Annotated in this window: 86 protein-coding genes and 6 tRNA genes (2 of these 92 running past the window's edge); 42 read left to right on the top strand and 50 right to left on the bottom strand. The window is 42.9% G+C overall.

Features of this window, described 5'->3' with window-relative positions; genetic code table 11:
- From V6M43_RS02485 to V6M43_RS02470, 4 genes are all read right to left on the bottom strand, one after another.
- Positions 1-17 carry the 5' end (the start) of a vanadium-dependent haloperoxidase gene (locus V6M43_RS02485; RefSeq protein WP_332732452.1) on the bottom strand. 1,318 nt of this gene lie to the left of the window's left edge, so 17 of the gene's 1,335 nt are visible here — the first part of the coding sequence; the start codon lies at positions 15-17; its stop codon lies off the left edge, out of view.
- A 12-nt stretch (positions 18-29) separates the two neighbouring features.
- Positions 30-3,599, bottom strand: coding sequence for a VCBS repeat-containing protein (locus V6M43_RS02480; protein WP_332732451.1), 3,570 nt, complete (start codon positions 3,597-3,599; stop codon positions 30-32).
- Positions 3,600-3,720: 121 nt separating this feature from the next.
- On the bottom strand, positions 3,721-5,466 hold the full coding sequence (locus V6M43_RS02475; RefSeq protein ID WP_332732450.1) for a RagB/SusD family nutrient uptake outer membrane protein: 1,746 nt from the start codon (positions 5,464-5,466) through the stop codon (positions 3,721-3,723).
- Between the two features lie 32 nt (positions 5,467-5,498).
- Complete coding sequence (locus V6M43_RS02470) at positions 5,499-8,693, bottom strand: SusC/RagA family TonB-linked outer membrane protein (protein WP_332732449.1); 3,195 nt, start codon at positions 8,691-8,693, stop codon at positions 5,499-5,501.
- 224 nt (positions 8,694-8,917) lie between these two features.
- Between V6M43_RS02470 and V6M43_RS02465 the strand changes: the two genes are divergently transcribed.
- Genes V6M43_RS02465 through V6M43_RS02450 form a run of 4 tightly spaced genes read left to right on the top strand, consistent with a single transcriptional unit; the run spans position 8,918 to position 15,000 of the window.
- Positions 8,918-9,892, top strand: a complete 975-nt coding sequence (locus tag V6M43_RS02465) for a Gfo/Idh/MocA family protein (protein ID WP_332732448.1) — start codon at positions 8,918-8,920, stop codon at positions 9,890-9,892.
- A 5-nt stretch (positions 9,893-9,897) separates the two neighbouring features.
- The gene (locus V6M43_RS02460) at positions 9,898-11,307 is read left to right on the top strand and encodes a sugar transferase (RefSeq protein ID WP_332732447.1); all 1,410 of its coding nucleotides are present in this window, start codon (positions 9,898-9,900) and stop codon (positions 11,305-11,307) included.
- A gap of 26 nt (positions 11,308-11,333) precedes the next feature.
- Positions 11,334-14,060, top strand: coding sequence for a M1 family metallopeptidase (locus V6M43_RS02455; RefSeq protein WP_332732446.1), 2,727 nt, complete (start codon positions 11,334-11,336; stop codon positions 14,058-14,060).
- A 1-nt stretch (position 14,061) separates the two neighbouring features.
- Positions 14,062-15,000: a GNAT family N-acetyltransferase gene (locus tag V6M43_RS02450; protein WP_332732445.1), complete on the top strand. Its 939-nt coding sequence runs from the start codon at positions 14,062-14,064 to the stop codon at positions 14,998-15,000.
- Here V6M43_RS02450 and V6M43_RS02445 read toward each other — a convergent pair.
- A complete protein-coding gene (locus V6M43_RS02445; protein WP_332732444.1) occupies positions 14,995-15,675 on the bottom strand; it encodes a 2-C-methyl-D-erythritol 4-phosphate cytidylyltransferase in 681 nt (226 codons plus the stop codon). The genes V6M43_RS02450 and V6M43_RS02445 overlap by 6 nt on opposite strands.
- Positions 15,676-15,708: 33 nt before the next feature.
- Here V6M43_RS02445 and V6M43_RS02440 point away from each other — a divergent pair, with 33 nt between their 5' ends.
- Together V6M43_RS02440 and V6M43_RS02435 are read left to right on the top strand one after the other, a co-directional pair.
- Complete coding sequence (locus V6M43_RS02440) at positions 15,709-16,281, top strand: DUF4230 domain-containing protein (protein WP_332732443.1); 573 nt, start codon at positions 15,709-15,711, stop codon at positions 16,279-16,281.
- Complete coding sequence (locus V6M43_RS02435; protein WP_332732442.1) at positions 16,278-16,907, top strand: DUF4230 domain-containing protein; 630 nt, start codon at positions 16,278-16,280, stop codon at positions 16,905-16,907. The genes V6M43_RS02440 and V6M43_RS02435 overlap by 4 nt, the downstream gene beginning before the upstream one ends.
- A 4-nt stretch (positions 16,908-16,911) precedes the next feature.
- On the opposite strand, the gene V6M43_RS02430 is transcribed toward V6M43_RS02435, so the two are convergent.
- The 5 genes from V6M43_RS02430 to V6M43_RS02410 form a co-directional block, all read right to left on the bottom strand.
- Complete coding sequence (locus V6M43_RS02430; protein ID WP_332732441.1) at positions 16,912-17,901, bottom strand: bifunctional heptose 7-phosphate kinase/heptose 1-phosphate adenyltransferase; 990 nt, start codon at positions 17,899-17,901, stop codon at positions 16,912-16,914.
- Entirely contained in the window at positions 17,901-19,364 is a 1,464-nt protein-coding gene (locus V6M43_RS02425) for an APC family permease (protein ID WP_332732440.1), read from the bottom strand. Before V6M43_RS02425 ends, V6M43_RS02430 begins: the two co-directional genes overlap by 1 nt.
- Positions 19,365-19,452: 88 nt before the next feature.
- On the bottom strand, positions 19,453-20,043 hold the full coding sequence (locus V6M43_RS02420; protein WP_332732439.1) for an OmpH family outer membrane protein: 591 nt from the start codon (positions 20,041-20,043) through the stop codon (positions 19,453-19,455).
- 156 nt (positions 20,044-20,199) lie between these two features.
- Positions 20,200-24,489 carry a DNA-directed RNA polymerase subunit beta' gene (gene rpoC, locus V6M43_RS02415; RefSeq protein ID WP_332732438.1) on the bottom strand — a complete coding sequence of 1,430 codons (4,290 nt, stop codon included), beginning with the start codon at positions 24,487-24,489 and terminating at the stop codon, positions 20,200-20,202.
- 199 nt (positions 24,490-24,688) lie between these two features.
- A complete protein-coding gene (locus V6M43_RS02410) occupies positions 24,689-26,245 on the bottom strand; it encodes a hypothetical protein (RefSeq protein ID WP_332732437.1) in 1,557 nt (518 codons plus the stop codon).
- Between the two features lie 205 nt (positions 26,246-26,450).
- Here V6M43_RS02410 and V6M43_RS02405 point away from each other — a divergent pair, with 205 nt between their 5' ends.
- The 12 genes from V6M43_RS02405 (at position 26,451) to V6M43_RS02350 (ending at position 45,446) form a co-directional block, all read left to right on the top strand.
- A complete protein-coding gene (locus V6M43_RS02405; RefSeq protein ID WP_332732436.1) occupies positions 26,451-27,611 on the top strand; it encodes a 2-isopropylmalate synthase in 1,161 nt (386 codons plus the stop codon).
- Position 27,612: 1 nt separating this feature from the next.
- Complete coding sequence (gene leuB, locus V6M43_RS02400; RefSeq protein ID WP_332732435.1) at positions 27,613-28,728, top strand: 3-isopropylmalate dehydrogenase; 1,116 nt, start codon at positions 27,613-27,615, stop codon at positions 28,726-28,728.
- A 256-nt stretch (positions 28,729-28,984) separates the two neighbouring features.
- Positions 28,985-29,881, top strand: coding sequence for a branched-chain amino acid transaminase (locus V6M43_RS02395; protein ID WP_332732434.1), 897 nt, complete (start codon positions 28,985-28,987; stop codon positions 29,879-29,881).
- Positions 29,882-29,907: 26 nt separating this feature from the next.
- Positions 29,908-31,587: a dihydroxy-acid dehydratase gene (gene ilvD, locus V6M43_RS02390; RefSeq protein ID WP_332732433.1), complete on the top strand. Its 1,680-nt coding sequence runs from the start codon at positions 29,908-29,910 to the stop codon at positions 31,585-31,587.
- Positions 31,535-33,274: a biosynthetic-type acetolactate synthase large subunit gene (gene ilvB, locus V6M43_RS02385; RefSeq protein WP_332732528.1), complete on the top strand. Its 1,740-nt coding sequence runs from the start codon at positions 31,535-31,537 to the stop codon at positions 33,272-33,274. Before ilvD ends, ilvB begins: the two co-directional genes overlap by 53 nt.
- Before the next feature lie 42 nt (positions 33,275-33,316).
- Positions 33,317-33,907, top strand: a complete 591-nt coding sequence (gene ilvN / locus V6M43_RS02380; RefSeq protein WP_332732432.1) for an acetolactate synthase small subunit — start codon at positions 33,317-33,319, stop codon at positions 33,905-33,907.
- A 92-nt stretch (positions 33,908-33,999) separates the two neighbouring features.
- Positions 34,000-35,091, top strand: coding sequence for a ketol-acid reductoisomerase (gene ilvC, locus V6M43_RS02375; protein ID WP_332732431.1), 1,092 nt, complete (start codon positions 34,000-34,002; stop codon positions 35,089-35,091).
- 93 nt (positions 35,092-35,184) lie between these two features.
- Positions 35,185-36,435 (top strand): threonine ammonia-lyase, encoded by a 1,251-nt coding sequence (gene ilvA, locus V6M43_RS02370; protein WP_332732430.1) that lies wholly within the window; start codon positions 35,185-35,187, stop codon positions 36,433-36,435.
- A 106-nt stretch (positions 36,436-36,541) separates the two neighbouring features.
- Positions 36,542-41,059, top strand: a complete 4,518-nt coding sequence (gene gltB, locus V6M43_RS02365) for a glutamate synthase large subunit (RefSeq protein WP_332732429.1) — start codon at positions 36,542-36,544, stop codon at positions 41,057-41,059.
- Positions 41,060-41,122: 63 nt separating this feature from the next.
- A complete protein-coding gene (locus tag V6M43_RS02360; protein WP_332732428.1) occupies positions 41,123-42,625 on the top strand; it encodes a glutamate synthase subunit beta in 1,503 nt (500 codons plus the stop codon).
- A 194-nt stretch (positions 42,626-42,819) separates the two neighbouring features.
- Entirely contained in the window at positions 42,820-44,211 is a 1,392-nt protein-coding gene (locus V6M43_RS02355; protein WP_039131320.1) for an ammonium transporter, read from the top strand.
- Positions 44,212-44,324: 113 nt separating this feature from the next.
- On the top strand, positions 44,325-45,446 hold the full coding sequence (locus tag V6M43_RS02350; protein WP_332732427.1) for an outer membrane beta-barrel protein: 1,122 nt from the start codon (positions 44,325-44,327) through the stop codon (positions 45,444-45,446).
- Positions 45,447-45,517: 71 nt separating this feature from the next.
- Here the strand turns inward: V6M43_RS02350 and V6M43_RS02345 are convergent, their stop codons facing one another.
- Entirely contained in the window at positions 45,518-48,103 is a 2,586-nt protein-coding gene (locus V6M43_RS02345) for a phosphoenolpyruvate carboxylase (protein ID WP_332732426.1), read from the bottom strand.
- A 307-nt stretch (positions 48,104-48,410) separates the two neighbouring features.
- Between V6M43_RS02345 and thrA the strand changes: the two genes are divergently transcribed.
- Genes thrA through thrC form a run of 3 tightly spaced genes read left to right on the top strand, consistent with a single transcriptional unit; the run spans position 48,411 to position 53,141 of the window.
- A complete protein-coding gene (gene thrA, locus V6M43_RS02340) occupies positions 48,411-50,855 on the top strand; it encodes a bifunctional aspartate kinase/homoserine dehydrogenase I (protein ID WP_332732425.1) in 2,445 nt (814 codons plus the stop codon).
- A gap of 6 nt (positions 50,856-50,861) precedes the next feature.
- Positions 50,862-51,812, top strand: a complete 951-nt coding sequence (locus tag V6M43_RS02335; RefSeq protein WP_332732424.1) for a homoserine kinase — start codon at positions 50,862-50,864, stop codon at positions 51,810-51,812.
- Positions 51,813-51,845: 33 nt separating this feature from the next.
- Positions 51,846-53,141 carry a threonine synthase gene (gene thrC, locus V6M43_RS02330; RefSeq protein ID WP_332732423.1) on the top strand — a complete coding sequence of 432 codons (1,296 nt, stop codon included), beginning with the start codon at positions 51,846-51,848 and terminating at the stop codon, positions 53,139-53,141.
- On the opposite strand, the gene V6M43_RS02325 is transcribed toward thrC, so the two are convergent.
- From V6M43_RS02325 to rpsU, 18 genes are all read right to left on the bottom strand, one after another.
- Positions 53,142-55,151, bottom strand: a complete 2,010-nt coding sequence (locus V6M43_RS02325) for a S9 family peptidase (protein WP_332732422.1) — start codon at positions 55,149-55,151, stop codon at positions 53,142-53,144.
- 85 nt (positions 55,152-55,236) lie between these two features.
- On the bottom strand, positions 55,237-56,319 hold the full coding sequence (locus V6M43_RS02320; protein ID WP_332732421.1) for a calcium:proton antiporter: 1,083 nt from the start codon (positions 56,317-56,319) through the stop codon (positions 55,237-55,239).
- Positions 56,320-56,409: 90 nt separating this feature from the next.
- Complete coding sequence (gene rpoB, locus V6M43_RS02315) at positions 56,410-60,213, bottom strand: DNA-directed RNA polymerase subunit beta (RefSeq protein ID WP_332732420.1); 3,804 nt, start codon at positions 60,211-60,213, stop codon at positions 56,410-56,412.
- A 285-nt stretch (positions 60,214-60,498) separates the two neighbouring features.
- A complete protein-coding gene (gene rplL, locus V6M43_RS02310; RefSeq protein WP_039131338.1) occupies positions 60,499-60,873 on the bottom strand; it encodes a 50S ribosomal protein L7/L12 in 375 nt (124 codons plus the stop codon).
- Positions 60,874-60,975: 102 nt separating this feature from the next.
- Positions 60,976-61,590 carry a 50S ribosomal protein L10 gene (rplJ, locus tag V6M43_RS02305; protein WP_332732419.1) on the bottom strand — a complete coding sequence of 205 codons (615 nt, stop codon included), beginning with the start codon at positions 61,588-61,590 and terminating at the stop codon, positions 60,976-60,978.
- A 47-nt stretch (positions 61,591-61,637) separates the two neighbouring features.
- Complete coding sequence (gene rplA / locus V6M43_RS02300) at positions 61,638-62,330, bottom strand: 50S ribosomal protein L1 (RefSeq protein WP_039131341.1); 693 nt, start codon at positions 62,328-62,330, stop codon at positions 61,638-61,640.
- A 27-nt stretch (positions 62,331-62,357) separates the two neighbouring features.
- Complete coding sequence (rplK, locus tag V6M43_RS02295) at positions 62,358-62,801, bottom strand: 50S ribosomal protein L11 (RefSeq protein ID WP_039131343.1); 444 nt, start codon at positions 62,799-62,801, stop codon at positions 62,358-62,360.
- A 233-nt stretch (positions 62,802-63,034) separates the two neighbouring features.
- Positions 63,035-63,601, bottom strand: a complete 567-nt coding sequence (gene nusG, locus V6M43_RS02290) for a transcription termination/antitermination protein NusG (protein ID WP_039131345.1) — start codon at positions 63,599-63,601, stop codon at positions 63,035-63,037.
- Complete coding sequence (secE, locus tag V6M43_RS02285) at positions 63,601-63,795, bottom strand: preprotein translocase subunit SecE (protein WP_039131348.1); 195 nt, start codon at positions 63,793-63,795, stop codon at positions 63,601-63,603. The genes nusG and secE overlap by 1 nt, the downstream gene beginning before the upstream one ends.
- 100 nt (positions 63,796-63,895) lie before the next feature.
- Positions 63,896-63,969: transfer RNA gene (locus V6M43_RS02280), tRNA-Trp, on the bottom strand.
- 93 nt (positions 63,970-64,062) lie between these two features.
- The gene (tuf, locus tag V6M43_RS02275) at positions 64,063-65,250 is read right to left on the bottom strand and encodes an elongation factor Tu (protein ID WP_332732418.1); all 1,188 of its coding nucleotides are present in this window, start codon (positions 65,248-65,250) and stop codon (positions 64,063-64,065) included.
- A 183-nt stretch (positions 65,251-65,433) separates the two neighbouring features.
- A tRNA-Thr gene (locus tag V6M43_RS02270) sits at positions 65,434-65,505 on the bottom strand.
- Between the two features lie 48 nt (positions 65,506-65,553).
- Positions 65,554-65,629: transfer RNA gene (locus V6M43_RS02265), tRNA-Gly, on the bottom strand.
- Positions 65,630-65,716: 87 nt separating this feature from the next.
- Positions 65,717-65,799 (bottom strand) — tRNA-Tyr (locus V6M43_RS02260).
- Between the two features lie 12 nt (positions 65,800-65,811).
- Positions 65,812-65,884 (bottom strand) — tRNA-Thr (locus V6M43_RS02255).
- Between the two features lie 173 nt (positions 65,885-66,057).
- The gene (hpf, locus tag V6M43_RS02250) at positions 66,058-66,357 is read right to left on the bottom strand and encodes a ribosome hibernation-promoting factor, HPF/YfiA family (protein WP_039131351.1); all 300 of its coding nucleotides are present in this window, start codon (positions 66,355-66,357) and stop codon (positions 66,058-66,060) included.
- Positions 66,358-66,532: 175 nt separating this feature from the next.
- The gene (locus V6M43_RS02245) at positions 66,533-67,441 is read right to left on the bottom strand and encodes a tyrosine-type recombinase/integrase (RefSeq protein ID WP_332732417.1); all 909 of its coding nucleotides are present in this window, start codon (positions 67,439-67,441) and stop codon (positions 66,533-66,535) included.
- A 64-nt stretch (positions 67,442-67,505) separates the two neighbouring features.
- Positions 67,506-67,703 carry a 30S ribosomal protein S21 gene (rpsU, locus tag V6M43_RS02240; protein WP_039131356.1) on the bottom strand — a complete coding sequence of 66 codons (198 nt, stop codon included), beginning with the start codon at positions 67,701-67,703 and terminating at the stop codon, positions 67,506-67,508.
- A 151-nt stretch (positions 67,704-67,854) separates the two neighbouring features.
- Here rpsU and V6M43_RS02235 point away from each other — a divergent pair, with 151 nt between their 5' ends.
- The 4 genes from V6M43_RS02235 to V6M43_RS02220 are packed head-to-tail and all read left to right on the top strand — an operon-like array spanning position 67,855 to position 72,642.
- Positions 67,855-68,454 (top strand): riboflavin synthase, encoded by a 600-nt coding sequence (locus V6M43_RS02235; protein WP_332732416.1) that lies wholly within the window; start codon positions 67,855-67,857, stop codon positions 68,452-68,454.
- A 13-nt stretch (positions 68,455-68,467) separates the two neighbouring features.
- Entirely contained in the window at positions 68,468-70,174 is a 1,707-nt protein-coding gene (locus V6M43_RS02230) for an LIC_10190 family membrane protein (RefSeq protein WP_332732415.1), read from the top strand.
- Between the two features lie 41 nt (positions 70,175-70,215).
- Positions 70,216-70,953 (top strand): class I SAM-dependent methyltransferase, encoded by a 738-nt coding sequence (locus tag V6M43_RS02225; RefSeq protein WP_332732414.1) that lies wholly within the window; start codon positions 70,216-70,218, stop codon positions 70,951-70,953.
- Entirely contained in the window at positions 70,954-72,642 is a 1,689-nt protein-coding gene (locus V6M43_RS02220) for an LIC_10190 family membrane protein (protein ID WP_442902311.1), read from the top strand. It abuts the gene before it with no gap.
- On the opposite strand, the gene hscA is transcribed toward V6M43_RS02220, so the two are convergent.
- From hscA to V6M43_RS02205, 3 genes are read right to left on the bottom strand one after another with little or no spacing between them, the layout of a single operon-like run.
- Positions 72,643-74,511, bottom strand: a complete 1,869-nt coding sequence (hscA, locus tag V6M43_RS02215; protein ID WP_332732412.1) for a Fe-S protein assembly chaperone HscA — start codon at positions 74,509-74,511, stop codon at positions 72,643-72,645.
- Positions 74,512-74,545: 34 nt separating this feature from the next.
- The gene (locus V6M43_RS02210) at positions 74,546-79,630 is read right to left on the bottom strand and encodes a C25 family cysteine peptidase (RefSeq protein WP_332732411.1); all 5,085 of its coding nucleotides are present in this window, start codon (positions 79,628-79,630) and stop codon (positions 74,546-74,548) included.
- Positions 79,631-79,689: 59 nt separating this feature from the next.
- Positions 79,690-80,802 carry a PorV/PorQ family protein gene (locus tag V6M43_RS02205; protein ID WP_332732410.1) on the bottom strand — a complete coding sequence of 371 codons (1,113 nt, stop codon included), beginning with the start codon at positions 80,800-80,802 and terminating at the stop codon, positions 79,690-79,692.
- Between the two features lie 122 nt (positions 80,803-80,924).
- On the opposite strand from V6M43_RS02205, the gene tyrS reads away from it, so the two are divergent.
- Complete coding sequence (gene tyrS, locus V6M43_RS02200) at positions 80,925-82,208, top strand: tyrosine--tRNA ligase (protein ID WP_332732409.1); 1,284 nt, start codon at positions 80,925-80,927, stop codon at positions 82,206-82,208.
- Positions 82,209-82,211: 3 nt separating this feature from the next.
- Here the strand turns inward: tyrS and V6M43_RS02195 are convergent, their stop codons facing one another.
- The gene (locus V6M43_RS02195; protein ID WP_332732408.1) at positions 82,212-83,513 is read right to left on the bottom strand and encodes an aminotransferase class V-fold PLP-dependent enzyme; all 1,302 of its coding nucleotides are present in this window, start codon (positions 83,511-83,513) and stop codon (positions 82,212-82,214) included.
- A gap of 153 nt (positions 83,514-83,666) precedes the next feature.
- Between V6M43_RS02195 and V6M43_RS02190 the strand changes: the two genes are divergently transcribed.
- Positions 83,667-83,737 (top strand) — tRNA-Gln (locus V6M43_RS02190).
- A 42-nt stretch (positions 83,738-83,779) separates the two neighbouring features.
- Here V6M43_RS02190 and V6M43_RS02185 read toward each other — a convergent pair.
- The 8 genes from V6M43_RS02185 to V6M43_RS02150 are packed head-to-tail and all read right to left on the bottom strand — an operon-like array spanning position 83,780 to position 91,686.
- Positions 83,780-84,406, bottom strand: coding sequence for a hypothetical protein (locus V6M43_RS02185; RefSeq protein ID WP_332732407.1), 627 nt, complete (start codon positions 84,404-84,406; stop codon positions 83,780-83,782).
- 23 nt (positions 84,407-84,429) lie between these two features.
- Positions 84,430-85,314 carry a dTDP-4-dehydrorhamnose reductase gene (gene rfbD, locus V6M43_RS02180; protein WP_332732406.1) on the bottom strand — a complete coding sequence of 295 codons (885 nt, stop codon included), beginning with the start codon at positions 85,312-85,314 and terminating at the stop codon, positions 84,430-84,432.
- On the bottom strand, positions 85,311-85,871 hold the full coding sequence (gene rfbC / locus V6M43_RS02175) for a dTDP-4-dehydrorhamnose 3,5-epimerase (protein WP_332732405.1): 561 nt from the start codon (positions 85,869-85,871) through the stop codon (positions 85,311-85,313). Before rfbC ends, rfbD begins: the two co-directional genes overlap by 4 nt.
- Positions 85,872-85,873: 2 nt before the next feature.
- A complete protein-coding gene (rfbB, locus tag V6M43_RS02170; protein ID WP_332732404.1) occupies positions 85,874-86,938 on the bottom strand; it encodes a dTDP-glucose 4,6-dehydratase in 1,065 nt (354 codons plus the stop codon).
- On the bottom strand, positions 86,938-88,224 hold the full coding sequence (locus tag V6M43_RS02165; RefSeq protein WP_332732403.1) for a nucleotide sugar dehydrogenase: 1,287 nt from the start codon (positions 88,222-88,224) through the stop codon (positions 86,938-86,940). Before V6M43_RS02165 ends, rfbB begins: the two co-directional genes overlap by 1 nt.
- A complete protein-coding gene (locus tag V6M43_RS02160; protein ID WP_332732402.1) occupies positions 88,221-89,207 on the bottom strand; it encodes a UDP-glucuronic acid decarboxylase family protein in 987 nt (328 codons plus the stop codon). The genes V6M43_RS02165 and V6M43_RS02160 overlap by 4 nt, the downstream gene beginning before the upstream one ends.
- Before the next feature lie 7 nt (positions 89,208-89,214).
- Entirely contained in the window at positions 89,215-90,534 is a 1,320-nt protein-coding gene (locus tag V6M43_RS02155; protein ID WP_332732401.1) for a UDP-glucose dehydrogenase family protein, read from the bottom strand.
- Between the two features lie 21 nt (positions 90,535-90,555).
- Positions 90,556-91,686, bottom strand: a complete 1,131-nt coding sequence (locus V6M43_RS02150; protein ID WP_332732400.1) for a DegT/DnrJ/EryC1/StrS family aminotransferase — start codon at positions 91,684-91,686, stop codon at positions 90,556-90,558.
- Between the two features lie 97 nt (positions 91,687-91,783).
- Here V6M43_RS02150 and V6M43_RS02145 point away from each other — a divergent pair, with 97 nt between their 5' ends.
- Positions 91,784-93,052, top strand: a complete 1,269-nt coding sequence (locus tag V6M43_RS02145) for a 3-deoxy-D-manno-octulosonic acid transferase (RefSeq protein ID WP_332732399.1) — start codon at positions 91,784-91,786, stop codon at positions 93,050-93,052.
- On the opposite strand, the gene V6M43_RS02140 is transcribed toward V6M43_RS02145, so the two are convergent.
- On the bottom strand, positions 93,019-93,741 hold the full coding sequence (locus V6M43_RS02140; RefSeq protein WP_332732398.1) for a hypothetical protein: 723 nt from the start codon (positions 93,739-93,741) through the stop codon (positions 93,019-93,021). The two genes, V6M43_RS02145 and V6M43_RS02140, sit on opposite strands and share 34 nt — an antisense overlap.
- Before the next feature lie 74 nt (positions 93,742-93,815).
- Here V6M43_RS02140 and V6M43_RS02135 point away from each other — a divergent pair, with 74 nt between their 5' ends.
- The 5 genes from V6M43_RS02135 to V6M43_RS02115 all read left to right on the top strand — a co-directional run bounded on the left by V6M43_RS02135 (position 93,816) and on the right by V6M43_RS02115 (position 97,481).
- Entirely contained in the window at positions 93,816-94,385 is a 570-nt protein-coding gene (locus tag V6M43_RS02135; RefSeq protein WP_332732397.1) for a thymidine kinase, read from the top strand.
- Between the two features lie 13 nt (positions 94,386-94,398).
- The gene (locus V6M43_RS02130; protein WP_332732396.1) at positions 94,399-95,049 is read left to right on the top strand and encodes a heme exporter protein CcmB; all 651 of its coding nucleotides are present in this window, start codon (positions 94,399-94,401) and stop codon (positions 95,047-95,049) included.
- Positions 95,050-95,071: 22 nt separating this feature from the next.
- Positions 95,072-95,761 carry a cytochrome c biogenesis protein CcsA gene (gene ccsA, locus V6M43_RS02125; protein WP_332732395.1) on the top strand — a complete coding sequence of 230 codons (690 nt, stop codon included), beginning with the start codon at positions 95,072-95,074 and terminating at the stop codon, positions 95,759-95,761.
- Complete coding sequence (locus V6M43_RS02120) at positions 95,754-95,987, top strand: CcmD family protein (protein ID WP_072037610.1); 234 nt, start codon at positions 95,754-95,756, stop codon at positions 95,985-95,987. Before ccsA ends, V6M43_RS02120 begins: the two co-directional genes overlap by 8 nt.
- Positions 95,988-96,062: 75 nt before the next feature.
- Positions 96,063-97,481 (top strand): Glu/Leu/Phe/Val family dehydrogenase, encoded by a 1,419-nt coding sequence (locus V6M43_RS02115; RefSeq protein WP_332732394.1) that lies wholly within the window; start codon positions 96,063-96,065, stop codon positions 97,479-97,481.
- A gap of 75 nt (positions 97,482-97,556) precedes the next feature.
- Here V6M43_RS02115 and V6M43_RS02110 read toward each other — a convergent pair whose 3' ends face one another.
- The gene (locus V6M43_RS02110) at positions 97,557-97,994 is read right to left on the bottom strand and encodes a type I restriction enzyme HsdR N-terminal domain-containing protein (RefSeq protein WP_332732393.1); all 438 of its coding nucleotides are present in this window, start codon (positions 97,992-97,994) and stop codon (positions 97,557-97,559) included.
- A 59-nt stretch (positions 97,995-98,053) separates the two neighbouring features.
- Between V6M43_RS02110 and V6M43_RS02105 the strand changes: the two genes are divergently transcribed.
- From V6M43_RS02105 to V6M43_RS02080, 6 genes are all read left to right on the top strand, one after another.
- Complete coding sequence (locus tag V6M43_RS02105) at positions 98,054-98,824, top strand: AMP nucleosidase (RefSeq protein ID WP_332732392.1); 771 nt, start codon at positions 98,054-98,056, stop codon at positions 98,822-98,824.
- A 35-nt stretch (positions 98,825-98,859) separates the two neighbouring features.
- Positions 98,860-99,270: a hypothetical protein gene (locus V6M43_RS02100; RefSeq protein WP_332732391.1), complete on the top strand. Its 411-nt coding sequence runs from the start codon at positions 98,860-98,862 to the stop codon at positions 99,268-99,270.
- Between the two features lie 9 nt (positions 99,271-99,279).
- Positions 99,280-101,016, top strand: coding sequence for an ABC transporter ATP-binding protein (locus V6M43_RS02095; RefSeq protein WP_332732390.1), 1,737 nt, complete (start codon positions 99,280-99,282; stop codon positions 101,014-101,016).
- A 198-nt stretch (positions 101,017-101,214) separates the two neighbouring features.
- Positions 101,215-102,264, top strand: a complete 1,050-nt coding sequence (gene queA / locus V6M43_RS02090) for a tRNA preQ1(34) S-adenosylmethionine ribosyltransferase-isomerase QueA (protein ID WP_039131403.1) — start codon at positions 101,215-101,217, stop codon at positions 102,262-102,264.
- Positions 102,265-102,413: 149 nt separating this feature from the next.
- A complete protein-coding gene (locus V6M43_RS02085; RefSeq protein WP_332732389.1) occupies positions 102,414-103,340 on the top strand; it encodes an alpha/beta hydrolase in 927 nt (308 codons plus the stop codon).
- Positions 103,341-103,365: 25 nt separating this feature from the next.
- On the top strand, positions 103,366-103,857 hold the full coding sequence (locus V6M43_RS02080; protein WP_332732388.1) for a nuclear transport factor 2 family protein: 492 nt from the start codon (positions 103,366-103,368) through the stop codon (positions 103,855-103,857).
- Positions 103,858-103,911: 54 nt separating this feature from the next.
- On the opposite strand, the gene V6M43_RS02075 is transcribed toward V6M43_RS02080, so the two are convergent.
- The 4 genes from V6M43_RS02075 to V6M43_RS02060 form a co-directional block, all read right to left on the bottom strand.
- Complete coding sequence (locus V6M43_RS02075; protein ID WP_332732387.1) at positions 103,912-105,240, bottom strand: aspartate kinase; 1,329 nt, start codon at positions 105,238-105,240, stop codon at positions 103,912-103,914.
- Between the two features lie 97 nt (positions 105,241-105,337).
- On the bottom strand, positions 105,338-106,417 hold the full coding sequence (locus V6M43_RS02070; RefSeq protein WP_332732386.1) for an Ldh family oxidoreductase: 1,080 nt from the start codon (positions 106,415-106,417) through the stop codon (positions 105,338-105,340).
- A 65-nt stretch (positions 106,418-106,482) separates the two neighbouring features.
- On the bottom strand, positions 106,483-106,941 hold the full coding sequence (locus V6M43_RS02065; protein WP_332732385.1) for a single-stranded DNA-binding protein: 459 nt from the start codon (positions 106,939-106,941) through the stop codon (positions 106,483-106,485).
- A gap of 132 nt (positions 106,942-107,073) precedes the next feature.
- Positions 107,074-109,641, bottom strand: a complete 2,568-nt coding sequence (locus V6M43_RS02060; protein WP_332732384.1) for a M14 metallopeptidase family protein — start codon at positions 109,639-109,641, stop codon at positions 107,074-107,076.
- Positions 109,642-109,707: 66 nt separating this feature from the next.
- Between V6M43_RS02060 and V6M43_RS02055 the strand changes: the two genes are divergently transcribed.
- From V6M43_RS02055 to V6M43_RS02045, 3 genes are all read left to right on the top strand, one after another.
- The gene (locus tag V6M43_RS02055) at positions 109,708-110,196 is read left to right on the top strand and encodes a hypothetical protein (RefSeq protein WP_332732383.1); all 489 of its coding nucleotides are present in this window, start codon (positions 109,708-109,710) and stop codon (positions 110,194-110,196) included.
- A 68-nt stretch (positions 110,197-110,264) separates the two neighbouring features.
- The gene (gene mnmA / locus V6M43_RS02050; RefSeq protein ID WP_332732382.1) at positions 110,265-111,374 is read left to right on the top strand and encodes a tRNA 2-thiouridine(34) synthase MnmA; all 1,110 of its coding nucleotides are present in this window, start codon (positions 110,265-110,267) and stop codon (positions 111,372-111,374) included.
- A 36-nt stretch (positions 111,375-111,410) separates the two neighbouring features.
- Complete coding sequence (locus tag V6M43_RS02045) at positions 111,411-112,184, top strand: hypothetical protein (protein ID WP_332732381.1); 774 nt, start codon at positions 111,411-111,413, stop codon at positions 112,182-112,184.
- Between the two features lie 200 nt (positions 112,185-112,384).
- Here V6M43_RS02045 and V6M43_RS02040 read toward each other — a convergent pair whose 3' ends face one another.
- The 3 genes from V6M43_RS02040 to V6M43_RS02030 all read right to left on the bottom strand — a co-directional run.
- Positions 112,385-113,161 carry a hypothetical protein gene (locus V6M43_RS02040; protein WP_332732380.1) on the bottom strand — a complete coding sequence of 259 codons (777 nt, stop codon included), beginning with the start codon at positions 113,159-113,161 and terminating at the stop codon, positions 112,385-112,387.
- 109 nt (positions 113,162-113,270) lie between these two features.
- Positions 113,271-114,545, bottom strand: coding sequence for an alkaline phosphatase family protein (locus tag V6M43_RS02035; RefSeq protein WP_332732379.1), 1,275 nt, complete (start codon positions 114,543-114,545; stop codon positions 113,271-113,273).
- A 26-nt stretch (positions 114,546-114,571) separates the two neighbouring features.
- Positions 114,572-115,343, bottom strand: partial view of a SusD/RagB family nutrient-binding outer membrane lipoprotein gene (locus V6M43_RS02030; RefSeq protein ID WP_332732378.1) — the 3' portion only. Its footprint extends 683 nt past the window's final position; the window shows 772 of its 1,455 coding nt (coding positions 684-1,455); its start codon lies beyond the right edge, outside the window; it ends in the stop codon at positions 114,572-114,574.

The following is a 115,343-nucleotide window of genomic DNA, read 5'->3' as shown; positions in this document are numbered from 1 at the left end:
CTCAACAAATATTTCATTAGCTCTGATTATTAAAAAGATACTATCCTGTTATTTCCTTTTGCATTCACCATTTTGATCTCCTTCAGATTCTTACCTGCATTGATGAACCTCCCCGATTGGGAGAGGAATGATGATCCATAATGTAATTCCATTTTCTGTTTCCTGCCGTTCTGGTAAGTGAGTTCAGCATAGTTGTCACCGGGTTCCACTGGTATCCACTTAGGTGCATTCTTCCATTCAAAAATCTTTACGGGTCCCCTGTTCTGCGCTGCGGCCAATAGCGTGGCTCCTCCCTGCTTCCTGAGCTTCACGAGGCTCTTACCATTTCCGGGAATATAAAATCCTGATTGATTGATCTGCATGGGTGAAAATCCGCCTTTTCCATCTCCTTTCATGTAAAGGCCATTGAAGGCATCATATCTTCCCACCGAAACTTCCGTTCCATAATCATTTCCATTCATTACTATGTCGAGGGCACCATCACCATCAAAGTCTTCCGCAACCATGCCTTTGATGGGTGCTACCTGTGCCGCCGTGGGAAGTGCAACTATTTCAAATACTCCCTTGCCGTTGTTGCGGATAAAAGCTGACTCAAGGTAGTTGGCATTAAGAACTAATGCCGTCTTCAGATCTTCCGGTGTAAATAATTTATCGATGGTTGCATCAGCAAAGAGATTATAGTTCTGGAATTTTCCTCTGAGGCTTATGATCTGTTTGATAAGATCATCCCTGGTTTGGGCAGGGTATTCTTTTAATTTTCCGTCTTTACCGGGAAGGTATACAGTGGGGATGGCATCAAAACTTTCATTATTGTCAAAATCTTTTGCATAGATGCGCACGGGGTGTTTCTCGTTTGCACGGTAGAAAGAATTCAATCCCATGTTTCCCGCTATATAATCGATATCACCATCACCATCAAAATCGCCGCCAGTAATACTGTTCCAGAATCCTGTTTTATCATTGATGCCTGATTTTGAGGAAACATCATTGAATTTCCCCTGCTCATTTCTGAAAAATTTCAGCGGCATCCATTCGCCTGCAAGAATGAGGTCGGTCCAACCATCATTATCAAAATCAGTAAAGAGTGCATCGCATACAAGACCAACATCTTTTAACCCTGCAGCGATCTGAGCGGTCACATCAGTAAAGGAAGCTTTACCATTCTTGGTATCGTTGCGCCATATAAAACTTGATACGGGTTTTGGATAATTCCATGGTGCTACTCTACCTGCCACGAAAAGGTCGAGGTCGCCATCCTTATCATAATCAATAGCCCGCACGCATGACTTGCTGGTAAAGTTTTGGGGGATAGCCGTTGAATCTATAGTGAATCCTCCCGTACCATCATTCAGATAAAACTTATCCTGGTAAAATCTGGAATTGGGTTCATTCTCATAGCTGCCGCTGGTGGTGTAGAGATCAGGGTCGCCATCGCCATCTGCATCAAAAAGAAGAAGTCCCATATCTTCCCAGGCTTTTGTGGTACCATCGGCGCCGGGTAACAAGGGTGATGATACAAATTTACCATCAATGCCCTGCACTAATTTCATAGCGCTGTAGGAATAAGATCCGCCGGCGATTATATCATCCGTTCCATTACCATCTATATCGCCAACAGCCAATGCTGGTCCATATTCCGAGAGTTTATGTGGCAATAGTTTCTGGATATTGAAATCAGTGAAGTCGTGTTCCTGGTGTATATAAGAGAGGCCGGTTTCAGCAGTAATATCTTTAAACAGTGATTGCGCTATTGGTTGCTCTATGGGAAACGATGATTGCTTTGCATCGGATTGTTTCAGTTTGAGTAAGTGTTTGGTTGCCACGTTCTGCAATAATTGCGAGCTGCCGTCCCACCACTTCACCCGCAAAGAATCAATCTGAGAAAATTCTCCCAACCCAAAATGGGCTATGTTTTGCATACTGGAAAGATAGCCCCGGTAAGGTGTATGTTCGTACACCTGCATTTTCCCTTTGCCGTAATAGAGTTCCACCCATGCACCAATGCCGTCACGGTTCTGTGCAGATCCTTCAAATTTTAGCTGGAGATAGTTATTGGATTTTTCATTGTCATGATCCGTTCTGTTTTCATAGACCATGGAAACCTGGTTGGTATTATTGATCACAAGGTCCATATCACCGTCATTATCGAGGTCACCATAGGCAGCTCCACTGGAGAAGGTTGGATCACCTAATCCCCATTCTTCGCTAACTTCTGAAAAGGTACTGTTACCATTATTGCGGAAAGCATAGTTATGCAGTTTCACTTCCGGTATCTGTTCCAGTAACATATTTTTTGGGGCGATCTTACTGGCTGATACACGGTAGGTCATAAAATCGCGGTCGGTAATATCTTTCGGGTAACCATTGGTGATGATCATATCCCTGAAACCATCATTATCGAAATCCGTTACAAGAGGTGCCCAGCTCCAATCTGTTTCAGCTACTCCGGCCATGAAAGCGATATCGCTGAATACAGGGTGAGTCAATTTATTATTGCTGTCAATGGCCATACCCTGGTTAAGTTGCAGGGTATTCCTGACATATTGATATTGGTAATTGAATTCTTCGTTATTAATATTACTCTGGTAGTTATTTGCGGCCATCATCATTTTCTTGCGATAGTTGGATGCGGGTAGCATATCTACTGCAATCACATCAACAAGACCGTCATTATTGATGTCTACCACATCATTACCCATGGCCGAATAGGAAGTGTGTTTGAAATATTCAGCGGCCAGGTTGGTAAAAGTTCCATTCTGGTTATTGATCCACAGGATATCATTTGAAAGGAAATCATTGGTTACATAGATATCTTTCCATCCGTCTTTATTTATGTCGGTGATATTGAGTCCGAGTCCATAACCTTCAATAAGAATTCCTGCTTCGCGGGAAACATTGGTGAACACGGGATGACCTTTAAGGGAATCCCAATCGTTGCGGTAGAGCCTGTCGGTATTTTCAGCCGAACCATCTATTCTTTTCTTTTTATACTGGTTAGGATATCTGTCCTCCCCTACTTTATTGGTAAGAATATAAAGGTCAAGATCACCATCATTATCGTAGTCAAAGAAGGCCGCGTTGGTTGTATGCCCTGTATCAGCTACATTATAAGCAACTGCCTCATCAGCAAAAACAGGCTTACCCTCAGCATCGGCTCCTTTATTGATGAAGAGCATATTAGCCCTGAGGGAGGCATCATTTTTAATGGATGCTCCAACATAGAGATCCATCAATCCGTCATTGTTGATATCAACAGCAGCCACGCCTGTTGACCATCTTCCCGCGGCCTGCAGTTTTGCCGATTCCGTAACATCTGTAAAGTGCATCTTACCATCATTTAGGTAGAGCTTATTGCCGGTCATGTTTCCGGTAAAAAAGATATCCTGTAAACCATCGTTGTTATAATCTGCAATGGCCACGCCGCCCCCATTATAAACATATTCGAGGTCGAGGATATTGATCGAATCAGATTCTGTTATGGTATTAGTGAAGCTGATGCCTGAGTCTTCGGGATCAAGTAAATGAAAGACCTGGTCTTTCCGGTTATTGCAGGATGCAAGGATCAGGATAGGGAGGAATAAAGAGATATAAAACTTCATTTTGTGGCAAGTTTTCGCATCGAATTTAACCATTAATAGCATGCCGCTCTAATAGAAAAGGGCAGATGCTATCTGCCCTTTTCTTTGTCAATAAAGAACACGGATCATATGATCTGTTCTATTAATTATATCCAGGATTCTGCTCCAGGGTGGATGTGCCACCTGAAGTATGCAGATCTATCTGTGCTTGTGGTATTGGGAAATACTCGTTTTTTCCGGCAACAAAGGTTGCAGAACCATAACCGGCACTAAGCTTAGGCTTCTCATAGTTCAGGAATGCATTGAGTGTTTCTGCTGCAACACCCCAGCGTACCAGGTCAAAGAAACGATGGCCTTCCATGCCGAGTTCAAGCTTGCGCTCGAAACGAACAGCAGTGCGGGCAACAGCTTGATCAGTCCATGGTGTGGGATAAGTTGAGATAACATATTTAGCAGCAGTTGTTGGAACAAATGTTGCTGGCTTAGCTGCTCTCGCACGAACCAGGTTCACATATTCACGGGCTTTTTCCAAAGAACCACCACCATCAATTTCAGCTTCAGCGGCCATCAGGAGTACATCAGCAAAACGAATGATCTTGTAGTTAATGGCAGTAAGACCACTAGCCCAGTTGGTACCATCTGTAAGTTTACCGGCCTGGTCTCTATAGTATGCATTCTTCTTTGGTGCATAAGGTCCGCCATTACCCTGGTCACGGATCCAGATCTTACCGGGATGCGGACCCCAGTCGAGATATGGAATACCCCTGCGACCAACGGTCCAGTCGAGTCTTGGATCTAGGTTTCCGGCATCGGTAGTGAAAGGATCATCTGATTCAATACCCTGGTCATTTACTACCTGGTTGGCACCAGTGTTATAAGAACCGTCAAGCAGAGGAAGACCCGTTGCATTGGTACGGAATGAATTCACGAATTCAAATGAAGGCTGGAAGAAGCCGCAGCAACCGCCGGGACCGCCATTATAAGGGAAGTTCAATACCTGGTCGTAGTTGGCATTGATACCACCAGAACCATCATTGATAGATGCCTCATAAGCAAAAACAGTCTCAGCTCTTACAGCAGGGTCGTTTTCCCTGTCGGCATTGAAAAGATCATGGAAAGCCGGTGCCAGTGCATAAGCAGTTCCTGCAGAGTTCTTTCCATTGGTAATAACATCTGTGAGGATCGGACGGGCAGCGGTATAATCACCCTGGAACAACAAGGCTTTTGCATACATAACGTGTGCAGCCCAATTGTTCACCCTTCCAATTGCATTAGGTTTCTCCATCAGATTCTGACGAGCATAATCAAGATCTTCCATAATGCGTGGCCATGCATCTTCTGCATTTGAAACCCTGGCATTTGCTACTGTTATAGTTTCATCAACATAAGGAATTTTGTTCCACATTTTCTTTGCCTCAAAGTGATAATATCCACGAAGGAATCTCGCCTCAGCTGTTAACTGTGTTTTTTCAGCTGGCTGGATATCCGCATCGGTAAGGTTATTCAGGATCCTGATAGTAGCGTTGGCCCTGGATATTCCTTCATATAAGGCACCCCATTTTATACCAAAATAGTTATTGGTAGGGAGAGCTGCATACTGCTGGATAGGCACGATATTGGCCTGATCACCGGCATCAGATCCTTTGTTGGCTTCACCACCAACAATGCTGCCATATACCCAGTTGGATCCGCCGCCTTCCCATCCACTTCCCTTCAGGGCAGCATAAGTTCCGATCAGGAATTGCTGCGCACCTTTATAGCTTTGTGCTTCCTGCTCGGTGAGCAGTCCCGTGGTAGATTGGTTGAGGAAATCCTTATTACAGCCTACCAGGCTGAGGACGGATGCCAGTGAAAAAATTGATATGTATTTGATTCGCTTATTGAACATTGTAGTATTTTTTTGAGGTTAACTGTATTCTTTTATAATCCAACACTTAAGCCGAATACAACCTGCTTGTTTACCGGGTAGTTACCAATATCCACTCCGAAGTTGGTATCAACACCACTTACTGCGGGGTCAGTACCTGTATATTTCGTAATAGTGAAAAGGTTAGTACCCTGAAGGAAGAAACGCAGTTTATCCAATCCTATCCTGTTCAGCATGGTTTTAGGCAAAGTGTATCCTACTTTGACACTCCTCATCCTGAAATAGCTGCCGTCCTCTACATAATAAGAATTCAATATACCATTTGTACTAAAGTTTGATACGTTTTCAAACCTTGGTACACTTGTATTCCTGTTATCAGGCGTCCAGGCATCAAGTACACGTGTAGATTTAGCGATACCGGCAAATGATGGATAGAAATCAGTGAACCATTTAGTAAAGTTCAATACCTCACCACCAGATACACCATAGAACAATGCTTCGAAATCAAAATTGCCATACATGAGGCGGGCATTGAAACCATAAGTGAAATCGGGGTTAGGGTTTCCGATATAAGTTCTGTCAAGGTCATTGATCCTGCCATCAGCATTGATATCTTCATAAATGAAGCGGCCGGGTGCAGCACCATCCTGGTCAGGTAATTTATCTACTTCAGCCTGGTCAGCAAACAGTCCGATAACATTATAACCAAAGAAGGCTGAAACCGGTTGTCCTACTGCGTTACGGATATCACCACCACCAATACGGTTGGTGAAGTTCACAGAGAAGAAATCAGTTCCTTCAGAAACCTTGGTGATCTCATTCTTATACTTGGTGATAATGGCATCCATTTCATAACGGAATTTGCTGGCGCGTCCCTTATAGGTCAGCATCAGGTCAACTCCGCTGTTTTCCATGGAGGCGATGTTAACGAAAGGACGTGTTGCCTGTCCAACTGTTGCTGGAAGGTTATCACGATAAAGCAGATCCTTTGTTTTACGCTTGTACCAGTCGAATATGATATCAAGTTTGTTCTCAAACAGGGTACCATCAAATCCGATGTTGATCGTTGTATTCTCTTCCCATTTTGCATTCGGGTTACCGATTCCAGAAAGAGCAAGACCAGACAATGTGCTGGAATTGGCGCCACTGATATCATAACCAACTGTTGGACTGGAAGAGGCAGTATTGAAGAGGTTGTTAGGGCTGATACGGGAGTTACCCATTTTACCCCATCCACCACGGATCTTCAATTCATTAAGCCAGTCTGTACCATCCATAAATGCTTCTTCAGTAATTCTCCAACCAGCTGAAACGGCCGGGAAAATACCATAACGATTGTCTTCGCCAAATACAGAAGCACCATCACGTCTTAAGGTACCACTGAAAAGATAGCGGTCATCATAACTATAATCTACTTTACCAAACTGGCTGAATAGTTTAGTGAGTGGGTTACCACCACTTCCTACGAAACGGCCGCTTGCATCAGTATTAGTAATTGTGAGATAAGTTGGGTTGATAGTGAATGGGTTCAGACCACTACCATTGAGACCACGGAAATAACCATCAGCAATGGCTTCGATACCGCCGATGAAGTTAATGTTGTGCTTTCCTATCTCCTGACCATAACGGATGGTGTTGGTCCAGGTCCAGCCACCGCCGTTACCTGCTCCTTCACCAAAAGTATAGCTACCAACATTTTCAGAATTCTCATAGGTCCTGTAGTTCAGGAACCTGTTCTGGAAATTGAAGAATGCTCCACCGAAACTGGACCTGGCGGTGAAATGCTCGAGGAAATCCACTTCTGCATAGAGGTTACCAAAGGCAGCAGAGCTATAACCCTTGTTATCTCTTGAGCGGATACGACGTGCAACCGGGTTAGTGGAGTTATTGAAACCTGGAGCTGTTGTTCCTGCAAAACCACCAGCTTCATCATAAAGAGGAATAAGCGGGTTGATGGTTAGGGCGAACATGATATCATTTTCACCGGCCGGACCACCAATATTGGGGTTTTCGCGGAAGGTGAACTGGAAGTTCTCCCCGAAACGAATGTTTGGCTTCACTTTAAATTCTGAGTTAAGGCGGAGAGAATACCTTTTCACATAGGTGTTCAATACCGTTCCTTTCTCATCATAGTAAGAGATACCAGCATAATACTTTGCATTTTCATTACCGCCCTGGAAGCCGAGGGTATGGTTCTGAAGACGTGCTGTTTCAGTTAATGCATCATACCAGTCAGTTCCTGCTTTATTAGCTCGGATGGCCTGGTAAACCGGTCCCTTGTCAAAATCCGTATTGAATCTGGATGGGTCAAGACGGGGATCATTAGCTGACAATCCGGAAAGACCGAATTCACTACCAACTTTCAGCCAGTCGGGAAGTACGGGTGTAGCGCCCGAACCATACTGTGGGTGGGTAAGAGGCTGGCCTGCCGCAGCAAGTGCTGCCCAGGTAAGATCAGCCTGCTGCTGTGGATTAAGGAGATCAATTCCGTTCCCGGGAATTGAATATCCATAGCTGAGGTCATACGTTACTCTCAGGCCCTGGTTGGCCTTTCCTTTTTTAGTAGTAACAAGGATAACCCCTGCAGATGCACGTGCACCATAAATAGATGCGGAAGCCGCATCTTTCAATACGGTTGTGGACTCAATATCATTTCCGTTCAGGAAATCGATATTGGTTGTAGGGATACCATCCACTACATAGAGAGGGTCGTTACCGGTGAATGATCCGAATCCACGGATCCTCACCTGGCTCACCGTTCCAGGCTGGCCAGAAGTGATAACAGTCAATCCGGGTACCCTACCCTGGAACTGCTGCTCCACGTTACCGGTCTGCACGGCCGCGAGTTGCTCTCCCTTCACTGTGGAAACCGCTCCCACAATGTTTTTTCTTTGCTGGCTACTATAACCTGTAACAACCACTTCACTTAATCCTGATATATCCTGGTCAAGTGAAATAGATAGAGAGGTCTGGTCACCAACAGTAATTTCCTTGGATGCATAACCGATGTTTGAAACCACCAGTACATTGCTTCCTGCAGGCAGCGTAAGCGAAAAATTTCCCTGCTCATCAGTCACAACAGCCTGCCTTGTGCCCTTAACCATAACGGTGGCACCTACGATAGGCTGGTTCAAACTGTTAAGTAATTTTCCGGTGATTTGCTTTTGGGCGCTTGCATCAAATGCAAGGAAAAGTAACATAAACGCGAGTAGTCTAGCCATTAATGGCATAGTGATTCTCTTTGGCATTGGCAATCAGTTGTTGGTTTGTAAAAATGCTTCTTGTTAAAAATGACAGACCCAATTTAACAATAATTTTTAATAACAATTTCTTTTTAATAAAAATTCCACCAAAATGTAAAGAATTGTGTATTAACACAATAACGAATGTTAGTTTGCATTAATGAGGCAATTAACGCTTTATAATGATGCTATAGCGCGCTTGTTTATCTTTGAAGGAATAATAATGCAGTATGCTTAAAATCGGAGTATTTGGGGTTGGTCACCTGGGGAAATTTCACCTGAACAACTGGCAGGAGATCAAGGATGTGGCCCTGGTAGGTTTTTATGACCCCAATAATGAGAATGCCGAGGCGGTAATTGAAAAATACAAGCTCAGGCGTTTCACCGACCCCGTAGAGCTGCTTCAGCATTGCGATGCCGCAGATATTGTTGCCCCCACCAACTATCATTTTGAAATGTGCCAGCTGGCCATCAGGAATGGGAAGCATGTTTTTGTGGAAAAGCCCCTTGCCGATACCATGGAAGAGGCGCGGGAGCTGGTAAAGCTGGTCAAGGAATCTAATGTAAAGATGCAGGTGGGGCATGTTGAGCGATTCAATCCCGCCTACCTCGCCACTAAAAATCTCAGGCTCGACCCTATGTTTATAGAGGTTCACCGGCTTGCCCAGTTCAATCCCCGCGGCACGGAAGTAAGCGTGATACTTGACCTGATGATACATGATATCGATATCATACTGAATATGGTGAAGAGTGAAGTGAAACATATCTCGGCCAGCGGAGTTGCGGTTATGACGGATACGCCGGATATTGCCAATGTGCGCATAGAATTCAATAATGGATGCGTGGCTAACCTTACCAGCAGCAGGATCTCCATGAAGAAAATGCGTAAAATGCGGGTATTCCAGAAGGATGCTTATGTTGGAATAGATTTCCTGAATAAGAAGACGGAGGTCATACGATTGAAATCAGACGCTGATGAAAATGTGTTTGAATTTGATATTGATACACCAAAAGGAAAGAAGACCATCGCCGTCGCCAATCCGCAGATACCGGAGGTAAATGCCATTAAACTTGAACTGGAACATTTCAGGGATGCCATCCTGAATAATACACCCACCATTGTTTCTGAAGTAGATGGTTTCAGGGCAATGGAAGTGGCGCACCAGATCATTCATAAGATCAGGCATAATACCATTAACACCTGATCAATATGAATAGATCCAAACCCATTTCTCCGGCAGCGTACGCTATAAGCGACTACCTGGCTGCCGCAGTGGTTTGGTTTGTATTCTTCCTGATACGAAATAACCTGCTGGGCTTTCCGACCTTTAACAATGGCATGCCCCAATTCAATTCGGGTTTTCTTTTAGGATGGGCAATTCTTCCTGTGTGCTGGGTCATCTTTTATTTTCTTATCGGAAGTTATCGTTCGCTTTACAAGAAATCAAGACTGGGTGAATTCACCCTAACGCTGATCGCCAGCCTCATTGGATGTACTGTAATATTCTTTGCCATCCTGCTCAATGATGATGATAAATCTCTCTCCTATTATTATACAGTATTCTTTTCTTTCGTGGCCTTACAAACCATGGCAACTTTTGGTGGGAGGTGGATCCTGCTGCAGAAAGCTAAGAATCAGTTGCTGCGTGGTGATATCCGTTTCAATTCAATATTGGTGGGAGATAACCAGACCGCAGGTAATATTTATAAAGCAACCGGCAAGCAACTTCAGAATGCAGGCTATTATTATTCCGGTTACCTCGCTGAACAGCCAAATGGATTAAGCAAAAAACTAACCTGGTTTGGGACACCCGACCAGATGGAAAAAATTATTGACGAGCAAAGAATTGACCTGGTAGTGCTGGCATTAGAAAGCAATAAACAGGCTGAGACGGAGCAGTTTCTCCGGCGTTTAAGTGAAAAGGATGTTGAGATAAAATTAATACCGAGTACCATCAGTATCCTTTCAGGTTCAATAAGAACAGATGATGTATTCAGTCCGCTGTTAACGGACATCCATAATGGATTGATGCCCGCCTGGCAGCAGAATATTAAAAGACTGCTTGATATTATTGTAGCAGTAATTGGCGGAATAATTTTATTGCCATTATTATTATATGTAGCAATCAGGGTGCGGCTCTCCTCTCCTGGCCCGGTGATATACAGCCAGGAAAGGATAGGATTCAAGGGTAAACCATTTCATATTCTTAAGTTCAGGTCGATGGTGCAGGATGCTGAAAAAAATGGTCCGGCACTTTCCTCTGATACCGATATACGAATTACGCCCTGGGGTAAAACAATGCGGAAATGGAGGCTTGATGAATTACCACAGCTCATCAATATTCTCAAAGGAGAAATGAGTCTTGTTGGCCCAAGGCCGGAGCGGAAATTTTATATTGACCAGATAGTTGAACTCGATCCTTATTTTCGTTATCTCCTGAAAGTGAAACCGGGACTAACCTCATGGGGCATGGTGCAGTTTGGTTATGCAGGCAACCTCGAAGAAATGTTGCAGCGCATGAAGTATGATCTTGTTTATATTGAGAACATATCACTGGCACTTGATTTCAAGATCATGTTCCATACTATACGAATAATATTCTCCGGTAAGGGAAAATAAAAGACCATTATTAACTGGATTTAATCATGATGGAAAAAACCTTCTGCTGTATTCTACTAACTATTTTATTTCATACACCGCTCCTGTCTCAAACAGATCAATGGCAGCAAAGGGTTGATCAGAAAATAAAGGTTACGCTTAATGATAAAGATCACTCATTGGATGGGTTCCAGGAGATGAATTACCAGAATAACAGTCCCGATACCATTCACTTTATCTGGATGCATCTCTGGCCCAATGCTTACAAAAATGACCGCACAGCATTCAGTGAGCAATTGCTCATCAATAACCGGACTGATTTTTATTTTAGTGATGAAGCAGCCAAGGGTTATATAAACAGGCTTCAATTTAAAGTTGATGGGATAACTGCGGCTATGGAAGATCATCCGCAACACCAGGATATCGCTAAAATAATACTTCCCTTTCCGCTGGCGCCAGGACATCGTGTTCTTATCACAACACCTTTTCATGTAAAGCTTCCACGCATTTTTTCGAGGAGCGGAAGGAAGAAAGGTTTCTATGCAATCACGCAGTGGTATCCTAAACCGGCAGTGTATGATGCATCGGGCTGGCATCCTATGCCCTATCTGGACCAGGGTGAATTTTACAGTGAATTCGGCCATCACGACATCACCATTACAACTCCTGAAGGATATATCATTGCAGCAACCGGAAATGCAGAACCATCAGAGCAAAAGAATGAACAAAGATTTCAGCAGGACAATATCCATGATTTCGCATGGTTCGCTTCACGTGATTTTAAGATACTTGAAGACACCATGGTTACCGGTAGCGGCAAAGAAATAAAATTGTGGAGCTACTATTTACCCGGGCAGGAAAAGCAATGGAAAAACAGCATCTCCTATATGAAAGATGCTATCCGGACAAGGTCAGAATGGATCGGTGATTACCCTTACGATGTAGTAAAAGTTGTTGGTGGATACCAGGGAGAAGGCAGCGGTGGAATGGAGTATCCCACCATCACGGTTATTAATGAAAGCGATGACAGTATGATGCTTGATATGGTCATCGCCCATGAGATCGGACATAACTGGTTCTATGGAGCCATAGCCAATAATGAGAGAACAGCGCCATGGCTTGATGAAGGATTGAATACCTATTACGATTACCGTTACAGGAAAATAAAATATGGTAAATCATTAAGGCAGGGAAAAGATATGGCGGATCGCTTCGGGGAATTGCCGGAACGCTCATTGATCAGGGCAGTTGAAAGCATTAAGAGAAGCCAGCCGATACAAACCAGCTCCGATAGTTTCAATAGTGCCAATTATGGATTGATGGCTTATTATAAAGCAGCCTGGTGGTTTGAGGAACTGGAAAAGAAAACTGGTACTCCCCTTTTTGACAGTATTTTCCGGACATGGTATCAGAAATATAAATTCAGGCATGCCGGCCCTGCGGAATTTCAACAGCATATCATGAATATGGCGGGCAATAGCAGTAAACATTTGTCGGCACTCAGCAGCAATGAAACTTTAGAAGAAAGCAGCAAAAAGACTACCAGGCTGGCATTGATCTTCAATAATAAAGACACGGATAAGTTCAGGTATATAAATTTTGGCCCTCTTGCCGGTTACAATCATTATGATGGAATAATGCCTGGCATTACCATTCATAATTATCAATTCCCATTACCACGATTGAGATTTCTGGCAGCCCCAATGTATGGCACAGGTAGTAAAACCATAACGGGATTAGCACATCTCTCCTACAACTGGTATCCTTCAGGCTCTTTGCATTCCATAAGTGTTGGATTGAATGCAGCAAGGTTCACGGCAAATAGTTATGAGGGGGAAGGTGAAAAAATAAATCTCCATTATAACAAGTTGTCACCCTTTGTTAAACTGACCCTTAAAGAAAGATCAGCATTATCAAAGAAAGAAACCTGGATACGAATGCGATCTTTTTTCTTCAGAGAAGATGGTCTTAGTTTCAATACCATAATTGACGGAGCAGATACAACTTATACAACCGGTAAATTATCTGCAGGAAGAAGTCTGCAGCAACTAACACTCTATACTGCCGATCACCGGGCATTGTATCCATATGAAATGGATCTGAATATTGATGTAAACAACCAGTTCACCCGCATCGCATTTACCGGCCAATATTTCTTCAATTACGGTACTAAAAAGAAAGGCTTAAGTACAAGATTCTTTGCTGGAAAATTTATTTACCATGGTGCGGCTACCACAGCCAAACAACTGGAGACAGAGAGATATCATCTTAATTTAACAGGGGCGAATGGATACGAGGATTATACTTATTCCAATTATTTTGTGGGTCGAAATGAATACAGTGGGTGGAAAAGCCAGCAGATAATGATGCGTGATGGTGGATTTAAAGCGCGCACCGATTTATTAAGCAGTAAGATCGGAAAAACGGATGACTGGCTTGCTGCCATTAATCTGAATGCGGATATTCCTGACAGTTATAATCCCCTGTCGCTCCTGCCAGTGAAGATACCATTGAAATTATTTGCTGATATAGGCAGTTATGCGGAAGCCTGGGATGAAGAGAATGAATATGGGAGGATATTATTTGATGCAGGATTACAGGTGAGCCTGTTTTCCGACATAGTAAATATCTATTTACCTTTTATCATGAGTAAACCATTCCGGAATTATAACCAATCGATACTGGGGGATAAGAAGTTCGGCAAATCAATATCATTCAGTATTGATATCCAGAAGGTCAGTAGTAGAAAAATGCTTGCAAAACTGGGATTATAATATGGCTGAAGCCGGGAAAATAAAACTTGTTAAGCGAAACCAGCTGGATACAGTTAAATGGGAGCGATGCATATCGCTTGCACCGAATGGACTTCTCTATGCAGAACATTATTACCTGGATATGGTGTGTGACCGATGGGATGCTTTGGTGATGGGCGATTATGAAGCCGTAATGCCCTTGCCCTGGAAATCAAAGATGGGGATACGATATCTTTATCAACCACCCTTCGTTCAGCAGGGCGGTGTGTTTTATGTGGCAGCGGATAATAATCTCGTGAATGCATTTTTACTCAAGGCCAGGCAACTTTTTCCGTTTGGTGAGATCAACCTGAATTTTCAGAACAATATTAAAAATGCAAGTGCGCGAAACAATTTCATTATCCATCTACACCAATCGTATGAGGATATACGGGTACGTTATAAAAATGATCTTTTAAGAAACCTGAACCGCCCGGATATTAAAGATTTGAAGTACTCAGTTACTAATGATCACCGGGCTATCGCAAAACTGTACCAACAGTTATATGCGGGTAGAATGTCTTATGGAAAGCAGGCCTTTGATGATCTGATAAGATTGTGTGAGCGGCTATCAGAAAGCGGACAATTGATTGCGAGGGTTGCCAGATCGGAGGGCAAACTGGCGGCGGGTTGCATTTGTTTCCGGGATGAAAAACGCATTTATCTTATAGCATCGGCAACTCCGGAAGAAGGCAGAAAAATGTCGGCCAACCATTTCCTGCTTGACGCGATAATAAGGGAATTTTCAGGTACTGATCTTATACTTGATTTTGAAGGTTCGGATCTGCCGGGAGTAGCGCATTTCTACCAGAATTTCGGGGCAGTGAATCAACCCTATTATTTCACCGGATGGAACCGGCTTTCCTGGCCATTGAGGATGCTCAAACCATCTTATGAGCAATTTGCGCTTACTTATCTATAACCCCATCTCCCTTTCTTCCAGTACTTTTTCAGCGATCAGCAGATCGAGGGGCCGGGTGATCTTTATATTTGAACTTTCGCCTTCAATGAGGTTTATTTTCACGCCCAACCGCTCTACCACGCTAGCTTCGTCGGTAAAGGATTCATGAAAATCCTGCTCAAAAGCATTGATGATAATGTCTGAGAAGAAAGTTTGCGGGGTCTGAATGATCCTCACTTTATTCCGGTCGATCTGTTCGTTACCGTTAACGGTTTCAATCCTGATAGTATCAACTGCGGTTGTTGCCGGTATTGCATTGCCCTTATCAACTGCCGCATCGTAACAGCGTCTTATCAATTGGGGGGTGAGTAAACATCTGACACCATCGTGAACAAAAACGATGGAATGTTTCTTGATATGCTGAAGACCGTTTCGCACAGAATGAAAGCGTGTTTCTCCTCCTACTGTCATCCATATCCTGTCAGGATCATATGTTGATCTTAATATATCCTGCCCTGTTTGAATGTGCTGTTCGGGCAATACCAATATGATCTGCATATCCGGAAACGAATCCAGGAAAGCATTGAGGGTATACCAGAGAAGAGGTTTATCCCGAACAAGGAGGAATTGTTTGGGTATTGTTGTACCCATGCGCAATCCAGATCCACCAGCAACAACAACTGCATATTTTTCCATACACTCAAAATACGAAATCCGTAATTTGCAAATATGGGTAAAATTAGGCACTATGTGCTTCCCGTTTTCCTTTTGCTGATGCTTGCATGTTCTCCGAAACAGGACCCGCTTGAAAAAGTTTTATCGATCAGGGAAATGGGGGAACTTGCCACCACAGAATATACTGTTACACGTATTGTTAAAGCCAGTGATGATAAAACCTGGTATAAGATCGGCGAAAGAAAAATACTCATGAGTGTTGAAGCCACTGTAAAAGCGGGTATTGATCTCCGGTCTGTTGATGCTGATAATATCACCATCAGTGGAAAATCCATTCGTATATTATTGCCACCACCAAAGCTGATATCATTAAAACTGCCACCGGAAAAAATTAAGGTGGAATACCAGGAAGTAGGTGTGCTGCGACAGGATTTCACCAATGCGGAACGCGATGCATTACTGGCCCAGGCTGAAGCGCAGATAAACCGCGATATTGAGGCAACAGGAATTTTCCAGACAACGGAGAAGAATACCCGTTTTGTGCTTACCAGGTTTTTGCAGCAATTGGGTTATGAAAATATTGATATCAGTTTCAATCACTCCTTCTTAAATCAGGAAAACCGATGAACAGGCTGCTCTTTAAAATAATTATCTACGCAGCTATTCTCACCGGTGTGTATTTTATTGCTGTTAGGGCGCAATGGATCCCTTCCATAAAAGAGCTTTTCCGGCCTTCCCCTATTCTTATTGATGAATCACCCCTGCTATTAAAAGAAATCAAACAGATCAATGAACTGGTAAGCATAACCGCTTTAGATGAAGTTGTTGTAAGTACTGTGAAACCGGCGCCATTAGGAAGTTTGAGGCAATTAATCCGTATCAGTTCGCCCCTGGGAGGATTGTCTATGCAAAGAATAGTATTGATCGTAAAGGGGAAAATTATTGCGGGAACTGATCTGTCTAAATTAAATGAGGGCAAGATGTTTATACAGGAAGATTCTGTGTCCATTACCTTACCAAAATCCATTTACCTTGATATAATTGTAAATCCATCAACCACTGAAACTTTCCTTGAAGAGGGTGAATGGACGCAAGCAGAAGTAAACGCCCTGAAACAAAAAGCGATTGATAAATTAAGGGAACGTGCCAACCAGCAGGGATTATTACAAAAGGCCGATGCGCAATCGCTAAGGGTGATGCATGATTTTCTTTGGGCGCTCGGATATCGCCGCATCAGGGTGGTAACAGAATGAGGGTTTATTTATTAATAAGAAGTTTACATTCAGCCAGGAGCTTTTCCTTGTTTATGGCGGCGGTTCCTACTTCTTCACAAACAAGTCCGCCTGCAATATTGGCCATTTCTGAGAACAGTCCGATATCTCCGGTAAGCGCATAAACAAGGGATGCAACAGCAATAACGGTATCACCTGCACCAGACACATCCGCGATATTCCTGCGGTGTGAAGGTATGATGGCCGCATTGCCGTTATTCTGGTAGAAAACACCTTCTTCAGACAGGGTGATAAAGGATATCCTATGTTCAAGCACTTCCTGCAATCTTGTATGTACCTGTTTCATGGACTCCAGACTGAGTTTCTCGAGCGAAAGGTTCAATCCCTCTTTTACTTCTTTGAGGTTAGGCTTGAAAATATCCACTCCCTTGTAAGCGAAGAAATTCTTTTTCTTGGGGTCAACCGTTGTTATAACGCCATGTTGACGGCATAAATGAATGATCCTGGTAATAAGGCCCTCCGTTAAAACACCTTTGTTATAATCTTCAAAGATCATCACGGCAGGTTTTTCACTGGTGATGTAATCGCTAACGCGGTCATATATCGCGGATTCAACTTCGAGGTCAATGTCGGCGATGGTCTCACTATCGAGCCGCATCATTTGCTGGTTTCGGCTAATGATCCGGATCTTATTGGTTGTTTTGCGGGCATGGCTGAAAATAATATAGGAGGTATCAATGCCCTGGTCGGTAAGAAGTTTATCAAGCACCTGGCCATCTTCATCTTCACCCAAAACGGAGAAGATATTCACTTTAGCGCCCAGTGATACAAGGTTCAATGCTACGTTGCCTGCACCGCCAATTCTTAGTTCGCGCTCATCAAGGGCAACTATCGGAACCGGGGCTTCCGGGGAGATGCGTTCCACCTTTCCCCACCAGTAGGTATCGAGCATCACATCTCCAATGACACCTACCTTTATATCTGAAAAACTCTCAAATAATTTATTGAAATCCATTAAATCGATTTGTCAATATGTTTTTTTCCCGCCACTGCCATATAATAAACTGGTATTCCTACCAGGACAATCACCAGTCCAAAAGAGGCAAATTTAGGCTTAAAGAATAATAATGCGATACACATGGCGGTTGCCAGAAATATATAGATCGCTGGCAGTACCGGGTAACCGAATGCTTTATAAGGACGGGGGATTTCTGGTCTCATTTTTCGAAGTCGAAAAATGCCTGCTATGGTGAGGATATAAAATATCAAAACAACAAATACAACATAATCAAGCAGGTCGCCATATTTACCACTGAGGCAGAGAATACAGGCCCACAAACATTGAATCCAGAGTCCACGCTCGGGAACACCATTTCTATTGAGGTTTGCAGCCTTACGGAAGAACAGACCATCTTTGGCCATTGTGTAATAAACTCTTGCACCTGAAAGAATGAGTCCGTTATTACATCCAAAAGTTGATACCATGATCATGATGGCGATCACGATGGTGCCGGCTTCACCAAATATATTCTGCGAAGCAGCTACTGCCACCCGATCGTTCTCTGCAAATGCTATCTCATTCAAAGGCAATACGGCAGTGTACATGAGATTAGCGCTCACATAAATAATGGTTACTATCAAAGTACCCAGGAATAAGCTTAAGCCAATATTTCTTTCAGGTCTTTTGATTTCACCCGCAATGAAGGTCACATTGTTCCATGCATCGCTGCTGAATATAGAACCAACCATTGCGGCTGCCAGGGCACCTATTATGGCAAATAAAGTGGGGTATGATGTTTTTTGAATGGTCTCCCCTACAAACACGAGATCATCACCACCCTGGGTTCTTTCAAGTTTACCAAAGCTCCATGCGTCAGCCCAATTCGCATCCCAAATACCTGCCTTTGCCCCCAGGAGAAAACCAAAAACGATTAGTCCGAAGAGCGCCAGTAATTTGGCCAATGTAAAAGTTGTCTGAATCAGTTTCCCTTCCTTGACTCCACGGGTATTGATATAGGTTAGTAACACAACCAGGATGATGGAGACCAGCTGGGCCGCCGATATCTGGATATAATTCAGGTCGAGTACAATATTCTTTTCACTTAAGCTGGGAAATATATAGGCAGCAAATTTCGAAAAAGCCACTCCTACTGCAGCAATTGTACCGGTTTGAATAACGGCAAAAAAACTCCAGCCATAAAGAAATCCGATGAGGGGATTATATGCTTCTTTGAGATACACGTACTGGCCTCCAGCCTTGGGGTACATGGCGCTTAGTTCGCCATAGCTGAGGGCCGCAGTGAGGGTCATAAATCCCGTGAGTAACCATACAAAGATCAGCCAACCTGCGCTGCCTACATTGCGGGTAATATCGGAGGCAACAATGAAGATTCCGGACCCGATCATGGAACCAGCCACCACCATGGTGGCATCCAATAATCCCAATGTCGGTTTAAAATTAGAAGCCGATTGACTCATATACAGCGGTTAGGGCCGGAAGATAGTTAAAAGAGGGGAAAATGGGAAGATGGTGCTCTCCATCTCTCCATCCCTCCATCTCTCCAAATCATTTCTTCTTATACGCTTCATTCAGCCCCTGGATAAGCTGGTCGGTAATATTGTAAATAGTATCCTTGTAGAACATGAGTTCCGGCTCATAAGAGATGATATAAGAATATCCCTTCGTTTTATTGAACTCTCTCAGGTAATCCTCGATCTTATTTTTGATGTTCTTTTTATAGTCCATCTTCAACGTTTCCAGTTGTTGCTCAAGCGTAAGGCGACGTTGCTGGTAGTTCTGCTGCATCTGCGCATACTCCCGTTGAACGGCATCTGCTTCTGACTGGCTCATGCTGGAACCTTTCTGCTGCCATTCACTGATTTTTTTCTGGTAGCTGCGTTCAAGTGAAGCAAGTTCCTTATTCATAGATTCTTCTTTCACCTTTAACTGGGCAAGGGCATCTTTGAAGAATTCATATTTTCCTTGTAAAGAATCAATATCGAAATAGGCAATACTAAACTCCGGTTTTTCTTCAGGCTTTACGCCTTCCTTACCTGTAACCACAGCGGGTTTACTGTTTCCGGAGAAATGTTTAACAAGAAGAAATCCACTAATCAGGGTCGCGATCACACTCAGAACTAAAGAAAGTTGCTTCATGAAATTTAGTTTGATAGGGGCAAATTAAGTGGTTTAATCAGAATGAAGTAAAAGCCATCTTAATTCTTGAGAAATTTAACTAAAAGAAAGGTGTCTGACACTTGCCAGACACCTGAAAATATTGGTGCCTGGCATTTGCCAGGCACCTGTTAAAAATTATTCTTCCTCGTCGAAATTCATGGCTTCGCGGGTAGTTTGCAACAGCTCATATTCTTCCTTGCTACCAACGATCATGTTTTCAAAATCACGCAGACCAGTACCTGCCGGAATCTGGTGACCAGTGATCACGTTCTCCTTCAATCCCATCATATCATCGGTCTTACCGTTGATAGCCGCGGTACTAAGCACCTTGGTTGTTTCCTGGAATGAGGCGGCAGATATCCAGCTTTGTACACCCAGTGATGCCTTGGTGATACCAAGCAACAGCGGATGAGAAGTAGCTGATTGTGCATCGCGGTACTCTACGAGTTTCTTATCGGCCCTGCGGAGGATAGAATTCTCTTCACGCAGATCACGAAGGTTCACGATCTGCCCTGCGCGCATCCTGCTGCTATCGCCGGGTTCTGTAACAACTTTCTTGTCATAGATCCAGTCGTTCTCTTCAATGAAATCAAATTTATCAACGGTATCATCTTCCAGGAATTTGGTATCTCCCGGATCAACGATAGAAACCTTCTTCATCATCTGGCGTACAATAACCTCGATGTGTTTATCATTGATACGCACACCCTGCAAACGGTATACTTCCTGGATCTCATTCACTACGTACTCCTGTACAGCAAACGGACCTTTGATATTAAGGATATCACTTGGGGCGATCTGGCCATCAGATAATGCAACACCAGCTTTTACGAAGTCACCATCCTGGGCGAGGATCTGGCGTGTTAGTGGAACAAGGTATTTCTTGGTAACGCCATCACGTGCTTCCACAATGATTTCGCGGTTACCACGCTTAATTGCTCCAAATGCAACAACACCGTCAATTTCAGAAACAATGGCAGGGTTACCCGGGTTACGGGCTTCAAAGAGTTCTGTTACCCTTGGAAGACCACCGGTGATATCACGGAGCTTTCCGAGTACACGTGGGATCTTCACAACAACCTGTCCGGCCTTCACCATTTCACCTTCTTCCATGATCACATGTGATCCAACCGGGAGGTTATATTGTTTTACCTCTTTTCCTTCAACAAGGATAGAAGGGATTTTGGTTTTGTCTTTTGATTCAATTACCACTTTCTCGCGGTGACCTGTTTGCTCATCAGCTTCTTCACGGTAAGTGAAACCTTCAAGTACATGTTCAAATTTGATGGTACCAGGAATTTCAGCGATGATAACGTTGTTATATGGATCCCATGTGCAGATAACATCACCCTTCTTCACTTTCTGACCATCTTTAACGGTTAGTGTTGCACCATATGGAATGTTAACTACGTTAAGCAGTCGGTCATTCTCTACATCCATGTTCCTGATTTCACCGGTACGGCCGATAACAACCTGAACTTTTTCACCTTCCTGGTTTTCGGTGGTTACAGTACGCAATCCGTCGAACTGCATTGTACCATCGAATTTGGCGAGGAGTGAAGATTCTACTGAAGCAGATCCTGCCACACCACCCACGTGGAATGTACGAAGGGTAAGCTGTGTACCAGGTTCACCAATCGACTGTGCGGCAATGATACCAACGGCATCACCATTCTGCGCAGTATAACCGGTTGCGAGGTTCTTACCATAACATTTCACACAAACACCACGCTTGCTTTCACAGGTAAGTACGGAGCGTATCTCAACTGTTTCAATTCCTGATTCTTCAATACGCAAAGCTGTACTTGCACTGATCTCCTCTCCTGCTGTAACGATCAATTCATCATTAAGAGGATCATATATATTATGCAGAGAATTTCTTCCTTCAATCCTGTCTTTCAGTGGCTCAATGATATCTTCATTGTCCTTAAGGGCAGTTGTTGCAATACCACGAAGTGTACCGCAATCTTCTTCTGTGATCACTACGTCCTGCGCCACATCCACCAGACGACGGGTAAGATAACCGGCATCCGCTGTTTTAAGGGCGGTATCGGCAAGACCTTTACGGGCACCGTGGGTAGAGATGAAGTAGTCAAGTACGTTCAGGCCTCCCTTAAAGTTGGAGAGGATCGGGTTCTCAATGATCTCTGATCCGGTAGAACCACTTTTACGTGGTTTGGCCATGAGTCCGCGGATACCAGCCAGCTGTTTTACCTGCTGCTTGCTACCACGTGCTCCTGAATCAAGCATCATGAATACAGAGTTGAAGCCCTGCTTATCATTCTGCATTTCACGTATAAGGGTTTCCGTGATACGGGTATCTACCCGGCTCCAGATATCAACTATCTGGTTATATCGTTCATTATTGGTGATAAGACCCATGTTGTAGTTATCCCAAACTTCATCAACTTCCGTTTTGGCCATATCCAGCAACTTGCCCTTGATCTCCGGAATGATAAGATCCTGTGGATTAAATGACAATCCACCACGGAAGGCCATCCTGAATCCGAGTGTTTTGATATCATCCAGGAACTTCGCAGTCTTGGGAACGTTTGTGATATTGATGATATCACCGATGATATCTCTCAGGCTCTTCTTAGTAAGAAGGGCGTTAATGAATCCAACCTCTGCAGGTACGTGCTGGTTGAAGAGTACGCGGCCAACAGTTGTTTCAATACGCTTCATTTCCAGCTTACCATTTGTGCGAACATTGGTCCTCACATTGATGGGAGCATGAAGGTCTATCCTGTCTTCATTATAAGCAATGATAACTTCCTCAGGTGAATAGAAGGTCATACCCTCTCCACGCACTTTCTCTGTTTCGGTAGATTTCTTGCCCTTGGTAATATAATATAGTCCAAGTACCATGTCCTGAGAAGGAAGTGTAATCGGGGTACCGTTCTGCGGGTTAAGGATGTTGTGAGCTGAAAGCATCAGAAGCTGTGCTTCCAGAACAGCAGCATTACTCAATGGTACGTGAACGGCCATCTGGTCACCATCAAAGTCGGCGTTGAAGGCTGTGGTTACCAGTGGGTGTAATTGAATGGCTTTACCTTCAATCAGTTTAGGCTGGAAGGCCTGGATAGACAGTCGGTGAAGTGTTGGGGCTCGGTTAAGCATAACCGGGTGACCTTTCAGGATATTTTCAAGAATATCCCAGATAACGGGTTCCTTTTTATCAACGAGTTTGCGCGCGCTCTTAACTGTTTTTACAATTCCTCTTTCAATAAGCTTCCGGATAACAAATGGCTTGAACAACTCGGCTGCCATGTCTTTCGGCAGACCACACTCATGCATTTTCAGTTCAGGTCCAACTACAATTACAGAACGACCTGAATAGTCAACACGCTTACCAAGAAGGTTCTGACGGAAACGACCCTGCTTACCTTTCAGTACATCAGACAATGATTTCAGTGCGCGGCCGCCTTCTGCTTTAACAGCATTTGATTTACGGCTATTATCGAACAATGAATCAATGGCTTCCTGCAGCATCCGCTTTTCGTTACGCAGGATAACTTCAGGGGCTTTGATCTCCAAAAGTCGCTTCAGACGGTTATTACGGATGATCACCCTGCGGTAGAGGTCATTCAGGTCAGAAGACGCGAAACGGCCACCATCAAGGGGAACAAGCGGACGAAGTTCAGGAGGTATTACAGGAATATATTGCATAACCATCCATTCCGGACGGTTAGTGATTCTGCTATTGGCATCGCGGAATGCTTCAACCACACTGAGACGTTTCAAGGCATCAGCTTTACGCTGTTGTGAAGTTTCAGTTGCAGCGGCATTACGGAGGTCATAACTTAACTGGTCAAGATCAATACGGGAAAGCAGGTCATGAACCGCTTCCGCACCCATCTTTGCTATGAATTTGTTTGGATCCTCATCTGGCAGGTACTGATTATCTTTTGGAAGCGTTTCCAGCATATCGAGGTATTCTTCTTCAGTAAGAAGATCACCAACATTCTGACCTTTATCAGTGCGGATACCCGGCTGGATCACCACAAATCTTTCATAATAAACAATGCTCTCGAGTTTCTTTGAACTCATTCCGAGCAGGTAGCCGATCTTGTTAGGAAGACTTTTGAAATACCAGATGTGCACTACAGGAACCACAAGTTTGATGTGGCCCATGCGTTCGCGGCGAACCTTCTTCTCTGTTACTTCAACACCACAACGATCACATACTATACCCTTATAACGGATGCGCTTGTATTTACCACAGGCACATTCGTAATCTTTCACCGGTCCGAAGATCCTTTCACAGAAAAGACCATCGCGCTCGGGCTTGTAGGTACGGTAGTTAATGGTTTCAGGCTTCAACACTTCACCGTAACTCTTCTCCAGGATCGAATCGGGTGATGCCAGTCCAATCGTGATTTTCGAGAAATTAGACTTGGGACGATTTTCTTTTTTGATAGCCATAGATATACTGCAGATTGTGTTTTATGGATCCTACCTCGCGGGCTTAACCGGTACTACATACAAATTCCTGCTCGTTTTCACCTCTTGAGATGCCAACGAAACAGGTTGATTACCAATACTTTATATAGAATATACCTAGCTTTCCCAACTTAAATAGTTGGCAAAGATAATAAAATACACCGATTGAAAAAAAATAGACTCAAACAATGCGCTTTTGGCGGGCAAGCAGGGCCTTTTGGCGGATCACTTCCTGTACGGGCATCCCGTTAACCTTACTTTCAAGCCAGCTGATCACATCCAGGTATGAAAAAGTGCGGGTTTCACGGGGATCATTTTCATAAGGTTTAATAATCTCCAGCAGTTTACTAAAAGCTGCCTTCTCGGAGCCGGCAGAAAGGCCGAATGATTTCCGCAGAAAGCGGAACATTTCCTCCTCAACAACACTCAGACTACCCATTTTAGCCATGAAGCGGTAAACCGATTTGATCTGGTACTCCAGCAGATCAGTATTATTCAACTCATAATGCGCTATCAAATGTAGGAGCCTGGCGTAGCACTGGAGGTCGGTGCGGAGGTCAACTTTCCAGTTAATGATCTTTTGCAGATAGTCAATGGCCCTGCCATTATTTCCACTACCGAAATAGAGACATGCTATCTTATAATAGAAGACGAGCACGCGGTGACGGTCAAGCTGAAGTGCATATTCTTCCAGTTTTTCCTCCAGGTATGGCACGAGGGTGAGGCCCTCGGTAAAGGTGCCGCGAAGAAAATGCTGATTGAGCCGTCCCAGCTGCAGGTAGACAAAGGCCTGTATCCGGTTATTATCATTTTGCTGAACCACTTCCTCCTTTTCAAGCGCTTCAAAAAGTTCAAGCGTTTTAGCAAATCCCGGTTCATTTTTCAGGTCGAAGTGTGCATTCAGCAGATTATGGAGTCCTTTTATATACTGTAATGTTTCCACCTTTACCATTTCAGGGAATTTTTGAAATAGCTCCGTCCACTTGGTGGTATACCGGTAATACATCAGGAAATCCTGCCTGATAAAGGCATACCAGCAATAGCTCTGCGCCATATAAAGCTGCTCATAGAATCCCCTCGATTGGGGGGCACCTGCAGGCATATGACGCTCAAAGAAGGCATCAAGTTCAGATTCATCCTTTTTATTGCGGGCATGTCCATGCCTTATATACCAGTCGTACAGCAGAAGCGACAAATTAGAACTGGCACTAATACCTTCAAGCCTTTTGGTGACGGCTTCAGATTCGTGTACCAAAGTAGAGGCACGGTGCTCGCTGCTCCTGGTGATATGAAGCGCCTCGATCTTTTTCTCAAAGAAAATTGCCTGCATCAGGAAAGTGGCCTGGTTGTGCTGGCGGGCAAATTCCTTAAGTTTATCGAGCATTTTCAAACTCTGCAGGTAGAGTCCTTTATTATACAGGATCCTGGCATAGCCCATCTGTTCATGGAGAAGGATATCAATATTCTTGTCATCTCTTATCAGGAGTAGACTTTGCAAGATGAGACGGGTAAGATGGGCCTTAAGGTTGGAAAGTTGTTGCTTTTTTATTCCCGGCGTTTTCTTAAGTAATACCGCATCATCATATTCACCCATTTTATCAAGGGCATCAAACAGCTCGATAACCTTGAGGTTCTCCGCTGCGGAATTACGGGTGACATATAGCTTAAAATTCCGCTTTTCCGATTTCTCGAGCGATTTCACGAGTTGAAACAAAGCATCCACTGTTCGGTTGGGCATCGTAATTGTTCTTGATAAAAATCCTTGCCTGTAGGGCATTTGGGGGCATTATATGCCCTTTACCGACTGTAATTTACGGGGGATTTTGATTTCTTTCCGCCTCCAGTCCTCACTACTTTCGGTATGCGGGTTCCTGTAATTGACCAACATAGCAAGCAAAACCATGATTACAGGACCCGCATTTCTTTACTTATACCTGATTAAAATGGACAACAAGATCTTCATTTTTGATACAACACTTCGTGATGGCGAGCAGGTTCCCGGCTGTAAGCTCAATAAGAAAGAAAAGATCGAACTGGCGCTTGAACTGGAATCACTGGGTGTAGATATACTGGAAGCAGGTTTCCCCATTTCGTCTCCGGGTGATTTTGAAGCAGTGCATGAGATCGCAAAACTTTTAAAGAAAACAACCGTGTGCGGGCTAAGTCGTGCAGTGCAAAAAGATATTGAGGTGGCTGCCGAGGCCCTTCGTCCAGCGGAACGCAAACGCATCCATACTGGTATAGGCACTTCTGATTATCATATCCGGTCAAAGTTCAACTCTACCCGTGAGGATATCCTTCAACGCGCCGTACAGTGTGTAAAATGGGCTCGCAATTATACTGATGATGTTGAGTTTTATGCCGAAGATGCAGGGAGGACCGACAATGAGTACCTGGCCCGTGTTGTTGAATCGGTAATTGCAGCAGGTGCAACCACTGTAAACATTCCTGATACAACAGGTTACTGCCTCCCCCACCAATATGGAGAAAAGATTGCTTACCTTATAAACAATGTACCCAATATCCACAAAGCTGTTTTGAGCTGCCATTGTCACAATGACCTGGGATTGGCAACTGCCAATTCGATCGCGGGAATCATTGCCGGTGCCCGCCAGATAGAATGTACCATCAATGGATTGGGAGAACGCGCCGGCAATACTTCGCTTGAAGAAGTGGTGATGATCATAAAGCAGCACGGCCATTTGGGATTCTATACCGATATCAATGCCATGCAGCTCAATCCAATGAGCAGGAAAGTAAGTGAAACCATGCGTATGCCCGTTCAACCAAATAAGGCCATCGTTGGTGCCAATGCATTTTCACATTCATCAGGTATCCACCAGGATGGATTTCTTAAGGACACTCAAACCTATGAAATAATTGCCCCTGAAGAGGTAGGTGCCGAGAGCAGTAAGATCGTATTAACGGCAAGGAGTGGACGAAGTGCACTGGCCTACCGTTTCCAGAAACTCGGACACCAGTTTAACCGGAATGATATTGATATCCTCTACCCTCTTTTTCTTGAAGTGGCCGATACCAAAAAAGAAGTATATGACGAAGATCTGCAACTATTGGCTGAATCACATAAAATGGTAAGTATCTGACATGCATAAAAAAATTGTTGTCATACCAGGAGATGGAATTGGTCCGGAAGTAACCCAGCAGAGTATTCGGGTGCTGGATGCCATTGCCTTACAGTATGGACACAAATTCACTTATAGCTTTGGCCTTATGGGTGCAGATGCCATTGACAGAACCGGCAATGCGCTACCCGACGAAACAATTGAACTTTGCCTGAACAGTGATGCCATCTTATTTGGAGCTGTTGGCCATCCAAAATATGACAATGATCCTACTGCTAAAGTGAGGCCTGAACAAGGATTGCTTAAACTTCGTAAATCATTACAACTCTTTGCCAATATCCGTCCTGTTGTACCATTTACTGCATTACATCATTTAAGTCCGCTGAAATCGAAAAATCTCGAAGGCGTAGACTTTCTGATCTATCGGGAACTTACCGGTGGAATTTATTTCGGAAATAAATCCTTGTCAGAAGATGGCAATACAGCCTCTGACGATTGCATATATACAAGTTCGGAAATTGAAAGGATCGCGCATCTCGCCTTTCAGGCAGCGCAACAAAGAAGAAAGAAACTCACATTGGTTGACAAGGCCAATGTTCTGGAAACATCAAGACTCTGGCGGAGGGTGGTGAAATCACTTGAAGCCGGTTATCCTGATGTTACGGTTGATTATCTTTTTGTTGACAATGCAGCCATGCAGCTCATTATAAATCCATCACAGTTTGATGTTATCCTCACAGAAAACATGTTTGGTGATATACTGAGTGATGAAGCGAGCGTCATTACCGGATCATTGGGGCTTCTGCCATCGGCCTCCATCGGTAATGGCGGTGCTTTATTTGAACCTATCCATGGCTCCTATCCACAGGCCGCCGGAAAAGATATTGCCAACCCGCTTGGTTCAATACTTTCAACAGCCATGATGCTTGATCATTTCGGGTTGAATGCTGAGGCCGCGCGTGTAAGAGCCGCCGTACAATGGACACTTGAAAATGGTTTTGTAACCAAAGATATTGACCCGGTCAACTTTTATTTCACCTCAACAATAGGCGAATTGATCAGTGATCTGGTTCAGGATAAGATACCATCCGGATTGAACCCGGAGAATATCCAATTGAGGAAATCCACGATTATTTAGAAAATAATCGAATAGTTCTTTTTTAAACAGACAGGCAGGATTATATTTGTATATCAGTAACCGCGTAATGCAGTCAAAAAATATACATACCATCATCAACCAAATCACAGTCATTATTGTGGTGGTGATTATTCCTGTCATATCAGGAGGTGGTAATTGTATGTAGCAATCTTAAACTTGAATATACAAACGGTCCGCCTCCAAAAGGCGGACCGTTTTTTTTTACCCGGAACCGCAACAATTAAAACAAAAAGATATGGCAACATATTACGACAACAACACAGTTATTTACCTCAATGGAAGCTTTGTAAAAGCAGCCGATGCCAAAATTGATCTCTACAGTCAGACATTACATTATGGCTATGGAGTTTTTGAAGGGATACGCTCTTATCGCACTGCAGGTGGTGAAACCAGGATATTCAAGCCCAAAGAACATTTCATCCGGTTAGAACAATCAGCTGCTGCGTATAACCTGCCTTATAACTGGACAGTTGAAGAGTTGACCATTGCCACCTATAAAGTGCTGGAGGAAAATAATCTTCAGGACGCATATATCAGGCCGTTAGTGTATGCACCTGCCAATATGAGTTTCAACCTGAATACCGAATCATTTATTACAATACAGGCATGGGAGATGCAGCCATTCTTAGGGGATAAATTATTGCGTGTAATGAGTTCTTCTTTCCAGCGACCTAATCCGCGTGGATTCAAAATTGAAGCGAAAGCATGTGGTCATTATGTCAACTCCATTATGGCGAGCCAGGAAGCGAAGGCAAAGGGTTATGATGAGGCACTTCTTACAGACATGAATGGCTATATAGCAGAGGGTCCGGGTGCCAATATTTTCTTCGAAAAAGAGGGAAAGCTTTATACACCTCCTTCAGGTAACATACTTCCAGGAATCACAAGGGCTACGGTAAAGGAAATTGCTGCAGAGCTTGACATAGAAGTAATTGAAAAACTATTTACCGCCGATGAACTAAAGGCAGCCGATGCAGCTTTCTTTTGTGGCACCGCAGCTGAAGTAATCGGATGGGAAAGCCTTGATGGCAGCAGGTTTCCTGGCGATTGGAACAATTCATTATCCAGGAAGATCCAGCAGGCATATAAAGAACGTGTAACAGAAACAATACCAGCAGAAGCAAGTATCTAAAGAATAAACAAAAATCAACAGAAGATATGTCACTGAACAAGTATTCCAAAACCATTACACTAGATCCCACGCAACCAGCAGCACAGGCTATGTTTTATGGCATTGGCCTTACCGATGAAGACCTGCAGAAAGCACAGGTAGGTGTGGTAAGTATGGGGTATGATGGAAATACCTGTAACATGCATCTTAATGATCTTGCAAAAATCATCAAGAAGAGCGTGTGGGAAAATGATCTGGTAGGCCTGATCTTCAATACAATTGGTGTTAGTGATGGCATGAGCAATGGAACGGATGGAATGCGTTATTCATTGGTTAGCCGTGATATTATTGCAGATTCCATTGAAGCAGTTTGTGGAGCACAATATTATGATGCAGTAATAGCAGTACCTGGATGTGACAAAAACATGCCCGGTTCCATTATTGCCATGGGAAGGCTGGATCGCCCATCAATCATGGTGTATGGAGGTACTATTGCGCCGGGCCATTACAAGGGTCAGGACCTCAATATCGTTTCTGCATTTGAAGCATTGGGACAAAAGATCGCAGGTCAACTAAACGAGGCTGATTTCAAAGGTATTGTTATGCATTCATGCCCAGGCGCAGGCGCTTGTGGTGGTATGTATACCGCAAATACAATGGCTTCAGCTATTGAAGCACTGGGAATGAGCTTACCCTATTCATCGTCTAACCCCGCACTGAGTGAAGAGAAAAAGAAAGAATGCGAGGAAGCAGGTAAGGCAATCAGGCTGCTGATGGAAAAAGATATCAAGCCATCTGATATAATGACTAAGGAAGCATTTGAAAATGCCATTACAGTAATTATGGTTCTTGGCGGATCAACAAATGCAGTGCTACATTTAATTGCAATGGCAAAAAGTGTTGGACTACAATTAACGCAGGATGATATACAGGCCATTAGCGATAAGGTTCCGGTGCTTGCAGATTTTAAACCAAGTGGTAAATACCTGATGCAGGATCTGCATGAACATGGTGGTGTACCTGCAGTGATGAAATACCTGTTGAGTAAGGGAATGCTTCATGGAAATTGTATGACGGTGACGGGTAAAACCATTGCAGAAAACATGGAATCCATTCCTGATCTGGATTTTGATTCACAGAAAATCATTTACCCGGTAGAAAGTCCACTCAAAGCAACAGGTCATCTGCAAATACTTTATGGTAATCTGGCCGAAGGCGGCAGTGTAGCCAAGATAAGTGGTAAAGAAGGTGAAAAATTTGTTGGTCCTGCGAGAGTATTCAATGGTGAGCATGAACTTATTGCAGGCATTTCCAGTGGAAGAGTTGTGCCGGGTGATGTTGTGGTGATCAGGTATGTGGGTCCGAAGGGAGGGCCGGGAATGCCGGAAATGCTTAAACCAACCTCTGCGATCATTGGAGCGGGACTTGGCAAATCAGTGGCATTGATTACAGACGGAAGATTTAGTGGTGGAACACATGGCTTTGTGGTTGGCCACATCACACCAGAAGCATATGAAGGGGGATTGATTTCCCTTGTTGAGGATGATGACATCATTGAACTGGATGCAACAAATAATACCATTAACCTGAAGGTATCTGAGGATATAATAAGTAGCCGAAAGCAACAATGGAAGAAACCGGCATTAAATGTTAACAAAGGAATTCTATACAAATATGCAAAGCACGTTAAGTCAGCCGCAGACGGCTGCGTTACCGACGAAGACTGAGAATATCAGCGGATCACAGGCTGTACTGGAGGCCATGATTGCAGAAGGAATTAAAACAATATTCGGGTATCCCGGCGGTGCTATCATGCCTATTTATGATGCACTGTATGATTACCGCGATAAGTTGGATCATATTCTTGTTCGTCATGAGCAAGGGGGCATTCATGCAGCACAGGGATATGCAAGAACATCGGGTGATGTGGGTGTGGTTTTCGCCACAAGCGGACCGGGTGCTACCAACCTGGTGACAGGACTTGCTGACGCAATGATTGATTCCACCCCAATAGTTGCTATTACAGGACAAGTATTTGCCCACCTTCTAGGGACCGATGCCTTTCAGGAAACCGATGTCATCAATATTACCACCCCTGTAACCAAATGGAACTACCAGGTAACGGATGCCACTGAAATTCCATCAGTGCTTGCAAAGGCATTTTATATTGCCAGAAGCGGCAGACCAGGACCTGTTCTGATCGATATCACTAAGAATGCACAAATTCAGAAGTTCGATTATGAAGGTTATTTGCCCTGCACACATATCAGAAGTTATCGCCCAAAACCCTTGGTAAGAAAGGAATATGTAGAGCAGGCAGCTCAACTTATCAATGAGGCGAAAAAACCATTTGTAATATTTGGTCAGGGTGTTATTCTGGGAAAAGCTGAAAAGGAATTTTTGAAATTTATTGAGAAGGCAGGTATCCCAACCGCATGGACCATCCTTGGCATGAGTGCTATCCCTACAGATCATCCGCTTGCCGTGGGAATGTTAGGAATGCATGGCAATTATGGTCCCAATGTATTAACGAATGAGTGCGATGTTCTGATAGCAATTGGAATGCGTTTCGATGATCGGGTAACCGGCCGCCTTGATAAATATGCAAAACAGGCAAAAGTCATTCACCTTGATATTGATCCTTCCGAGATAGACAAAAATGTAAAGACCACGGTTCCGGTATGGGGTGATTGTAAAGAAACTCTCCCACTCCTCACATCACTTATTGAGCAAAAAGTATATCCACAGTGGTTACAACGCTTCAGGGAATTTGAAGATGAGGAAAAAGCCACCTGTATCATACCTGAAATGAATCCTGATACAGCAATACTTTCTATGGGAGAGGTAATCAATGTTTTAAATACCCTCACTAATGGTAAAGCTATCATTGTGACAGATGTGGGACAGCATCAGATGGTGGCCTGCCGTTACGCTCATTACAACCAATCAAAAAGCAATGTAACATCGGGGGGGCTCGGTACAATGGGATTTGCATTACCTGCTGCCATCGGTGCAAAATATGGAGATCAGGGCAGGACAGTTGTAGCCGTGATTGGCGATGGAGGATTTCAGATGACAATACAGGAACTTGGAACAATCATGCAATGCGGTGTAGATATTAAGATCCTGATACTCAACAACCAGTTCCTTGGAATGGTGAGGCAATGGCAGCAACTTTTCAATGACAAAAGGTATTCATTTGTTGATATACAAAGTCCGGATTTTGTAATGGTTGCAAAAGGTTATGGCATTGCCGGACAAAAAGTGAGTGAGCGTGAAAATCTAAAGCAGGCACTTCAGACAATGCTTGATCATAATGGCACTTACCTTCTTGAAGTAATGGTAGGTAAAGAAAACAATGTATTTCCAATGGTTCCTCAAGGTTGCAGTGTATCAGAAATAAGACTGAAATAAAAGTTACCTGGAACAGAACAGCCATCAATTAATAATAACATCATGAGCAAACAGGAATTTACCATAACAGTTTATACGGAAAACCAGATCGGATTGCTTAACCGCATTGCCATCATGTTTTCACGTAGAAAGATAAATGTGGAGAGTTTGAATACTTCTCCCAGTGAGGTAGAAGGAATACATCGCTTCACCATCGTTATTCATGAAATTGAAGAGGTGGTAAAAAAGCTGGTCCGACAGATCGAAAAGCAGGTAGAAGTTTTGAAAGCCTATTACAACAACAATGAGGAACTGATATGGCAGGAAATGGCGCTTTACAAAGTACCTACAGATGAAATCGCAGAAAAAGTTAAGGTAGAAAGATTGTTACGTGAATTCGGTGCAAGGGCGGTTGTGATCAGGAAGGATTATACTGTTTTTGAAACAACCGGTCATCGTGAAGAAACCGATAAGCTGATAAAGGTGCTTGAACCATTTGGCCTGATAGAGTTTGTAAGAAGCGCAAGAGTGGCCATCATCAAAGCAAGCAGTGGATTTCATGAGAAGCTTCGGGAATTTGAACAGCATGAACCAAGCGAACAGGTAATAGAAAATGAATTTCTAGATAAGCAGGAGGAAGTATTTACCATGTAATCAAAAGAAAAATATATCCAAGCAATCAACATAAACAAAACAAAAAATCACCGGGTTTAACATCCCCTTTAATTAATTACAAAACAACAATCATGGCAAAATTAAATTTCGGCGGTACGGAAGAAAATGTAGTAACTCGTGAAGAGTTCCCGCTGGCAAAAGCGCAGGAAGTGCTTAAAAATGAAACTGTAGCTGTAATAGGATATGGTGTGCAAGGACCGGGGCAGGCATTGAACCAACGTGATAATGGCATCAACGTAATAGTTGGGCAAAGAAAAAATTCTAAAACCTGGGATAAGGCCATTGCTGATGGATTTGTTCCGGGCGAAACATTATTTGAAATAGAAGAAGCGCTTGAGCGTGGCACTATTATTTGTTATCTTCTGAGCGATGCAGCACAGATAGCACTTTGGCCAACTGTTAAACAACACCTTACACCAGGTAAGGCATTATATTTTTCGCATGGTTTCGGCATTACATTCAATGAGCAAACCGGCATCATACCACCTGCTGATGTGGATGTATTTTTAGTTGCACCCAAAGGTAGTGGTACTTCGCTTCGCCGCATGTTCCTCCAGGGTCGCGGGTTGAACAGTTCCTATGCAATTTTCCAGGATGCAACAGGCCGCGCAAAGGAAAGGGTGATCGCCCTTGGTATTGCAGTTGGCAGTGGTTATCTTTTTGAAACAGATTTTCGTAAAGAAGTGTATTCAGATCTCACAGGTGAGAGAGGAACATTGATGGGCGCAATACAGGGTATTTTCGCTGCCCAGTACCAGGTACTTCGTGATAAGGGTCACAGTCCTTCTGAAGCATTTAATGAAACGGTGGAAGAGCTTACCCAGAGCCTGATGCCACTGGTAGCCGAAAACGGAATGGACTGGATGTATGCCAACTGTTCAACTACAGCACAGAGAGGGGCGCTTGACTGGTGGAAGAAATTCAGGGACGCTACCGCCCCTGTATTTAAGGAACTGTATGAAAGTGTTGAAAGTGGTAAAGAAAGCCAGCGATCTATTGACTCAAATAGCCAGCCCGATTATCGCGAAAAGTTAGAAGAAGAATTGAAGGAACTTCGTGAAAGTGAAATGTGGCAGGCAGGTAAAACTGTTCGTAGCCTGCGACCAGAAAATCAGCCAGCGGCAACTGAAGTTAAGACACAAAAAACAGCGGTACCAGCATGATAAAATAGCAATAGGGAATATTGAATCAGGCAGCATCTGAATCTTTATTCCCTATTGCCAATTCTCTTTAGAATAGAGGTAAACAGACTTTATATGTCCACCCTACAAGCACCTACTCTCGATTTTTTCAAGGCAGCCCAGCGTCTCCGGAAGGTTGTGACCCGAACTCCGTTGATGTTCAGCGCGAACCTAAGCCGCAAGTTCGGTTGCAATCTTTTTCTAAAAAGGGAAGACCTACAGGTAGTTCGCAGTTATAAGTTAAGAGGTGCTTATAATATGATGAGCAGCCTTCCTGAAAATCTCCTTGAAAATGGTGTGGTTTGTGCAAGTGCAGGAAATCATGCGCAGGGATTTGCTTTTAGCTGTAAGAAGCTTAAGGTTAAAGGCGTAATTTTTATGCCCATCATTACTCCTAAACAAAAGGTTACACAAACGAAAATGTTTGGGGAAGAATGGATAGATATAAAACTGGCAGGTGATACGTTTGACGATTGTGCAATTGCAGCGAAAGCGTTTACCGTTGCTAACCGGATGACCTTTATTCCCCCTTTTGATGATGATAAAATTATTGAAGGTCAGGGTACTGTAGGAATTGAAATTCTTGAAGACCAACCCGAAATCGATTATGTTTTTATTCCTGTGGGTGGTGGTGGACTGGCTGCCGGTGTTGGAAGATACCTGAAAACATATAGTCCGGAAACCCAGGTGATTGGTGTTGAACCAGAAGGAGCACCTTCCATGACAGCAGCACTTCTGAATGGAAGTCCGGTTACGCTGGATGAAATTGAAAGATTTGTAGATGGCGCAGCCGTCAAGCGAGTGGGCGACAAGTCATTCCGGATCTGTAAGGATGTACTTAATGATATGGTATTGGTTCCTGAAGGAAAAGTGTGCTCAGTGATTCTTCAGCTCTACAATGAAGATGCTATTGTAGTGGAACCTGCCGGCGCATTATCTATCGCTGCATTGGAGCAATACTCAGATAAGATAAAGGGTAAAAACGTGGTCTGTATAGTTAGCGGCAGCAACAATGACATTGACAGGATGCAGGAGATCAAAGAAAGATCTTTACAGTATGAAGGGCTAAAACATTATTTCCTGGTGCGCTTTGCGCAACGGCCGGGAGCTTTGAAGGAATTTGTGAACCATGTACTCGGACCGGATGATGATATCACCCGCTTTGAGTATATGCAAAAGCACAATAAAGAATCAGGTCCTGCCCTGGTAGGGGTGGAACTTAAGAATTCACAGGATTACAATATCCTTTTGGAAAATATGCGGCAGTACAATATCAATTACACCGAACTAAATAAAGACGATAATCTTTTTGGATATTTAGTCTAATTAATCCCGGATTGTTGTATATTCAGGGTCTGCTTGCTGCATATATTAAATTCCATATAGGAAACGGCATATTTTTTTGAATAATTTCTAAACTGCATTTTCAACGATGGCAAGCAACCAGGGTTTATACCATCCCTCTTTTGAGCATGATGCCTGTGGCATTGGATTCGTGGCAAACATCAAGAGCAATAAAAGTCACCAGATAATTTCTGACGCACTTACTGTTCTTGAAAATATGGAACATCGCGGCGCTTGTGGCTGTGAAGTGAATACGGGTGATGGAGCCGGTATTCTTATTCAGACTCCCCATGAATTTTATTTTGATGAGTGTGTGAAGTTAGGCATACACCTCCCCTCTTATGGCAAATACGGCGTGGGGGTAATTTTCTTTCCTCGTGAAATCCGTCTCCGCGAAGAATGCAGGGATATATTCAATCGTGCTGCTGAAAAACTTGGCCTCGAAATTCTTGGGTACAGGAAGGTTCCGGTGAATACCGAAGGGATTGGTCCAACTGCATTAAGTGTTGAACCTGAAATGGAACATGTATTCATTGCGAGTCCGGATCACCTGACCAACCCCGATGATTTTGAGAGAAAACTATTCATTCTCCGAAATTATTCGAGCCATACAATCAACAATACAGTCAGGAAAGATGCTATTGGTTTTTACATTGCATCATTATCATATAAAACTGTTGTTTACAAAGGTCAGCTTACAAGCCACCAGGTTCGCGGATACTTTCCCGACCTGAGCGATAAGAGAATAGTGAGTGCATTCGGCCTGGTTCATTCCAGGTTTGCAACAAATACATTTCCATCGTGGAAGCTTGCCCAGCCTTTCCGTTATATCGCACATAATGGCGAGATCAATACTCTACAGGGGAATCTCAACTGGCTACGAACAAGTGAAAAAGGATTCACCTCTCCATATTTTTCCAAGGAGGAAATGGATATGTTACTTCCTATAGTAACAGAGGGGCAATCAGATTCAGCATGTCTTGATAATATGATCGAGCTGTTGACGATGACAGGCCGATCACTTCCACATGTAATGATGATGCTTATTCCGGAAGCATGGGACGGAAACGATCAGATGGATCCGGTCAAAAAAGCATTCTATGAATTTCATGCGGCTTTCATGGAGCCATGGGATGGTCCGGCCTCAATATCTTTTACTGATGGAAAAATCATTGGTGCCACACTTGACCGGAACGGACTTCGACCATCCCGTTACTGTGTAACCAATGATGACAGGGTAATTATGGCATCAGAAACAGGTGCTTTACCGGTTGATCCCTCAATAGTTATTGAGAAGGGGCGTCTTCAGCCAGGAAAAATGTTTGTGGTTGACCTGGAACAGGGCCGAATTATCAGCGATGACGAACTGAAGTCGCAGATATGCTCACAGAAGCCTTATTCCGAATGGTTGAATAAATACAAAATCCGTCTTGAAGAACTTCCTGAACCAAGAGTTCTCTTCACACACCTTGAACATGAGCAGGTTTTCAAATACCAGAAAGCATTTGGGTATTCAACGGAAGATCTTGATACTATTATCGCGCCCATGGCAACAGATGGCAAAGAGCCAATTGGATCAATGGGGACCGATACACCGCTTGCTGTACTGAGTGACCAACCGCAGCATTTAAGTAATTATTTCAAACAATTGTTTGCCCAGGTTACAAATCCACCCATTGATCCCATCCGGGAAAGACTGGTAATGTCACTGGCTACTTTTGCGGGAAATAATGGCAACCTTCTGATAGAGGATCCATTGGCAGCGCATTGTGTGGCACTAAAACATCCTGTGTTAAATAACCATGAACTGGAGAAGATACGTAGTATTGATACGGGTATTTTCCAGGCAAAGACATTGCAATGTTATTTCCGTTCAGATGGTAAGCCAGGATCATTACAAAAAGCACTTGACAGGATCTGCCGGTATGCAGTTGATTCTGTGCAGGATGGGTTTGAGGTACTCATACTTTCTGATCGTGCCATTGACTCAGATCATGCTCCTATTCCATCACTTTTGGCTACAGCTGCTGTTCATCATCACCTGATACGAAAAGGTTTTCGTGGACAGGTTGGTCTTGTAGTTGAAGCGGGAGATGTTTGGGAGGTACATCATTTTGCATGCCTTCTGGGATTTGGAGCAACTGCGATCAATCCATACCTGGCTTTGAGCACTATCCGTGATATGAAACTCAGTGGCAAAATGGAAACTGATCTCGATCCGGATTACCTCAAGAAAAATTATATCAAAGCTGTAAATGATGGTTTGTTGAAGGTGTTTTCCAAAATGGGAATTTCCACGCTTCAATCATACCAGGGAGCCCAGATATTTGAGATCATCGGTATCAACAAGGCTGTTGTTGATAAATATTTTACTGGTGCCACTTCAAGGATCGAAGGAATGGGACTGGATGAAATTGCGAAAGAATCTTTGGCAAAGCATTTCCTTGCATTCAGCAAGAAAGATATTCCTGTTGACAGGCTACCTGTAGGCGGCGTTTACCAGTGGAAACGTAAAGGAGAGTTCCACCTGTTTAATCCACAGACCATTCATTTGTTGCAGTATTCAACACGGATGAATGATTATGCAACGTTCAAAAAATATACAAAACTGGTAAACGACCAGTCTGTGAAAGCTTCAACTCTGAGAAGCCAGTTGCAGTTTAAGAATAACCGACCCTCTATACCAATTGAAGAAGTAGAGTCTGCCGAAACTATCATGCACCGTTTTGCGACGGGGGCTATGAGTTTCGGATCCATATCCCACGAAGCACATTCCACTTTGGCCATTGCCATGAACCGTATTGGTGCAAAAAGCAATACAGGAGAGGGTGGTGAAGATTCAATGCGATATGAAAAGTTACCCAATGGTGATTCTATGCGTAGTGCCATTAAACAGGTTGCTTCCGGAAGGTTTGGCGTAACAAGCTATTACCTTACTATGGCTGATGAATTACAAATAAAAATGGCACAGGGTGCAAAACCCGGAGAAGGTGGTCAATTACCGGGGCATAAAGTAGATGAATGGATAGGAAAGGTACGTCACTCAACACCTGGGGTTGGATTGATTTCTCCCCCACCCCATCATGATATTTATTCAATAGAAGATCTCGCTCAGTTGATATATGATCTCAAGAATTCAAATCGGGCTGCACGAATAAGTGTTAAGCTTGTAAGTAAGGCGGGTGTCGGCACTATTGCAGCGGGAGTTGCCAAAGCAAAATCGGATGTGATCCTTATTGCAGGTTTTGATGGGGGTACCGGTGCATCACCAATAAGTTCAATAAAACATGCGGGTCTACCCTGGGAACTTGGATTAGCAGAATCACACCAGACTCTCTTAAAAAACAAACTACGTAGCCGGGTTGTATTGCAGGCTGATGGCCAGATGCGTACAGGACGGGATATCGCCATCGCTACTTTACTAGGGGCTGAAGAATGGGGTATCGCAACCGCTGCCCTTGTTGTTGAGGGCTGCATAATGATGCGTAAATGTCATTTGAATACCTGTCCGGTTGGTGTAGCAACGCAGGATCCTGAATTGCGCAAAAGATTTACAGGAGATGCTGACCATGTGGTAAATTTCTTCCGTTTCATTACAGAAGATTTTAGAGAGATAATGGCTGAGTTGGGTTTTCGAACAGTAAATGAAATGGTTGGACAGGTAGATTTTCTGGAGCCAAGAACTGACATTACCCATTGGAAATACAAAAATCTTGATCTATCACCGGTATTGTACAAAGAACCTGCTTCCATGTATACAGGACTTTACAATATGGAACAACAGGACCATGGATTAGAGGATGTTTTAGACTGGAAATTACTGGAGGTAGCAAAGCCTGCAATAGAAAACCAGCAAAAAGTTTTTGCTTCTTTTAATGTCAAGAATACAAACAGGACCATAGGCACTATCCTTTCAAATGAAATCTCCAAGAAATATGGAGAAAAGGGCCTGCCTGAAGACACGATACATTTTAAACTTACAGGTACTGCAGGACAAAGTTTTGGCGCTTTCAATACTTCGGGTGTTACGATGGAACTGGAAGGTGATGCTAATGATTATTTCGGTAAAGGATTGAGTGGCGCAAAGCTGGTTGTGTATCCCTCACTTCAGGCAGCCTTTGTTCCGGAAGATAATATCATCATCGGCAATGTTGCATTTTATGGAGCAACATCGGGCCTTTCCTTTATCCGCGGTAAGGCGGGCGAACGTTTTGCGGTACGTAACTCAGGAGCAACAGCTGTTGTTGAAGGTGTAGGTGATCATGGTTGTGAATACATGACAGGTGGTAAAGTTGTGATTCTTGGAGATACCGGTAGAAATTTTGCGGCTGGAATGAGTGGGGGCATCGCATACATATATGATGTTAATGGATCATTCAATATAAACTGCAATACTGAAATGGTGGATCTTGATCCACTTGGAGAAGAGGATAGTGCAGAGTTGAAGGAACTGATAAACCAGCACTATACTTATACCGGCAGCACTGTTGCCCAGTTCATTCTCAAAGATTTTGATAACCAGCTACGCAATTTTGTAAAAGTGTTCCCACGCGATTACAAGAAAGTATTGCTTGAAAGGAAATCAAAGGAACAGGTAAAACATTGAGGATGGGCAGGTAAGCAAATAGCAGTTATTTAAACTTTCAACAAAACAAATCACGATTAAATCATGGGAAAGCCAACCGGATTTTTGGAATATAACAGGGAGCTGCCAGGCAAGCGGCCGGTAGAAAAAAGGGTTAAAGATTATGAAGAATTTATTCAGCGATATTCTGATGAACAACTGAATAAACAATCAGCGAGATGCATGAATTGTGGCATTCCATTTTGCCATAATGGTTGTCCTTTAGGCAATGTGATCCCTGAGTTTAATGATGCTGTGTACCGCAGAAATTGGGAAGAAGCGTATAGCATTCTTAGTTCTACAAACAACTTTCCGGAATTTACCGGCCGGATTTGTCCGGCTCCGTGTGAAACTGCCTGTGTTCTGGGAATCAATCAGCCAGCTGTTACGATTGAAGAAATTGAGAAACATATTATTGAGATCGCTTTTGAGAAGGGACTGGTTAAACCCCGAAAGGCAAATGTTCGAACTGGTAAAAAGGTTGCAGTAATAGGATCGGGTCCAGCGGGACTTGCTGCAGCCGCCCAGTTGAACTATGCGGGTCATCAGGTGACGGTATTTGAGCGCGATGAAAAACCCGGTGGACTTTTACGATACGGCATTCCGGATTTTAAATTGGAGAAATGGGTGGTTGAAAGAAGGATTACCCTTTTGGAAGAGGAAGGAGTAGTTTTCAGGTGTCATGCAAATGTTGGGGTAAATATCAGAGTAAATGACCTTCTCAGGGAATACCAGGCTATAGTTTTGGCGGGGGGCTCTACTGTACCACGCGATCTTAGTATACCCGGAAGGGAATTAAATGGAGTCCATTTTGCAATGGATTTCCTGAAGCAACAAAACAAGCGAAACTACAAATCAGATCCACTGGCTTTCAGAGATATAGAAAGCAATATTCATATTGAGGAACTTTTGGCAACCGGCAAAAATGTAGTAGTAATTGGCGGTGGTGATACAGGTAGTGACTGTGTAGGAACCTCAAATCGTCAGGGTGCCATAACAGTAACACAATTTGAATTGTTACCCAAACCACCGGAGAAAAGGACCCCTTTTATGCCATGGCCCAGCTATCCTATGGTTCTGAAAACCTCCACTTCACATGAAGAAGGTTGTGAACGTGAGTGGGCTGTTGCTACAAAGGCTTTCCTTGGTGATGAGAATGGGAAACTGAAAGGATTGCGAATAGTAAATCTCGAATGGGTAAGTTCAGCAGATGGCAGGCCGGCACAGTTCAAGGAAGTTGAAGGTTCCGAGAGGGAGATCCCTTGTGAACTTGCTTTACTAGCCATGGGTTTCGTTCATCCCCAACAGCAGGGTATGTTAAATGAACTTGGAGTTGAATTTGATGAGAGAGGAAATGTAAGGGCAAGTGAAAAGGGGTTCCAAACCAATATAGCTAAGGTTTTTGCAGCCGGTGATATTCGCCGCGGACAGAGTCTGGTAGTTTGGGCCATCAGTGAAGGGCGGGAATGTGCCAGGAAGGTGGATGAGTATCTAATGGGAAGTTCGGTTCTCGAAACTAAAGATGCAATGCTATCTGTAGCTATATAATACATCTATTTTATTGTTATATATTAAAAAGGCGGCCAATTGGCCGCCTTTTTAAATTTAGAGCGCTTATTTATAATATTATATATATTTACATGTGTATATTTACGAATAGGATTTAATTATTTTCTAATTAATTTAGTGGAATAATTTAAAGTATTATTTTATTTAATACAATAACCAAAACCAACTGAATTATGCGGAAATTAACCACAAAACAGATTGCCCCTTTTGTGATCCTTGCGGTGGTAGCCATTGCCACCCTTTTCATTCCAGCACTGCCAAATTTTGATGATGGCGGTAAATTATACAGCGCTGCTGATACTGGTTGGATCATTGTAGCAACCGCATTGGTGTTTCTTATGACACCAGGCCTAGCTTTCTTTTATGGGGGCATGGTACATCGCAAGAATGTGATCTCTACCATGATTAAGAGTGTTGTTGCATCAGGAGTAGTTAGTATACTCTGGGTAACAGTAGGTTTCAGTCTTTGCTTTGGAGAGTCCATTGGAGGCTTTATTGGCAATCCGGGCACATTCGCCTTTTTCCAGGGTGTGGGATCAGGAGCTCCATGGAGCCTGGCCCCGACTATCCCATTAACTTTATTTGCCCTTTTCCAGCTGATGTTTGCTATCATAACACCCGGACTGGTTGTAGGTGCCGTAGCTGAAAGGATCCGATTCACATCTTACATCCTGTTCATCGCCTTGTTCAGCCTTCTGGTATATGCGCCAATTGCGCATTGGACATGGCATCCGGAGGGTTTCCTGTTTCAAATGGGAGTACTCGATTTCGCAGGTGGTACAGTTGTACACATCTCAGCCGGATGTGCAGCCTTAGCAGGAGCCTTAGTACTGAAACGCAGACAATCTCATCTGGAGCAGAAAGAAATTCCACCCGCTAATATTCCTTATGTATTGATCGGCACGGGCCTTCTGTGGTTTGGTTGGTTCGGATTTAATGCAGGTTCTGCCCTTGGTGCAAATTCTCTTGCGGTATCTGCCTTTGCAACAACCAATACTGCTGCAGCAGGAGCAGGTTTAAGCTGGATGTTTTTCGATGTACTCCGTGGCAAAAAACCTTCCGTACTTGGATTTTGTATAGGTGCAGTTGTTGGACTGGTAGCCATTACGCCTGCTGCCGGTTTCGTAACCATCCCTCAAAGTATTTTTGTTGGTGTGTTGGCTGCAATTATTTCAAATCTTGCTATTTACTATAAGCAAAAATCAACACTTGATGATACCCTTGATGTTTTCCCCTGCCACGGCATCGGCGGTATGGTAGGTATGCTCATGACCGGAATATTTGCCACTAAAGCGGTTAATGCTGCCGGGAATGATGGACTATTCTATGGTAATCCGGAGTTCTTTTTTACTCAATTAAAAGCACTTGGAATTGTAGTTGCCTACAGTTTCGCAGTTTCATATGGCATTTTCAAGTTCATCAATTTCATTCTCCCACTTCGCGTTACTTCTGAAGAAGAGGAATTGGGCCTTGATGAATCTCAGCACAATGAAAAATATATGCAGGGAACTCTTCTGGTTCGCAATAATGGAATCATAGAAGAGGAGCAGCTTTCTGAAATCTAATAGTCCTGGTAATTACCAGGCTTCAAAAACCAGAAAAAGGTACAGCGTAATGATAAACTTCTGACACAAGTTCATCGCCGTACCCTTTCCCTTAACACTTAAAATGTTACACAATGTTACAAAAAATATTTGCAACAGGCCTCGTTATGGCCTGTACGTTACCGGCCTTTGCGCAAACCACTGAAACCACCGCTACAACTGCATCCACCACCTCAACAGAATCTGTGGCTGCCCCCCCGGAGGAGAAAAAACCCCTGATAACTCTTTCCGGATCAGCTGATGTTTATTATAGATATGACTTTAACAAACAATCAGGAAATAACAGAACCAGTTTTACCAATACACATAACAGCTTTGCCTTGGGAATGGCAAGTATTAAAGCAGAACATAAGGGCGATAAAGTTGGGGTTGTAATTGACCTGGGGTTTGGTCCGAGGGCTAAAGAATTCTCCTATGCTGATGAAGGTATAATGCAATCAGTTAAGCAGCTTTATGTAAGCTATGCCCCCGCCGACTGGATCAAATTTACTGCAGGAACCTGGGCTACACATGTTGGTTATGAGCTGGTTGATCCCCAACTTAATCGTAACTACAGCATGTCTTATATGTTCACAAACGGACCATTCCATCATACCGGATTGAAAGCCGAATTATCAAGGGGGAAAAGTGGATTTATGATTGGAATAGCGAATGCTACCGACTACCGGGTTCCACCATCTGATATGATCAATCGTAAATTTTTGCTGGCGCAATACAGCCTTGCTGCAAGCGACAATGTAAAATTCTACCTTAACTATGCAGGCGGAAAAAATCCCGATACTTCAAAAACCAGCCAGTTTGACCTTGTAGCTACGGCAAAGATCAATGATGTTTTCAGTCTGGGCTATAATGGAACAGTTAATACAACACAGGTTTGGGATGGCAGCAAAAATGCTGATGGCAAATCGTGGTGGGGTTCTGCCCTTTACATCAATGTTGACCCTAAAGCCTGGTTCGGTCTTACATTACGTACAGAATATTTCAGTGATAAGAACCAATTCAAAATACCAACAGGTATTGATGATGGTGCCTCAGTTTTCGCGACTACCCTTTCTGCTAATTTCAAAGCGGGGGGACTAACCATCATACCTGAATTCAGGCTTGACAATGCGAGTGAAGAAGTGTTTATTGACGCTAATTTCAACCCTAAAAAATCAACGGGAAGCTTTCTGCTCGCAGCAGTTTACAGCTTCTGACCTTCGTTTCACATATGGCAAGCAATCGTTGAAAGCCCCCTGTGTCTACAGGGGGCTTTATTATGTTTACATTAAGCCGAATTTCTGCCAGCATTAATGATACCAAAGGAACACCGCATTACAAGCTTTTCATATGCAGCTTTCATATTCTCTGCCGTAGGAGGCATAACTGCACCATCCATTTCCCTCACCTTAGTGATTGCAAATTGCTGAATGGTGGTGAGCGGTAAAACGATCCTTTCCCGCATCTGAACACTCAATTGTTCAACAGGGTAATCGGCCATCAGTTCATTCTTCCCCGATAAATGAAAAACATATTTCCGTGTAAGTTCATATTCTGCATATATCATATGCCATATCTCACCATAGGAAGGATGATCTGCAAGATGGCTTGTTAGTGGAAAATAGCATTTCAACATAGCCATCTCACAGTTATCAATAAGTGTTTTGAAAAAAAGTGAATGCTGGTACATTTCTTTGACCTGTTTCCATTCTCCTCTTTGCTCAGCTTTTTGAAGCGCGGTACCTACACCATAATAACCAGTCACATTCTGCTTTAGCTGGCTCCATGCTCCAACAAAAGGAATTGCGCGAAGATCTTTTAAATTCAATCTGCTTGCTGTTCCTCTTTTTGCCGGCCTTGAGCCAATATTGGTTTCCGCATAAAATCTAAGGGCACTGGCATGCGAAAGATATTCTACAAAGGATGGGTGTTCTTTGAGTTGGATGTATGCCTCAAATCCATCTTTAGCGAGTTGCTGAAACTGATTTTGTTGTTGCGGTTCTAAGGTCGGGCGCTTCTGCGAACGAAGAAAACTACTGAGGCCTGCATTCAGCATCTGTTCCATGTTATACTGCGCTGCCTCAATTGTACCAAAGTTTGAACTAATGGTTTGTCCCTGCACAGTCAGTTGTATTTCTTTAACTGAAACATCATTTCCCATAGATGCATAAAACTTATGCGTTTTGCCACCCCCCCGGGCAGGAGGCCCACCCCTTCCATCAAAAAACAATACATCAATATTATATTTTGCAGAGATGCTTGTAAGTGATTGTTTTGCGTGCAGGATACTGTAATTGGCCATCAGGTATCCCCCATCCTTCGTTCCATCAGAAAAACCCAGCATAATTGTCTGGCGGTTACCTCTTGCAGAAAGATGATTCCGGTATATGGAGTTTTGGTAAAGTGTCTCCATTATTTTTCCTGCCCTGTTAAGGTCATCAATTGTTTCAAAAAGCGGTACGATATCTATTGTAAGATTTTTTTCATTCCAGCCTGCAAGAAGAAACAAGCCATACACCTCCATTATACTTTGAGCACTATTGCATTGGCTGATTATATAACGATACGCGCCTGATTCTCCATTCTGTTCCTGAATTTTAGAGATGGCGCGAATAGAATCTATTGTATCCTGATGAATTTTATCTTCGAAAATATATTCAGGTGATAAGGGCTTCATCCCTGCAAGAACATCTAGTTTCTGATCCATTGCCATTTCCTCATAACCTTCCGGGAGATGTTCGGATTGTTGTTGAAGATACTTGTAAACTGCAGTGTGCACGGAACTATCCTGCCGCACATCAAGTGATGCGTAATAAAGTCCGAAAGCATTTACTTTCTGGATCAGGTTATCAACCAGACCCGCAAACAATCCATTGTGCTGATATACCAGCGTATCCCTTATCTGCTTCAACTGCCGTATCATATCTTCTGCATCCAGTAATTCCTTCGGCCCTTCACTGAATACTTCATTGTACAGTTGTTTTTCCAGATTTATCAACAACTGATCCGTCTCTTTAAATGTGAGTCTGCGTTTTAGTCTCCTTACGTCCAGGTAATAACATTTAACAATACTGCTTCTCAGGGTAGCAGCTACCTGCAAGGTTGTTTCTGCCGTCACGAAAGGATTTCCATCCCTGTCACCACCCGGCCAAAATCCCATTTGCAACAAGGGCTTGCCCGATTTAAGCCATGGAGAAAGCTCATTGGAAGTATAGGTTAATATTCTACCAACTGCGGCATAAAATACATTATCAAGGTACCATATCAAACTCATCGCCTCATCAAAGGGAGTGGGCTTCTGCTTTTTAAAGAAAGGAGTTTTACCAAGCTGTTGCAGATAAGTATTTACCTGAGTGGTGTTGTTTTGTTGTAATGCTTTAGAGAGATCATTTATGATTCCAAGAACCGAACCTGGATAAAACTGGGTAGGATGGGCAGTCAAAACCATTCTTACACAGAAATCATCTTCCGTGTTATCTACTGCATCAGGACCTGCCTGTTCGAGAAATCCCTTTAGCTGCTTAAGGGAACCTTGCCCCCCTACATCATTTACCTTGCTGAATGCAGCATCTTCAAGAGCATCAAATAACACTACCTGTCTTTCAACATATTGAACAAAACGAAATAATAGATCGGTTCTCTCCTGATCGTTCCGATAGGTGGTATGCATTGAAAAAAACTCATCCATGATCTGGACAGGATTCTTCTTCATTTTGTATCCTTCCTCACAAACATGCAATAGCATGGATAATAAAATTCCGGTTTTTTCGATACGATGAAATGGAAGAGAAGTGAACAGGCTATTATATAGCTGAAATTTAAGCGCCACCTCGCTTTTGAATTGTTGCAGGGCTGCCGGGTCCGTAGTTGGCATGTTTTCGTTGATTTGGTTGATACAATTGGGGCAGCAATCGGGGAATGAATATAAGAAATTAAAAAACTAACGCTTGTTATATATAGTGCTGTTTGTATTTTCGACAGAGAAAAAAACAGTGGTACTTTCAAATACATATATTACTACCTCGTTACTGGTTACCCCGTCAACCAGCACCACTACTATTACAACTATCACAACCCGTTAAGGGTTGTATTTTCCATATCACCTTTTGGGCCATTGGCTGTATCTCGGGAAGATTTCATTCCCTTCAATTTATCAAGAACTATTATCCCACAATTAGTATATGCAGGTTTTAAAATTTGGCGGCACCTCGGTAGGAAGTCCGGAAGCCATTCAAAAAGTAATTGAAATCGTAAAAGAAAAGATTAGCAAAGAACCAGTAATAGTGGTTGTTTCCGCATTCGGAGGCATAACTGATGCGCTTCTTGACTGTGGTTTACAGGCCGCACGTGGTCAAGAGCAATACAAAGAGCAGGTAAATCTTATTACAACACGTCATCTTAATGCGGTTAAGGAACTGATCCCTATTCAACAACAAAGCAGCATGCTCAGTGCCGTAAAAAAGTTATGTAATGAAGTGGAGGATCTCTGCAATGGCATTTTTTTACTGGGTGAGATGACCGCACGTACCAGGGATAAGCTTGTTAGTTATGGTGAACTGATCTCATCACAGGTTATAAATAACGCATTTCTGGCAAAAGGCATATTAACAACATGGTGGGATAGCCGTAAACTGATCAGGACCAATTCTGATTTTGGAAGAGCTACACTGGATACTGAAGCTACGGTAGAAAATTTTTCAGAGGTAATGAAGGAGTTGGCCACAGACCTGGTCATAATGCCAGGTTTTATTGCTTCCGATTCTAACGGTATCACTACAACGCTCGGCCGCGGTGGATCGGATTATACTGCTGCAATTGCTGCTGCAGCTATCGGAGCAACTTCCCTTGAGATCTGGACGGATGTTAGCGGCATGATGACAGCTGATCCCAGATGGGTTCCCAATGCCAAAGTTATTCCAACAATTTCTTACCAGGAAGCGATGGAACTCTCCCATTTTGGAGCAAAGGTGATATATCCTCCAACCATACAACCTGTGATGAATAAAAGTATTCCGGTCTGGATCAAGAATACTTTTGCCCCATCAGATGCAGGAACCCTTATTCAACAGGATAGCCATCGCAATGGTACACCAGTAAGAGGGATATCAAGTATAAGTAATCTGGCACTTCTCAGCCTGGAAGGCAGTGGAATGGTGGGTGTACCGGGCTTTTCGCGGAGGTTGTTTGAAGCACTTTCATCGCAGCAAATCAATGTTATATTAATAACCCAGGGCTCATCGGAGCATTCTATATGCGTGGGTGTTGACACATTAACAGCTGATAAAGCAAAACTGGCTGTTGACAAGGCTTTCGCACCAGAAATCAACCTGCAGCAGGTGGATCCTCTTGTTGTTGAAAAAGAATTATCTATAGTAGCCTTAGTGGGCGAGCAAATGAAAAGCCATCCAGGTATCAGTGGAAAAATGTTTGGTGCCCTGGGCAGGAACGGGGTTAATGTAAGAGCCATAGCACAAGGTTCTTCCGAACGTAATATCTCTGCAGTAATAGCAACCCGTGATGTACGAAAAGCAATCAATCTTCTTCATGAAGAATTTTTTGAAACCGTCAATAAGCAGGTTAATTTATTTATAAGCGGTGTGGGAAATGTTGGAAGTAAATTGCTTGCCCAACTTGCCCAGCAGCAGCAATATCTTTTACAGCACATGCGATTACAGCTCAGGGTAGTTGGATTGGCAAACTCAAAACGTACCCTGATTAATGAAGAAGGGATCGATCTGAATAAATGGAAAGAACTTTTGGCTGCGGCCCCAGAATCTACAATTGAAACATTTACTGATGGGATCATTCAACGTAATCTGAGAAATTCTGTTTTCGTTGATATCACTGCAAGCGAGGTTGTTGCGTCGGTATATGGGAAGCTGCTAGATAAAAGCATTGCTGTAGTTGCATGTAATAAGATAGCCTGCTCTTCTCCATTTAAATATTACCGGGAATTAAAGGATAAGGCGCACGATTTCAACACCCAGTTTCTTTTCGAAACCAATGTGGGTGCCGGCCTCCCTATTATTGGCACGCTGAATGACCTGCTCAGGAGCGGTGATAGAATAAACAGGATGGAAGCGGTACTCAGTGGAACCCTCAATTTTGTATTCAATCATTACGATGGTAGCAGGCCCTTTGCCGATGTTGTAAGGCAGGCCCAGGAAGAAGGTTATACTGAACCAGATCCAAGACTTGATCTTAGTGGAACAGATGTAATGCGTAAAATTATGATACTTGCCCGCGAAGCCGGCGAAACTCTTGAAATGGATGCGATCCACAACAACAGCTTTCTTCCTGCCTCTTGCATGGAAGGAACAGTTGAAGATTTTTATAAAGAAATGCTTCGCCTTGAAGATCATTTCCGATCAATATATGATGCCGCTGCAGCGAAAGGGTGCAAACTGAAATTTGTTGCAAGCTTTAAAGAAGGAAAAGCCGCTGTTGGCCTTCAGGAGATTCCCGCCGGACATGATCTTTCAAATCTTTTTGGTAAGGATAATATCGTATTGTTTTATACAGATCGTTACCCTCAGCAACCTCTTGTTATTAAGGGCGCGGGAGCAGGTGCAGATGTAACTGCCTCTGGTGTTTTTGCGGATATTCTCCGGGCCACACTCAACTGAGCACTTATGATTACCATAGAATTTGACAAAATAGATTTTGACAGGAGGCTGAAAGTTGAATGCCCGGCAACAGTAGCAAACCTTGTTTGCGGTTTCGACATATTGGGTATGGCGCTTAATGATCCCTGTGATATAGTGGAAATGAATCTTTCTAAGGAACCAGGTATACGAATCCTACATGCAGATGAATATGATCTGCCAACAGATCCGGTAAAAAATGTTGCTGGTGCTGCACTACTTGATCTTTTGCATGCATGCGATAAACAGGTTGGTATTGATATTACCATTACCAAACAGATTAAACCAGGAAGCGGATTGGGCTCAAGTGCGGCAAGTTCGGCAGGTGCAGTTGTTGCAGCCAATATTTTACTGGGGAAGCCTTTTTCTAATCTCGATCTCGTTCGTTTTGCGATGGCTGGTGAGAAGGTGGCAAGTGGTGTTAAGCATGCAGACAATATCGCTCCCTGCATAATGGGAGGCGTTACATTGATACGCTCAATATTTCCACTTGATATTATTCAACTTTCAGCACCAATGCTGTATGTGGCTGTTGTACACCCACAGATAGAAGTAAGGACTTCAGACGCCAGGCAGATTTTGAGAAAAGAGGTGTTACTGAAAGATGCGATCCGTCAGTGGGGAAATATCGCTGGCCTTGTTACAGGGCTGCTTCAGGGCGATTATGATCTTATTGGCAGGTCACTTGAAGATGTAATCATAGAACCCGTTCGTAGCATACTCATACCGGGTTTTGATGATGTTAAAAGGCTTAGTAACGAAGCAGGAGCATTGGGTGGGGGGATCAGTGGATCAGGTCCATCCATCTTTATGTTATGCCGTAACCAGGCTACTGCAGAAAGCATTGCATTGATTATGCAGGAAATTTATGACAAGCTGGGAATTGATTGTAAAACGTATGTGACCACGCTGAATGAGCGTGGAGTAAGGGTTGCTTAAATTTTAAATTTTATCGCGGCAATTAAAATAAACATGAACTATTATAGTCTTAATAAACAGTCGCCCATTGCCGATTTCCGGCAGGCAACTATTGATGGACAGGCACCAGATGGAGGCCTTTATTTCCCGGATACTATTCCTCAACATTCAGCCGAATGGATAAAGGATCTTAATAAATATTCGCGGGCAGAAATTGCTTTTAAAGTAATAGCACCTTTTACCGGAAAAACAATACCTGAAGATATTCTCTGGTCAATAGTTAACGAGACTATTGACTTCCCCATCCCCCTTATTAAAGTGGATAAAGGAATTTATTTATTGGAATTATTTCATGGCCCTACGCTGGCTTTTAAAGACGTGGGTGCCCGATTCATGAGCAGATGTCTAGGTTATTTTGCGAAAGAAAAAAGCGAAAAGATCACAGTATTGGTGGCTACTTCTGGCGATACGGGGGGGGCGGTTGCCAGCGGTTTTCATAATGTGGATGGTGTTAATGTTGTCATCCTCTACCCTTCCGGGAAAGTTAGTGCTGTTCAGGAAAAGCAATTAACAACCTTCGGTGGAAATATACAGGCCCTTGAAGTAGAAGGAAATTTCGATGATTGCCAGAAAATGGTAAAAGAAGCATTTCGTGATAAAGAATTAAAGGAGAAGATTTTTCTTACTTCCGCAAATTCAATCAATGTTGCAAGGTGGTTGCCACAACAATTTTATTACTTCTTTGCACTCCGGCAATGGAAGCAAAAGGAAGCACCTGTTTTTAGTGTGCCCAGTGGAAATTTCGGCAATATTTGTGCAGGTATAATGGCATGGAAAACAGGACTGCCAGTTAAACATTTTATTGCAGCCTGTAACAGCAATGATGTAGTCAGCGATTATCTTCATACCGGTATCTATCAACCGAAAACTGCCGTTCCTACTATTTCAAATGCGATGGACGTAGGAAACCCCAGTAATTTCTCGCGAATCCTTGAACTTTTTCATAATAATGCAGACCATCTCAAGGATATATTCTCTTCGTATACTACAAGTGATGACAGAACCCGTGAAGTAATGCTGGATGTTTACAGAAACGATGATTATTTACTTGACCCGCATGGCGCTGTTGGATATGACGCACTCCTGAACTGGCTTTCAATGCATCCCAACGATAATGGAATTGTATTGGAAACAGCACACCCGATCAAATTTCTTGATATAGTAGAGCCTCTGATACAGGAACAAATAGAGATTCCAGAAAACATCAGGTATACTATGAGTAAACAAAAAGATTCTATCCTTATTGGCAATAATTATGAAGCATTAAGATCATTCCTTTTAAGAAACTAATCAAAATGGTTTCTGCGGTGTTTTGATATCCGTTTTAAGATACTGATTGAACCAGTTTATATGTCTTTCATGTCTGTCTTTCAGATAACTGGGAACAGAAATCCCATGAAATTGTTTGGGATATATGATCAGGCCGGTTGGAACACCAAGCGATTTAAGAGCCTGGTACATTTGTTCTGCACCCGCAACAGGAACATTAAAATCACTTTCACTTGCCATGAATAATGTGGGTGTTTTTATCTTGTCGGCTTTAAGGAAAGGATAAGACAGGGCGAGCCATTTTTCAATATTTTTCCAGGGCGCGCCTAACTCCTTTTCGTATTGAGTAATGTATTGGTCGCTTCCGTAAAGGCTAAGTTGCAACGCACTACCTGCACCACTAACAGCGGCTTTGAACCTTGTATCCGTTGCTATAGTGTAATTGGTTGTGATACCCCCATAACTCCATCCTGCAAGCCCCATACGATTTTCATCAACAATGCCCTGGGAAACCAGGTGATCGGCCACACCAATCACATCCATTACTTCTTTATTTCCCCAATCACCATATATAGATCTGGTATAATCCAGCCCCCTACCACTACTTCCCCGATAATTAACTGCAGCAACTGCATATCCGGCAGAAGCATAAATCATCCTGGTCATATCAAAATCGAAATCATCCTGAGATACAGGCCCACCATGAATGTATATTATCAGTGGTAATTTTTGCGAAGCCTGATGTTGGGCAGGCGTATACAGAATTCCTGAAACAATTGTTCCATCTTTGCTCTTTGAACGGAACCCTTCTGCTTTAGGTAGAAGAATAGGTGCCAGGAAAGAATCCTGCAGATATGTTAACCGCCTTGTTTTACCAGCTTCGATTGCATAGAGTTCAGGTGGCATCTGCGATGAACTCATAATGGTAACAATACTATTGTCAACCGGGTTAGTTTCCATCTCATAATAACTCTTCTCACCCGTCAACAACCTGTTTACTTTACCGGAAGCGATGTCAAAACTTACTACCTGAACTTCCCTGTCATCTTCCATCAAGCCAAGAAGTTGTTTACTATCTCTGCTCCAGCGGAGATTACGAACGGGGCGGTCAAGGCTGCCCGATAATACTTTTTTTTGTCCACCTGTAGCAGACACGATAGCAACCAATGGTTGTCCATACATAGTAAAAGTTTCGTCGCTACTACTTTGTTGATATGCGATCCATTTGCCATCGGGGCTCCATACCGGACGGTTATCCTCGCCTTCCCAGGTTGTAATCTTCTGAGGAATAGAGTTAAGTGCGGCATCCATGATGAAGATGTCGCTATTCTCGTTCTTATCCGGCGTTTCTGACCTGTTACTTGTAAATGCAATCCTTTTACCATCCGGTGAAAAAACGGGCTGAGTTTCGCTATAAATACCTTTTGTAAGGGTGTCTAGTTTTTTTGAAGTGACGTCAAGCAAGTAAAGGTGGGTGGAGGTACTATCAAGATATCCGGATCGATCCTGTTTGAAATGATATCGATCTATAACATATGGTTTCCTGATTTTGGTACTGGATGTATCTGCATAACTGAGATCTTTAATAGAGAACAGCAGCTTTTTTCCATCGGGTGCCCAGCTATACTCTTCGATATCACCTTTTATAGTTGTAAGCTTTTTCGCTTCACCTCCCCGCCTGTCCAAAAGATAAAGCTGGCTATTCTTGTCTTCCCCACGTGTTGCAAGAAAAGATATATACCTGCTGTCGGGGCTCCATTTGGCTGCAGATTCTCCCCCTGGGTCAAAGGTGAGTTGAATATGATCTTTACCATCCCAGCCAGACATCCATAAATCAGAATTGAATTTATCCTTTACACTATCAGCCTTACTTATACGATATAGAATCCATTTACCATCAGGCGACACCTGCAGGGATGATGGTGTTTGTAACCGGTATAAGTCAGAAGGCTGCAGCGCGCGCTTGCTTTGAGCATTAACGGAGGATGTTAAAATAACCGTCAATAAAACAGATAAAAGGAAGCTTTTCATTTTGGGATGCAATTGATGATGTGCAATTTAAAGATAAATCTGACCCTTTGATGGTGAATCAAAAGACATGCTTTTAATATTCAGATTAAGGTATTATGGTTGTGAATAAGTACACGAAGAAAAGGACTAATAATACGATGCCTTGCAATACAGTGGTTCTTCCGGTACTAAGTGAAAGTATGATTACCATAAGAGATAAAATAAATAATACGGTAGATTTTATATCTATGCCTAATGTGAGGTCAAATCCATAGTAAAGTGAAACTATTGCCACCGCTGGAATGGTAAGTCCAATACTGGCAAGTGCTGATCCGAGAGAAAGGTTAAGACTTGTTTGTAACCTGTTATTTCGGGCAGCGCGAAGAGCTGCCAGACCTTCCGGCATAAGCACTACCATTGCTATTATTATACCAACCAGTGATTGAGGTGCCCCCATGGCGAAAACAGCCTGCTCAATGGCCGGAGCAAGCGCTTTACCCAGTAATACTACAGCTCCCAGACAGACCAGAAGTAATCCTGCAGACAAAAGTGCTACTTTAACAGATGGGGGATCAGCATGCAGGTCTTCATCACGATCTGCATCACTTGGTAGGAAATAATCACGATGTCTGATGGTTTGCACCATAACAAAGCTGAGGTATAAAATCAGGGTTATAATCCCGACAAAAATCAATTGTGAATCTGTGTAGACCGGGCCTGGTGAACTGACTGTATAATTTGGCAATACAAGGGTTAGGATTGCAATAGCTGTTAGTGTGGTTAATGAAGCGCTAACTCCCTGCAAACCGAATGTTTGTTCGCCAAATTTTGCACCACCTACCAAAAGGCAAAGTCCAACCATTGCATTCAGAATGATCATAACTGCTGCAAAAACAGTATCACGTGCGAGAATGGCAGCTTCGGGTCCTCCGGAAATCATTAACGATACTATTAGTGCCACTTCTATTATTGTGATGGCCACAGCCAGTACTAGTGTTCCAAAGGGCTCCCCTACACGATGGGCCACAACTTCTGCATGATGTACAGCGGCCAAAACACTACCAATAAGGACTGCGGCCAGAAAAAACTGGAACCATACATTCTGGGATGAATCTTTGAAAGCATATAATACCCACGCGACTATAGGGAATATGATGGTCCAGAGCGGAAGGGGCATTTTAAATTTCATACTCGCATATGGTTGGTAGTTGTAAATATAAAAAAAGCCACCGGTTAAGGTGGCTTTGAATATATATGCTTTTCCGGGTGGTAAACCCTATCAATCAAACTTCAGGTCAAGACCCAGACCTCTTAATTCATGGATCAAAACATTGAATGATTCAGGAACGCCTGGTCTTGGAATATTATCCCCTTTCACGATTGCTTCATAAGTCTTGGCACGACCAATGATATCATCAGATTTAAGTGTAAGCAATTCCTGCAGAATGTTGGATGCACCATAAGCTTCAAGTGCCCAAACTTCCATTTCACCAAAACGCTGACCTCCAAACTGAGCCTTACCACCAAGCGGCTGCTGGGTAATGAGACTGTATGGTCCGATTGAACGAGCATGCATTTTATCGTCAACCATGTGGTGCAGCTTGATCATATAAATGATACCAACTGTAGCTTTCTGGTGGAAGCGATCACCGGTTTCACCATCATAAAGGTGGGTGTGACCCATCATTGGGATACCTGCCTGTGTGCAGTATTGTTCAACCTCGTCTGTAGTAGCACCATCAAATATTGGTGTTGCAAATTTCACTCCCAGTTGCTCACCGCACCATCCTAACACAGTTTCATAAATCTGACCAAGGTTCATACGACTTGGTACACCAAGTGGGTTAAGAACAATATCTACCGGCTCACCGTTCTCAAGGAATGGCATATCCTCTGCGCGTACAATCTTTGCAACGATTCCTTTGTTACCATGGCGACCTGCCATCTTATCACCAACCTTTAACTTACGTTTTACAGCAAGGTAAACCTTGGCAAGTTTCAGCACACCAGCAGGTAATTCATCTCCGATTGAGATATTGAATTTCTCACGCTTGTATCGTCCAAGTTCTTCGTTGTATTTAATGCTGAAGTTGTGAAGCAGAATATTGATCTGACTATCAATTTTTTCATCTCCAGTCCAGCCAAGGGGATTAATGTTCAGGAAGTCAAGTCCCGCGAGGTTCTTGGCAGTGAACTTAGCACCCTTACCTATCTGCATTTCACCGAAGTTGTTGCTTACACCTGCGGATGGTTTTTCTTTAAGCAATGTTTGGAGTTTGCTCAATAAAACTTCCTGGAGGTCGGCTTCATTCTTCTCGTGAACTTTTTCAACTTTTTCAAGAGCTGCCTTCTCACGAACTTTTGTGTTCTTATCTTTCTTAGCACGCTGGAAAAGTTTCTTATCGATAACCACACCTTCAACACCATTCGGAGCTTTCAGTGAAGCATCTTTTGCATCACCGGCTTTGTCGCCGAAGATTGCACGCAATAACTTCTCTTCAGGTGTAGGATCACTTTCTCCTTTGGGAGTGATCTTACCAATAAGAATATCTCCTTCTTTTACATGGGCTCCGATGCGAATGATACCATTCTCATCCAGATCCTTGGTTGCTTCTTCTGAAACGTTTGGAATATCAGGAGTAAGTTCTTCTTCACCTAATTTGGTATCGCGCACCTCAAGCTCATATTCTGATATATGAATAGATGTGAACAGGTCTTCACGAACAACTTTCTCGTTGATTACTATGGCATCTTCGAAGTTGTAACCTTTCCATGGCATAAAGGCCACTTTGAGGTTTCTTCCAAGGGCTATTTCACCCCCCTGAACCGCATAACCTTCAGTCAGGAAATCTCCTTCTTTCACATGCTGGCCCTTTTTAACGGCTGGCTTGAGTGTAATGGATGTTTCCTGGTTTGTTTTCTGGTATTTGGTGAGTTTATAAATGATCAGATCTTCTTCAAAACTAACCAGACGCTGTTCTTCATTACGATCGTAACGAATATGGATCTCATTACCGTCAACAAATTCAACCACACCATTGCCTTCTGAGATGATCTGAACCCTAGAGTCGCGGGCAGCTTTCGCTTCCAGACCTGTTCCAACAAAAGGAACCTGGGGTTTGATCAATGGAACGGCCTGGCGTTGCATGTTTGATCCCATCAGGGCACGGTTTGCATCATCATGTTCCAGGAAAGGAATAAGTGATGCAGAAAGTCCCACAATCTGGTTTGGAGCAACGTCCATATATTCTACTTCCGTGCGATCCAGAATCGGGAAGTCACCGGTTTCACGACTTACTACCTTTTCTTCAGCGAATTCTCCCTTTTCAGAAAGTGGAGTATTAGCCTGGGCGATCTTGGCAGTATCTTCTTCTTCCGCACTCAGGAAGGTAAGTTCTTTCATGTTTACCTTGCCATTCTCCACTTTACGATACGGTGTTTCGATAAAGCCCATTTCGTTGATCTTTGCATGGACACAAAGCGTGGAGATAAGTCCGATGTTTGGACCTTCCGGTGTTTCAATTGTACACAGGCGTCCATAATGCGAATAGTGAACGTCACGAACTTCGAAACCTGCCCGCTCCCGGCTAAGACCACCTGGTCCAAGCGCTGAAATACGTCGCTTATGGGTGATCTCCGAAAGAGGATTGGTCTGGTCTAAGAACTGTGATAATTGTGATGTTCCGAAGAATGAATTAATAACAGATGAAAGCGTTCTGGCATTAATGAGGTCTACAGGTGTAAATACTTCATTATCCCGAACATTCATACGCTCACGGATGGTACGTGCCATACGGGCAAGTCCCACACCAAATTGTGCATACAACTGCTCTCCAACTGTACGTACACGACGGTTGCTAAGGTGATCGATATCATCGATCTCAGCTTTGGCGTTCGTAAGACGTACCAGGTATTTAATGATCTCAATGATATCTTCTTTGGTCAGTACTTTATGATCAAGTGGATAATTGAGATTTAGTTTACGGTTGATTTTATAACGTCCAACTTCCCCGAGGTCATAACGCTTATCTGAGAAGAACAACTTATCAATGATACCGCGGGCTGTTTCATCATCAGGCGCATCGGCACCACGTAACTGACGGTAGATATGCTGAACCGCTTCCAGCTCGCTATTGGAAGTATCTTTATTTAAAGTATTGTAGATGATCGCATAATCACCCCCTACATCTTCACGTTGCAGGAACACACTCTTAACATCCATATCCACAATCATTTCGATTGCTTCATCATCAAGAATAGTATCACGCTCCAATACCACCTCATTACGTTCAATAGATACTACTTCACCGGTGTCCTCATCAACAAAATCCTCTACCCAGGTCCTGAGAACACGGGCAGCAAGTTTTTTGCCCAGATATTTATCAAGCGCTTTTTTCTCACCCTTTACTTCATCCGCCATTCCGAATAGTTCCAGAATGTCCTTATCTGTTTCAAATCCTATTGAACGTAGTAAGGTTGTTACGGGGAACTTCTTCTTCCGATCAATATAGGCATACATCACATTGTTGATGTCGGTAGCAAATTCCATCCAGGCACCTTTGAAAGGGATAACCCGGGCAGAATAAATTTTAGTACCGTTGGGATGTATCGACTGACCGAAGAATACACCTGGTGAGCGATGCAATTGAGAAACCACTACACGCTCAGCGCCATTGATAACGAAGGTGCCACGCGGAGTCATGTATGGGATGTTTCCAAGGAATACATCCTGTACGATGGTTTGAAAGTCAACATGCTCTTCGTCATTACAACTCAGGCGAAGTTTTGCTTTCAGTGGTACTGCGTAAGTAAGTCCGCGCTCCATACATTCTTCAATGGTATAGCGTGGCGGATCAATGAAATAATCGAGAAACTCCAGCACGAAAATGTTCCTGGTGTCAGTGATAGGGAAATTTTCCTTAAACACCTTGAACAGGCCTTCATTGTTACGTTTGTCAGGAGTGGTCTCTAATTGGAAGAAGTCTTTAAACGATTGAATCTGCACTTCCAGCAGGTCAGGAGCTTCAGCGAGGTGTTTGATCTTACCGAAGTTGATCCTGGTGTTCAGTTTAGTAGAAGACATATGTATTTTAAACCGGTTTTAAAGCTTTTAAAAATCGTCGACAGAATACTCTCGATTGAGCAAATTTAATACTCAGTGCACTGATATATAGGAAGTTACAATAAAATGGCCATTTTGCAGGCTTCCATAATATATAGCTATTCAATTTAAAACGGAGGGCAAAGCTACGGATTTTAGGGGAATGAACAAATTTTTGGGTTAGGAAAGGGTAAAATGCCATCCCCCCCTTTCCTTAAATAAAAAAGCCGGGAAAAGATCCCGGCCTTTCTGTTATGTGAATACTGATTAGTTGATCTCAACATCAGCACCAGCTTCTTTAAGCTTATTGGCGATTTCTTCAGCTTCAGCTTTAGAAACACCTTCTTTAACTGCTTTAGGAGCACCGTCAACCAGTTCCTTAGCTTCTTTAAGTCCGAGACCAGTAAGATCTTTAACGATCTTAACCACATTCAACTTAGAAGCACCACCGCTCTTCAGAATTACATTGAAAGCAGTTTTCTCTTCTACAGCGGCTGCGCCACCACCACCATCAGCGGCTACTACAACTGCAGCAGCAGCGGGTTCGATACCATACTCAGATTTAAGAAAATCAGCCAGTTCCTGTACTTCTTTTACAGTGAGGCTTACCAGTTGTTCAGCTAATACTTTTACGTCTGCCATTGTTTAAAATTTTTACCGTCTTCACAGCCTGTATGCTCCGACGGCAGTTTTTAAAAAAATTCTAATGATATCCCCTCAGGCAGGGGAATTATTTAAATAATATTATTCAGCCGGAGTTGTAGGTGCTTCTGGTGCCGATGGTGCCTCAGGTGCAGTGTCAGCACTTGCCGCAGCCTCAGCACTTGCCTCTGGTGCAACATCACCAGCAGGTTCTGCAACAATTTCAGCCTTTTTACCTTTTTCAAGCAATGCGGCGATAACACGCTGAGCAGGTGCTTGTAAGAGTCCGATAACTTCACCAATAAGTTCATTCTTGGTCTTAATACGGGTAAGAGCTTTCAACTGCTCGTCACCAACATAGATATCACCATTTATGAAAGCTGCCTTAAGCACCGGGCGATCACTCTTGCTTTCAGTACGGAAAGAAGAAATTATCAGAGCCGGCTCTTTCGGATTTTCAGAAAATAGTAAAGCTGTAACATTATTGAGTGCTTCATATACTCCTGCATATTTTTCACTATCAATAGATTCCAGCGCTTTCTTAATGAGGGTGTTCTTAGCAACCTTCATTTCAACCTGCTTGTCGTAACATACACGGCGAAGTTTTGTCACCTGTGCAACTGTCAGACTTTCAGTGTCGGTGATATAGAAGTTATTGTATTGAGAGAACTTACCTTTCAGCAGTTCAATCACTTCTGTTTTTTGTTCTTTAGTCATACCGCAAAAATTTATTTCTGCCCCCTTAAAGGGAGAAAGTTCTTGAATTAGTGAATGAATGTTTTGGTGTCGATAGTGATACCAGGACTCATGGTGCTTGCCATGCTTACACCCCTCAGGTAGGTACCTTTAGCAGTTGCCGGCTTCAGTTTCAGGATTGCATTGATAAGCTCCTGGCTGTTCTCTGCAATCTTATCAGGACCAAAGCTCACACGACCGATGGAAGCATGAACGATACCCGCCTTATCAACTTTAAAGGCGATCTTACCACCTTTAACTTCGTTCACTGCAGATGCCACATCATTTGTAACAGTACCTGTTTTGGGGTTTGGCATCAGGTTGCGTGGACCGAGGATCTTACCAAGCTTACCGATCTTTGGCATTACTGAAGGAGTAGCGATGATAACATCGATATCCGTCCATCCACCTTCAATCTTCTGGATAAATTCATCTAGTCCTACATGATCCGCACCAGCTGCTTTTGCATCATTCTCCTTATCTGGGGTACAAAGAACCAATACACGCTTTGTTCTACCTGTTCCGTGTGGGAGAGTAACTGTACCACGAACAGCCTGATCGGCTTTCTTTGGATCAACACCCAAACGGATATGCAGGTCAACGGAAGCATCGAATTTTGCGATATTCACTTCCTTCACAAGTGAAGAAGCTTCTTTGAGTGAATAAATCTTATTTGAATCAACCTTAGGGTTAACTTCTTTTCTTTTTTTTGTGATAGCCATTGCTCAAAAGTTTTTGTTAGTCAACAATTAATTTTCCCATGGAGCAACACCATCAACAGTGATACCCATGCTACGTGCTGTACCGGCTACCATTTTCATGGCACTTTCCACGGTGAAGCAATTAAGATCAGGCATTTTATCCTTAGCAATTGCTTCTACCTGGGCCCAGGTTACTTTACCAACTTTTGAACGGTTTGGCTCTTTTGAACCACTTTGCAACTTAGCAGCTTCTAACAACTGGACTGATGCAGGGGGAGTTTTGATAACAAAGTCGAATGACTTGTCAGAGTACACTGTGATCAACACAGGTAGTACTTTTCCCATTTTATCCTGGGTCCTGGCATTAAATTGCTTACAGAACTCCATGATGTTCAGACCTTTAGAACCAAGGGCCGGACCAATGGGGGGTGCAGGGTTGGCTTGACCGCCTTTACACTGCAGCTTTACGAAACCAGTGATTTCTTTTGCCATTTTTTAAATGTTTTTTTGGTGATAGCGTCTGCTTTCGCATTTGCTGAGGCAGACTCCCAAATCCAATTCGAAATAAGAACTAATGATTGGGGGTGCAAAACTAAGACATTAATTTAATTTATCAAAGAAATTCCCTCCTTCCTATCGCTGCAAAATTTAGATAATCCGGGAAATTAAAAAAACCACTCCTTTTGGAGTGGTTTAGCTAATGATATTAATACTGCTGTAAAAAATCAGGAGAGCTTTTCTACCTGCATATAATTAAGTTCCACAGGAGTAGATCGTCCAAATATCTTAACGGTAACTTTTAATTTCTTCTTCTCATCATTCACCTCTTCGATAATACCGTTGAAATCATTAAATGGACCTTCAATTATCTTTATCGTCTCTCCTACTATGAATGGTTCGCTCATGCTCATTCCACCAGCTTCACTCATTTCATCCATTTTACCGAGCATTTTATTCACTTCAGCTTTTCTAAGAGCAATTGGATGCTCTTTACCTAGGAAATGAATGACATTGCTGGTATTCTTTATAGTTTCCCGAAGATCATCTCCAAGCTTGCCTTCAACCACTTCAATCATAACGTACCCGGGGTAATAGTTGCGTTCGCGCATTACTTTTTTACCGTTTTGTACCTTATAAACTTTTTCCACCGGAAGGAAAACCTGTTTCACCACCTCGCTCCAACCGCCACGGCTGATCTCCTTATCAAGGTATTCCTTGACTTTTCGTTCTTTACCGCTCACCACGCGCAGCACGTACCATTTGGTTTCTTGTTGATTAACGATTTCTTCCATTATGCAAAGAATGAATAGATGAATTTCAGTAATGAATTTGAAGCAAAGTCCATGAGCCAGATTACCAGCGTGATAATGATGGTAGCAACCAGCACGATCATTGTGGATTGTTGCAGCTGGGCCCATGTTGGCCAGGTTACTTTTTCAACCAGCTCTTTATAAGACTCGCTGAAGTATGTTGTTACTTTATTCATGATACAAGATTACTTGTTATTGGTTTCGATGACAGAAACAAAAGAACTCAACGGGCAGTTGACCCATTGAGCTTTTGCAAAATAATGAATTACTGTCAACTGGCACGGGCAACAGGATTCGAACCCGTATCAAAGGTTTTGGAGACCTCTATTCTACCATTGAACTATGCCCGTAAAAAAGCCACTGGAATTTGCTGTAGCCGTTAGCAAATTTACAACTAAAGGCTGGTCGCTAACACCAGTGGCTGCTATTGAGAAATTTATCAATTACTTCAGGATCTCAGTTACCTGTCCGGCTCCTACTGTACGGCCACCTTCGCGGATAGCGAATTTCAGACCTTTTTCCATTGCGATGGGCTGGATCAGGGTAACCCTTAAGTTGGTATTATCACCAGGCATCACCATTTCAGTTCCCTCAGCAAGTGTACATTCTCCGGTTACATCCGTTGTACGGAAGTAGAACTGAGGACGATACTTATTGAAGAATGGAGTGTGACGGCCACCTTCTTCCTTGCTCAGTACGTATACTTCACCACGGAATTCAGTGTGCGGAGTGATGGAACCTGGCTTACAGATTACCATACCACGACGGATATCTTTCTTTTCAATACCACGGAGAAGAAGACCAGCATTATCACCAGCTTCACCCTCATCGAGGAGTTTCTTGAACATTTCAACACCTGTAACAGTGGAAGTCATAGCGGTTGGCATAAGACCTACGATCTCAACACCTTCACCAACTTTGATACGGCCACGCTCGATACGACCTGTTGCAACGGTACCACGACCAGTAATTGAGAATACATCTTCCACAGACATCAGGAATGGCATATCAACCGGGCGCGGAGGCAGCGGAATGTAGCTGTCAACGGCATCCATCAGTTCTTCGATCTTCTTAACCCACTTCTCTTCACCAGCCAGCGCTCCGGTTGCAGAACCCTGAATGATCGGAGTGTTGTCACCGTCAAAGCCATATGAGCTAAGGAGGTCACGAATTTCCATTTCAACCAGTTCCAGCAATTCAGCATCGTCAACCAGATCAACTTTATTCATAAAAACAACGATCTGAGGTACACCAACCTGGCGAGCCAGAAGGATGTGCTCTTTCGTTTGGGGCATAGGACCATCTGTAGCAGCCACAACCAGGATAGCACCGTCCATCTGAGCAGCACCTGTAATCATGTTTTTCACATAGTCAGCGTGACCGGGACAGTCAACGTGAGCATAGTGACGGTTTGCTGTCTGATATTCAACGTGTGCAGTATTGATGGTGATACCACGCTCTTTTTCTTCAGGAGCTCCATCAATTTCATCATACTTCTTCGCTGTCGCTAATCCTTTACTTGCCAGAATGGAAGTAATAGCGGCAGTCAAAGTGGTTTTACCGTGGTCAACGTGGCCAATAGTACCTACGTTAACGTGGGGCTTTTCCCTCTTAAAGGTCTCTTTTGCCATTTTATTTGTTTTTAAGTTGTGGTTTAAAATTGTAAGTCCAAATGACTTATTATAATTTATGTGTCTGCAAAGATACCGATATCCTTACCCATGCCTGACACAATTCAACACATTTTTACCATTATATCCTGTGATTAACAATACTCCCCGGGAGCGGTCAATCAGCCGATTTTCGATCCAAAGAGCCGTTAGTGAGAATCGAACTCACGACCTCTTCCCTACCAAGGAAGTGCTCTACCACTGAGCTACAACGGCACAAACCTGTTTGTAGTTAGTGGTTCGTGGTTTAACTACAAACCAATCTGGAGCGGAAGACGAGTCTCGAACTCGCAACCTATAGCTTGGAAGGCTATCGCTCTACCAATTGAGCTACTTCCGCTTATTCCCAACAATGAGAAAAGAACCATTTCCCAGTATGTTGATAAGAACTTAACCCGCATTAGTTTTACCAATTGCGGGTGTTAAGTGGGCAGGAGAGGATTCGAACCTCTGAAGTCGAAAGACAGCGGATTTACAGTCCGCCCCATTTGGCCGCTCTGGAACCTGCCCGATTATTACAAGAGCCACTTGTCGGAATCGAACCAACGACCTACTGATTACAAATCAGTTGCTCTACCAGCTGAGCTAAAGTGGCGATTGATCCCCTTAAAGAACTACCCGTTTTTGTTTCGGGATGGCAAAGGTAACAGAATTATAGAAATACAAAAATTTTGAAATCATTTTTTTTAAAAAAACCACGCATCGCTGGATTGACGGGAATTTGGGACAAAAAAAAAGACCTCCTGAGAGGTCTTTTTCGAGTTTTTATTAAGCGATCAGCTTGTCTTTTTTTCTTTTTATTTGATTAACAATTGAATCCAGTGCGCTGTCAAATGATTCCTCAAATGATTTAGAACTGGCCTTTACAAAGAAATCATGGCGGGGTACGTGTACTCTGATCTCCGCTACCTTGTCTTTAATCTGGTGCACTACATTGTCTAATTTCAAAAAAACATCCACTTTGATGATCCGGTCATGAAAAGTACTGAGTTTCGCCAGTCGGTTAGTTACATAATCAACAAGCTTTGAATCTGCATCAAAGTGAACAGTCTGAATGTTAACGTTCATAGCAATCACGTTTTATCTGTGAACAATAAATAAAGAGCTTACTTGTAAGACCATCCTTTTCAGGCTGAATAATGTCTTGCTATGAAGTTAATATAAGAAGGTTCATTTTCCAAGAAAGGCAGTCATTATATTTTGACTTTCACAACACCTTAATAGAGTTTAAAATTTTAGCATATCAACCCTTTGGGTGAGCCTTTTTATGTATTTCCCTGAGCTTTCCGATAGTAGTATGTGTATATACCTGTGTGGCGGCCAGGCTCGAATGCCCAAGCAATTCCTTGACAGCATTCAGATCAGCACCATTATTTAATAGATGAGTTGCAAAACTATGCCTCAGTATGTGGGGACTCCTTTTACTAAGTGTTGTAAAATCTTTAAGGTATTCACGCACGATCCTGTAAACATATTGGGCATAAAGTGGGTTTCCCTTCTCTGTAAGAAGGAGGTGTTGTTTGTCAAATTGTTCCCAACGCCCCGCCTTTCCGGCTTCATAAGCAGATATCGATTCCAGTATATCTTTATTCACAGGAATAATGCGCTCTTTATTACCCTTCCCCACCACACGCAATTGGTAGTTATAATTATCAATCTGACTACTCTTCAGATTGACCAGCTCACTCCTACGCATACCCGTTTGATAGAGAAGCTTCAATATTAACTCAGTGGTGAGCGCACGCCATCCATCACCAAAGGAATTGCGGGCAAATAATTCCTCTGCCTTATCACTTTCTACATATACAGGAAGTTTTTTTCCAACCTTGGGGGCCGATAAATTAGCTACAGGAGAAATGCGTATAAATCCTTTCTTAAGCAGGTACTTATAAAATGAGCGCAGGGAAGAAAGTTTACGACCTATGGACCGGGCACCCAGGGAATTTTTCCCTTCTTTCAAAGTGGAAAGCCAGGTGCGAACAAAAGAAACACTGGCATCCTTTAAATCATCAGTTTCAAATTCAACCCTGATAAAATCCTTGAACGAACTTATATCATCCTGGTAGGCCCTGATGGTATGATCTGAATAACGCTTTTCAAAGCGCAGATACTGTATAAAATCTAATAAAAGGACATCTTCAGGTATATGCATACAAAAGCGATAGCAGCAAAGCTAATACTTTGCTGCTATCGCATCACACTATAGATGTAGTTAATCAGATTTCGATCTTACCGCTGGAGATCTGCTGCTTGTAAACAGCCTTCAACACCTGGGCACGACGCTTAATAGACGGCTTTGTGAATGACTGACGTTCTCTTAGTTGCAACAGAACTTTAGCCTTTTCAAACTTTTTCTTGTACTTCTTGAGCGCCTTGTCAATGTTTTCGCAATCTTTTGAATCGATGATCAGCATGGTAATATACCTCCTTTGGTAATTTTTTGGAGGGCAAAGATAGGAAACAATATAAAAATACCAAATCATTTGTATCTAAATTTCCCTTCTTTTTATACTCTTTTGATTATCCAGAGCGTCCTTTTAATCAATTAACTACTAATTTGCGAATATGTTTACCGGCATTATTGAAACCATGGGAATGGTGGAAAGTATTGAAAAAGAGGGCAGTAATTCTATATTCTGGCTGAATTCACCCCTTTCCAACACCTTCAAAATTGATCAGAGTGTAGCACATAATGGTGTTTGTCTTACTATTGACCAACTTTCAGAGGATAAGCACCGGGTTACTGCGATTTCAGAGACACTGGAGAAAACGGAACTGGGTTCGTGGAAAGTGGGAGCATTGGTTAATCTCGAACGTTGTATGGTGATGAATGGTCGGATTGATGGCCATATTGTTCAGGGCCATGTGGATTGCACTGCAACCTGTTTAGAAAAGATTGATAAGGATGGAAGCTGGGAGTTCCGGTTTCTCATCCCTCCGCAATTTTCCGCATTAATCATTGAAAAAGGATCGATTTGCCTGAATGGGATCAGCCTTACCATCTTCAATGTCAGTATAGATGAGTTTTCGGTGGCAATTATTCCATATACATTTACTCACACCAATATTGGAACTATCGAAGTGGGCATGAGGGTGAATATTGAATTTGATATCATAGGAAAATATGCCAATCGGATTGCAGAGTTAAAAACCACCATTAAATAACCTAATACGGCACATGCTTCTTGTTCTTCTGGCCCAACTTATTATTTCGCTTTATAGCGTCTTAACAGGTTTTATTTTCTACCGGCTGGCATTAACATATGATTCAAAAGACCATCCTTCTATAAGCAGGCCATTGATAAATCATTTCATTACCGGCCTTGCAATCATTACCTGTTTCGCCCAGTTAGCAAATTTTGGTTTCCCTCTAAATGGTAAAATCTTCATTGCCTATTCATTCTTATTAATTGCAGGGGTACTTATTTTCAGAAGAGACCTGCTTCTTTTTTTCTCCCGGGTTCCAAAACCCAGGTTGAATGTGATTAACACCCTATCCTTCCTTGCATTCGGAACTATGGTAGTGGTTCTTGCCAGTGGCCCAACCATTATGGATGATACCGAATCTTATCACATGCAGCTGATCCGTTGGAGTAAAACATATAATACTGTTCCCGGAATCGCGAACCTGCATGAACGGTATGGGTTTCAATCCTCCTGGTTTGCTCTATCTGCGTTTTTTTTCCAGGCTCCCCTGGGTTATAATTTTTTTGCGGCATTAAATGGTACAGTATGCATATGGTTAAGCTATTACCTGATTTCAAATGTTTCATATTTCTTGGCAAATAATAAGGCAACTCTACTGGCATGGGCAAGTTTTCTTATGCTTCTGGCACTCACATTATCCTGGCCTCTACTGAGAGGATCATCCACTAATTCTAATTATGATCTCATTGCAACAACAGTAATCATTATACTGGTTGCTCAGGAGTTTGAAGCTCGCGCGATGAACTCGCGATCCGGAAACGAAATGGAATGGATCCTATGGCCTGCTTACCTATTCTCTGTTCGCATAATAAATTATCCGCTGCTCATTCTGTTATTGATAAGCATATTCTATATGCTCCGGCGTAAACAATACAGTCAAATTCTCTGGATAATGATTCCATCCCTCCTATTAGCGGGAGCCATGATTGGAAGAACCTATATAAGCTCAGGCTACCCATTTTTCCCATCAATGGCGTTTGCTTTTTTTGAACCAGACTGGAAAGTGCCGCAGGAACTTGTGCAGGAATTACTGAGATTCATCAAATATTATAACAGGGTTTCAACTGAATATCAAGATCTGGCCACCACAGAGTCCATGGGAATATTTGGCTGGATACCTCAATGGTTTGCCTACCTCTCTGGTTTTGATAAAGTCCTGATAATTACAATACCGATTGGATTGATAACAGGCACATACCTCTTATTCGTAAAACATAAGGGCAATGGGGTGTTTACTTTAAAAACATTATTCCTCGTTATTCTATTTCAAATTCTCTCCTGGTTTCTGGTTGCACCTGATCCCCGTTTCAGTTATGGAGCACTACTTCTAATCGCTATTATTCCGATTTTCTTCCTGAAAAAATCCAGGTTATTACAGAATGGAAAAATTTTATCAGCCAGCATATTTCTTTTATCTGCAGCTGTATGCATATATACAGGTAAAAAAATAGTGACGGACAAAAATTATACGCATGTACTGCTCCCCATAAAAAATCCGGTTCCTGAATACAGCACTCTGATTGTTGATGGTATTCATGTGGTAATTCCGAAGATACTTGGAGACAAGTGGAATCCCCGATGCTATTGCCTGCCATTGCCCTGTACATATACCCTTCAACAGCAACTTTCACTGCGAGCCAATACTATTGCAGATGGGTTTAAGATCAAAAAGAATTAATTTCCCTATTTATGAAACAATCTTTGTTACATCTTTAACTGATGCCGGAAAAAATCATATCCGATAAAGACAAGATAGGCTCTTCAACCCTGCAGGCTATAAGCAATGCAAATAAATTCAACCGATGGATGTATGAGAAGATCAGGCCATACATCAAAGGGAATGTACTTGAAATCGGAAGCGGCATCGGTAATATATCTGAGTTTCTGCTTTATGAACATAAGGTGACATTATCGGATATAAATCCTGATTATTGTCACTATCTTCAAAACCGCTTCAAAGGAAATGTTTCATTGGAAGGAATAATGGGGATAGACCTGGTGGATACTGAATTCGATTTAAAATATGCAGGTATTACCAAAAAATATGGAACGGTCGTTCTTTTAAATGTGATTGAACATATCAAAGAACATGATAAGGCCTTATTGAATATCCAAAAATTATTATCACCAGGTGGAAGACTGATTATGCTTGCACCATCTTATGAAGCACTCTACTGCAAAATAGATAAAGGCCTGGGGCATTATAGGCGCTACACCAAAGGTACAATGCAACAATTGCTTGAAAACAATGGATTCAATGTTGTTCACAGCCAGTATTTTAATTTCACGGGAATTTTGGGATGGTATCTGTTTGGGAAATTGTTAGGTAAAGAAAAGATCGGTAACGGGGAAATGAAGGTATATGAAACGCTGGTTCCCATTATTAAAATAATTGACCAATTTACCAATAGAGTTGCAGGACTTTCTATTATTCAGGTTGGAATAAAGCAAGCATAGATGTTACAGGTAATAGCAGCAATAATTTACATTACAGTCCTCTGCTGGTTATGGGGACAAATGCTGCTGAACACGATTAACCTTTACATGAACCATCAAAATTCAACACCAGTTATTGATGTTGAATTTTCCTGCCTCACAGGACTTTCTTTTATAGGCATCGTACTTCAGGTTCTTTGTTTGTTTATGCCCTTAGGGGGATGGGGAATTCATTTACTGTTTGCCTTGCCGCCATTGTTATTCTATTTTAGCAACAGACACTTACCCAATGTATTTATAAATGCTATTCGTCATCGTTTTTCAGCATTGAATATTACAGGCTGGGGCTTTTTTATAGCAGGTAGTTTATTTGTTTTGGCCATACATCCATGGTATGTTATTAATCCGGATACTACAGGTTATCATGCCCCTATCATAGAGTGGACGCTACATTACGGCACAGTGCCGGGGATTGCGAATCTAAATGGAAGACTTGGATTTAACAGCAGCTGGTTCATTTTGTCGGCATTTTTCAAATTTGATTTTACCGGAACAAGCGCACTTACTTTCATAAATGCTGTTGTTCTGATATGGGTCATATCTTATACTGCCAATGTCCTAAATAAACAACTCCGGAAGCAATCCGGAATTATCGTGGTCACTATAATATTGATTGCATTCATCTTTGGAATATACACGATGATTTACCAGGCGGCTAGCTCAGCTAGCCCGGATTTTATGATCTGCATTTTTTTATGGTCGGCCTTTCTCCTTCTGCTCAACACTGATCTAAAAAGGAAATATGCCCTGGAAAGTGAAATGGCTTTAATAATCCTGGCTTTCGCTGTTACTTTAAAAATATCTGCCGCCCCGGCGATACTACTGCTTCCATTAATCTATAAAAAGATTCCCTCTACTTCATCTTTTAAGAAGATCCTCTTTATATCTATTCCCATAATACTTTCCCTTGGCGCATTCCTGGCACGAAATATTATCATTTCGGGGTACCCGCTATTTCCTTCAACCATGTTTAACTGGTTCAATGTGGACTGGAAATTTTCTCCTCAGCTGGCAAAAGAAATCGAAATCTATATAACTGCATTTGCAAAGGCAGGAAGTGTTGAGTGGGAGGGCTATAAAGATATAACGAACCTGAAATTTTCAGAATGGAGCCTATTATGGTGGAGCGCATTAACCTTTATGGAAAAACTTTTCTTTCTTTCTGTTCTGGTTTCAATTTCATTTCTGCTTTTAAATATAAAAAAAATATTCGCGTCGAAAACTCTTGGGTGGATCACAATAGTTTGCCTGATCAGCAGTATCCTATGGATGACAAAAGTTCCTGCTTTGAGATTTTCTCAGGCCTATCTTTTACCGTTAATCCTGATTTCAGCATGGTTGATGTTCGATAGATTTAAATCGCTCATTCCAAAAAGATACCCCAACATTGCAGTAATAATACTAATTCTCTTTATTGGAGGATACAGTATTTACCGATTTTATACATATTTCGATGCAGTGAATATTGTTCGGCCCTATGGCACCATTAACTCACCAGGCAGTTTTATAAACTGTAACGGGATTTATATTTTCATCCCACAGAACCCAAATGGTTGTGGCTCTAATCCATTACCATGTGCTTACAATAGTTGTGAAACATTTGAACCACGGGGACCGGGTATAGCAGATGGATTCCGATCAAAAAAATGATCAGTAATTATCAGAAATATTTTTGCCTCCTATGGCTTTCTGGATGGCTATATCCATCAATCTTTCTGCATAGGGGCGTGAAATTTCATTCAGCTTTTCAATGTGAAGCTGCAGTTGATCTTTTGATTCCTGAGAAGACAGGTGCCGGAGTGCGTTAATAGCCTCATTGGTCTGATCAATTTCTAAGGTGGTCAGGTATTCTTTATTCTTCTCTATAAAATTCAATGTGGTATCTATAAGTTGAGTTGCTTCTGTTTGGGCTTCTCTTAATGCCCTTGCCTCTATATCATCCTTAGCATTAACTATAGAATCCATCAACATTTTCTCGACATCTGAGTCTGTAAGTCCATATTGAGGTTTAACTTCAATGCTCTGCTCCATACCACTTCTTAATTCCTTTGCATTTACAAGTAAAATTCCATCCGCATTTATAAGGAAACTTATCTCCACTTTAGGTAGACCTGCAGGCATTGCGGGTATACCTTCCAAAATAAATGATGCTAATTTGCGATTATCCCTTACAAGGTCACGCTCACCTTGAAAAACGGAAATGACTATGCCAGACTGTCCATCTTTTTGCGTTGTATAACTGCGGGATACACGTGTTGGAATCTTTGTATTCCGTGGAATTAACACATCCATCAATCCACCCATAGTTTCCACACCGAGAGAGAGAGGAGTAATGTCAAGCAACAACATGTCCTTATTGTTTCCTGCAAGGATATCTGCCTGCACAGCTGCGCCCAGGGCTACTACTTCATCGGGATTAAGTGTATCGTGCAGTGAAAGGCCAAAGAAATTGCTAACAGCTCTTTTAATAAGAGGTGTACGTGTGGAACCTCCCACCATTACAACCTCGTTAATATCCTGCTTTTGCAGACCGGCATCTTTCAATGCTCTTTCGCAGGCGTCAAGAGTCTTTGTTATATAGGGTTGAATTAGCTTATTAAACTCAGAAACTGCAACCTGCAATTGAATATCACCAATATGGTCAATGAAAACATCTTTTGCCGATAAATGGATCTTTGCAGTTTCCGCTTTCAGACGAAGGGTTTGCATAAATTCTTTATCATTCAGCAGGCGCTCTTCACTGATGTTATGCTCTTTAACCCATTTTCTGACAATAAGCTGGTCGAAATCATCGCCTCCAAGATATGTATCGCCATGAGTGGAAAGAACCTCAAATATCCCATTATGTATCTTAAGAATACTAATATCGAATGTACCGCCACCCAGGTCATAAACTGCGATGGTCTTTTCTTCTTCTTTATTCAATCCTATGCCATATGCGAGACTTGCTGCTGTGGGCTCATTTATTATACGGAGAACATCAAGGCCGGCGAGTTTACCTGCATCCCTGGTAGCCTGGCGCTGGGAATCATTAAAATATGCAGGTACCGTAATTACTGCTTTTGTAACCGGCGTTTTCAATATATGTTCAGCCCTTGACTTAAGCTCTTTTAGTATATATGATGAGAGCTCAACCGGCGTATAAAATCGGTCTCCAACCTGTACTTTTACAAGGCTTTCTGTGTTATCATCATAAACCTTAAATGCATAAAATGATTCATTTTCACGGATATCATTATACGATTTACCCATAAGCCTTTTGGTGGAATAAATGGTATTTGCAGGATCCCTGATCAGGAGTTTCCTTGCTTCTTCCCCAACAACGATGGAATTATTCTCACCGAAGTGGACAATAGAGGGCACTAATGAGGAACTATCATGCTCCCTTAATGCCACGGGTTGATTACTATCCGGATGAATAATTGCTACCAGGCTATTTGTGGTACCCAGATCAATGCCAACAATCATCTCTTCCTTCTGTAAACTTCCCGTCGCTATATTAATTCCAATCTTCGCCATAGAAACAACATTTGTGTCGCCGCAAAGATAGCGATTAGCGCATCAGGTACATTTTTCCATAACCACGGTTGAAGAATTGGTCGGTCCGGTCACCTTCAGCCTTGTATTTGTCCATTTTCTTCCCGTTGAGGGTAGTTATAACCCTGTATAGATAAACACCATTTGCGAGGCGTTGTCCAAATTGGTCAGTACCATCCCATTTATACTCAGTAATATTCCTGCCTATCCTGATGGGACCCAGTTCTGCACCTGTAATTTCTTTAACGATCTTACCAGTAACCGTGAGAATCTGGATCTTGAAATTTGTAGGCACCTCACTACCGGTAAGGGTAAATACAAATGCAGTAGAAGTTGTAAATGGATTCGGATAATTCAACAGATTGGAGATCATTGGTTTGCTGATCACAAGGAATTCTACCGAGTAATCAATTTTACCGGCTGGATTGTCACTTGCATCTTTACCGGAAACAATCAATTCATAAAAATCTCCTTCCTCATTGAATATTTCTGTAAAGGAAGGCCTGAAATCAATAGTAGCTGTATTATCTTCTGTATTCACAGCTGGTGTAAACCTTACAGTATCATTATCGAATCTGAATTGTTTAACAACACCATTCGGATACTTTACTTTCACAGTCATCAGTGATGTATCATTCAGAAGTCTGAATTTTGACTCGTCCTTCAATTTGATCTGGATATGCGGTCTTGCAGATACTATGTCTCCACTAAGAATATGCGTTCCATCAAAAGTTACATCCATCAATGGATTGATCTCATCCCCTTTTACAAAAAGGTTGCGAAAAATAAAATTATTGAAATGGTATTGTTCTGGTTGGTGACCATCCGGATTGAAATCAATGTAAATAGTATTGGCACCAGGGAAATTCTTTGTATCAATACTGTACTGGAACCGAATAGTATCACCACTTATTATTGGCCTCATCAATGCCAGGGGCAGCTCATGTGGAACATTATCCTTATCCGTGATAATCACTTTGACCTTCAGACTGTCAAAAGAAACCTTACTAACATTCTTAAAAGCAATACCAAAACTTACCTGCTCCCCTAATTCAACAGTATCCTTCGTGTTGAAAAACAAATTGGGCGCAACTGCTCCTTCCGGAACCGGATCATAGATCAATCTCCAGTATTGGAGCTGGTATGGAGTGTTATTTGCAGTATCAGTATTTACCATGCGAAGCTTCAGGAAAGGATATAAGCGGGCATCAATTTCAGATATATCAACATTTTTTTCATTAATGCCTATTTCCTTTAATATCGTCTCGCTATTATCGGGTTTCAGTCCTATAATCGAAATCTTCACCTCATCCTTACCTGGTTCTTCCACCTGGCTGCCATTCCAACGAAGTGATTTCCATTGTTTTGCCGGACCAAAAGCCGGGGAGGTTATAATACCGGATGTTTGTGGTGTAGGTGCAACTATACCAAAAGCCAGTTTGTCATAAATACCAGTGGAAAATTTCATCACCGGAGTAAAACCGTTCCTGTCATTCTTTCGGAAGAAAAACACCCAGGCACGTGAACGATTGAAGCTATCAATTTGTGTGAAGCCCTGATCCAGGAGTTTATGATATAATGAATTCCCTGATCCAAATGCGACGGTATCCGCCCTCCAGACATCTGGATAGGTATTGCCGGTAAATTCAGGGTTATTGTTGTTCCGCACAAGCACATAGGAGCCTTCGGGTATAAGGTCTATGAAATCCATTGCCCTTTTTCTCCAGTCGCGTGTGTGAACCCTATATTCAAAATTATGTGCCCTGCCCACTCCACAATTAGAATTATAACTATTGTAAAGACCAACACCACCTGTTATCTTATTGTCCCACAACTTGAAAGTATTCCGGTCGAAAACATGAAAGATGAGTTCGTCATAAATACATCCTGCTCCGGTTGGTTCTTCATTGTTTACAATGATAGCAAAATCAGCCTGTTCACCTGATGCTGTTGGGAAGGTAGCCTGCCTTATAAAAAGATCATTGTCCCTGTTACCAAATTTCCAGTGACGGGTAACGGTATCAATAAATATCTGCTCAACGCCAGAATTAAGATGTTGAAAGAAATGGCCCTGGGAGAATCCTTCCTGCTGCGTATTTCTGAAAAAGAAGGAGGTTGTATTCCAAAAATATTCCTGTCCACCAGCAGGAACAAGTGCAGTTCGCCAGTAATATACAGTGCTGTCTGAATATGTAAGTTGGGGGTCAAATTCCAGCAAACCTCCCACAGATGAAAGGGTGATTGTTTTCTTAAGAGGGGAACTGAATAATTCCGTAGTATCAATCTCCATCACATATTGTTTCATACCACTAAAAGGATCAGCAGTAGAAGCAAATAACTTTTGCGATGGATTTGAAACAATCGAATATTGGTAAGGGAATACTGGTGTCAGTTCATCTTCAAATATGAAGAAATTCTTAGAAATTGCATTATTCCCTTCGTCCATCTCCGGTATCTGGGCTATGCCATCTAAAACAACGCTAATATTATTCTGCCCCTTATCGGTAAGTGCATTTACCGGGAGAGTAAATTCCAATGAATCAGCATATAGAACAGCTGGTCTTTTTTGATCATACAAGGTAGTACTGGTACCATCAGCATTCGTTCTTTTAATAAGCACATGCAGGGAATCTCCTACCGCCTTACCCAGGTTAAAAAACTTAACCTTAAGTTTAAAGTTTTGATCAGAGATGGAAATGAAATTTGACTCGAGCTGTATGAGGGATTCTTCAATAACATAATCAGGTTTTTCCTGGAAATTTATTACCAGGGCAGGATCACCATGAAGTGATATCTGTTCAGTATGGGTACGGGCAAAATAGTTATCGCCATAATAATCGCTCATATCATCAAGCGCATCAACCATCAACCGGCCCAGTGTGGCTCCATAATCAGATACACCCATACGCTTGTAAAAGGCCTCAAGATATGTGTCAAGAAAGTTCATCAGTCCGAAATGTGTACTGGCAATAAAGGCAATGCCACCTTTCTGCCTGGCAAGGGTAAACTTCTCTGTCAGGGTTTGAGTTTCTATTAATCTTTGCGGACTGTAGCGGAAAAAATCGCCGGCATCACAACCATTAACTGAAAAAACCGGGTATTTGCCGGTATTGTTATAGGCATCGGGATTTTCAATACTGAACTCAAGAGTTGTTGAAGAAGAATGACCGAAATAGGTCACCATGCTAAGCCCTTCTTCAAAAAGCTCCCGAACACGTTGGGAACCCGATTGATCAACTTCACCTGAAACATCCTTACATAGAACTTCCACCCGTGCTCCCGCCAGAGTATCTTCAATAATGTTCTTGTACTTGTTTACAAAGTTACATAGTGGACCAGCTAGCAGTGAACTACTGGCACCCGTAATATGAAGCATGTTCTTCATCCAAAGCCTTCCATCAACGGTGTGGGGCGCGGAACGTTGGAGCTGTTCATACTCTTTTACCTTTTCGAAATAATCAGCCAGTTCGGCTGCACTTATTACCGAAATTCTTCCAATCTCCAACTCCGGTTTTGAACTGGTGATATTACTGGTCGTAAGCATATTATCTGAACCAGGAAAACCAAACGTTGGTACAAGGTTCAGATTGTCCAATTCCGGTTGATCGGTATATACCCCGGTGTTCCAGTCTATATTCCGGTATGCTGTATAGTTGACCCCCTTCCCCAGAAGCAGAACTTTTGAAATACCCTGGCTGAAATTCGCCTTTGCATAGCGAAGAAAATTCCGAATAGAGGAAGGATGTCCTTTAGTACCAAATGCAAACTGATCGGTTAACTCCTGAATGTCATAAACTTTGCCATTATAAGATCCACCAACAGCGCTGCTTCTGTAGGCCCGGTATTCCTCTACGGGGTTGCTGCCAGATGCTCCGTTCGATAATTTGGGATGGCTGATAAAAATATAATTTCCCTGTACGCCGGCATTGGAGTAGTTCACAAATTTTCGTTCTGTCAGTGTATTTATTGGTGCAGCATAAGCAGGCGACTGGTTTACCACAACCATTTTACGGACACGTGAACTTCCATTCAACCGAAAGCGGACAAGACCGGTCTGTTCAATATTTCCGGTATATCGTTCCTGTGTTTCCAAGTCATAAAGAACCGGGGCAATGCCATTACCGTTAAAGTTTCTTATTTCAAAATAATAGCCATCAGTACGAGGCTCCATTTCAAAATAGAACTGCCCTTTGCCATCAAAATCAAACTCCCGGGCATAAGTTAACTCGATGAAAGATAGAACCATCCTATCGAGGTAGGGATCAGCACCAGCCGGTTTGGGGGGCTGTACATCAGTAACAGCAACAGAAGCTGATCCAGACGACAGAAGCGAAGACTGGAAACTCACTGAACGGATCATGTCGGTATAGAAATCCATCTGCCTCTCTTCCAGTTGAGTATTGTTCAAGGCTACGCGAACTCTTCTGGTTTTTCCTGTATTACCAAATGCACCATATCTTAAAGTGGCATCCGGACCATTTGGAATAGCGCGCAGATTCGGGAAAGTGATGGTTCGTGTTTCCCTTTCCCTGAGTTCCCAGCTGCTCCAGAATTCACCTCTGTCATATGCAGAAGAGTATACATTCTCCCCTGCATTGGCAGACAATCCGGGATTGATCTGTTCTTTGAAATATAAAGCGGCCTTGTGGTAAAAATAAGGTTCAGGAGGTATGGAATTTCCACTTAAATCATTGGCTACATCTGTAAACCTTTTATTAATTGAAGAAGTTTCAACTGTAAGGAAATAGGCTGCACTATCAGAATGCAAATTATATTTGGTAGTATGCTGGTAAGCTGGATTTCTGTAGAGTTCCCGATCCGATTCGCCATCATTCGCTAATGCCCAGAATTCAATATATCCATTATCGGGTAATTGACCCATTGGAACGGAAGTATAAATAGCAACCTCTTTCCCATTTCTATATAACCGAAAATGTTCAGCAGAAACAGCACCTAATCCATTTGCAGTGAGTGTAGATTTACTGATACGATAAAGACTGTCTTTTCCAACGGAAAATTTATAATAAGTGTTATTGTAATTGATCCATTCGTTATTGAAGGTTTGCGCGAATAATAAGCCGTCAAATGAAAAGACAAGCAACAGCAGGACGCATATTCTCCGGAAACTAATTCTACAATTTTTTTGCATATGCTAATCGCTTACTTTTTTTTATTCTTTTTAACCATGTCAAGCTTTAAAGAGAAGACATGTGTATATAAAGGATTTGACTGATTTGCAAGATTGGTGAATGCATAATCAATCATCACATTCTGTAACCGGAAACCTGCCCCCATTGCTGGTTGGTAGATCCAAACTTTTTTTGTGTAAGTACTATCCTCATCTTCAAGGGCCTTTTGGAAATTACTTATGCCTGCACGTACGAAAAAAACATTCTTTATGGATGCTTCCAAACCCAGTTTTGGATCTACGCTTATTGCGCTCGAACTGATTACTGTATTTCTCCTCCCATCAAATGTGAAATCAAGATTCGCCTCAGCCAGTAAATTCACCGACTTGTTGATCCTGAAATTATAAGAAGCGCCTCCTATTAACTTAGGAGCGGTTAATTCTGTGGATTTAACGGGAATTTCATTCTGGGTAACATAGAAGACTTCCCGCATTTTATCATTTATACTATAAGACCATGCATTGAATGTGGTTGTAACATCACGTGCAACGAATCCCACCTGTAATCTCTTATTGATATATTGTAACCCTGCATCAAAACCAAACCCCCATGAAGTTGCAAAATCACCTGCTTTACGATGGATTACTTTGGCATTAAAACCCATATTAAGCTTCTTATCCGGGCCAAGGTCCTTCAACTGCTGTGCGTAAGAAAACAGAAAAGCATAATCCGCAGAAGAAAATGTTGTGATATTATCAAAATTGATACGGCCATCGGGATCCACAAGGAATACAGTATTTGGGATATCGTCAACTGCAAAACGGAGCACTGAAATCCCGATAGTTCTTTTTCCATCTTTCAAGGGAATGGCAACATTAGCAAAATCATATTTTCCGATACCAGCAAAATATTCGGCATGCATGATATTCACCTGGGGTTGTACTTTCACATGAACCAGGGCGGCGGGATTCCAATATCCGGAAGTTCCATCTGATACTGAGGCAACCTGGGCAGATCCCATGGCTAGTCCCCTTGCACCAGCGCCGATATTGAGGAATTCATTGGAATATTTCCGGAATTGTGCCAGCAGAACTGAGGGCAGAATTATAAACAGCAGGATCAGGCTTTTGATCTTCAATATCATGACTCAACTTTCTGGATAAGCAATAATAACGCTAATGAACAGTAACGACCGGAGGGGAGGAATATTGCCTCTGGCGGGGTTGCTATTATTGCGTTAGTTTTGCTGCAAATTGCAGCGTTTTTATGAAATTAATAGAAGAATTACGGTGGAGGGGCATGTTGCAGGATATTATGCCCGGAACAGAAGAACAGCTAAACAAAGAGATGACCTCAGCTTATATTGGCTTTGACCCCACCGCGGATAGTTTGCATATCGGCAGCCTTGTGCCGATTTTGTTGCTTCGTCACCTGCAACTGGCTGGCCATAAACCCTACGCCCTTGTGGGCGGTGCCACCGGAATGGTGGGCGATCCTTCTTTTAAGGCGGAAGAGAGAAAGATGTTGGATGAAGCCACCCTGCAAAAAAACCAGGCTGGTATTCAGCGCCAACTCGAAAAATATCTTGACTTTGACGCCAGCCTCCCCAATAATGCAGAAATAGTGAACAATTATGATTGGTTCAGGAACATAAGTTTCCTTGACTTTATTCGGGACGTCGGCAAACATATTACGGTTAATTATATGATGTCAAAAGACAGTGTGCGTAAACGAATTGAAGGTGATAGTGGCATCAGCTTTACAGAATTCACTTATCAACTGATACAGGGATACGATTTCTACTGGCTATACCAGCATAAAAACTGCAAGCTTCAAATGGGTGGCAGTGACCAGTGGGGTAATATTACTACCGGAACTGAATTGATCAGAAGAATGGGTGGTGGTGAGGCATTCGCATTTACCTGCCCATTGCTCACCAAAGCCGATGGCGGAAAGTTCGGCAAAACCGAAAAAGGAAATGTTTGGCTGGATCCTTCAAAAACATCCCCCTATCAATTCTACCAGTTCTGGTTAAATGCATCCGATGAAGATGCCATTAAATGGATACGCATATTTACTTTTCTTACTAAGGAGGAAATTGAGCAAATAATTGCTTCACACCAGGAAGCGCCACACCAAAGAATACTACAGAAAAAGCTATCTGAGGAGATCACCAGATTTGTTCATGGTAATGAAGAATATGAATTTGCTGTGAATGCTTCAGAAATACTCTTTGGCAATGCAACTACCGAAGTGCTTGCAAGGCTTAATGAAGAGCAACTTCTCCAGGTATTGGAAGGTGTTCCTACCCATGATTATGCGAAATCAACTTTTGATCAGGGTATTGATATTGTGAGTTTCCTTGCTGAAACTGGTATATTTCCCAGTAAAGGCGAAGCCAGGAAAATGGTTCAAAGCGGTGGCATAAGTATCAATAAAATAAAAGTTGAAACTGTGGAGACAAAACTGACCCCAACAAATTTTCTTACAGGTAAATATTTATTGGTACAGAAAGGAAAGAAAAATTATTTTTTGGTCAGAGCTGTATGAGGACTATATTTTTTTCTTTGTAAATTTTTCGATGGCTGCCACCAGTATGTCAAGCTGTTTGGTGGTTGTATAAACATTAGGCGTGATCCGCACGCCTTTTATATTCTCCCACTCAATACCAACAGTGTGGATCTTATATTCATTGAATAAGTACTGATCTAATTCAGCAGGCTTACGATCTTTAACACCAACCAACCCTATCGCACAACCGAAGCCCTCCCTGAGTGAAGTACCCAGATGTATGCCTGGTAGATCCTTCACTTTATTCATCCAGTAATTTTTCAGGTAATGCAGTCGTTTCTCTTTTCGCTCTGCGCCAATCATCTCGTGAAATTCAATTGCCTTACCGATTGCCTGTTCAATGAAAAATGGCCTGGTTCCCAAATTCTCAAATTTTCGGATATCAGCACTAACTGCATCCGGTGAACCAAAAAGGGGATATAATTTAGCGATCTTATCCTTCTTAACATAAAGCAGTCCACTCCCAATGCACGCACCCAACCATTTGTGAAGACTGGTACCGAAATAATCAGCTCCGAGATCAGGAATGGAAAATTGAAAATGGGCAAAACTGTGAGCCCCATCAACTACAACTTCAATTCCTTTCTGTTTTGCCATATCGGCGATTCTTCTTACGGGTAAGATCTGTCCATTCCAGTTGATTATATGGGTTAGATGTACAACCCTTGTGCGAGACGTAAATGCCTTCGTGTATTGCTCAGTAAGATATTCATTATCCTCACTTGGCAATTCAAGATTAACCCATACCAACTTTATACCATCCCGAAGTTCGCGTTGCTTCCAGGCATTTATCATATTTGGATAATCCTGTTTGCTAAGTACAACCTCATCACCAGTTTTAAGAGAAAGTCCGAAGATTACTGTTTCAAGCGCTTCGGATGCGTTGCGCTGAATAGCGATCTCATCCTGTTCACATCCCGCCATCAATGCCAGGCTCCGACGCAAAGGCTCACGTCCCTGGTCAAGGATACGCCACATATAATAACTGGGGGCCTCATTACTGAAGTCGTGATAACGCTTCATGGCATCCTGCACAATTTTTGGGCTGGGACTAACACCACCGTTGTTTAGGTTGATAATAGACGGGGAAGCAGTATAGGCTTGTTGGATTGAATACCAGAAGTCCTCCTCTCCAGCGATCTGAGTTGAATTATACTGTCGGAATTGAGAAAGACTTCTCTCAAGTTGCCTGCTCCATGCAGGTTCAGTAAAAGAGGCCATAAGAGTTCCAAGCCCGATTTTTGATATCCCTGCCAGAAACCCCCTTCTTCCTGAATTTTCCATGGTGCTGATTTTCAATAAATCTAATTCTAAACACCGAATGGGCAAAGTTGATAGCTATGGATGCTGATGTGCGTAACAAAAAGAGATTTTTCAGAGAATTTTTTGGCGGAAAGGACGCTGCCTATTATTTTTGCACTCCCATTTGGGACGGATTGGCCTATAGTATAATGGTAGTACGACAGATTTTGGTTCTGTTTGTCTAGGTTCGAATCCTGGTAGGCCAACAAAAGGACAAATTGATTATTCAGTTTGTCCTTTTTTTATTTTCATACAGCCAACCGGGTTACATCATCCATTACCTCACTTCTCCACTCTTCGTAAAGTTTAGCTTCCTGATGGCAGGCATAATCACAAAGATCTTTCCATTTTGGAGAAAGTTTCTGCAGTTGCGCTTCCATTGAAGCCAGATGCTGTTGCTCTTCTGTTATAATATTATGAACACTGATACTACTTTTTCGAGATCTTAATGCCTGCTGGTAAACGGGGTAAAGTTCGTCGGCTCTAACTTCAATGGCATAGGTTACCAACAGGTAAGCTGAATACTTAAGTTCATCGCTCCGGAAACCATGCTCTTTTTTTAGATACCGGCAAACCATTATATCAAGCCGATGGAGGTAACGCATACTGGTTAATGGTGCTAAAAGGTATTGAGGTTCATAAGTGGGACATAAACCTTCGCCAAGTTTACGGAGTTGTTTCTTCAGATACCAGGCATGCCTCGATTCTTCGGCCGCATGCTTCAGGATATCTTCCGGAACAAAAACCGGATGCTCACATTGCTTGATCTTTCTTGCCCCGGCATTTTCCAGCATGGATAATGTATTCAGCCACTTTGCATGCAGATCAACTGAATCTATTATTGTATCTAATTGTTCATTGAAATTGATTGCCATAATGTAATTATTGTTATCCATGATCATGCAAGATACTGTTGCAACTGGAGCATGCAGATCTGAAGGCTTTCTTTCCAGTTCAAAATGGGCAAACCGAAAACACTTCTGATTTTCTCCTTATCAAATACACTGTATGCGGGCCTGGCTGCTGGAGTTGGATATTCTGCAGAGGCAATCGGATTAATTTTGCATTTGCTTCCCGAAAGCTCTTTGATAGCCAATGCAAAATCATACCAACTGATAATGCCATCATTTGAATAATGATAAATTCCCCCAAGGTCTGCCGATTGATCCAAACCGTCAAGTTGCACTATAATTTCCATGATAGCTTTTGCCAGATCAGCGGCATAGGTAGGTGATCCAATCTGATCTGACACAACATTTAATTCCTCACGCTGACTCATGAGTCGCAGCATTGTCTTCACAAAATTATTTCCATAAGCAGAATATACCCATGAGGTGCGAAGTATTATACTGTCTGGAGCATATTGCATTGCGAGCTCCTCGCCTTTTAGTTTAGAGGATCCGTATACACCCAGAGGATGAACTGTATCGGTTTCGTTCAGCGGTTTTGATGCACTGCCATCAAAAACATAATCGGTTGATATGTGAATCATACGACCACTGTTACGATGAAGGTATTTTGCAAGGTATCCTACCGCTGAACCATTTATCTGATTTGCTTTCTCTACCTCTATTTCAGCTTTATCTACTGCGGTGTATGCAGCACAATTGATGCAATAATCAGGCTTCAGGGAACTAATATAGGATTCAACAACAGCCTCTTTGTCAATTGGTAAGGTTTCGCTGTCCGCAAAAATAAATTGATAGCCGGGATAGAAGGCTGATACCTGCCTTATCTCAGTTCCAAGTTGTCCGCCTGAACCTGTTACCAATATCTTTTTCATGAATGCAAAGTAAAGCAATGATCAACATCTGCAAACACAGGGTAGAGTTTATCCTTTTCTGAAAGAATCATTTTATCGGCGGGAACCTTCCAATCGATACTCAAGCCGGGATCATTAAACAACACACCACCTTCTGATTCTTTATTGTAAAATGCATCACATTTATACATCACTTCGGCAAATGGACTGATCACGGAATACCCGTGAGCAAAGCCCCTGGGCACCAATAGCTGTTTTTTATTTTCAGCGGATAATTCGATGGAATAAGTTTTTCCAAACGTTGGTGAATCTTTTCTGCAATCTACCACCACATCAAGTATACTTCCTTCAATTGCGCGGATAAGCTTAGTTTGGGCATATGGAGGTTTTTGAAAATGAAGACCTCTGACCACACCATATACCGATCGTGCCTGGTTGTCCTGCACAAATCGCATTTCCAATCCTTGTTCGGCAAAAACCGACTCATTATATGATTCAAAAAAATAGCCACGGTCATCTCCAAAAACACGGGGCTCATAAACAATTAATCCGGGTAATCCGGTTTCTATGAATGCCATAATTATCGTTGATCGTACTGGGTTTCGTAGTAATGCTTGTAATTGCCGCTGGTAATATGGTTTATCCATTCCTCATTTTGCAGGTACCAGTCTACTGTCTTCTCAAGTCCTTCTTCAAATTGGAGAGAAGGGCTCCAGCCAAGTTCTTTATTTAATTTTGTAGCATCAATTGCGTAACGCAGATCATGGCCCGGACGATCAGTAACATAGCTGATGAGTTTTGCTGACTCACCTTCCTCTCTTCCCAGCTTATTATCCATTATCCTGCATAATAAATGGACGAGGTCAATGTTTTTCCACTCATTAAAACCACCCACATTATACTTTTCTCCTTCATTGCCATTATGAAAAATTACGTCTATGGCCCTGGCATGATCCTCCACATATAGCCAATCACGAACGTTTTCCCCTTTCCCATAAACGGGCAAGGGTTTATTGTTCCGGATATTATTTATCATCAGCGGAATAAGCTTTTCCGGAAAATGATGTGAGCCATAATTATTTGAGCAATTACTCATCACTACCGGTAAGTGATAAGTATGGAAATAGGCCATTACAAAATGGTCGGAAGATGCTTTAGACGCGGAGTAGGGTGATCGGGGATCATAAGCGGTTTCTTCGGTGAAAAAACCTTCTTCACCAAGTGAACCATAAACCTCATCTGTACTAACGTGATAGAAACGCTTTCCTTCGAAATTTCCATTCCAGAATTTCCGGGCCACATTTAAAAGATTCACTGTGCCAAGAACGTTTGTCCTTACGAACTGGAGGGGATCAAGGATACTTCTATCTACATGGCTTTCAGCAGCAAGATGGATTACTCCATCAAACTTGTATTGATCAAATAGTTCCTGCATCCGAGGCTCATCAGTGATATCAGCTTTCTCGAAAATATAATTCTCTTTAGCCTCCACATCCTTGAGGTTCTCAAGATTTCCCGCATAAGTAAGGGCATCAAGATTGACTATCAAATTATCAGGGTATTTGTTTACAAATAACCTGACCACATGTGAACCGATAAATCCGGCCCCACCTGTAACCAATATGGTTTTCTTATAATTATTCATTACAGACTCCAGTATAAACGTGAATTAATTTTACCGCGGTAAATTCCTTTAAGGTCTACAATCACTCCATGCTCCCGCGTGATACCAGCGAAGAAAGCATCATCGTGACTAAGGTACTGTTCATGAGGAACTGTAATGATTACCGCATCATAGTCTTTTCCTCCGGAACGTGCAAGTTGAAGACCATATTCCTCTTTTACCTCCGCATGCTCAGCATAAGGGTCTTCAACATCCACATGAATATTAAACGCTAAAAGTTCTTCAACTGTATCAACGATTTTCGAGTTTCTTATATCACTTACATTTTCTTTGAAAGTAACCCCTTTCACCAATACACGTGGATTGTCAGAATTACGTAAAACATACTTAATGATTTTACGGGCAAGGTATTTCGCCATATCATCATTAATGAACCTGCTGGCAGCAATAACTCTGCTCTGGTAGCCGAGAGAAGCCGCTTTATGCGTAAGGTAATAAGGATCTACACCAATGCAATGCCCACCTACCAAACCGGGCTGGAATTTCAGAAAGTTCCACTTTGTTCCTGCAGCTTCAATTACTTCATATGTATTGATACCCATCCTGTCAAAAATGAGTGACAGCTCATTCATGAGAGCGATATTCATATCACGCTGTGTATTCTCAACGATTTTAGAAGCTTCCGCAACTTTGATGGATTGTGCACGATGAACACCGGCATCTACTACCAGTTCATATGTTTTTGCTATTTCATCCAATGCTTCCTCATCTGATCCGGAAACAACTTTCACTACTGTACGCAGTGTATTTTTTTTATCTCCCGGGTTGATTCTTTCAGGAGAATATCCCAGTTTGAAATCTTCCCCAAACTTAAGGCCCGATAGTTTCTCAAGAATTGGAAGGCAATCTTCTTCTGTACAACCCGGGTAGGTTGTTGATTCATAAACCACATAATCCCCTTTCTTTAAAACTGATCCAACTGTAGTAGAAGCTCCGATCAAAGGTTTAAGATCGGGAACATGAAATTTATCAACGGGAGTTGGTACTGCTACCACAAAGAATTTTGCTGTTCTCAACACTTCAAGGTCATCTGTAAAAATAATATCCCTGTCCTTGAACGCTTCCGGACCAACTTCCTTACTCGGGTCTATTCCGTTACGCATCATTTCAACCCTACGCGGATTGATATCAAACCCTATCACTGAACATTTTTTTGCAAACTCCAGTGCCAGAGGTAATCCTACATATCCCAATCCAATTACAGCCAGCTTTGAATTCTTATCTAGAAGGTCCTGGTAAATTTTCATTTGTGTAAGCTTTTAAACTCCTTCGGTTGTTTGAAGAGCTCTTCATGAGGAAGAGATTTGAAATACTCATATGTTATACGAACACCATCAGCCCTGTTTACTTTTGGCTGCCAACCCAGAAGAGTTTTTGCCCTGGTAATATCTGGCTGTCTTTGTTTAGGATCATCCACCGGAAGATCACGGTAAACAATCTTTTGCCGGGTGCCGGTAAGTTTGATAATCTCCTCTGCAAATTCCTTAAGTGATATTTCATCAGGATTGCCAATGTTCACCGGATATGCATAATCGCTCATCAATAATCTGTAAATGCCTTCCACCAAATCATCTACATAACAAAAGGACCTGGTTTGAGAACCATCACCGAATACAGTCAGGTCTTCTCCTCTCAAGGCCTGCCCTATAAAAGCGGGGAGGGCTCTGCCATCATTCAATCGCATCCTTGGTCCGTAAGTATTGAAAATCCTAATGATTCTGGTTTCCACATTATGAAATGTATGGTACGCCATTGTAATGGATTCCATAAAACGCTTTGCTTCATCATACACACCCCTGGGGCCAACTGGATTTACATTACCCCAGTAATCCTCTGTTTGTGGATGAACAAGTGGATCGCCATACACTTCAGAAGTAGATGCCACTAATATTCGTGCATGTTTGGCTTTTGCAAGACCAAGGCAATTATGGGTTCCCAGTGCACCAACCTTCAATGTCTGGATTGGTATCTTGAGATAATCTATTGGACTTGCGGGTGATGCAAAATGCAATATATAATCAAGCTCACCAGGAACATGGATAAACTTACTTACATCGTGATTATAAAATTCAAATTGTTCAAGCCTGAATAAATGTTCAATATTTTTAAGATCACCTGTAATAAGGTTGTCCATGCCAATAACATGAAAGCCCTCCTTAATAAAACGATCGCAAAGGTGAGAGCCAAGAAAGCCAGCTGCTCCGGTGATCAAAACTCTTTTACGGGACATTGTGGAGTTATTTTTTTTGAGACACCGGTTTACGACCGATGCTTTCATAATGGAATCCTAATTCAGCGATAGCAGAAACGTCAAAAAGATTACGGCCATCGAAGATGATTTTATTCTTTAGGTGTGTAACTATTTTGAGGAAATCGGGTGAGCGGAACTCATTCCATTCAGTTGCAATTATGAGGGCATCCGCGCCTTTTAAGGCATCATACTGATTATCAGCATAATTGATCTTTTCGCCAATAACCTGTTTTACATTCTTCATGGCTTCGGGGTCAAATACGGTTACCGTTGCGCCTTCAGCAAGCAACTCATCAATCATATATAATGCGGGTGCTTCCCGGATATCATCGGTATTTGGTTTGAATGCAAGTCCCCATATAGCGAAATGCTTCCCGGAAAGTTCACCATTGAAATAGTTCCGGATCTTAGGCATCAGATGCAGTTTCTGTTTTTCATTTACATCCATCACCGCATTGAGGATCTGAAAATCATAATCTACTTCGCTGGAAGATCTGACCAGTGCCTGCACATCTTTGGGAAAGCAGGAACCACCATACCCAATCCCAGGAAAAAGAAACCTTTTACCAATTCTGTCATCACTGCCAATACCCAGGCGAACCATATCAACATCTGCACCTAACCTCTCACAAAGCTGCGCAACCTCATTCATAAATGAAATCTTGGTAGCAAGAAATGAGTTGGCCGCGTATTTTGTAAGTTCTGCGGATCTTTCATCCATATATATAACGGGATTACCTGAACGAACAAAAGGGGCATACAATTCTCCCATTAGTTTTCTTCCCCGGTCTGAACTGGTACCTATAACAACCCTGTCAGGTTTCATAAAGTCTTCAACCGCAACTCCTTCGCGAAGGAATTCGGGATTGGACACAACGTCAAACTCGCCAGAATAATTTTTTGCCACGGCAGCACGTACCTTTTCGGCTGTACCTACAGGTACTGTACTTTTATCAACCAACACTTTATAGTCAGTAAGGAGCTTGCCAAGATCTTCAGCTACTCCAAGAACATACTTTAAATCTGCCGACCCATCTTCACCCGGTGGGGTAGGCAGGGCCAGAAAAACTATCTTTGCATCTTTGATCCCTTCAGCCAGGTCAGTGGTAAAGCTGAGCCTTCCCTCCTTCTGGTTACGAAGAAAAAGATTTTCAAGACCTGGTTCATATATGGTTATCTCACCATTGGTCAGCATATCCACTTTACGCTTGTCTATATCCACGCAAATAACTTCATTACCTGTTTCCGCGAAACAAGTTCCGGTAACGAGTCCAACATATCCGGTTCCTACAACTGCAATTTTCATATTATAAAAGGAGTGATTTAGTTATCTGTTAACGAACTCAAGAACTTTGGAGCTGATATATTCCAGCTGATCCTGGTCGAGTTCTGTATGCATTGGGAGAGAAATGACCCTTTCCGTCAGCCAATCGGTCACAGGCAAATTGTATGCCGAGCCCCCAAATGAAGCGAACATCTCCTGCCGGTGAGCCGGTACAGGGTAATAAATCATGGATGGTATCTGGTTATCAGCCAGAAATTGATTCAGGGCATTTCGGTCTACCCCTTCCAGCAACAGCGTATATTGATGAAAAACATGCTTATTGTTAAGAGCCCGGAAAGGAGTAGTGATCTTATCACAGGCAGCAAAAGCCCTGTCATAATGATCTGCTGCCTTGCGTCGGGCATCGATATAAGCATCCAGCCTGGGTAATTTTATATTCAATACCGCTGCCTGAATACTATCGAGGCGACTATTACAACCTACAACATCATGATAATATCGTTTGCTCTGTCCATGATTTGCTATCATCCTCAGTTTAGCGGCAAGCTCATCATCATTCGTACACATTGCTCCGCCATCACCATAACATCCCAGATTCTTGGAAGGAAAAAATGAAGTACAACCAATTGTACCGATTGACCCGGTCTTCTGTTTCCTGCCATCGCTGAAAATATAATCACTTCCAATAGCCTGCGCATTATCCTCTATTACATAGAGATTGTGTTTGCGGGCGATCTCCATAATTGCCTCCATATCAGCTGCCTGTCCATAAAGATGTACGGGTACAATTGCTTTTGTTTTGGGGGTAATGCTTCTTTCCAATGCTACCGGATCAAGGCAGAAAGTTTTAGGATCGACGTCTACAAATACGGGTTTCAGTTTAAGTAAAGCCACCACTTCTGTAGTTGCGATATAAGTAAAAGAAGGTGTAATTACTTCATCTCCGGGTTGCAGATCTAAAGCCATCATGGCAATTTGCAAAGCATCAGTACCGTTAGCACAGGGAATCACATGTTTAACACCAAGGTAGGATGCAAGGGAGCTTCCAAAATCCTGCACTGCCTTCCCGTTAATAAAAGAAACACTATCAAGCACCTCATGAATGGCCGCATCTACTTCTTCTTTAATATGTAGGTATTGCTGCCTTAGGTCAACCATTTGTATCGTCCGCATAATTGCTATCCGCTTTTTAAAATGCGCACAAAAATAGCAAAATATAGGTAGGGTGGAACTTTGAATTTAGATTTGCCTTCATTAATACACTGCTTCTGTGAGCTTATTCCTGTATAATATTTTCCTGTTTCTTTATGGAACAGCACTGAAACTTGCTGCTTTTTGGAATCCTAAAGCAAAAAGCTGGGTTACAGGCCGGCGGGCTTGGGAAGCCTCCCTCATTTCGGCAATGAGTGCCAGATCTTCCCCTGTATTATGGATGCATTGTGCTTCTCTGGGCGAATTTGAACAAGGTCGCCCGGTTTTAGAATTAATTCGTCAGAAATATCCCAGGTATACCATTTTGATAACCTTTTTCAGTCCATCAGGGTATGAAATCCGTAAAAACTACCAGGGTGCCGATTATGTTTGTTACCTCCCACTGGATGGATCCTCAACCGCCAGAAGGTTCCTGGATATTGTGAAGCCTGATATCGTTCTTTGGGTACGTTATGAATTCTGGTACCATTTCCTGAACCAACTTTTTAAACGGGGAACCCCTGTAATATTAATTTCAGGATTGTTCCGTTCGTCCCAACCTTTCTTTCAATGGTTTGGAAGATTACATCGCCATATGCTAAGCTGTTTCAGGTATATTTTTGTCCAGAATGCTGAATCCGCTTCTCTTTTGAGAAACGTTGGTATTGAGAACGTTGCAATTAGTGGTGATACCCGCTATGATAGGGTATCTGCTATTGCGGAGGCATTTGAGCCCTTACCAGAGATCGCAGCTTTTGTGAACGGTTTACCGGTGGTGGTAGGGGGCAGCACCTGGCCGGAAGATGAAGAAGAACTGGATCATTTCGCTAATACAAATAGTGGTTTACGATTCATCATTGCTCCCCACGAAATTGGTGAACACCACCTGAAAGACATTGAGAAGCTTTTTCACAACACCATCCGTTATTCGAAATGGGTTGAAATATGGAAGGAATCCGCATTCAGGGAAAACAGTTCACATGTCTTGATTATTGATAATATAGGAATGTTGTCCCGACTATATCATTATGCAACTATAGCCTATGTTGGTGGGGGGTTTGGAGGTGATGGACTTCATAATATCCTGGAAGCTGCTGTTTATGGGCGGCCGGTTATTCATGGGCCTCACTATGAACGTTTTCCGGAAGCAATTGAACTGATTGAGGCCGGGGGCTCCTTCTGGGTTGAAAATGCGCTCGAGCTTGAAGATACGCTCAAGAAACTACTTGCCAACAGTACCGAGTATGGCATGGCAGCTGTTGCCGCCGAGGAGTTCGTGCGGAAACGAAGAGGGGCAACACGTATAATAATTGACTACCTGGAGGTAAATCGCCTCCTTACTAACTGAAGAAAATGCACAACCGGTTCTTTGGTATCATCCCAGGCCAGTTTCAGTTTAAGTTCACGCTCAATCCAGAATTCAGCTTCCTGAAGAATATGAAATGAATTAATTGTTTTAATACTGCGCTCATACATGGTCTCATCTCCGCGGAATAATTCATTAACGAAAACAAAACGGTCATTTACCCCTATTGCCTTCTTGAGATCCCGAACCGGTTCCCTTGTCAATACCTCGGATAATTCAAGAGAATGTTGTTTTAATTTATCGTTGAGAGATGTGGAATTATGCTGTTGTCCCATTACCTCATTCAATTCCCGGATATCTTTCTGATGCGCGAGGGTTGGAATTTCCTGCATGAGACTATGAAGCCAATCCACTTGTTTTTCTTCCTTTTGCGATTGATCAGGTTCAGAATTTGGTTGGGAGGCTATAGGAAATGATTCTGCTGTCTTTGGCTGATATGAGGAGTTATCCATTTGCCGATTGGAAGAGGGCATTACGACTGCTACTTTACTGCTGCCATTGCGGCTAACGGAGGCAGCAACAGGTGGTTGCAATTCTGCCTGGAGAAGCTGGATTGTTGCAAGCAAAGCCTGGTTGTCGGCCTGCTCATCGAGCTGCTCCTGCAACTTATTTATCAGTGCTCTTACTCTTTCCATACGATATGGTACTTTTGGGTTAGTATTGGATTTCATAAAGTTATATAAAAAAACACCTATAAAACCGTTTGTTGTTTGTTAAACTCAAACTGCAAACGCCTGAATCAATTATGTTTATAGAACCAAATCTCAGCGGCGGCCGCAGGGGATGGATAGAAGTAATCTGCGGATCTATGTTCTCTGGTAAGACCGAAGAACTGATACGGCGTTTAAAAAGGGCGAGGATCGCTAACCTGAAGGTTGAAATCTTTAAACCTTCCATAGATGTACGTTATGATGACCAGAATATTGTGTCACATGACGAAAAAATGATACACTCCACCCCTATTGATAACTCCCAGACCATCCTGCTGATGGCCAGCGATGTTGATGTTGTTGGCATTGACGAAGCCCAATTCTTTGATGACCAGCTACCCGAAGTCTGCGACCAGCTTGCCAGGCAGGGTATCAGGGTAATCGTAGCAGGACTCGACATGGATTTCCTCGGCAAACCATTCGGACAAATGCCCTTCCTGCTTGCCAAGGCAGATTATATCACCAAGTTGCATGCCATTTGCGTAAAATGTGGAAACATTGCAAGTTATAGTTACCGGAAAACGCCCGGTTCCAACCAGGTTATGCTGGGTGAAAAGGAATCTTATGAACCCCGTTGCCGTAGTTGCTTTAATGAAAAGGACTAGTTAAATTTCTGCTTTGAAACATATCATAACATTATTCAGAAAGGACCTGCTGCTGGAAATGCGGCAGCAATACAGCTTTTATGGTATCCTGCTATATGTTGCAAGTACCATTTTTGTTCTTTATCTGGCAATGGGGCAACCAGAAGATGAAGTTTGGAATGGGCTTTTCTGGATGATCCAGCTTTTCGTATGTGTTAACGCCGTGGCTAAAAGTTTTTTACAGGAAAGCAGGGGCCGCCTGCTCTATTTTTATTCTATAGCAGGAGCTCGGGATTTTATACTATCAAAGCTGCTTTTCAATGCATTATTAATGGCGGTCTTGAGTATTACCTCCTGGATCCTGTTTAGCCTGTTGCTGGGAAATCCTGTCCAGAATGGATTAAGATTTATGGGTGTGGCTATGTTTGGTGGTTTAGGATTGAGTCTTGTATTCACTTTCCTGTCAGCTATTGCCGCCAGGGCCCAGCAAAATGCTGCCATGATGGCCATCCTGGGATTTCCCCTGATCATCCCCCAGATTCTGCTAATGATGAAACTCGCTAATACCGCCTTCAGCCAGGTGATCCAGCAAGGATTATTACAAATTGTACTGCTTTTGGCTGGAATGGACATCCTGGTGATTGCACTTGCGGTTATTTTATTTCCCTTCTTATGGAAGGATTGAAACCCCTTAAATTCCCCTAATTTTGCCCCACTTATTCAAATCTATGCGCCTCTCCTGGTGGAAAATACTTTGTATCCTTTTGCTGCTGACAATCTCAATAGCTGGTTTTCTGGGTGGTGTACCTGCCAAACCCATTCTTAACGAGACCATCCGCAACCTCTATTTTCATGTGCCGATGTGGTTCAGTATGATGATATTCTTCATTATTTCATTGGTCAATTCTGTACGATACCTTAGAAACGGGGATCTTCGTTATGATACATATTCAGTTGAATATGCCAATATCGGAATCCTGTTTGGCATATTGGGATTGGTTACCGGTATGATCTGGGCAAATTATACATGGGGTAAACCATGGAGTAACGATCCCAAGCAGATTGGAGCTGCCATAGCCCTGTTGATTTATTTCGCTTATATGGTTTTACGTAACTCCCTTGTTGATCCCGATAAACGGGCTAAGATCAGCGCAGTGTATAATATTTTCGCTTTCGCGATGTTATTTCCCACCTTGTGGATCATTCCCAGGCTTGTTGAAAGTCTACACCCTGGTGGAATGGGTAATCCCGCCCTGAATACGAACGATATAGACAGCCGGATGAGAACATTGTTCTGGCCGGTTGCAGTTCCCGCCTGGACCTTGCTAGGGGTTTGGATCACCACGCTCAGGATTCGTTTTAAATTATTGGAAGAACAAAAATTTGAACATGCCTAATATTATTTCCCGTATTGGAATGCTTGCCATGCTGGTATTGCTTACAAACGTTGGTTTGGGTCAGGATATGATGAGTGACGAACCTGTTCAAATGGCTGATGGGCTCCGCTCAAACGGCAAGATCTATGTTGTTGTAGCGGTAGTAGTTACCATTGTAGCCGGGGTTGTTGTTTACCTGATTAATCTTGACAGAAGAATCTCCCGGCTGGAGAAAGGTGGCAAATGATCGGGTCAACCATTGGGAACTTCATATTGTCGATTGCTTAAACACATATAAAAAACAATTTCTAAAACAAAAATCATGTCTTCACACCAAGAGTACAGCTTTTTTGGAGCAGTAGAGCAGAGTTTTGACAAGGCAGCGGCTTTTACAAACTGGGATCCGGGAATCCTGGAACAGATCAAGCAGTGCAACTCAGTATATCGTATGCACTTCCCCGTTAAGATCGGTGATAAGATCGAAGTGATAAAGGCTTATCGCGTTCAGCATTCTCATCATAAAACACCATGTAAAGGTGGAATTCGTTTCGCAACATCCGTTAACCTCGATGAGGTGATGGCACTGGCGGCATTGATGACTTACAAATGCGCAATTGTGAATGTTCCCTTCGGAGGGGCCAAAGGAGGAATAACCATCGATCCTAAAAAATATACCCCATACGAACTGGAAAAAATTACACGGCGGTACACTCATGAACTGATCAAGAAAAATTTCATTGGTCCGGGTACTGATGTACCTGCACCTGATTATGGTACCGGTGAGAGAGAAATGGCCTGGATCCTTGATACCTACATGAGCCAGAAGCCGGGTGAAGTAGATGCATTGGCCTGTGTAACCGGAAAACCGGTAACGCAGGGAGGAGTACGTGGACGTCGCGAAGCAACTGGTCTCGGTGTTTATTTTGGTATCCGCGAGGTTTGCAATATGGCGGAGGTAATGAAGAAACTGGGTCTTGAGCCGGGAGTGGAAGGAAAAACTGTTGTGGTTCAAGGACTTGGAAACGTAGGCTTCCATGCAGCTAAGTATTTCCGGGAAGGAGGAGCAAAAGTAATTGCTATTGCTGAATACGAAGGTGCCATCATGCATCCCGATGGACTTAATGAAAATGATGTATTCCAGCATAGGAAAAAAACAGGTTCGATCCTTAATTACCCCGGCGCTACAAATATCACTAACTCGTCAGACGCACTGGAACTGGAATGTGATATATTAATACCGGCAGCACTCGAAAACGTTATCAATGGTGATAATGCACCACGCGTAAAAGCAAAGATCATCGGTGAAGCTGCGAATGGTCCGCTTACTCCTGAGGCAGATGAGGTATTCACAAAGAAAGGTTCGCTTGTTGTACCTGATATGTACCTGAATGCAGGCGGTGTAACAGTATCTTACTTTGAGTGGTTAAAAAACCTTAGCCATGTACGTTATGGCCGTCTGGAAAAGCGATTTACTGAGAATCAGAATAAGAATATCATTAAAGAAATTGAAGGCCTTACAGGAAAGAAGGTGAATGATACCCAGAAAAGCCTCATTGAACACGGTCCCGATGAAGTTGACCTGGTATATTCCGGTCTCGAGGAAACCATGATCACTGCTACCCGCGAAATAATGGAGCTCTGGTTAAACAATCCGGCTATACCTGATATGCGTACCGCTGCATATGTTGTGGCCATTAATAAGGTAGCTACAAGCTATGCTGAACTTGGAATTTTCCCATAAATAAATTGAGATATCAAACAATTTAAACTACAATAGCTGCCATGTGCAGCTATTGTAGTTTATTGTAAAAACTGGCTAGCTCCATGCCGGAAGTTGTTCAAGCATTTCCAGTTTTCCGGATCTCTTTTCAAAAAAATAACTGATAGTTCCATTAGTTATTACCAGATAGGGAACCGGAATGGTAATATTATAGCGAAGAACCTGGTGCAGCACTTCTTCGGTTAAGGGAATTTCCATTGATTTACATTCTACCATTAACCATGGTTTATGATTGTTATCATATACCAGTATATCAAAGCGTTTGATAAGTTCGCCTAGCCTTAGCTCTTTTTCAATAGCTATCATTGTAGCAGGATAATTCATTTCCTGCAGAAGGTATTGAAGAAAATTTTGCCTCACCCACTCTTCCGGAGTGAATGCTACCCATCTCTTGCGGGTTTCGTCAAAGATCTGGCGTCTGCCACTATTTTCACGCCAGCGAAAAGGAAAGGATGGATATTGTAGAGATGCCATCCCCCAAAGCTATGATATGAAAATCGTATATTGCCAGACTCTGTAAAATCAGTTTGGACATGAAAACGAAAGAGGAAATAGTTGAGAACTGGCTGCCCCGTTACACAGGCGAGCAACTAGCTAATTTTGGAAAATATATCCTGCTCACCAACTTTAGTAATTATGTGGAATGGTTTGCCAAATGGCATCACGTAGAAGTAGTTGGTGTTGGTAAGCCTATGCAATGTGCTACTGCAGAAGATATCACCATCATCAACTTCGGTATGGGTAGTCCCACCGCCGCTACAGTGATGGACCTATTATCTGCCATTGAGCCCAAAGCAGTTTTGTTTCTTGGCAAATGCGGGGGACTAAAAAAACGTAATAAAGTTGGTGATCTTATACTGCCAATCGCCGCCATCCGGGGAGAAGGAACTTCCAATGATTACTTTCCTCCGGAGGTACCTGCTTTACCCGCCTTCGCGATGCAGAAGGCTGTATCAACTACTATCAGGGACCATGGAGTTGATTACTGGACCGGAACAGTATATACCACCAACCGCCGGGTCTGGGAACATGATGAAGCTTTTAAAGAATACCTTCAACAGGTAAGAGCATATGCCATTGATATGGAAACTGCTACTATTTTCTCCGTTGGATTTTATAATAAGATTCCAACAGGAGCGCTTTTACTTGTTAGTGATTCGCCTATGATTCCGGAAGGCGTAAAAACAGAGGAAAGTGACAAAAATGTTACTGCTGAATTTGTTGAAAGACATATTAGGATAGGAATAGACTCATTAAAGCAACTTATCAATGATGGACTAACGGTAAGGCACCTTCGTTTTTAGGAATTCCATAAAAGTTTCAGATTTATTATAAACATATGAACATAAAAAAAATGATGAAAGCTTGTTTGCTTATAGCCGGATTTTTTTTGTGGGGCATTAGCGGTTGCAAAACCTCAGCTAACAAAACGGCTGCTGGCTATACAGGTAAACTTGTGGTAAGCGAACTTTGCAATCACTATGTTGTAGCATTAGAAACTGGCTCCATTGATAAAATCGACCTGGCAGAATCGTGGACTGATAATAAAAGGAATATGACGTTTAAAAATGTTTTTAGTGTTGCAAGCAAATGCAGCTTTGCCAATGCAGGTTTAGCTGAAGGCGATCTCTTTAGTTTTGAATTAGCCGATAGTACAGCAACAGAGAATTGTGCTACCTGCATGGCATATTATCCCACACCGGAGCAAAAACTAATGCTCAAAAATATCAAGAAGATCAGCAATCATTAAAGCGATTATTTGCACCCTTTATTAGAGATAAAAAATCTTTCTGTCGCCTTCGGCGATGGCGATTCCCGGAAGATGGCAGTCAGTAATATATCCTTCACTGTTAACCGCGGTGAGATCCTGGCGGTGGTTGGAGAATCTGGCTCGGGTAAGTCTGTAACAGCATTATCAATCCTGCAGCTACTATCCCAAAAAACAACCAGATATCCATCGGGACAAATCCTCTTCAATCACAATAACACACAAATAGATCTATTGAAGGCTCCGGTTGACACCCTGCAAAAAATTCGCGGAGCTGATATTTCAATGATTTTTCAGGAGCCCATGACATCTCTTAACCCGGTATTTACTTGCGGTGACCAGGTAATTGAGGCCATTCTGCAGCATCAGGATATAGGTCGTGCTGCTGCCCGCGAAAAAGCAAAGGAGCTTTTCACTAAAGTTCATTTACCGGATCCTGAAGGAATACTTAAACGATTTCCTCACCAGTTAAGTGGAGGTCAGAAACAGAGGGTAATGATAGCTATGGCTATCAGTTGCGATCCCGCACTACTTATTGCAGATGAGCCGACCACTGCACTTGATGTTACCGTTCAGAAAAATGTTCTTGAGTTATTGCGGGATTTACAGGAACAGACAGGCATGGGTATGATCTTTATTACTCATGATCTTGGTGTTGTAAAAGATATTGCTCATAGGGTTGTTGTAATGTTTCGTGGGCAACTGGTGGAAACAGCACTCACAAATAAATTATTCTCCTCCCCCGCTCATCCTTATACGCAGGCACTGCTTGCCTGCCGGCCTATACTACATAATAAAGGTCACAGGCTGCCAGTGGTCAGTGATTTTATGACAAATGAGGCTCCAATCGAAAAACCATCATTAACTTCTGTAATGGTTGCATCCACACAAACCGGTATAGATGAATCAGGAGAAGCTCCTATTCCTCTACTGGAAGTGCGTCAGCTCCGGGTCTGGTTTCCTTCGAGCAAGAATATTTTTGGAAAGCCCCTTTCCTGGGTTAAAGCAGTGAATGATGTAAGCTTTGAAGTATTCCTGGGAGAAACACTTGGCATTGTGGGCGAATCAGGGTCAGGGAAAACAACCCTGGGTCGTGCCTTGCTCCGCCTTGTACCTGCGAATGGCGGGGAGGTTATCTATCGACCTGCCGGTTTAGACCTCTTATCCCTTGGCAAACATAAACTTGAAATACTGCGAAAGAATATTCAGATCGTTTTCCAGGACCCCTATGCTTCTCTCAATCCGCGTATGAGAATAGGCGACGCGCTACTAGAGGCAATGTCAACCCATGGCATTGAAAGTACTGCTGCCCGACGTAAAGAAAGGGTGGTACAGCTACTTGAAAAAGTAAACCTGGAAGCAGACCATTTTAATAGATATCCCCATGCATTCAGCGGGGGGCAGCGTCAAAGGATCGGGATCGCGAGGGCATTAGCGTTGGAGCCTGGTTTTATAGTGTTCGATGAAAGTGTGAGTGCACTGGATGTGAGTGTTCAGGCACAAGTATTGAATCTGATCAATGATCTGAAGTCGGAATTTGGTTTTACAGCCATCTTCATATCACACGATCTGGGTGTGGTCCGCTATATTTCTGACCGGATCATGGTTATGCAGGCGGGCCAAATGGAAGAAATTGGCCCCGCCGAACAGGTTTTCACCAACCCCTCTTCTCCATATACCCGTCGACTTGTGGAAGCTATTCCAGGAGGGAAAAACCATTTCTTGTAGGCAAATCCCTTCGAAAATACCCGATTGAACTTCAAACGCAATTCTTCATTATTTTTAATTACCTTTGCACCCGTTTAACATCATGCCGTAACATGATAACAAACCCGGTGCCGTAAGACCGGGCTGTAGACACCCCCAAGAACCACGTTCTCCCGGTTTGTGTCGTGTGGCTGATGGTTGTAATAAACCATTTTATACATGAAGCTATCACAGTTTAAGTTCGATCTCCCCCTGAATCTTATTGCCCAGCACCCTGCGAAAAAAAGAGAAGACAGCCGTATGATGGTTGTTAACCGCAAGACCGGCAATATCGACAACAAGCATTTTCGCGACATCCTCGAGTATTTTGACGACAAAGATGTATTTGTAGTGAACAACACAAAAGTGTTCCCTGCGCGTATGTATGGCCGTAAGGAAAAAACCGGTGCCAAAATCGAGGTATTTCTTCTACGCGAGTTGAACAAACCCAACCGCCTATGGGATGTTATCGTTGATCCTGCCCGTAAAATCCGTGTTGGTAACAAACTCTATTTTGGTGAAAATGATGAGATGGTTGCAGAAGTGATAGACAATACCACATCACGCGGACGTACAATTCGTTTTCTCTGGGATGGCACCGATGATGAGTTCCGCCAGATGCTGGAATTCCTGGGTGAAACGCCATTACCGAAATATATCAAGCGTAAGCCTGATGAGGATGATAAAGAGCGCTACCAGACTGTATATGCGAAACACGAAGGCGCCGTTGCAGCCCCCACTGCCGGATTGCATTTTAGCCGGGAGTTGATCAAACGACTGGAGATCAAAGGCATCCGTTTTGCCGAGGTAACCCTTCATACCGGTCTTGGAACTTTCCGTCCAATTGAAGTTGAAGATCTCAGCAAGCATAAGATGGATGCAGAATATTATCGCATTGAGGACACTGCCTGCCAGATCGTTAACAAAGCCAAAACCACTAATCACCGCATCTGTTCTATAGGAACAACCACGATGCGTGCTATAGAGTCTTCTTTTACCGCGGAGAAGCTGCTGAAGCCTTCTGAGGGCTGGACAAACCATTTTATTCATCCTCCATATGAATTCAATATTGCCGATGCCCTTGTTACGAATTTTCACCTGCCAAAGACCAGCCTGCTGATCATGACCTGCGCATTCGCAGGATATGATCTTGCAATGGAAGCATACAAAAAAGCCATCAAGGATAAGTACCGTTTCTTCAGCTATGGGGACGCGATGCTGGTCATCTAGGTGTCTGACACATGTTCGAACAAAATACTGCCCATTCAGGCAGTATTTTTTTTACACCTGTCTGACGCCTGTCGCGACATTCGTCAGACGAATGTTAAAGATTTAAGCATCTTTCCATAAACTTGTGCAGGATAGTTAATTTCATCTCTATGAAACAGATATTGCTCGCAGTTATGATACTGACCCTAATGTTGAATACGAATGCGCAGGAAGTGCTTCCACTCTATGATGGGGATTCTATCCCAAATAGTAAGCCCTCATCCAATGAGGAGCGTTCTGAACGTGCAGGTGACGGAATCCTCAGGACTTATAAGGTAAGTCGCCCAACCCTTACAGTTTACCTTCCCGCGGCTGATAAAGCCAACGGAACAGCAGTCATTATTTGTCCGGGTGGTGGCTACAGGATACTTGCGGATGATCATGAAGGAAGCGCGGTTGCAAAGCTTTTTAATGATTGGGGCGTTACCGCATTCGTATTAAAATACCGGATTCCGGATGATGCCACGATGGATGATAAAACCATCGGACCGCTCCAGGATGCGCAACGCGCTATTCAGTTTGTTCGGGAGAAAGCGAAACTGTGGCAATTGAATCCCAGGCAGGTAGGTATAATGGGTTTCAGCGCTGGCGGCCACCTCGCAGCGATGGCTACAGTTCATTATGATGATCCTAAAATAACTAACCCTCTTGGCACTTCATTACGCCCCGATTTTGCTATTCTAGCCTATCCGGTGATCAGCTTTTCTGAAGAATTAGCGCATAAAGGTAGCCGGGAGCAACTTATTGGCAAGGAACCTACTGCTTCTCAACTCCGCTACTATTCTGCAGAAGAGCAGGTTGATAAAAAAACTCCTCCGGTTTTCCTGATGCATGCGCGTGACGATAAGGCTGTTAAAGTTGATAATAGTCTCAGATTCAAGGAGGCCATGGATAAATTCAAGGTCAAAAATGATATTTATCTCTATGATAATGGAGGCCATGGTTTTGGCTTAAAGAATAGCACTTCTGATGTAGAATGGATGAAGTACGTAAAACAATGGATGTTCGGTATGGACCTGATCCTCAAAAAGCGTTAACTATGCGTCTGACATATGTCAGGACATGTGTCAGACGCTTATGAAAAGTATACTACTCTTATTATTATTCCCGGTTTTGGCAATGGCCCAAAACGACTTGCAAAATACAAGTATATATAAACCTGTCAACAAGGAATTATATGATACAATTGCAAAACTCGACAGCCTGTTTTTTGCCGCCTTCAACGCAAAGGATCTGGAATCGGCAATGAGTTTTTTCTCAGAAGATCTCGAATTTTATCACGATAAAGGGGGATTGGATGATTATAAAGTCACCAGGGAGAAATTAACCCTTCTGTTTAATAATAACCGAAATACCGGACTCCATCGCCAAATGGTTCCGGGAAGTCTCGAAGTATATCCCATTAACAACTACGGAGCTGTTCAAACAAACCTCCATCGTTTTTGCCATAAGGAAAACGGGAAGGATGATTGCGGCACATTCAAGAATATAATGATCTGGCAACTGAAAGATGGTAAATGGAAAGTTACGCGGGTAGTTAGTTATGATCACTAGAAGATGTCCGAACATATGTTCGAACATCTATCAGACATGTGTCAGACACCTAACCTACAAACCGAACAAACCTGTATTTAGTAATTGAAGCGTCTGCTGCTTATGGGCTGAGGGAATAAGCAGGGAAACATTATGTTTACTGCCTCCATAACTCACCATTCTAACAGGCACAGGCTTCAGCGATTCAAATAGTTTGCTGAGTATATCCTGCGTTTGTGCTATGTCGTTACCAACTATGGAAACAATGGTTTGGTCAAGATCAACTTCAACCGTTCCAAAAGGCTCGAGTTCTTTCACGATCTCTTTCAGGAAACTGGCATTATCAATGGTAACAGAAACAGCCACTTCTGAGGTAGTGATCATATCGATGGGAGTGCGGTATTTTTCAAACACTTCAAATATCTTCCGCAGAAATCCATAAGCCAGTAACATGCGGCTACTCTTGATCTTAATTGCAATGATACCATCCTTCGCTGCAATCGCTTTCACACCAACTGACCCGGCCTCCTGCATGATTGTTGTTCCTGCCGCCTCAGGCTGCATAGTATTCAGCAGCTTTACCGGAACCTTTTCCTGCTGCGCTGGCCAAATACAGGTGGGATGTAGAATTTTAGCACCGAAGTACGCGAGCTCGGCCGCTTCCTCAAAGCTGAGTTGCTCAATAGGCATTGTCTTATTCACAACACGCGGATCATTATTATGCATGCCATCAATATCTGTCCATATCTCACAAACGCTACAATTGGCTGCAGCTGCAATCAACGAAGCTGTATAATCACTGCCTCCTCTCTTTAAGTTATCTACTTCACCCCTTGCATTGCGGCAAATATAGCCTTGGGTGATAAAGAGTTTGGTATCCTCATGTGAACGAAGAATAGGCATTAGTTTCGCTCTAATGGCATTAACCTGGGGCTCATCGTTAGCATCAATACTCATGAAATCCAGCGCAGGAAGGAGCAGATGCTTTATCCCTTTTTCTTCAAGTGAAACTGAAAATAACTTAGTACTCATTAACTCACCCTGCGCAAGTATATCTTTATTAAGTGCTTCATTAAAAGATATTCTGGTGATTATGTTCAGAAATTCAAAATGTTCGGCGATGATGTTACGAGCCTTCTGCCGATATACATCATTAGTAAGAAGTTCATTGATGAATTGCTGGTAGTGAATGTCCAGCTTTTCGATAATAGCATTAGCGGCATCCTTATCACCTTTGAGCAATGCCTCCCCAATTGAAACAAGCGTATTTGTTGTGCCACTGAGTGCACTTAATACTACGATCTTAGGCTCACTGTCACTAGTAATGAGCTGCGCTACCTGGTGCATGCGTTCCGGCTTGCCCACGGATGTGCCACCGAACTTCATAACTTTCATCTGTTTCATGATTTGTGTGGATTGGTTCAGCCGATTAAACCGACTTCACCGAATCCGGTTAAAGATTCATTTATTCCATCATAGCAAGCGGGGCGAATTTACATCATCAGAATGGAATGGAAAATCTTTGCGCAAGCGTTTGCAGGTCTGCCACCACTACATCCAAAAGGGGGATACCACCCAATTTGCGTTCAGCCTCCAATTTTCTTTCCGGATCACCTGGTACCAAAACAGATTCAGCACCTTCTACCGTTCGGGCAGAACGAAATCTTCGGATCCAGTTATCCATGTCTGCTTTGAAATCTGCTGCAGGACGAAAGGCATCTAGCCGCATGGCTCCAAAAAAATGCCCAATTCCTTTTCCGGGCATACCGGTTGGCATTGGAACATAGGCAGGAAATGGAGGCACCCATGGCCCATAATTAGCGCCACTCAGTACAGCAGAAAATATATCCACGATTGCTCCCAATGCATATCCTTTATGGCTTCCATGCTCGCGGTCACCACCCAAAGGCAGCAATGCGCCGCCCTGCTTTAATGCGTGTGAATCTGTGGTGGATCTGCCTTCTGAATCCTGGATCCAACCCACGGGTGCTGCTTCCCCTTTTCGCTGTAAGATTTCCAGCTTTCCATTTGCCGCTGTAGTGGTTGCCATGTCTGCAACAAAAGCGGGCTCTTCCCCTCCAGGAATCGCCACACAAATAGGGTTGGTCCCTAGTAATCTTTCCGTTGAAAAAGTTGGTGCTACAAGAGCGCTTGCATTGGTCATGCTAATTCCTATCATATCCTCTTTAAGGGCCATCATGGAATGCCATCCCGCAATACCAAAATGATTACTGTTCTGAACACTAACCCATCCAGTTCCAACATTTTTTGCTTTATCAATTGCTACCTGCATAGCATAGGGAGCCACTACCAAACCCAGCCCACTGTCGCCGTCAACTACAGCAGTTGAGGGTGTTTCATGCAAAATCTTCAGAATGGGCCTGGCATTCACCCTGCCCGCTTCCCAAAGGCGAACGTACCCGCTCAATCGGGCGATACCGTGAGAATCGATTCCACGAAGGTCAGCACTTAACAATACCCTGGTTGCTGTTTGGGCATCATCAGGTGAGCATCCAATTGCGAGGAAAATATTTTGTGTAAAGTTTGCAAGTTGATCGTAGGAATAATTTGTTTCGGCCATGGCGCAAAGAAACGAAATAAAAAAAGCTCCCGGAGGGAGCTTATAAAAGTTGTAATAATTAGTTCTTAGAAGGGAAGATCATCACCTGGATCACCCATCGCTACCGGAGCCTGCTGCAAACCAGAAGGTTGTTGAATTGGATTACCCGCTGGTCCGGCCTGTTGGTAACCGCCGGAAGTTTGTGGTTGAAATCCTCCCTGGTTCTCCTGCTTCTGACCTAATAGCTGCACATTTTGAACACGCAGCGAGAGGGAAGCCCCTGTGGATCCATCATTTTTTGCATAGGTCCGAACTTCCGGTGCCCCTTCCACATACACCTGCGTTCCCTTTTTCAGGTAAGGTGCAACTGCAGTGCGATCAGACCAGTATGCGCAATCCACCCAGATGGTGCGTTCCTGCTGGTTTCCCTGTGCGTCGCGATACCTTTCGGTATGTGCCACCGTAAAATTCATCACTGTCTTCCCATTCACATTGTTGGTCACGCAATCCCGACCGAGATTACCGATTACCTGAAGTTTGATCATACACTTAAAATTTAGCTACGTAAATAAAAATTATGCAGGCAATATACACCCCTCGAGGCATCTGCGGTACCGTTTTTTAACCCTTGTTGAAAACTCGCCCAGGGTGGGGATAACCCCTCTAATGAATAATGATTAATCCTCTGCCCGGGCCGATCCCGCATCAATAAGGTTTCCAAAGAAAATACTGTTCATAAACAACCTGGTGCCGCCAAGCCAGTAGGCGCGGAAATTGGGATTTTCGCCCATACTGATGATCCGTCCCGATCCCATTGTCTGCACAATTACCGCCGCCGTATTTTTAATGCCTTCCAGATTTTGCCTGGTCACAAAGCCACTCTGCAAAGGGTTATCGCCATAAATAATGGGCGCTGCAAAGGGATTTTTTGGTTTCTCCATAAACACCTCATTCTGCTTGAATAAGGAGATCTTCGAATCGCTGTAACCATAACCCAAAGGATGTGTCAGATCGAGCTTGCCCTCCAGAATGGCACCACTTAATTGCTGTGCGCGTTCTACATAAGGGCGACTCACATAAGGAAGCACCTTACCTGAATCAACGGCAGGTCTCTGACGCCTTAAACTGAGGTTTACCAATCCAGCCTGTTTGGCCCAACTGATAGCAGTTTCCATCAGGATCAATGTTCCGCCGGCTTGCACCCACGACTGTAATTTTTCCTTATTGAAACTATTATAAGTACCGGCAACAACAACAATCACATTGTACTTATTAAGCTCTGCGCGATCAAAAGTTGCGGCCTCTAGCATCACAGGTGGCATATTGAAACGCTGATCGAGAAGATGCCACACTTCACCCGCATCCAGGGCACTGACCCCGGTACCAACTAACATCGCCACAGAGGGTTTTCTGATGGTTATCATCTTACCACTTCCAAGGTCGGATCCGGAAATTGACAATCCACCATTTATAGCATAAACATCCAAATGATTTTGCATTGATAACTCCTGCATAAGTGCATGCACCTTAGCTGCACCAACTGATTGAGATTGTAATGGAACAAGGATAGTTCCATAATCAAATTTTTTCGGCTGTCCATTAACGGTACTCTCAAATACATTGCCTGCTACTTTTGCCAACACGCCCTGCTGTTGTAATGCATGTAGCATGCGTGGGGCATATAATGCATCCCATGAAAATGCATATGCATACTCTGCCTTCCCACCAATCACCAATCCATGCGGATACTTCAACTCTGTAACCTTATCCCCGGTTTCAACAGGCAGCTTTGCCAATTCCGCATAAGGAATACCCATGGCAAGGGGCATTGTCCATGCGGTGATATCATAAAAAATACTGTCTTTGTATTCAAGCGTTTTTTCGAAAAAAGTTTGCACCAGTTTATACTGAGGTTGCGCCGCTGGCACCACATAGGCCTTTCCTTTCTGAAAGCGTTGTGAACCAGAAACCAAATCTGTTTTCAACTCATGGATCTCGATATTATGCTGCATCATCATTTCCATAAAGAGAGCTGTACGTACACCATCATTGCCGCCAAAAACATATGCCTTTGTGCGGGCCGCAGCAGCCTCTGCAGCCATCTGGCTGTAAAAATCGCGTTGGTATTGAAGTAGTTCAGGCCGCATACTTTTCGCTGCTTCGAGTGTACTTAGAACAGTTGTGAACTGGTTACGGATTGTGAAAGGAAAACTCAGCAGGCCATTAGATGTTTCACGCAGATGCCCACGCGAAGATGCCTGTTCAAACAATATCCCGATACAACCCTGGGCATCCGGATAGGTGCTTCCCTTTCCATAATAAAAATCATCATAGCCTTCACTGGTATAATACAACGAACCGATCTTATCGAGCTGCCTGGCATGGAATTCGGCCACCTTCCGTGTTAGCTGCTGGTTCTTTAACGGCGTTAAAGGATTAACCCTGCTGGGTTCACCGGGCTGGAAGAAAAATGTAGCATCACTTCCCATCTCATGGTGGTCGGTAAGAATATTCGGACGCCAGTCCTGATACCATTTCAGCCGGTTTTTACTTTCCACATGCTGTGCGGGAAGCCAGTCGCGGTTCAGGTCAAACCAGTAATGATTGAACCTGCCGCCGGGCCATACTTCATTGAATTCGCGGGATGCCGGATCGGTAACCGGACTATTACTTTTATGCATATTGGCCCAGGTAGCAAACCGGTTGAGTCCATCAGGATTGAAAGAGGGATCAAGAAGTATAACCACGTCATTTAGCAATGAATCCATTGCCGGCCCTTCTGCGGCAGCCAGATGGTATGCCCCCAGCAGTGCTGCATTGGCACCGCTCGGCTCATTGCCATGAATGGAAAATCCCTGCCATACTACAGCCGGCATCCGGTTGAGGTCAAGGCTGCCTTTAAACCGGGGATCTGATAGTTTCAGGTGTTCAGTACGGATTTCTTCCAAACGCTGGTGGTTAGCCCGCGATGTAATTATAAGCAGTAATTGAGGCCGGGCTTCATAGGTGAGTCCGGTCTGAACAAGCTTCACCCTTTCAGGTGCCGCCGCCGCCACAGCCCGCATATAATTCACTAGCCGGTCATGGGTCACATGCCATTCGCCCACCTTATGTCCAATAATTGATTCGGGAGTAGGCACTTTAGGACTGTAGCTGGTTCCCGCTGGAAGGTAATATGAGAGGTCCTGGGATTGTAGGGACAAAATAATAGCAATAATGCAGAACAGGGTAAAAACGATTCTCATGAGCATGTTTTGTGTGTAGGAATGAATTTAGCAAGGATTTTGCTCATAATCTTTAAATAAGCCCATATGAAAAAGATCCTGCTGCCCTGTTTCTGTTTGATAATAGCATTGTCTACCAATGCGCAATTAAAAGTTAAAGCCGAATGTGACCCTTTTTACGTTGACATCCTGAATGGCACCGTTAATACAGTGAAACCAAACCACACCCCGGGCGAGATCCAACAGAAACTACCCTGCTCCTCAGGTTACGAAGAAGAAGGTGCAGCTGCTAAATGTGGCGGCTCTATCAGCTTTAAAGGCCAGGATATTGTGTTCTATACCCAACGCAACATCATCGAGATAGGCTCAAAATTCAAGGGTAAAATGAGTATTCCCCTCCTTGGTGCCAGCCGAACAAAACTCTTCCCCCTGCTTGGCAGCCCGCAACTCAAAGACGATAATTGGGAGGCCTTCCAGACTGCCTATGGCATTCTTATTCTCTATTATACCGCGGGTAAGGTGAACCGCATCCTTATGAGTTCTGAAAATGCCACAACCATCCAGCTCTGCCAATAGAGTATTATACTTGCATATACAAGTATCCGATTGAAATATTCGTACATTTGCACCTCAATTTCAAGTGTATGAGCCGAAAAGGTAAAGTGCTGGTAGCGATGAGTGGTGGAATTGATTCCACCGTCACAGCCCTGATGCTTCATGAGCAGGGTTACGAAGTGGTGGGCATCACTATGAAAACCTGGGATTATGCCACCGCGGGTAGCAGCAAAAAAGAAACAGGCTGCTGTAATCTCGATTCCTTCAATGACGCCCGTATGGCGGCGGTGCAGCATGGCTTTCCGCATTTCGTACTGGATATCCGCGAAGAATTCGGTGACTTTGTTATTGAGAATTTTGTGGATGAATATCTTGCCGGGCGCACCCCCAACCCCTGCGTGATGTGTAACACCCATATCAAGTGGAGGGCACTCCTGAAAAGGGCTGATGCACTTGATTGTGAGTTCATCGCCACGGGTCATTATGGCATAATCAAACAGCATTCAAATGGCCGTTGGTTCGTTAGCAAAGGTGTTGATGAAACCAAGGACCAGAGTTATGTTTTATGGGGGCTGGAACAAGACCTGCTAAGCAGAACCATGCTGCCACTGGGCGGATACCGAAAGTCGGAGATCCGTCAAATGGCACACGACTATGGTTATCCCGAACTGGCGAAAAAAGCCGAGAGTTATGAGATCTGTTTCGTTCCCGATAATGACTACCGCGGATTCCTGAAGAAGAAAGTGGAGGGGCTGGAGGATCGTGTAATGGGTGGCGCGTTTGTAGACAAACATGGCAAGATGCTGGGTAAGCACAAAGGTTATCCGTTTTATACTATCGGGCAAAGGAAGGGGCTTGACATTGCACTCGGCAAACCGGTATTTGTAACGGAGATAATACCTGAAAGCAATACAGTAGTGCTGGGTGATGAAGAAGATCTCAACCGTTCTGAGGCTATTGTAAGCCGCATAAATTGGATGAAATATGACGGTATTTCAGAAGGAATGGAGGCAACAACTAAGATCAGATATAAGGATAAAGGAACATTATCTACCTTACACGAACATGAAAATGGTGTGCGAGTGCACTTCTACGAAAATGTAAAAGGAGTGGCACCGGGCCAGAGTGCGGTATTCTATGAGGGGGATGACGTTATTGGCGGTGGTATCATCCAACGGCAACAGGTACCCTTCATTTGATCAACAATAAACCTTATTGAAAATCGTTGATTCGCTATGAGAAAACTGGTAGGATCCATCTTAATACTGGCAGCAATTGGAGGAATAGTGTCCTGCGGTAAAGAAACCGATACACCCGATGAAGCACTTCTCACCGATTATTTTAACCTGGCCCCCGGCAGTCAGGTCAATTACCAGCTTGATTCTATCATAAAAGCACCATTCCAGGACACTTCATTCATTGTTCGTTCCTATGAAGCCAGAGATGTGGTTGATGCTGAGATCACTGACAATCTCGGAAGGAAAAGCTGGAGAGTATTCCGTTCACTGCGACCACTCGGAAGTTCCAGTGAGAGCGCATGGCAGGTATCTGATACTTACATGATCACTCCTACTCTTTCAGTTGTTGAAGTAATTGAAAATAACCTTCGTTTTCAAAAACTTATAGCCCCCATAAGGGATGGGAAAGAATGGAAGGGAAATAGTTATATCAATGCCGTTCCCGGCGAAGAACTTGCATATCTCTATAACTGGACTTACAGGTATCAGGACATTGACGCTTCCCATACCAGCTTTGAGCAGGTGATCCCAAATACCATTACCGTTCAGCAACAGGATGATGAATTGAATTCTGCCGGCCTTGGACCGCTAGATCCTTCCCAGAATGGATACCGGGTATTTAGTAAGGAGATCTATGCAAAAGGCATTGGTCTCGTTTATAAGGAATTGATCTATTGGGATTTCCAATCCCCCGCCACAACCGGGAATGAATATCCTAACGGATTAAAGGAAGGAGGCGGTATTCGTATGCAGGTCTTAAGCTGGAAATAATCAAAATTTTAAGAAAATGGGAGCTGTAAAGGGCTGAAAACTGCTTAATCCATGTGTCAAACATGTATAAAACAAGCTGGAACCCCTTATTTTACTGGGGTTCACACATCAATGAGACTAGGATTAGACAAGGATTAGACAACTATTAGACTAGGATTAAGCTTGCAGACCAAATTTTCCACCCAAAATTCTGTCCCACATTATGAAAAGGCGAATGCCGGTTTTGACTGCTGGTCTTTACTGATTATATTGTCTGCCATCTCAAGGTGTGGAATCACAAGGCTATAAAGCAGCTTCCCCGAAAGGGAGGTGGCCTCAATAACAAGCTCATGCCCACGGTGCCATGCCGGCCTGTTAATTTCCAGTACCAGGTGGCGTGATGAATAGGGCTCGAGGTAAAAATCATTTCTTCCATTAAGCACCGGCTCATCCGTCTCCTCCTTATGATCGGGCCAGAGAGACCATCCTGATTTGCGATAGTATGCTTTCACTTCAAAGGGATCAAGCATTTCTGTGCTGTAATTGTACAGATCAAGCTGGTAAAAAACCTTATCCTGAAATATATAGGATCCGGCTAATTCAAGTTTAAGTTGTTGTCCGGCCATCAAACCGGGAACCGGTAAGTAATTCCTCCTGATCCTGGATTGTGTAGCAGCCTTATCTGAATGAAAACCTGAAGTTTGACCGTATAAACTATTCATCACATAAAATGACCTGGAAATTTCGCCTGTATATCGTGTAACCAGATTGTAATGACTTCCATCCTCGGTATGTACCTGTAAAATGGTTTGCCTGAATTGTTCCTTTCCAGCCTTCACTAATAATAACTTGTTTCCGGCTGATGCCGTGCACGATATTAGTTCCTCTGAACTCTGCTGCCATGCCAGAACCGGAGATGGAAAAAACAAGGCGCAGGTATGCGTGGTGTTCAATCCAATAAAAGAAAAACTGGGTAAAGGGGCATTATCAGTTACCATATTACTTTAACGAACAAAATCATGGCGGACAGATATGTACCACCATGATTTTTTTATTGTGAACAGTACCTGATAAAATTATCAACAGGAATAATGCAGTTTTCCACTTTTACCCCTTATCAGGGTTTTTTCCCGTACTGGTGAACCAACGGTTTACAGAATTGTGCCTGCCTTCTACAACAACTTTATAAAATCCCCCCGGTAAATCTTTTACCGGAATAAGCAGACCTTGTTTTTGGGAGGATACTGTACCAACCAGTTTGTAATTATCCTCCCCTCCTTTTTTGAATTCGTTGGTTGCAGTTATATAAACCCTGAGATCTTCCTTTGCTCCCAGAGCTTTCCAACTGATATCAAGCTGATCCTGGAAATAATTAACCCGGAGATCACCAACAGAAATCTCACCAAGCAGTGGTAATCCATCAAGCTCACGCAAACGGAGTGCTGCCGGTTTGACATTCATGTGCCGGGCAATTGTAGGCATAATATCGGTTATGGATGCCTGGTAGTATCGTGCGTGCGCATTGATAGCTGGTTTATTCAACACTATCCATCCACTCTTTTGCCGGGGTGTTTGTCCACCATGATCCTTTCCATTATTCTCGCTTCGGCCATGATCTGTGGTAATAATGATAAGCCAGTCTTCCCTGAACTGCTTTTGCCTGTATTGAATAGCATCCCATATCCTGCCCACCTGTACATCTAATTTCTTTACTGCATTATAAAATGCCTCTCCGTCTCCATGCATATGCCCCATATCATCTGTGTATTCGAGGTAGACCCATGAAAGGTCGGGCGATTTTTCACGGATGGTTTTTGCGGCCTGCAATGAAACCTCTTCATCAATCAGGTGCATAAAATCACGGTTTGCATCTTGAGGAAAGCGCACTGTATCCAGTTCATACCCGTCTGCAACATGATCAAGAACAAGTGCGCCGGCTTCTGGTAGTTTCTCTCCGATAAGTTTAGTGCGATTGTCAGTCCAGCTTGAGAACACAGCTGTTCTGCCTTTTGGAAAAGATTCTTTATAGAACCTGAAAATATTCCAGTAATTATAATTCGGTTCCTTTATAGAGTTGCCCCAAACATTATGTTTATTCACCCAGGTTCCTGTAAGTATGCTATTGTAACTAACTGCAGAAATGGTGGGCGTTTCATTGTAGGTACCTGTTTCGCCACCCACATATGCACGCAGGTAGCTTCCTGCAGCAGCCACTTTGTCGATATTAGGAGTAGGTAGCTTCTCCAGCACATCGGCAGGGATGCCATCAGCGATAATGAAGAGGGCTTTCTTTTTTATTGTTTGTGCATTCAGATGAAAGGACATCAGGACGAAGGCCGGCAACAATAAACAATGGCTGCGAAATACAAATTCTCTATTCATAATTATTGAGTGGAAAATAATGGATTTTATTTAAGCAGCCACATCTCACTATTAACATTGTCACCTCCTGGAAACTGGCGTTCAATAGCCTCACTAACAGAAGTCCTGTTTAATTGTAGTTCTGCCTCGGGGTACATCCAGCGTTTGGGGATTTTTGCATCATTGAGCACGCCTCCTCCACTTACGTCAAATAGCGGATATCCTGTACGACGTTGTTCGAAAAACGGCTGCCATCCGCCCTGCATAAATGATGCAATATATTTCTGAACCATAATGTCGCTGATCTCGTTGCCGGCTTGTAATGCTACATCGGGAGATGAAAGATATGCATCGATGGTGGGCATAGCAATTTCATAGAACATCATATTGGCGCGGATTCCTTCCCTATAATAGGTATCTGCATTACCAGTTATCCAACCACGCACAACAGCTTCAGCAAGGATGAATTGCAGTTCTGCATAACCAAAAGCAACTGATGCTTCATTCACCGGATCAGTATAATACCGTGGATTGATCTTTGATGCTTCGCCAGCAACTACTTTTTCAGTATTCTCGGTGATAGGAGCACTTCCGTTGAGCCCACCATAAGCATTAAAGTCTCCGTCTTCAAGATCGGCATGTATAGGTGCCTTTGCCGCAAAAAGGAATAGTCGTGGGTCTTCCAGATGCCTTAGCGTATCCACAAAACTCTCAGCCATATAATATGCTGTTTGCATGGAGTTATCATTGTAATGAGGGTACCTGTTGCCCTGGATATCATGGAATACTAGTTGCGCATTGTCAGCATTACTCGTAAAC

It is taken from the genome of Flavihumibacter sp. (assembly GCF_036676075.1).
Taxonomy (GTDB): Bacteria; Bacteroidota; Bacteroidia; order Chitinophagales; family Chitinophagaceae; genus Flavihumibacter.
This window is presented reverse-complemented; position numbering and strand designations above follow the sequence as displayed.

What these genes read in the sequence shown, in the direction of transcription:
- V6M43_RS02480 (WP_332732451.1), bottom strand. Translation starts at nt 3,599, where the DNA reads ATGAAGTTTTATATCTCTTTATTCCTCCCTATCCTGATCCTTGCATCC.
- V6M43_RS02235 (WP_332732416.1), top strand. Translation starts at nt 67,855, where the DNA reads ATGTTTACCGGCATTATTGAAACCATGGGAATGGTGGAAAGTATTGAA.
- V6M43_RS02245 (WP_332732417.1), bottom strand. Translation starts at nt 67,441, where the DNA reads ATGCATATACCTGAAGATGTCCTTTTATTAGATTTTATACAGTATCTG.
- V6M43_RS02325 (WP_332732422.1), bottom strand. Translation starts at nt 55,151, where the DNA reads ATGAAAAGCTTCCTTTTATCTGTTTTATTGACGGTTATTTTAACATCC.
- V6M43_RS02420 (WP_332732439.1), bottom strand. Translation starts at nt 20,043, where the DNA reads ATGAAGCAACTTTCTTTAGTTCTGAGTGTGATCGCGACCCTGATTAGT.
- ilvN (WP_332732432.1), top strand. Translation starts at nt 33,317, where the DNA reads ATGAGCAAACAGGAATTTACCATAACAGTTTATACGGAAAACCAGATC.
- tyrS (WP_332732409.1), top strand. Translation starts at nt 80,925, where the DNA reads ATGAAATTAATAGAAGAATTACGGTGGAGGGGCATGTTGCAGGATATT.
- rplK (WP_039131343.1), bottom strand. Translation starts at nt 62,801, where the DNA reads ATGGCAAAAGAAATCACTGGTTTCGTAAAGCTGCAGTGTAAAGGCGGT.
- V6M43_RS02355 (WP_039131320.1), top strand. Translation starts at nt 42,820, where the DNA reads ATGCGGAAATTAACCACAAAACAGATTGCCCCTTTTGTGATCCTTGCG.
- rfbB (WP_332732404.1), bottom strand. Translation starts at nt 86,938, where the DNA reads ATGAATAATTATAAGAAAACCATATTGGTTACAGGTGGGGCCGGATTT.
- secE (WP_039131348.1), bottom strand. Translation starts at nt 63,795, where the DNA reads ATGAATAAAGTAACAACATACTTCAGCGAGTCTTATAAAGAGCTGGTT.
- V6M43_RS02475 (WP_332732450.1), bottom strand. Translation starts at nt 5,466, where the DNA reads ATGTTCAATAAGCGAATCAAATACATATCAATTTTTTCACTGGCATCC.
- hscA (WP_332732412.1), bottom strand. Translation starts at nt 74,511, where the DNA reads ATGGCGAAGATTGGAATTAATATAGCGACGGGAAGTTTACAGAAGGAA.
- V6M43_RS02045 (WP_332732381.1), top strand. Translation starts at nt 111,411, where the DNA reads ATGAGAAAACTGGTAGGATCCATCTTAATACTGGCAGCAATTGGAGGA.
- V6M43_RS02140 (WP_332732398.1), bottom strand. Translation starts at nt 93,741, where the DNA reads ATGAAATCCAATACTAACCCAAAAGTACCATATCGTATGGAAAGAGTA.
- V6M43_RS02080 (WP_332732388.1), top strand. Translation starts at nt 103,366, where the DNA reads ATGTGTCAGACGCTTATGAAAAGTATACTACTCTTATTATTATTCCCG.
- V6M43_RS02075 (WP_332732387.1), bottom strand. Translation starts at nt 105,240, where the DNA reads ATGAAACAGATGAAAGTTATGAAGTTCGGTGGCACATCCGTGGGCAAG.
- V6M43_RS02445 (WP_332732444.1), bottom strand. Translation starts at nt 15,675, where the DNA reads ATGGAAAAATATGCAGTTGTTGTTGCTGGTGGATCTGGATTGCGCATG.
- leuB (WP_332732435.1), top strand. Translation starts at nt 27,613, where the DNA reads ATGCATAAAAAAATTGTTGTCATACCAGGAGATGGAATTGGTCCGGAA.
- V6M43_RS02085 (WP_332732389.1), top strand. Translation starts at nt 102,414, where the DNA reads ATGAAACAGATATTGCTCGCAGTTATGATACTGACCCTAATGTTGAAT.
- rpoB (WP_332732420.1), bottom strand. Translation starts at nt 60,213, where the DNA reads ATGTCTTCTACTAAACTGAACACCAGGATCAACTTCGGTAAGATCAAA.
- ilvD (WP_332732433.1), top strand. Translation starts at nt 29,908, where the DNA reads ATGTCACTGAACAAGTATTCCAAAACCATTACACTAGATCCCACGCAA.
- rfbC (WP_332732405.1), bottom strand. Translation starts at nt 85,871, where the DNA reads ATGGCATTCATAGAAACCGGATTACCCGGATTAATTGTTTATGAGCCC.
- V6M43_RS02070 (WP_332732386.1), bottom strand. Translation starts at nt 106,417, where the DNA reads ATGGCCGAAACAAATTATTCCTACGATCAACTTGCAAACTTTACACAA.
- V6M43_RS02455 (WP_332732446.1), top strand. Translation starts at nt 11,334, where the DNA reads ATGATGGAAAAAACCTTCTGCTGTATTCTACTAACTATTTTATTTCAT.
- rplJ (WP_332732419.1), bottom strand. Translation starts at nt 61,590, where the DNA reads ATGACTAAAGAACAAAAAACAGAAGTGATTGAACTGCTGAAAGGTAAG.
- hpf (WP_039131351.1), bottom strand. Translation starts at nt 66,357, where the DNA reads ATGAACGTTAACATTCAGACTGTTCACTTTGATGCAGATTCAAAGCTT.
- V6M43_RS02065 (WP_332732385.1), bottom strand. Translation starts at nt 106,941, where the DNA reads ATGATCAAACTTCAGGTAATCGGTAATCTCGGTCGGGATTGCGTGACC.
- queA (WP_039131403.1), top strand. Translation starts at nt 101,215, where the DNA reads ATGAAGCTATCACAGTTTAAGTTCGATCTCCCCCTGAATCTTATTGCC.
- gltB (WP_332732429.1), top strand. Translation starts at nt 36,542, where the DNA reads ATGGCAAGCAACCAGGGTTTATACCATCCCTCTTTTGAGCATGATGCC.
- V6M43_RS02225 (WP_332732414.1), top strand. Translation starts at nt 70,216, where the DNA reads ATGCCGGAAAAAATCATATCCGATAAAGACAAGATAGGCTCTTCAACC.
- nusG (WP_039131345.1), bottom strand. Translation starts at nt 63,601, where the DNA reads ATGGAAGAAATCGTTAATCAACAAGAAACCAAATGGTACGTGCTGCGC.
- V6M43_RS02195 (WP_332732408.1), bottom strand. Translation starts at nt 83,513, where the DNA reads ATGGAAAATTCAGGAAGAAGGGGGTTTCTGGCAGGGATATCAAAAATC.
- V6M43_RS02405 (WP_332732436.1), top strand. Translation starts at nt 26,451, where the DNA reads ATGGACAACAAGATCTTCATTTTTGATACAACACTTCGTGATGGCGAG.
- V6M43_RS02410 (WP_332732437.1), bottom strand. Translation starts at nt 26,245, where the DNA reads ATGCCCAACCGAACAGTGGATGCTTTGTTTCAACTCGTGAAATCGCTC.
- V6M43_RS02040 (WP_332732380.1), bottom strand. Translation starts at nt 113,161, where the DNA reads ATGGTAACTGATAATGCCCCTTTACCCAGTTTTTCTTTTATTGGATTG.
- mnmA (WP_332732382.1), top strand. Translation starts at nt 110,265, where the DNA reads ATGAGCCGAAAAGGTAAAGTGCTGGTAGCGATGAGTGGTGGAATTGAT.
- V6M43_RS02360 (WP_332732428.1), top strand. Translation starts at nt 41,123, where the DNA reads ATGGGAAAGCCAACCGGATTTTTGGAATATAACAGGGAGCTGCCAGGC.
- V6M43_RS02150 (WP_332732400.1), bottom strand. Translation starts at nt 91,686, where the DNA reads ATGCGGACGATACAAATGGTTGACCTAAGGCAGCAATACCTACATATT.
- V6M43_RS02345 (WP_332732426.1), bottom strand. Translation starts at nt 48,103, where the DNA reads ATGCCAACTACGGACCCGGCAGCCCTGCAACAATTCAAAAGCGAGGTG.
- V6M43_RS02320 (WP_332732421.1), bottom strand. Translation starts at nt 56,319, where the DNA reads ATGAAATTTAAAATGCCCCTTCCGCTCTGGACCATCATATTCCCTATA.
- V6M43_RS02465 (WP_332732448.1), top strand. Translation starts at nt 8,918, where the DNA reads ATGCTTAAAATCGGAGTATTTGGGGTTGGTCACCTGGGGAAATTTCAC.
- V6M43_RS02120 (WP_072037610.1), top strand. Translation starts at nt 95,754, where the DNA reads ATGCCTAATATTATTTCCCGTATTGGAATGCTTGCCATGCTGGTATTG.
- V6M43_RS02115 (WP_332732394.1), top strand. Translation starts at nt 96,063, where the DNA reads ATGTCTTCACACCAAGAGTACAGCTTTTTTGGAGCAGTAGAGCAGAGT.
- V6M43_RS02185 (WP_332732407.1), bottom strand. Translation starts at nt 84,406, where the DNA reads ATGGCAATCAATTTCAATGAACAATTAGATACAATAATAGATTCAGTT.
- V6M43_RS02155 (WP_332732401.1), bottom strand. Translation starts at nt 90,534, where the DNA reads ATGAAAATTGCAGTTGTAGGAACCGGATATGTTGGACTCGTTACCGGA.
- V6M43_RS02460 (WP_332732447.1), top strand. Translation starts at nt 9,898, where the DNA reads ATGAATAGATCCAAACCCATTTCTCCGGCAGCGTACGCTATAAGCGAC.
- V6M43_RS02440 (WP_332732443.1), top strand. Translation starts at nt 15,709, where the DNA reads ATGGGTAAAATTAGGCACTATGTGCTTCCCGTTTTCCTTTTGCTGATG.
- V6M43_RS02230 (WP_332732415.1), top strand. Translation starts at nt 68,468, where the DNA reads ATGCTTCTTGTTCTTCTGGCCCAACTTATTATTTCGCTTTATAGCGTC.
- rplA (WP_039131341.1), bottom strand. Translation starts at nt 62,330, where the DNA reads ATGGCTATCACAAAAAAAAGAAAAGAAGTTAACCCTAAGGTTGATTCA.
- rpoC (WP_332732438.1), bottom strand. Translation starts at nt 24,489, where the DNA reads ATGGCTATCAAAAAAGAAAATCGTCCCAAGTCTAATTTCTCGAAAATC.
- V6M43_RS02100 (WP_332732391.1), top strand. Translation starts at nt 98,860, where the DNA reads ATGAACATAAAAAAAATGATGAAAGCTTGTTTGCTTATAGCCGGATTT.
- V6M43_RS02035 (WP_332732379.1), bottom strand. Translation starts at nt 114,545, where the DNA reads ATGAATAGAGAATTTGTATTTCGCAGCCATTGTTTATTGTTGCCGGCC.
- ilvA (WP_332732430.1), top strand. Translation starts at nt 35,185, where the DNA reads ATGTCCACCCTACAAGCACCTACTCTCGATTTTTTCAAGGCAGCCCAG.
- rpsU (WP_039131356.1), bottom strand. Translation starts at nt 67,703, where the DNA reads ATGCTGATCATCGATTCAAAAGATTGCGAAAACATTGACAAGGCGCTC.
- V6M43_RS02335 (WP_332732424.1), top strand. Translation starts at nt 50,862, where the DNA reads ATGATTACCATAGAATTTGACAAAATAGATTTTGACAGGAGGCTGAAA.
- V6M43_RS02060 (WP_332732384.1), bottom strand. Translation starts at nt 109,641, where the DNA reads ATGAGAATCGTTTTTACCCTGTTCTGCATTATTGCTATTATTTTGTCC.
- V6M43_RS02105 (WP_332732392.1), top strand. Translation starts at nt 98,054, where the DNA reads ATGAAAACGAAAGAGGAAATAGTTGAGAACTGGCTGCCCCGTTACACA.
- tuf (WP_332732418.1), bottom strand. Translation starts at nt 65,250, where the DNA reads ATGGCAAAAGAGACCTTTAAGAGGGAAAAGCCCCACGTTAACGTAGGT.
- V6M43_RS02135 (WP_332732397.1), top strand. Translation starts at nt 93,816, where the DNA reads ATGTTTATAGAACCAAATCTCAGCGGCGGCCGCAGGGGATGGATAGAA.
- V6M43_RS02430 (WP_332732441.1), bottom strand. Translation starts at nt 17,901, where the DNA reads ATGGATTTCAATAAATTATTTGAGAGTTTTTCAGATATAAAGGTAGGT.
- V6M43_RS02220 (WP_442902311.1), top strand. Translation starts at nt 70,954, where the DNA reads ATGTTACAGGTAATAGCAGCAATAATTTACATTACAGTCCTCTGCTGG.
- rplL (WP_039131338.1), bottom strand. Translation starts at nt 60,873, where the DNA reads ATGGCAGACGTAAAAGTATTAGCTGAACAACTGGTAAGCCTCACTGTA.
- V6M43_RS02165 (WP_332732403.1), bottom strand. Translation starts at nt 88,224, where the DNA reads ATGAAAATTTACCAGGACCTTCTAGATAAGAATTCAAAGCTGGCTGTA.
- V6M43_RS02110 (WP_332732393.1), bottom strand. Translation starts at nt 97,994, where the DNA reads ATGGCATCTCTACAATATCCATCCTTTCCTTTTCGCTGGCGTGAAAAT.
- V6M43_RS02450 (WP_332732445.1), top strand. Translation starts at nt 14,062, where the DNA reads ATGGCTGAAGCCGGGAAAATAAAACTTGTTAAGCGAAACCAGCTGGAT.
- rfbD (WP_332732406.1), bottom strand. Translation starts at nt 85,314, where the DNA reads ATGAAAAAGATATTGGTAACAGGTTCAGGCGGACAACTTGGAACTGAG.
- V6M43_RS02350 (WP_332732427.1), top strand. Translation starts at nt 44,325, where the DNA reads ATGTTACAAAAAATATTTGCAACAGGCCTCGTTATGGCCTGTACGTTA.
- V6M43_RS02470 (WP_332732449.1), bottom strand. Translation starts at nt 8,693, where the DNA reads ATGCCAAAGAGAATCACTATGCCATTAATGGCTAGACTACTCGCGTTT.
- ilvB (WP_332732528.1), top strand. Translation starts at nt 31,535, where the DNA reads ATGCAAAGCACGTTAAGTCAGCCGCAGACGGCTGCGTTACCGACGAAG.
- V6M43_RS02395 (WP_332732434.1), top strand. Translation starts at nt 28,985, where the DNA reads ATGGCAACATATTACGACAACAACACAGTTATTTACCTCAATGGAAGC.
- V6M43_RS02160 (WP_332732402.1), bottom strand. Translation starts at nt 89,207, where the DNA reads ATGTCCCGTAAAAGAGTTTTGATCACCGGAGCAGCTGGCTTTCTTGGC.
- thrA (WP_332732425.1), top strand. Translation starts at nt 48,411, where the DNA reads ATGCAGGTTTTAAAATTTGGCGGCACCTCGGTAGGAAGTCCGGAAGCC.
- V6M43_RS02205 (WP_332732410.1), bottom strand. Translation starts at nt 80,802, where the DNA reads ATGATATTGAAGATCAAAAGCCTGATCCTGCTGTTTATAATTCTGCCC.
- V6M43_RS02425 (WP_332732440.1), bottom strand. Translation starts at nt 19,364, where the DNA reads ATGAGTCAATCGGCTTCTAATTTTAAACCGACATTGGGATTATTGGAT.
- V6M43_RS02055 (WP_332732383.1), top strand. Translation starts at nt 109,708, where the DNA reads ATGAAAAAGATCCTGCTGCCCTGTTTCTGTTTGATAATAGCATTGTCT.
- thrC (WP_332732423.1), top strand. Translation starts at nt 51,846, where the DNA reads ATGAACTATTATAGTCTTAATAAACAGTCGCCCATTGCCGATTTCCGG.
- ilvC (WP_332732431.1), top strand. Translation starts at nt 34,000, where the DNA reads ATGGCAAAATTAAATTTCGGCGGTACGGAAGAAAATGTAGTAACTCGT.
- V6M43_RS02435 (WP_332732442.1), top strand. Translation starts at nt 16,278, where the DNA reads ATGAACAGGCTGCTCTTTAAAATAATTATCTACGCAGCTATTCTCACC.